Source organism: Pseudomonas sp. BNK-7, from assembly GCF_048072025.1.
Taxonomy (GTDB): Bacteria; Pseudomonadota; Gammaproteobacteria; order Pseudomonadales; family Pseudomonadaceae; genus Aquipseudomonas; species Aquipseudomonas danubii.
The window spans coordinates 5,064,271-5,179,613 of sequence record NZ_CP182252.1 but is presented as its reverse complement, the minus strand read 5'-3'; the positions used below and the strand labels follow the sequence as shown (position 1 = coordinate 5,179,613).

General features: G+C 65.2%; 86 protein-coding genes, 1 tRNA gene and 1 pseudogene (2 of these 88 only partly in view). 54 read left to right on the top strand and 34 right to left on the bottom strand.

All coding sequences use genetic code 11. The annotated features are described in order from the left end of the window. A protein-coding gene (locus tag ACMGF8_RS23450) for a phosphatase PAP2 family protein (RefSeq protein ID WP_416757307.1) crosses the window boundary here: on the top strand, window positions 1-475 show its 3' portion. The gene continues 149 nt to the left of window position 1, outside the view; 475 of the gene's 624 nt are visible here — the last part of the coding sequence; the start codon falls outside the window, past its left edge; its stop codon occupies window positions 473-475. Further along, complete coding sequence (locus tag ACMGF8_RS23445) at window positions 462-1,427, top strand: fatty acid desaturase family protein (protein ID WP_115582413.1); 966 nt, start codon at window positions 462-464, stop codon at window positions 1,425-1,427. Before ACMGF8_RS23450 ends, ACMGF8_RS23445 begins: the two co-directional genes overlap by 14 nt. Here ACMGF8_RS23445 and ACMGF8_RS23440 read toward each other — a convergent pair. From ACMGF8_RS23440 to ACMGF8_RS23425, 4 genes are all read right to left on the bottom strand, one after another. After that, window positions 1,397-3,019 (bottom strand): EAL domain-containing protein, encoded by a 1,623-nt coding sequence (locus ACMGF8_RS23440; protein WP_416757305.1) that lies wholly within the window; start codon window positions 3,017-3,019, stop codon window positions 1,397-1,399. The genes ACMGF8_RS23445 and ACMGF8_RS23440 overlap by 31 nt on opposite strands. 176 nt (window positions 3,020-3,195) lie before the next feature. Then, the gene (locus ACMGF8_RS23435) at window positions 3,196-4,935 is read right to left on the bottom strand and encodes a dipeptidase (RefSeq protein ID WP_416757303.1); all 1,740 of its coding nucleotides are present in this window, start codon (window positions 4,933-4,935) and stop codon (window positions 3,196-3,198) included. A gap of 211 nt (window positions 4,936-5,146) precedes the next feature. Further along, window positions 5,147-6,391, bottom strand: a complete 1,245-nt coding sequence (locus tag ACMGF8_RS23430) for a saccharopine dehydrogenase family protein (protein WP_416757301.1) — start codon at window positions 6,389-6,391, stop codon at window positions 5,147-5,149. Between the two features lie 29 nt (window positions 6,392-6,420). Continuing rightward, window positions 6,421-7,518 carry a carboxynorspermidine decarboxylase gene (locus tag ACMGF8_RS23425; protein ID WP_416757299.1) on the bottom strand — a complete coding sequence of 366 codons (1,098 nt, stop codon included), beginning with the start codon at window positions 7,516-7,518 and terminating at the stop codon, window positions 6,421-6,423. A gap of 354 nt (window positions 7,519-7,872) precedes the next feature. Between ACMGF8_RS23425 and ACMGF8_RS23420 the strand changes: the two genes are divergently transcribed. From ACMGF8_RS23420 to ACMGF8_RS23390, 7 genes are all read left to right on the top strand, one after another. After that, window positions 7,873-9,198, top strand: a complete 1,326-nt coding sequence (locus tag ACMGF8_RS23420) for a flavin-containing monooxygenase (protein ID WP_115580329.1) — start codon at window positions 7,873-7,875, stop codon at window positions 9,196-9,198. Continuing rightward, a complete protein-coding gene (locus ACMGF8_RS23415; protein ID WP_011061806.1) occupies window positions 9,198-9,608 on the top strand; it encodes a RidA family protein in 411 nt (136 codons plus the stop codon). The genes ACMGF8_RS23420 and ACMGF8_RS23415 overlap by 1 nt, the downstream gene beginning before the upstream one ends. Before the next feature lie 70 nt (window positions 9,609-9,678). Next, a complete protein-coding gene (locus ACMGF8_RS23410) occupies window positions 9,679-10,356 on the top strand; it encodes a DUF1028 domain-containing protein (RefSeq protein ID WP_207166086.1) in 678 nt (225 codons plus the stop codon). Beyond that, window positions 10,349-11,512, top strand: a complete 1,164-nt coding sequence (gene argE / locus ACMGF8_RS23405; protein ID WP_207166085.1) for an acetylornithine deacetylase — start codon at window positions 10,349-10,351, stop codon at window positions 11,510-11,512. Before ACMGF8_RS23410 ends, argE begins: the two co-directional genes overlap by 8 nt. Before the next feature lie 221 nt (window positions 11,513-11,733). Then, window positions 11,734-13,224, top strand: a complete 1,491-nt coding sequence (locus ACMGF8_RS23400) for an aldehyde dehydrogenase (RefSeq protein ID WP_102863078.1) — start codon at window positions 11,734-11,736, stop codon at window positions 13,222-13,224. A gap of 108 nt (window positions 13,225-13,332) precedes the next feature. Next, complete coding sequence (locus ACMGF8_RS23395) at window positions 13,333-14,781, top strand: APC family permease (RefSeq protein ID WP_416757296.1); 1,449 nt, start codon at window positions 13,333-13,335, stop codon at window positions 14,779-14,781. Between the two features lie 2 nt (window positions 14,782-14,783). Next, the gene (locus ACMGF8_RS23390) at window positions 14,784-16,196 is read left to right on the top strand and encodes an aspartate aminotransferase family protein (RefSeq protein WP_102863080.1); all 1,413 of its coding nucleotides are present in this window, start codon (window positions 14,784-14,786) and stop codon (window positions 16,194-16,196) included. A gap of 169 nt (window positions 16,197-16,365) precedes the next feature. On the opposite strand, the gene ACMGF8_RS23385 is transcribed toward ACMGF8_RS23390, so the two are convergent. The 7 genes from ACMGF8_RS23385 to ACMGF8_RS23355 form a co-directional block, all read right to left on the bottom strand. Then, complete coding sequence (locus ACMGF8_RS23385; protein ID WP_416757293.1) at window positions 16,366-20,544, bottom strand: putative Ig domain-containing protein; 4,179 nt, start codon at window positions 20,542-20,544, stop codon at window positions 16,366-16,368. 118 nt (window positions 20,545-20,662) lie between these two features. Continuing rightward, a complete protein-coding gene (locus ACMGF8_RS23380; protein ID WP_416757291.1) occupies window positions 20,663-21,199 on the bottom strand; it encodes a GNAT family N-acetyltransferase in 537 nt (178 codons plus the stop codon). Then, entirely contained in the window at window positions 21,196-21,747 is a 552-nt protein-coding gene (locus ACMGF8_RS23375; protein WP_115580324.1) for a phage tail protein, read from the bottom strand. Before ACMGF8_RS23375 ends, ACMGF8_RS23380 begins: the two co-directional genes overlap by 4 nt. 29 nt (window positions 21,748-21,776) lie before the next feature. After that, entirely contained in the window at window positions 21,777-22,352 is a 576-nt protein-coding gene (locus tag ACMGF8_RS23370) for a phage tail protein (protein WP_102863084.1), read from the bottom strand. Window positions 22,353-22,387: 35 nt separating this feature from the next. After that, window positions 22,388-22,933 carry a phage tail protein gene (locus ACMGF8_RS23365; RefSeq protein ID WP_102863085.1) on the bottom strand — a complete coding sequence of 182 codons (546 nt, stop codon included), beginning with the start codon at window positions 22,931-22,933 and terminating at the stop codon, window positions 22,388-22,390. Between the two features lie 598 nt (window positions 22,934-23,531). Then, on the bottom strand, window positions 23,532-24,665 hold the full coding sequence (locus ACMGF8_RS23360; RefSeq protein ID WP_102863086.1) for a branched-chain amino acid ABC transporter substrate-binding protein: 1,134 nt from the start codon (window positions 24,663-24,665) through the stop codon (window positions 23,532-23,534). A gap of 135 nt (window positions 24,666-24,800) precedes the next feature. Then, window positions 24,801-26,060 (bottom strand): methionine gamma-lyase, encoded by a 1,260-nt coding sequence (locus tag ACMGF8_RS23355; RefSeq protein ID WP_416757288.1) that lies wholly within the window; start codon window positions 26,058-26,060, stop codon window positions 24,801-24,803. A gap of 124 nt (window positions 26,061-26,184) precedes the next feature. Here ACMGF8_RS23355 and ACMGF8_RS23350 point away from each other — a divergent pair, with 124 nt between their 5' ends. Further along, complete coding sequence (locus ACMGF8_RS23350) at window positions 26,185-26,655, top strand: Lrp/AsnC family transcriptional regulator (protein WP_102863087.1); 471 nt, start codon at window positions 26,185-26,187, stop codon at window positions 26,653-26,655. Window positions 26,656-26,797: 142 nt separating this feature from the next. On the opposite strand, the gene ACMGF8_RS23345 is transcribed toward ACMGF8_RS23350, so the two are convergent. The 3 genes from ACMGF8_RS23345 to ACMGF8_RS23335 all read right to left on the bottom strand — a co-directional run bounded on the left by ACMGF8_RS23345 (window position 26,798) and on the right by ACMGF8_RS23335 (window position 29,466). Continuing rightward, the gene (locus tag ACMGF8_RS23345) at window positions 26,798-27,307 is read right to left on the bottom strand and encodes a flavin reductase family protein (protein ID WP_102863088.1); all 510 of its coding nucleotides are present in this window, start codon (window positions 27,305-27,307) and stop codon (window positions 26,798-26,800) included. Window positions 27,308-27,420: 113 nt separating this feature from the next. Then, entirely contained in the window at window positions 27,421-28,455 is a 1,035-nt protein-coding gene (locus ACMGF8_RS23340; RefSeq protein WP_205413476.1) for a methionine synthase, read from the bottom strand. Between the two features lie 27 nt (window positions 28,456-28,482). After that, window positions 28,483-29,466, bottom strand: a complete 984-nt coding sequence (locus ACMGF8_RS23335; RefSeq protein ID WP_102863090.1) for a DUF1852 domain-containing protein — start codon at window positions 29,464-29,466, stop codon at window positions 28,483-28,485. A gap of 289 nt (window positions 29,467-29,755) precedes the next feature. Here ACMGF8_RS23335 and ACMGF8_RS23330 point away from each other — a divergent pair, with 289 nt between their 5' ends. The 5 genes from ACMGF8_RS23330 to ACMGF8_RS23310 all read left to right on the top strand — a co-directional run bounded on the left by ACMGF8_RS23330 (window position 29,756) and on the right by ACMGF8_RS23310 (window position 33,978). Then, entirely contained in the window at window positions 29,756-29,923 is a 168-nt protein-coding gene (locus tag ACMGF8_RS23330) for a hypothetical protein (RefSeq protein ID WP_207816564.1), read from the top strand. Window positions 29,924-29,934: 11 nt separating this feature from the next. Beyond that, on the top strand, window positions 29,935-30,990 hold the full coding sequence (locus ACMGF8_RS23325; protein ID WP_115580321.1) for a sugar phosphate isomerase/epimerase family protein: 1,056 nt from the start codon (window positions 29,935-29,937) through the stop codon (window positions 30,988-30,990). Between the two features lie 22 nt (window positions 30,991-31,012). After that, window positions 31,013-31,900, top strand: a complete 888-nt coding sequence (locus ACMGF8_RS23320; protein WP_102863092.1) for an alpha/beta fold hydrolase — start codon at window positions 31,013-31,015, stop codon at window positions 31,898-31,900. A gap of 142 nt (window positions 31,901-32,042) precedes the next feature. Continuing rightward, the gene (locus tag ACMGF8_RS23315) at window positions 32,043-32,639 is read left to right on the top strand and encodes a TetR/AcrR family transcriptional regulator (RefSeq protein WP_416757284.1); all 597 of its coding nucleotides are present in this window, start codon (window positions 32,043-32,045) and stop codon (window positions 32,637-32,639) included. Between the two features lie 160 nt (window positions 32,640-32,799). After that, window positions 32,800-33,978 (top strand): sugar transporter, encoded by a 1,179-nt coding sequence (locus ACMGF8_RS23310; protein ID WP_102863094.1) that lies wholly within the window; start codon window positions 32,800-32,802, stop codon window positions 33,976-33,978. Window positions 33,979-34,284: 306 nt separating this feature from the next. Here the strand turns inward: ACMGF8_RS23310 and ACMGF8_RS23305 are convergent, their stop codons facing one another. The 7 genes from ACMGF8_RS23305 to ACMGF8_RS23275 all read right to left on the bottom strand — a co-directional run bounded on the left by ACMGF8_RS23305 (window position 34,285) and on the right by ACMGF8_RS23275 (window position 42,742). Next, window positions 34,285-35,499 (bottom strand): MFS transporter, encoded by a 1,215-nt coding sequence (locus ACMGF8_RS23305; RefSeq protein WP_416757282.1) that lies wholly within the window; start codon window positions 35,497-35,499, stop codon window positions 34,285-34,287. A 3-nt stretch (window positions 35,500-35,502) separates the two neighbouring features. Continuing rightward, window positions 35,503-36,333 (bottom strand): ABC transporter ATP-binding protein, encoded by an 831-nt coding sequence (locus ACMGF8_RS23300; RefSeq protein ID WP_416757280.1) that lies wholly within the window; start codon window positions 36,331-36,333, stop codon window positions 35,503-35,505. After that, the gene (locus ACMGF8_RS23295; RefSeq protein WP_207816569.1) at window positions 36,330-37,397 is read right to left on the bottom strand and encodes a FecCD family ABC transporter permease; all 1,068 of its coding nucleotides are present in this window, start codon (window positions 37,395-37,397) and stop codon (window positions 36,330-36,332) included. Before ACMGF8_RS23295 ends, ACMGF8_RS23300 begins: the two co-directional genes overlap by 4 nt. Further along, complete coding sequence (locus ACMGF8_RS23290; protein WP_416757278.1) at window positions 37,394-38,527, bottom strand: ABC transporter substrate-binding protein; 1,134 nt, start codon at window positions 38,525-38,527, stop codon at window positions 37,394-37,396. The genes ACMGF8_RS23295 and ACMGF8_RS23290 overlap by 4 nt, the downstream gene beginning before the upstream one ends. Further along, entirely contained in the window at window positions 38,514-39,386 is an 873-nt protein-coding gene (locus tag ACMGF8_RS23285; RefSeq protein ID WP_416757276.1) for a PepSY domain-containing protein, read from the bottom strand. The genes ACMGF8_RS23290 and ACMGF8_RS23285 overlap by 14 nt, the downstream gene beginning before the upstream one ends. A gap of 16 nt (window positions 39,387-39,402) precedes the next feature. Then, window positions 39,403-41,634 (bottom strand): TonB-dependent siderophore receptor, encoded by a 2,232-nt coding sequence (locus tag ACMGF8_RS23280; RefSeq protein WP_416757274.1) that lies wholly within the window; start codon window positions 41,632-41,634, stop codon window positions 39,403-39,405. Window positions 41,635-41,839: 205 nt separating this feature from the next. Further along, window positions 41,840-42,742: a helix-turn-helix domain-containing protein gene (locus ACMGF8_RS23275; protein ID WP_102863102.1), complete on the bottom strand. Its 903-nt coding sequence runs from the start codon at window positions 42,740-42,742 to the stop codon at window positions 41,840-41,842. A 375-nt stretch (window positions 42,743-43,117) separates the two neighbouring features. Between ACMGF8_RS23275 and ACMGF8_RS23270 the strand changes: the two genes are divergently transcribed. Genes ACMGF8_RS23270 through ACMGF8_RS23230 form a run of 9 tightly spaced genes read left to right on the top strand, consistent with a single transcriptional unit; the run spans window position 43,118 to window position 60,824 of the window. After that, entirely contained in the window at window positions 43,118-44,785 is a 1,668-nt protein-coding gene (locus ACMGF8_RS23270; protein ID WP_250330710.1) for a (2,3-dihydroxybenzoyl)adenylate synthase, read from the top strand. Then, window positions 44,772-46,523: an ABC transporter ATP-binding protein gene (locus ACMGF8_RS23265; protein WP_416757272.1), complete on the top strand. Its 1,752-nt coding sequence runs from the start codon at window positions 44,772-44,774 to the stop codon at window positions 46,521-46,523. The genes ACMGF8_RS23270 and ACMGF8_RS23265 overlap by 14 nt, the downstream gene beginning before the upstream one ends. Next, window positions 46,520-48,283: an ABC transporter ATP-binding protein gene (locus ACMGF8_RS23260; RefSeq protein ID WP_102863104.1), complete on the top strand. Its 1,764-nt coding sequence runs from the start codon at window positions 46,520-46,522 to the stop codon at window positions 48,281-48,283. Before ACMGF8_RS23265 ends, ACMGF8_RS23260 begins: the two co-directional genes overlap by 4 nt. Beyond that, window positions 48,276-51,746 carry an amino acid adenylation domain-containing protein gene (locus ACMGF8_RS23255; RefSeq protein WP_416757270.1) on the top strand — a complete coding sequence of 1,157 codons (3,471 nt, stop codon included), beginning with the start codon at window positions 48,276-48,278 and terminating at the stop codon, window positions 51,744-51,746. The genes ACMGF8_RS23260 and ACMGF8_RS23255 overlap by 8 nt, the downstream gene beginning before the upstream one ends. Continuing rightward, window positions 51,743-57,163, top strand: coding sequence for an amino acid adenylation domain-containing protein (locus tag ACMGF8_RS23250; RefSeq protein WP_416757268.1), 5,421 nt, complete (start codon window positions 51,743-51,745; stop codon window positions 57,161-57,163). The genes ACMGF8_RS23255 and ACMGF8_RS23250 overlap by 4 nt, the downstream gene beginning before the upstream one ends. Further along, the gene (locus ACMGF8_RS23245; protein ID WP_416757266.1) at window positions 57,160-58,275 is read left to right on the top strand and encodes a saccharopine dehydrogenase NADP-binding domain-containing protein; all 1,116 of its coding nucleotides are present in this window, start codon (window positions 57,160-57,162) and stop codon (window positions 58,273-58,275) included. The genes ACMGF8_RS23250 and ACMGF8_RS23245 overlap by 4 nt, the downstream gene beginning before the upstream one ends. After that, window positions 58,272-59,051, top strand: a complete 780-nt coding sequence (locus tag ACMGF8_RS23240) for a thioesterase II family protein (protein WP_102863107.1) — start codon at window positions 58,272-58,274, stop codon at window positions 59,049-59,051. The genes ACMGF8_RS23245 and ACMGF8_RS23240 overlap by 4 nt, the downstream gene beginning before the upstream one ends. A 23-nt stretch (window positions 59,052-59,074) precedes the next feature. Then, the gene (locus ACMGF8_RS23235) at window positions 59,075-59,398 is read left to right on the top strand and encodes an isochorismate lyase (protein ID WP_102863566.1); all 324 of its coding nucleotides are present in this window, start codon (window positions 59,075-59,077) and stop codon (window positions 59,396-59,398) included. Continuing rightward, window positions 59,391-60,824, top strand: a complete 1,434-nt coding sequence (locus tag ACMGF8_RS23230) for an isochorismate synthase (RefSeq protein ID WP_115580313.1) — start codon at window positions 59,391-59,393, stop codon at window positions 60,822-60,824. Before ACMGF8_RS23235 ends, ACMGF8_RS23230 begins: the two co-directional genes overlap by 8 nt. A 206-nt stretch (window positions 60,825-61,030) precedes the next feature. Here the strand turns inward: ACMGF8_RS23230 and ACMGF8_RS23225 are convergent, their stop codons facing one another. From ACMGF8_RS23225 to ACMGF8_RS23210, 4 genes are all read right to left on the bottom strand, one after another. Beyond that, window positions 61,031-61,972: an alpha/beta hydrolase gene (locus ACMGF8_RS23225; RefSeq protein WP_416757263.1), complete on the bottom strand. Its 942-nt coding sequence runs from the start codon at window positions 61,970-61,972 to the stop codon at window positions 61,031-61,033. 168 nt (window positions 61,973-62,140) lie between these two features. After that, complete coding sequence (locus tag ACMGF8_RS23220) at window positions 62,141-64,546, bottom strand: TonB-dependent siderophore receptor (RefSeq protein WP_416757261.1); 2,406 nt, start codon at window positions 64,544-64,546, stop codon at window positions 62,141-62,143. A gap of 117 nt (window positions 64,547-64,663) precedes the next feature. Continuing rightward, window positions 64,664-65,647, bottom strand: coding sequence for a DUF4880 domain-containing protein (locus ACMGF8_RS23215; RefSeq protein ID WP_235760059.1), 984 nt, complete (start codon window positions 65,645-65,647; stop codon window positions 64,664-64,666). Then, window positions 65,644-66,153, bottom strand: a complete 510-nt coding sequence (locus tag ACMGF8_RS23210) for a sigma-70 family RNA polymerase sigma factor (RefSeq protein ID WP_102863112.1) — start codon at window positions 66,151-66,153, stop codon at window positions 65,644-65,646. The genes ACMGF8_RS23215 and ACMGF8_RS23210 overlap by 4 nt, the downstream gene beginning before the upstream one ends. A gap of 168 nt (window positions 66,154-66,321) precedes the next feature. Here ACMGF8_RS23210 and ACMGF8_RS23205 point away from each other — a divergent pair, with 168 nt between their 5' ends. The 10 genes from ACMGF8_RS23205 (at window position 66,322) to ACMGF8_RS23160 (ending at window position 77,644) form a co-directional block, all read left to right on the top strand. Next, window positions 66,322-67,281, top strand: coding sequence for a GNAT family N-acetyltransferase (locus tag ACMGF8_RS23205; protein ID WP_416757258.1), 960 nt, complete (start codon window positions 66,322-66,324; stop codon window positions 67,279-67,281). A 213-nt stretch (window positions 67,282-67,494) separates the two neighbouring features. Further along, window positions 67,495-68,502: a zinc-dependent alcohol dehydrogenase family protein gene (locus tag ACMGF8_RS23200; RefSeq protein WP_416757256.1), complete on the top strand. Its 1,008-nt coding sequence runs from the start codon at window positions 67,495-67,497 to the stop codon at window positions 68,500-68,502. Window positions 68,503-68,772: 270 nt separating this feature from the next. Continuing rightward, complete coding sequence (locus tag ACMGF8_RS23195; RefSeq protein WP_060839795.1) at window positions 68,773-69,441, top strand: GntR family transcriptional regulator; 669 nt, start codon at window positions 68,773-68,775, stop codon at window positions 69,439-69,441. A 75-nt stretch (window positions 69,442-69,516) separates the two neighbouring features. Further along, the gene (locus tag ACMGF8_RS23190) at window positions 69,517-70,323 is read left to right on the top strand and encodes an ABC transporter substrate-binding protein (protein ID WP_250330698.1); all 807 of its coding nucleotides are present in this window, start codon (window positions 69,517-69,519) and stop codon (window positions 70,321-70,323) included. Window positions 70,324-70,335: 12 nt separating this feature from the next. Continuing rightward, entirely contained in the window at window positions 70,336-71,109 is a 774-nt protein-coding gene (locus tag ACMGF8_RS23185) for an amino acid ABC transporter permease (protein ID WP_102863115.1), read from the top strand. A gap of 2 nt (window positions 71,110-71,111) precedes the next feature. Beyond that, window positions 71,112-71,891 (top strand): amino acid ABC transporter ATP-binding protein, encoded by a 780-nt coding sequence (locus ACMGF8_RS23180; RefSeq protein WP_207166065.1) that lies wholly within the window; start codon window positions 71,112-71,114, stop codon window positions 71,889-71,891. A gap of 36 nt (window positions 71,892-71,927) precedes the next feature. Beyond that, window positions 71,928-73,538 (top strand): gamma-glutamyltransferase family protein, encoded by a 1,611-nt coding sequence (locus ACMGF8_RS23175; RefSeq protein WP_207816593.1) that lies wholly within the window; start codon window positions 71,928-71,930, stop codon window positions 73,536-73,538. Between the two features lie 185 nt (window positions 73,539-73,723). Continuing rightward, window positions 73,724-74,233: a sigma-70 family RNA polymerase sigma factor gene (locus ACMGF8_RS23170; protein WP_060843894.1), complete on the top strand. Its 510-nt coding sequence runs from the start codon at window positions 73,724-73,726 to the stop codon at window positions 74,231-74,233. After that, on the top strand, window positions 74,230-75,177 hold the full coding sequence (locus ACMGF8_RS23165; RefSeq protein ID WP_060839790.1) for a FecR domain-containing protein: 948 nt from the start codon (window positions 74,230-74,232) through the stop codon (window positions 75,175-75,177). Before ACMGF8_RS23170 ends, ACMGF8_RS23165 begins: the two co-directional genes overlap by 4 nt. Window positions 75,178-75,244: 67 nt before the next feature. Then, window positions 75,245-77,644 (top strand): TonB-dependent receptor, encoded by a 2,400-nt coding sequence (locus ACMGF8_RS23160; protein ID WP_102863119.1) that lies wholly within the window; start codon window positions 75,245-75,247, stop codon window positions 77,642-77,644. 82 nt (window positions 77,645-77,726) lie between these two features. Here ACMGF8_RS23160 and mhpT read toward each other — a convergent pair whose 3' ends face one another. Then, on the bottom strand, window positions 77,727-78,938 hold the full coding sequence (gene mhpT / locus ACMGF8_RS23155) for a 3-(3-hydroxy-phenyl)propionate transporter MhpT (RefSeq protein WP_060839788.1): 1,212 nt from the start codon (window positions 78,936-78,938) through the stop codon (window positions 77,727-77,729). 332 nt (window positions 78,939-79,270) lie between these two features. Here mhpT and ACMGF8_RS23150 point away from each other — a divergent pair, with 332 nt between their 5' ends. Beyond that, window positions 79,271-80,590 carry an OprD family porin gene (locus ACMGF8_RS23150; protein ID WP_102863120.1) on the top strand — a complete coding sequence of 440 codons (1,320 nt, stop codon included), beginning with the start codon at window positions 79,271-79,273 and terminating at the stop codon, window positions 80,588-80,590. Between the two features lie 21 nt (window positions 80,591-80,611). On the opposite strand, the gene ACMGF8_RS23145 is transcribed toward ACMGF8_RS23150, so the two are convergent. Beyond that, on the bottom strand, window positions 80,612-81,133 hold the full coding sequence (locus ACMGF8_RS23145) for a MarR family winged helix-turn-helix transcriptional regulator (RefSeq protein WP_207166061.1): 522 nt from the start codon (window positions 81,131-81,133) through the stop codon (window positions 80,612-80,614). A 207-nt stretch (window positions 81,134-81,340) separates the two neighbouring features. Between ACMGF8_RS23145 and ACMGF8_RS23140 the strand changes: the two genes are divergently transcribed. From ACMGF8_RS23140 to ACMGF8_RS23115, 6 genes and pseudogenes are all read left to right on the top strand, one after another. Then, on the top strand, window positions 81,341-82,171 hold the full coding sequence (locus ACMGF8_RS23140; protein ID WP_010567568.1) for a p-hydroxycinnamoyl CoA hydratase/lyase: 831 nt from the start codon (window positions 81,341-81,343) through the stop codon (window positions 82,169-82,171). A gap of 105 nt (window positions 82,172-82,276) precedes the next feature. Then, a complete protein-coding gene (locus ACMGF8_RS23135) occupies window positions 82,277-83,725 on the top strand; it encodes an aldehyde dehydrogenase (RefSeq protein ID WP_207816597.1) in 1,449 nt (482 codons plus the stop codon). A gap of 226 nt (window positions 83,726-83,951) precedes the next feature. Then, entirely contained in the window at window positions 83,952-85,835 is a 1,884-nt protein-coding gene (locus ACMGF8_RS23130) for a feruloyl-CoA synthase (RefSeq protein ID WP_060841966.1), read from the top strand. Beyond that, window positions 85,832-87,073, top strand: a complete 1,242-nt coding sequence (locus ACMGF8_RS23125; protein WP_207816599.1) for a thiolase family protein — start codon at window positions 85,832-85,834, stop codon at window positions 87,071-87,073. Before ACMGF8_RS23130 ends, ACMGF8_RS23125 begins: the two co-directional genes overlap by 4 nt. Window positions 87,074-87,132: 59 nt before the next feature. Then, the gene (locus tag ACMGF8_RS23120) at window positions 87,133-88,887 is read left to right on the top strand and encodes an acyl-CoA dehydrogenase (RefSeq protein ID WP_416757247.1); all 1,755 of its coding nucleotides are present in this window, start codon (window positions 87,133-87,135) and stop codon (window positions 88,885-88,887) included. Between the two features lie 515 nt (window positions 88,888-89,402). Further along, window positions 89,403-90,708: pseudogene (locus tag ACMGF8_RS23115) on the top strand (MFS transporter); the annotation flags it as partial. Window positions 90,709-90,761: 53 nt separating this feature from the next. On the opposite strand, the gene ACMGF8_RS23110 reads toward ACMGF8_RS23115, so the two are convergent. Continuing rightward, a complete protein-coding gene (locus ACMGF8_RS23110; RefSeq protein ID WP_060839780.1) occupies window positions 90,762-91,658 on the bottom strand; it encodes a LysR family transcriptional regulator in 897 nt (298 codons plus the stop codon). 116 nt (window positions 91,659-91,774) lie between these two features. On the opposite strand from ACMGF8_RS23110, the gene mdlC reads away from it, so the two are divergent. The 6 genes from mdlC to ACMGF8_RS23080 all read left to right on the top strand — a co-directional run bounded on the left by mdlC (window position 91,775) and on the right by ACMGF8_RS23080 (window position 99,747). Then, window positions 91,775-93,361 (top strand): benzoylformate decarboxylase, encoded by a 1,587-nt coding sequence (gene mdlC, locus ACMGF8_RS23105; RefSeq protein ID WP_102863126.1) that lies wholly within the window; start codon window positions 91,775-91,777, stop codon window positions 93,359-93,361. 82 nt (window positions 93,362-93,443) lie between these two features. Next, a complete protein-coding gene (locus ACMGF8_RS23100) occupies window positions 93,444-94,835 on the top strand; it encodes an MFS transporter (RefSeq protein ID WP_207816606.1) in 1,392 nt (463 codons plus the stop codon). Between the two features lie 38 nt (window positions 94,836-94,873). Beyond that, window positions 94,874-95,797, top strand: coding sequence for a ketopantoate reductase family protein (locus tag ACMGF8_RS23095; RefSeq protein ID WP_207816608.1), 924 nt, complete (start codon window positions 94,874-94,876; stop codon window positions 95,795-95,797). Between the two features lie 153 nt (window positions 95,798-95,950). After that, the gene (locus ACMGF8_RS23090) at window positions 95,951-97,426 is read left to right on the top strand and encodes an aldehyde dehydrogenase family protein (RefSeq protein WP_250330695.1); all 1,476 of its coding nucleotides are present in this window, start codon (window positions 95,951-95,953) and stop codon (window positions 97,424-97,426) included. A 119-nt stretch (window positions 97,427-97,545) separates the two neighbouring features. Next, the gene (locus tag ACMGF8_RS23085; RefSeq protein ID WP_250330694.1) at window positions 97,546-98,802 is read left to right on the top strand and encodes an OprD family porin; all 1,257 of its coding nucleotides are present in this window, start codon (window positions 97,546-97,548) and stop codon (window positions 98,800-98,802) included. Window positions 98,803-99,033: 231 nt separating this feature from the next. Continuing rightward, the gene (locus ACMGF8_RS23080; protein WP_060839774.1) at window positions 99,034-99,747 is read left to right on the top strand and encodes a GntR family transcriptional regulator; all 714 of its coding nucleotides are present in this window, start codon (window positions 99,034-99,036) and stop codon (window positions 99,745-99,747) included. Between the two features lie 177 nt (window positions 99,748-99,924). On the opposite strand, the gene ACMGF8_RS23075 is transcribed toward ACMGF8_RS23080, so the two are convergent. The 3 genes from ACMGF8_RS23075 to ACMGF8_RS23065 form a co-directional block, all read right to left on the bottom strand. Then, complete coding sequence (locus tag ACMGF8_RS23075; protein WP_060843880.1) at window positions 99,925-100,875, bottom strand: PDR/VanB family oxidoreductase; 951 nt, start codon at window positions 100,873-100,875, stop codon at window positions 99,925-99,927. A gap of 59 nt (window positions 100,876-100,934) precedes the next feature. Then, complete coding sequence (locus ACMGF8_RS23070; protein ID WP_102863131.1) at window positions 100,935-101,993, bottom strand: aromatic ring-hydroxylating oxygenase subunit alpha; 1,059 nt, start codon at window positions 101,991-101,993, stop codon at window positions 100,935-100,937. Between the two features lie 282 nt (window positions 101,994-102,275). Continuing rightward, complete coding sequence (locus ACMGF8_RS23065; RefSeq protein WP_115580291.1) at window positions 102,276-103,424, bottom strand: MalY/PatB family protein; 1,149 nt, start codon at window positions 103,422-103,424, stop codon at window positions 102,276-102,278. Between the two features lie 349 nt (window positions 103,425-103,773). On the opposite strand from ACMGF8_RS23065, the gene ACMGF8_RS23060 reads away from it, so the two are divergent. The 3 genes from ACMGF8_RS23060 to ACMGF8_RS23050 all read left to right on the top strand — a co-directional run bounded on the left by ACMGF8_RS23060 (window position 103,774) and on the right by ACMGF8_RS23050 (window position 107,568). After that, window positions 103,774-105,021 carry a pyruvate carboxyltransferase gene (locus ACMGF8_RS23060; protein WP_102863133.1) on the top strand — a complete coding sequence of 416 codons (1,248 nt, stop codon included), beginning with the start codon at window positions 103,774-103,776 and terminating at the stop codon, window positions 105,019-105,021. Beyond that, window positions 105,014-105,961, top strand: coding sequence for an AEC family transporter (locus ACMGF8_RS23055; protein WP_250330693.1), 948 nt, complete (start codon window positions 105,014-105,016; stop codon window positions 105,959-105,961). The genes ACMGF8_RS23060 and ACMGF8_RS23055 overlap by 8 nt, the downstream gene beginning before the upstream one ends. A gap of 566 nt (window positions 105,962-106,527) precedes the next feature. Then, complete coding sequence (locus ACMGF8_RS23050; protein ID WP_102863135.1) at window positions 106,528-107,568, top strand: ABC transporter substrate-binding protein; 1,041 nt, start codon at window positions 106,528-106,530, stop codon at window positions 107,566-107,568. 114 nt (window positions 107,569-107,682) lie between these two features. Here the strand turns inward: ACMGF8_RS23050 and ACMGF8_RS23045 are convergent, their stop codons facing one another. The 3 genes from ACMGF8_RS23045 to ACMGF8_RS23035 all read right to left on the bottom strand — a co-directional run bounded on the left by ACMGF8_RS23045 (window position 107,683) and on the right by ACMGF8_RS23035 (window position 111,213). After that, window positions 107,683-108,561 (bottom strand): helix-turn-helix transcriptional regulator, encoded by an 879-nt coding sequence (locus ACMGF8_RS23045; protein ID WP_250330692.1) that lies wholly within the window; start codon window positions 108,559-108,561, stop codon window positions 107,683-107,685. A gap of 77 nt (window positions 108,562-108,638) precedes the next feature. Further along, on the bottom strand, window positions 108,639-110,054 hold the full coding sequence (locus ACMGF8_RS23040; protein ID WP_416757239.1) for an aminotransferase: 1,416 nt from the start codon (window positions 110,052-110,054) through the stop codon (window positions 108,639-108,641). Between the two features lie 58 nt (window positions 110,055-110,112). After that, on the bottom strand, window positions 110,113-111,213 hold the full coding sequence (locus ACMGF8_RS23035) for a polyamine ABC transporter substrate-binding protein (protein WP_102863137.1): 1,101 nt from the start codon (window positions 111,211-111,213) through the stop codon (window positions 110,113-110,115). Window positions 111,214-111,607: 394 nt separating this feature from the next. Between ACMGF8_RS23035 and ACMGF8_RS23030 the strand changes: the two genes are divergently transcribed. The 4 genes from ACMGF8_RS23030 to ACMGF8_RS23015 all read left to right on the top strand — a co-directional run. Continuing rightward, a tRNA-Cys gene (locus ACMGF8_RS23030) sits at window positions 111,608-111,681 on the top strand. A 332-nt stretch (window positions 111,682-112,013) separates the two neighbouring features. Beyond that, the gene (locus ACMGF8_RS23025) at window positions 112,014-113,414 is read left to right on the top strand and encodes a DNA cytosine methyltransferase (protein ID WP_416757237.1); all 1,401 of its coding nucleotides are present in this window, start codon (window positions 112,014-112,016) and stop codon (window positions 113,412-113,414) included. A 57-nt stretch (window positions 113,415-113,471) separates the two neighbouring features. Continuing rightward, on the top strand, window positions 113,472-114,929 hold the full coding sequence (locus ACMGF8_RS23020; RefSeq protein WP_416757235.1) for an McrB family protein: 1,458 nt from the start codon (window positions 113,472-113,474) through the stop codon (window positions 114,927-114,929). Continuing rightward, window positions 114,929-115,343 carry the 5' portion of a DUF2357 domain-containing protein gene (locus ACMGF8_RS23015; protein ID WP_416757233.1) on the top strand. Its footprint extends 1,340 nt past the window's final position, so only the first 415 of its 1,755 coding nucleotides appear in the window; its start codon is at window positions 114,929-114,931; its stop codon lies beyond the right edge, outside the window. Before ACMGF8_RS23020 ends, ACMGF8_RS23015 begins: the two co-directional genes overlap by 1 nt.

Genomic DNA, 115,343 nt, shown 5'->3' with positions numbered 1-115,343 from the left:
ATGGATTCCTTTCATTGCCCAGTCCTGGTGGCTGTACGTGCTGTTCTTTCCCTTCGTGCTGCTGGCGGCGACCTACGCCAGTGCTGAAGCGTTCAGGGTGTTCAAGAACGCCACGGGGATGGCCTTCGCCATTGCCCTCCTGTGTTTCTGGCTGTTCCCCGAGCACCTGCCCAGGCCCGATCTTGGCAACCTCGACAATGCCTTTTTGCATCAGCGCCTGAGCCGCATGTGGCAGCTGGACCTGGCGTCCAACGGCTGCCCCAGCCTGCATGTGGCGGTAACGTGCCTGGCCTGCCGTGCGCTCTGGTCCCAACCCGGCAAATGGCTGATCGGCATCACCGGCCTGCTGATCTGCCTGTCGACCCTGACCCTCAAGCAACACACGCTGCTGGATGTCGCAGGCGGCCTCCTGCTGGCCCTGGCCTGCGCCCTGGCCACCCAACGACAAGGAAACCATGCCCGTGTCCCAGCCTAATGCCCGCGCCGGCGACAATCAGGCGCTCAAGGCCTTTGTCCCGACCGCTGAGCTGTTTGTCCTCAAGCCCTGGATCGGGATGCTGGCGCTGCTCGCCGACTGGCTGCTGATCGCTGCCGCGTTCGTCTGTGCCGCACGCTGGCCGCATCCCGTCACCTACCTGTTGGCGGCGCTGATCATTGCCCGCAGCCAGTTGGCCCTGGCGGTGATCATGCATGAGAGTGCCCACGGCCTGCTCCTGCGCCGGCAGGCATTCAATGATGGCGTGGGTCAGCTGTTGGCGGCTGGCCCGCTGTTTCTTTCCATGGCTACCTACCGCGCCGGCCACCTGAAGCACCACCGGCAGCCGATGCTGCATGACGACCCGGTGATGGCGGTGTTTGGCATGGGGGACTACCCGCTGCCTCGGGGCAAGCTGGCCAGGCGCTTGCTGGCGGACCTGTTCGGGGTGGGCTACTTCATCAGTGCCTGCAAATTTGCCCGGGGTGACTACCGCGCCATCATGCCCAAGGTCGACAAGTCCGCGGGGCAGGTGTCCTGGGAGATCTGTTCAATGCTGCTGGTCAACGGCGTGCTGTTCGGCTTGCTGAGTGCGTTCGGGCACCCCTGGCTCTACCTGGGTCTGTGGTTGTTGCCGGCCATCACTTTGCTGCCCTTGATGGGCCGGGTCCGGGCGCTGATGGAGCACGCCGGCTTGCCCGCCCATGCTGACCAGAGCCAGAACGCCCGCAGCATCGTGCGTCCGAACGGGCAGACCTTCTTCTTCGGCCCCCATGGGATTCACTACCACATCGAGCATCACCTCTATGTGCGTGTGCCGTTCTACCATTTGCGCCGTCTGCATGAACAACTGGCAGCGCGGCAGTTGCTGCCTGCGGCGAATCTCTATGGCGGCTACATCGCGGTACTGCGGGATGTCAGCTACCCGGCGTTGAAGCCGCCGGCGGCCTGACTCTCTGCGACGTCCCCGGTCCCATCCCCCGGATGCTGATCGATGAACTCCCGCAGGTGCTGAATGCTCATGGGGCGGCCGAACAGCCAGCCTTGGGCGTACTGCACGCCATGTTTGCGCAAAATGTCGCGCTGGAGCGGATTTTCGACGCCTTCGGCAATCATCTGCAGGCCTAGGGAGCGCGCCAGTTCGATGATGTGCATCGTCACCAGGCTGGTGGGGGCGTCGGTGCCCAGGGTGTCGACAAACATCTTGTCGATCTTCAGGTAGTCCAACTCATAGGTGGCCAGGTACGACAGGCTGGAATGACCGGTGCCGAAGTCGTCGATGGCCACCTGGAAACCGTTGGCCCTGACCGCCAGTAGTACGGCGCGGGACTTGTCGGGGTCCATCAGGCCGCGCTCGGTGATTTCCACCATCAGGCTGCGCGGTCCCATGCCGGCTTCTTCGGAGAGTTTCTTCAAGCGCTGTTCGGCGTCCTGGGTCTTCAGATCCTCGCTGGAAAGGTTGATGGCGATGTGCAGGCGTTCATCGGCGCGCAGCAGTTCCGCGGCATCGCGCACCACGATTTCCATGACCCGGGCGGTGATGCGCTGGATCAGTCCGTTGGCTTCGGCCATGGGAATGAAGACACTGGGGCTGATCAGCTTGCCGCCCTGGGTGCGCCAGCGCGCCAGGGCCTCGGCACCGACGCAGCGGCCATTGTGCAAGTCGATGATGGGCTGGTACTCGATGAAAAACTCGTCGCGTTCCAAGGCCGCTTGCAACTCCCCCTTCAGGGACAGGCGGCGCCGGGCCAGATAGGCGACCAGAGCGGCCAACAGCAGGCCCAGCACCAGCCCCAAAGGCGCGATGATCAGCGCTAGGCGCCGTACCCGCTCGGCCACCACCGATGAGGATTGGGCGGCCAATGCCGCGGTTTCGCTGTTGGACGCCGGCACAATGACGACGAAGTAGCCGTCATCTTCGAATTCCAGCGCTTTGCCATCGCCGCTGTAGCGCTGTACCCATTGCTCCTTCACCACGCCGCGCTGGCCGATGATGCTGCGCAGCCGGGTTTGTAGGAAGGCGCTGGATACCGATGACTGCTGATTCAGCAGGTCCAGGGCAAAGTCGGGGTGAATGATGGCGGCGTAGTTGTCCCGGGCCACCAGGGTAAACACCTGATCCGGCAGACCGGGCAGATGTACTTTGTTCCAGAAGCGCAGGCCGCTGGGGTCCGGCCCCGAAAAAGCGCCCAACGCCAGGGGGGCGGTTTGGGCTTGCAGGGTGTTGCACAGCAGCGTCGAGCCGGCCATGCCGGCCATGCCCACGATGTAGCGATAGCCCAGTACCAGTCTGTGCATGTCTTGGAGCTGTTGGCTGGAACAGAAGGCTTGAGGAGGTTGCTGGTTGAGCTGGCTGATGGCGGTATTGATCTGTGCGCGCTGCAGGCGGGCACGCTCCAGAACGTCGTTGGCCACCTCGTGCAACGAGGACATGACCGCTTCGCGGCCCTGGTTTTGGGCCAGGTAGAGGGACAGCGACAGGGGCGCAAGCAGTGCCAGCAAGCCAACGGCACAGGCCAGCAGGAGGACACCCAGCTTGTTCATTGAACGCTCCGTGACCCAATGACGGCCTCGTCAGTGCCTGGCGCGACCTTGATGACGTTCGGGAAAGCGGGCAGGAACCTGCCCAATGGCTAATGGGGTGCAAGTATAGAAGGCGCTGGGCAATCAATCGGAACAAGGCCATCGGACCCGCCATTGCAGCGGGTCCGACAGGCGTGTCAAAGCTTGGGCAGTTGCCCGATACGTCCGACCATTTCGGTGACGATCTGCAAGTCCAGGAGGAACTGGTCCACGGTCTTGAACTCGTTGTCGGTGTGGCCGGTGTACTTGACTTCGGGCCGCGCCAGGCCGAATTGCACGCCGTTGGGCAGTTCATGCACCGAGGTGGCGCCAGCGGAGGTGCCGAACTGGTGTTGCATGCCCAGGTTCTCGCTGGCCACCGCCAGCAAGGCCTTGACCCATTCGCCTTCGGGGTTGCGGTACATCGGCGCGGCGATGGAGGTGTCGAGCGTCACCGCCACCTGGGTCTTCTTGCTCCAGGCCGCCAGCTTGTCGGTGATTTCAGCCTTCAGCGCGTCCGGGGTCTTGCCCTTGGGCACTCGCAGGTTGACCGCCAGCTTGAAGGCTTTGTCATCCACGCCGACGAAGGTCGGGGACGTGGTCAGCGGCCCCATGAAGGCGTCGGCGAAACCGATGCCCAGCTTGTTCCCCAGGTAGTCCAGGCCCCAGTTGTCGGCGGCGTAGCGGGCACCGTCGGTGAACGCGTTGTGCTTGAGGGCGATCTTGCCGTCGAGGCTGTTGATGAAGTCCAGCATCCGCGCCACCGGGTTGACCCCGGACTCGGGTTCGGAGGAGTGGGCGGACACGCCGGTGACGGTCAACTGCACATCCTTGCCCACCACCTTGGCGGTCACCTGGAAGTTGCCGCCGTTGGCCTTGGCATAGGCGGCACCGGCTTGCTGCAGGCTGGCCACCAGTTCGGCGGGGGTGTCGGTCTTGAAGGTGGCCACCGAGGTGGAAGGAATCTGGTTGGTGGCCAGGCCACCGGTCAGCCCGGTCATTTCCGCGCCCTTGCCTTCGGCGGCACGCCGGGCAAAGGTCGCCATCACCGTGCCGTAGCCTTTCTCGGCGATCACCACCGGGTAGCCGCCATCCAGCGCCAGGTTGTAGTTGGGCGTCGGGTTGCGTTCAAAGTAGTAGGGGATGGCGTCGCCGCTGGTTTCCTCGGTGGTGTCCACCAGCAGTTTGAAGTTGCGCGCCAGGGGCAGCTTCTCTTCCTTGACGATCTTCATGGCGTAGAGCGCGACCACGATGCCGTTCTTGTCGTCCTCGGTGCCGCGGCCGTACATGCGGTCGCCGATCAGGGTGACCTTGAACGGGTCGAGGCGGGTGCCGTCTTCCAGGACCCAGTTTTCCGGGGTGACCGGCACCACGTCGGCGTGGGCGTGGATACCGACCACTTCGTCGCCGGTGCCGTCCAGGGAGATCTCGTAGACCCGGTTGTCGATGTTGCGAAAGTTCAGGTTGAAGGCCTTGGCCAGGCCCTGGATCTTCTCGGCGATCTTGAGAAACTCGGGGTTCTTGTACTGCGGCACACCGTCGATGTTGAAGGTGGGAATGGCCACCAGTTCACGCAGGGTCTCGGTGGCGGCCTTGCCGTACTTCACCCGGGCGTAGAGGCCTAGCAGGCGATGGATCTCGTTCTGCTGTTCGGCGGACAGGCTCTTGTTGTCGAGAAAGGCGCTGATGGCCGGGCCCAGGTTGGCGTCCTTGCCCGCTTCGCTCTTGGCCAGGCTGCCGAGGAACTGACGGAAGTCGCTGACCGAGTGGTCACTGAAGGACTTGAGGATGGCCGCGCTCTGTTGCGGGGTGATATTGGCCTGGGCGAAGCTTGAGAACGCGGACAGGCTGGCGAGCATCAGGGTGGCCGCAGCCAGGTGCTTGAGAGAAAAATCCATTGTTGAGGGCATTCCTTTGCAGGTTATGAGTGGGAAGTGTCTGATGTTTCAGACAGAAACGTTCCCAAGCTAACACTACGAAGGAGGGCGACGGGAGTCCCGGATGTGGGATCTGTCGCACAGAAAGGCAAAAGCGGCGCACAAACGAAAGATGTTACAGGGCGGGGAACAGCGGGCGCCTGGGTCGGCGCCCGCTGTGGGTGGGGCAGGATCAGATGGTGGCGTCCCAAGGACGATCGCCATGCTCGTCCTTGATGCGGGTCGGCAGGCCCATCACGTCCAGCGCCTTGAGGAACGGCTTGGCCGCCAGTTCCTCGACGTTGACCATGCGTTGCACGTCCCACTCGCCACGGGCGACCAGCAGGGCGGCAGCCACTGGCGGTACACCGGCGGTGTAGGAAATGCCCTGGCTGTCGGTCTCGGCGTAGGCTTCTTCGTGGTCAGCCACGTTGTAGATGAAGACTTCGCGCGGCTGGCCATCCTTGGTGCCCTTGACCAGGTCACCGATGCAGGTCTTGCCGGTGTAGCCCGGGGCCAGGGAGGCCGGATCAGGCAGCACGGCCTTGACCACTTTGAGTGGTACCACTTCCAGGCCTTCGGCGGTCTTGACCGGTTGCTCGGAGAGCAGGCCGAGGTTGCGCAGCACGGTAAACACGTTGATGTAGTGCTCGCCGAAGCTCATCCAGAAGCGCACGTTGGGCACGTCGAGGTTTTTCGACAGCGAGTGCACTTCGTCGTGGCCGGTCAGGTACAGGTTCTGCGAGCCGACCACGGGCAGGTCGTCGGTACGCTTGACTTCGAACATGGTGTTGCTGGTCCACTGGCTGTCCTGCCAGCTCCACACCTGTCCGGTGAATTCGCGGAAGTTGATTTCCGGGTCGAAATTGGTGGCGAAGTATTTGCCGTGGGAACCGGCATTGACGTCGAGAATGTCGATGGAATCAATGCGGTCGAAATGTTCTTGCTTGGCCAGGGCGGCATAGGCGTTGACCACGCCCGGATCGAAGCCCACGCCGAGAATGGCGGTGACTTTCTTCTCCTGGCATTCCTCGAGGTGCTTCCACTCGTAGTTGCCGTACCAGGGTGGGGTCTCGCAAATCTTGCCCGGCTCTTCGTGGATCGCGGTGTCCAGGTAGGCCACACCGGTATCGATGCAGGCACGCAGCACCGACATGTTGAGGAACGCGGAGCCGACGTTGATGACGATCTGCGACTCGGTCTCGCGGATCAGCGCCTTGGTCGCTTCGATGTCCAGCGCGTTGAGGGCGAAGGCTTTTATTTCAGCGGGCTGTTTGAGGCTGCCCTTGGCCTTGACGCTGTCGATGATGGCCTGGCATTTGGAGATGTTGCGCGACGCGATAGCAATACGACCGAGTTCGTCGTTGTGCTGCGCGCACTTGTGGGCCACCACCTTGGCGACACCTCCTGCACCAATGATAAGAACATTCTTCTTCAATTTATTTACTTCTCCTCGTGTCTGTCCGCTCAGGAAAGGCTGGACAGGTAGTCTTCGAAACCAAACTCGCGCACCACGTCGATGCTGCCATCGAGTTGTTTCACGACAATGGACGGCATTTTCAGACCGTTGAACCAGTTTTTCTTGACCATGGTGTAACCCGCAGCGTCGATGAACGACAGTCGATCGCCGATGGCCAGCGGACGATCAAATTGGTATTCGCCGAAGATGTCCCCGGCCAGGCAGGATTTGCCACACACCATGTAGGTATGTTCACCCGTGCTTGGTGACAGCTTGGCGTTCAAGCGATAAATCAGCAGGTCGAGCATGTGGGCTTCGATGGAACTGTCCACCACCGCCAGGTGCTTGCCGTTGTACAGGGTGTCGAGCACGGTCACTTCCAGGGACGCGCTCTGGGTGATGGCGGCTTCGCCCGGCTCCAGGTAGACCTGTACGCCGTACTTCTCGGAGAACGCCTTGAGGCGCGCGCAGAAGGCGTCCAGGGCGTAGTCCTCGCCGGTGAAGTGAATGCCGCCGCCGAGGCTGACCCATTCCACCTTGTGCAGCAGGTGGCCGAAGCGCTCTTCGATGGTGGTCAACATCTGGTCGAACAGGCCGAAGTCGCCGTTCTCGCAGTTGTTGTGGAACATGAAGCCGGAGATGTGTTCGATCACGCCTTCGATCTTCGCCGGGTCCCACTCGCCCAGGCGGCTGAACGGGCGCGCCGGGTCGGCCAGCAGGTAGTCCGAGCTGCTCACCTGGGGATTGACCCGCAGGCCGCGGACCTTGCCGCTGGAGGCATCGGCAAAGCGCTGCAGCTGGCTGATGGAGTTGAAGATGATCTTGTCGCAGTTAGCGAGCATGTCCTCGATCTCGTCGTCGGCCCAGGCCACGCTGTAGGCATGGGTTTCGCCTGCGAACTTCTGCCGGCCGAGCTTGAGCTCGTACAGCGACGAGGAGGTGGTGCCGTCCATGTACTGCTGCATCAGGTCGAACACCGACCAGGTGGCGAAGCACTTGAGGGCCAGCAGGGCCTTGGCGCCGGACTGCTCGCGCACGTAGGCGATCTTCTGCATGTTGCTCAAAAGCTTCTGCTTGTCGATGAGGTAGTACGGCGTCTTGATCATTTCAGGGTCTCCGGCAGGGCCAGCCAAAAAGGTAGGCATTGTGCCCTCAGTGCCTGCAGATCGAAAGCACGGAAATGCATTTTCGCCGGGTAATCATCTGAACGGCCAAACTGATCAGTCTGATGGCCGTGGGTCAGCGCCCGGACGTCCCCGACCACGGTCCGGCCTCGTGCAACCCGGGGCCGCAGGCCCTCGTGCTGCCTCGTTTTTTCTTATCCAGGGAGCACATTTTTAGTCATTTTCCTTCGCCGACGTCTGTCGCACCATCTGCTGCATCCGACTCACACCCGGGTTCTGAACCAGGTGTCCAGCGCTTGCGCTGACGCCCTTCGTCTTGCAGAAGGACACACATACATGACCGTAGAACAAATACAAGTGGATACCCTGGTGGTCGGCGCGGGCCAGGCCGGCGTGGCCATGAGCGAACACCTGAGCAAGCTCGGGGTGCCCCATCTGGTGCTGGAGCGCAGCCGCATCGCCGAGGCCTGGCGCACCGGACGCTGGGACTCGCTGGTGGCCAACGGGCCGGCCTGGCATGACCGCTTTCCCGGCCTGGAATTCGATACACCTGCCGATGCCTTCCCGGCCAAGGATCAGGTGGCGGACTACTTCGAGGCCTATGCCCGCCAGTTCAATGCGCCGATCCGCACCGGTGTGGAAGTGCGCAAGGTGCAGCGCAATGTCGGACGCCCCGGCTTCACCGTCGAGACCTCCGAGGGGGTGATCCAGGCCCAGCGCGTGGTGGCCGCCACCGGACCTTTCCAGCGCCCGGTGATTCCGCCGATTGCGCCCAAGGATGCACGGGTTGAGCAGATCCATTCCGCCGCCTACCGCAATCCGCAGCAACTGCCGGCGGGTGCGGTGCTGGTGGTGGGGGCGGGTTCCTCCGGCGTGCAGATCGCCGATGAGCTGCAGCGAGCGGGGCGCCAGGTCTACCTGTCGGTGGGGGCCCATGACCGTCCGCCGCGTTCCTACCGTGGCCGGGACTTCTGCTGGTGGCTCGGGGTGCTGGGGGAATGGGATGCGGAGATTGCCAAACCGGGCCGGGAGCACGTGACCATTGCTGTCAGTGGTGCCCGCGGCGGCCAGACCATCGACTTCCGCGCCCTGGCCCATCAAGGCATCACCCTGGTGGGGCTGACCCAGGCCTTCGACGGTGAGCGCGTAACCTTCCGGGCGGACCTGGTGGACAATCTGGCCCGAGGCGACGAGAACTACCTGGCGCTGCTGGACGCGGCCGATGCCTATATCGCCCGCAACGGCCTCGACCTGCCGCCGGAGCCCGAGGCTCGGCAGCCAGTCCCTGATCCGCAGTGCGTGAAACAGCCGATCCTGGAGCTGGACCTGCTGGCGGCCGGGGTCACCTCGATCATCTGGGCCACCGGCTATGCCGTGGACTTTTCCTGGCTGCAGGTGGATACCTTCAGCGAACAGGGCAAGCCCCTGCACCAGCGCGGTGTGTCCCGCGAACCCGGGGTCTATTTCCTCGGCCTGCCCTGGCTGTCGCGTCGGGGTTCCTCCTTTATCTGGGGCGTCTGGCACGACGCCAAGCACGTCGCCGATCACATCGCGACCCAGCGCAAATACCTGGCCTACAGCCAAGCCCGGCAGTCCTCGACGCAGACTTCAGCGCAACCAGAGACACCGATCCGCAACCTCGACAGCGTGGGAGCCCACTGATGCCTACTCATACCCGTATTCGCATGTTCAACACCAAGGACACCTATCCCAACCAGTCCCTGGACAATGACCTGTGCCAGGCGGTGCGTGCCGGCAACACGGTGTACGTGCGCGGTCAGGTCGGCACTGATTTCGACGGCCGGCTGGTGGGCCTCGGCGACCCGCGAGCCCAGGCCGAACAGGCGATGAAAAACGTCAAGCAACTGCTGGAAGAAGCCGGCAGCGACCTTTCCCATATCGTCAAGACCACTACCTACCTCACCGACCCGCGTTACCGCGAGCCGGTCTATCAGGAGGTGGGCAAGTGGCTCAAGGGTGTATTCCCGATTTCCACTGGCCTGGTGGTCTCGGCCCTCGGCCAGCCGCAGTGGCTGATGGAAATCGACGTGATCGCGGTCATTCCCGAGTGACCCCTGTGCGGTTGTTTCCAGCGGCGCCGAGTCGAGCGTCCATGCAGGCCCAGTGGGCCAAGGAGTTGCCATGACTTTTTCCATCGTTGGCCGCTGTGCCGAAACCGGCCAGTTGGGCATCGCCATCAGTTCGTCGAGCATCGCCGTCGGTGCTCGTTGCCCCTGGGTGCGAGCGGGAGTGGGGGCGGTAGCCACCCAGAACGTGACCCTGCCGGCCCTGGGGCCGCAGATTCTCGATCTGCTGGAGAACCACAAGCTCGATCCCGGCACGGCCCTGGACAAGGCCCTGGGCAGCAACGGCTGGAGCCAGTACCGCCAGGTGACGGTGATCGACGGCCAGGGGCGCACAGCGCTGTTCAGTGGCCAGCAAGCCCTGGGCCTGCACAACGCGCTGGCCGGCGAACAATGCGTGGCCGCCGGCAACCTGCTGGCGGGCACAGGCGTGATCGAGGCCATGGTCGAGGCGTTCGAACAGACGCCGGGGATTCTCGTCGAGCGCCTGCTGGCGGCCATGCACGCGGCGATGTCTGCCGGGGGCGAGGCGGGGCCGGTGCATTCGGCGGCGCTGAGCGTGGTGGACGACCTGACCTGGCCCATCGTCGATCTGCGGGTGGACTGGGCCGATGAAGACCCTATCGGCCAGTTGGCCGGCCTCTGGCAGGCCTATCGCCCACAGATGCAGGACTACCTGACCCGGGCCCTGGACCCCACCGCGGCGCCCAGCTACGGAGTGCCGGGCAATGAGTGAGCATTCGAGCCGCGAGCTGCTGGCGCGGTTGGTGGGTTTTGCCACGGTCAGCCGCGACTCCAACCTGGAGCTGATCGGTTTTATCCGCGACTACCTGGCGGGCCATGGGGTGGACAGCGAACTGATCTACAACCCGCAGCGCACCAAGGCCAATCTGTTTGCCAGCATCGGCCCCAGCGATCGCAGCGGTGTGGTGCTGTCCGGGCACACCGACGTGGTGCCGGTGGATGGCCAGGCCTGGAGCGTCGAGCCGTTTGTCTTGAGCGAGCGGGAAGGGCGCCTGTACGGCCGTGGCACCGCCGACATGAAGGGCTTTATCGCCTCGGTGCTGGCGGCGGTGCCGGGCTTGGTCCGGCGAGAGCTGCGCATACCGATCCACCTGGCCTTTTCCTATGACGAGGAGGTGGGCTGCCTGGGCGTGCGGCCGATGCTCGAACGATTGCAGCAGCGCCGGCACAAGCCGTTGCTGTGCCTGATCGGCGAGCCCACCGAACTGCGCCCGGTGCTGGGCCACAAGGGCAAGCTGGCCATGCGTTGCCAGGTGCGTGGCGCGGCCTGTCATTCGGCCTATGCACCATATGGTGTCAATGCCATCGAGTACGCGGCGCGGCTGATCGGCAAGCTGGGGGAGATCGGCGGCCGACTGGCCCGTCCCGAACACCACGACCCGCGCTTCGATCCGCCGTTTTCCACGGTGCAGACCGGCACCATCAAGGGCGGCCGGGCGCTGAACATCGTGCCGGCGGACTGCGAGTTCGATTTCGAGGTGCGCACCCTGCCGGAGTTCGATGCCCAGGCCGTGGTGGATGAACTGCAGCGTTATGCCCAGGACCAATTACTGCCGCAGATGCAGGCGGTACAGGCCGACACCGGGATCGCCCTGCAACCCTTGAGCGCCTACCCCGGGCTGGCCACCGCCGCCGACAGCGAAGCCGCCGAACTGCTGGCGTTGCTCAGTGGTTCGCGGGCGTTCGGCACTGTGGCGTTCGGCACCGAGGGCGGGCTGTTTCATCAGGCCGGTATCCCCACGGTGGTCTGTGGCCCGGGCAGCATGGACCAGGGGCACAAGCCGGACGAGTTCATCAGCCTTGAGCAGTTGCACGCCTGCGACGCCATGCTGCGGCGCCTGGGGGATTGGCTGGAGCGTCCGACCTGACCTTGCCCAGCGCTTGACGAGTCTTGTTTCACGCCCCAGGCCATCTTCCGGATGGCCTGGGCGTTGGCGTTTGTGCGGCCCGGCCCAGGGCCTTGGCTACCGAGCTTTTTCATGGTGCCGGAGCATATTTTTAGTATTTTTCCTCTCGCTCGCGGTGACGCACCATCCTCCCTACCTACCTAACAACCAGGCCGTTACCACGGTCGACGAGGGAGTGCAGCGTGTTCGATCTCGGTTACTGGCAGCAGCGAGCTGCCCGGCAAACATTCATTGACCAGGCGCTGATCGGCGGCCAACGGTTGTCCGCCCAGTCCGGCGCCACGTTCGATGCCATCAACCCCGCCACCAATCAACGCTTGGCCCGGGTCAGCGCCTGTGGCGCCGCCGAAGTGGACCTGGCGGTGGCCGCCGCGCGCCGGGCCTTCGACCAGGGGCCCTGGGCGCGCATGGCCCCGGTGGAACGCAAGAAGGTACTGCTGCGTCTGGCCGAGCTGATGCTTGCCCACCGCGAGGAGCTGGCCCTGCTGGAATCCCTGAACATGGGCAAGCCGGTGATGGATGCCTGGAACATTGACGTGCCTGGTGCCGCCAACGTCTTCGCCTGGTACGCCGAAAGCGTCGACAAGCTTTACGATCAGGTGGCCCCCGGCGCCCGCACCAGCCACGCCAGCATCAGCCGTGAAGCCTTGGGGGTGATCGGCGCCGTGGTGCCCTGGAACTTCCCCCTGGACATGGCGGCCTGGAAGCTGGCGCCGGCCCTGGCGGTGGGCAACTCGGTGGTGCTCAAGCCCGCCGAGCAGTCGCCGTTCTCGGCCCTGCGCCTGGGCGAACTGGCCCTGGAGGCCGGGTTGCCGGAAGGGGTGCTCAACGTGGTGCCGGGCCTGGGCGTCGAGGCCGGTCGCGCCCTGGGCCTGCACCCGGATGTGGATTGCCTGGTGTTCACCGGCTCCACCGAAGTGGGCAAGTATTTCATGCAGTACTCGGCCCAATCCAACCTCAAGCAGGTCTGGCTGGAATGTGGCGGCAAGAGCCCGAACCTGGTGTTCGCCGACTGCCAGGACCTGGACCTGGCCGCCGAGAAGGCCGCCTTTGGCATCTTCTTCAACCAGGGCGAGGTGTGTTCGGCCAACTCGCGGCTGCTGGTGGAACGCAGCATTCATGACCCGTTCGTCGAGCGCCTGCAAGCCAAGGCTCGGGACTGGCGGCCGGGCAATCCCCTGGACCCGGCCAGCCGTGCCGGGGCCATGGTCGATGCCCGCCAGACCGCCAGCGTCATGGGCTATATCAAGGGCGCCCGGGAGCAGGGCGCCGAGCTGGCGTGCGGCGGCCGGCAACTGATCATCGATGGCAGCGACAACTACATCGAACCGACCATTTTCACGGGCGTGGATCGGCAGATGACCCTGTTTCGCGAAGAACTGTTTGGCCCAGTGCTGGCGGTGACCGCCTTTGACCACGAGGAACAAGCTGTAGCGCTGGCCAACGACAGCGTCTATGGCCTGGCGGCGTCGCTGTGGAGCGATGACCTCAACCGTGCCCACCGGGTGGCCCGGCAGCTGCGGGCCGGCACGGTGTCGGTGAACACCGTGGACGCCCTGGACGTCACCGTGCCCTTTGGCGGCGGTCGGCAATCGGGGTTTGGTCGCGACCTGTCGCTGCACGCTTTCGACAAGTACACCCAACTGAAAACCACCTGGTTCCAGTTGCGCTGAGCCATGCCTTGCGACCTGCTCGCCAGGTCCAGTGCCGCGCCGTCAGAGCGCGTCTTTACCTGCCGCTTCGGCGGCAGGCCCACAACAATAAAAAGCGGAGTGTGTGCCATGACTGCAAGTGTCTCCATCGGGGCTGCAAGCCCCCTGCAACGCGGCGGTTTGCGCCGGGTCCTGGGCCTGGGTTCGCTGGTCTCGGTAGCCGTCGGCCTGGTGGTGTCCCAGGGAGTGATGGTGCTGATGCTGCAAGGGGCGGGAATGGCCGGGCTGGGCTTCTTCATGCCCCTGCTGCTGGCCTATCTGATGGCCCTGACCTACGCGCTGTCCTTTTCCGAACTGGCGCTGATGGTGCCTCGGGCCGGCAGCTTGAGCAGCTACACCGAAGTGGCCATCGGGCACTTCCCGGCGATCCTCGCCACCTTCTCCGGCTACATGGTGGTGGCGATGTTCGCCCTGTCCGCCGAACTGCTGCTCCTGGACCTGATCATCGGCAAGGTCTACCCCGGCGCGCTGCCGCCGATGCTGGTGGCCTATGGCGTGCTGGGCACCTTCACCTTGCTCAATCTGCTGGGCATTGACGTCTTCGCCAAGCTGCAGACGGTCCTGGCGGTGGTGATGGTGGTGATTCTGCTGACCCTGGGCCTGGGCGCCATCGGCAGCGCGCAGGCGGATCTGCAACTGCCGCTGGATCAGGGCTGGAACCCGATGGAAGTGGGGGCGCTGGCGCTGGCCGCTATGGCCATCTGGGGCTTTGTCGGTGCCGAGTTCGTCTGCCCGCTGGTGGAAGAAACCCGCAACCCGGAACGCAATATCCCGCGCTCGATGATCATTGGCCTGAGCATCATTTTCCTGGTGATCACTCTGTATTGCCTCGGCGCACTGCTGTGCATTCCCCGGGAGCAACTGGCGAGCAACCCGCTGCCGCATTTCCTCTTCGCCACCTCGGTGTTCGGTGAGGCCGGCAAACTGTTCCTGGTGGGCGCGGTGATCACCGCGACCTGCAGCACGGTCAATTCGTCCCTGGCGGCGCTGCCGCGCATGCTCTACGGCATGGCTCAGAACGGCCAGGCCTTTCCCCAGTTCAAGCGCCTGAGTCCGCGCACCCGTACGCCCTGGGTGGCGGTATTGTTCATTGCCGCGCTCACGGGCCTGCCGATCCTGCTGCTGGGCCAGGACCCGGACTCCATCAGCCTGCTGCTGTTGGCCGCGGCCCTGGCCTGGCTCTTGGCCTACATCATCGTGCACATCGACGTGATCGCCCTGCGACGTCGCTACCCCGAGGCGCCACGGCCGTTCCGTTCACCCTTCTACCCCTGGCCCCAGGTGCTGGGCATCATCGGCATGCTGTTTGCGATCTATCACGTCTCACCGTCGCCGCAGATGACCGCGCGGATCTTCGGCAGCGCCGGGGTGGTGCTCGGGGTGATCTCGGTGATTGCCGTGCTCTGGATCAAGCTGGTGATGCGCAAGCCACTGTTTGTTCCCGAGCCGCTGTTGCCCCTCGAACCGGGGCCCGCTGCAACCTCTTCCCTTGAACCCACTTGCCGTGCAGGAGAATGACCATGAGCGCTTCCAACCCTCAGCCAGACAACGCCCCGCAACGCAGTACCCAGGACTACCAGGCCGCCGACGCCGCGCACCATATCCATGCCTTTCTCGACCAGAAGGCGCTGAATGCCGAAGGCCCGCGGGTCATCGTCCGGGGCCAGGGCCTGCACCTGTGGGACAACGACGGCAAGCGCTACCTGGACGGCATGTCCGGCCTGTGGTGCACCAACCTGGGCTACGGCCGCAAGGACCTGGCGGCCGCCGCCAGCGCCCAGCTGGAACAGCTGCCGTACTACAACATGTTCTTCCACACCACCCACCCGGCGGTGGTGGAACTCTCGGAGTTGCTGTTCAGCCTGTTGCCGGGGCACTACAGCCACGCCATCTACACCAACTCCGGCTCCGAGGCCAACGAGGTGCTGATCCGCAGCGTGCGCCGCTACTGGCAGATCCTCGGCCAGCCGCAGAAGAAGGTGATGATCGGCCGCTGGAACGGCTATCACGGCTCGACCCTGGCGGCCACCGCCCTGGGCGGGATGAAGTTCATGCACGACATGGGCGGGTTGATCCCGGACGTGGCGCATATCGACGAGCCTTACTGGTTCGCCCACGAAGGCAACCTGACGCCCGCCGAGTTCGGTCTGCGCTGCGCCCGTCAGCTGGAAGAAAAGATCCTCGAACTGGGGGCCGAGAACGTCGCCGGTTTCATCGCCGAGCCGTTCCAGGGCGCGGGCGGCATGATCTTCCCGCCGGACAGCTACTGGCCGGAGATCCAGCGCATCTGCCGCCAGTACGACGTGCTGTTGTGTGCCGACGAAGTGATCGGCGGTTTCGGCCGTACCGGGGAATGGTTCGCCCACCAGCACTTCGGTTTCGAGCCCGATACCCTGTCCATCGCCAAGGGCCTGACCTCGGGCTACATCCCCATGGGCGGCCTGGTGCTGAGCAAGCGCATCGCCCAGGTGCTGGTGGAGCAGGGCGGGGTGTTCGCCCACGGTTTGACCTATTCCGGGCACCCGGTGGCGGCCGCCGTGGCCATCGCTAACCTCAAGGCCCTGCGCGATGAAGGCGTGGTGAGCCAGGTCAAGAACGACACCGGTCCCTACCTGCAGCAATGCCTGCGCGAAGTGTTCGGCAAGCATCCGCTGATCGGCGAGATCCAGGGCACCGGGCTGGTGGCGGCCCTGCAGTTCGCCGAGGACAAGGCCACGCGCAAACGCTTTGCCAACGAGAACGACATCGCCTGGCGCTGTCGCACCCTGGGCTTCGAAGAAGGCGTGATCATTCGCTCGACCTTCGGGCGCATGATCATGGCCCCGGCCCTGGTGGCCACCCGCGGTGATATCGATGAGTTGATCGACAAGACCCGGCGCGCGGTGGAACGCACGACCCAGGAAATCGAGGCCGGGCAACTGCCAACGGCCTGAGGGCTGCTGCTGGATCGAGCGCTTGTCGGCGCTGTTAAAACACAACACCCCGCCAGAGTCCGACTCTGGCGGGGTGTTGTTTTGTTGCCGTGGCTCAAGGGGAGCCATTTCCATCTGTGGGGTTCAGCCCTGGGCCACTAATCTGTGGCCAGGGTTCAGAACGTGTCGTTCAGAACTTACCGTTGAGACCCAGGCGGAAGGTGTCGTTGCGTTCGTCCGAGCCCAGGGCGGTCTTGTACGAGACGCCCAGTTGCCAGGCGCGTCCTAGGTTGAAGTCCACGCCCATGTCCAGGCTGGCGAAATCGCTGTCCAGGGCATCGGGTTTGAGCCGGTACAGGGTGCCTTCGTCGCCCTGGTCGGTGTAGCGCATCTTGTAGTCACTGCTGTTACTGAAGTTGTGGCCCCAGGCCAGGCCGACCTTGGGCGTGACCACACCGACAGGGGTCATCAGGTCGTAGCCCGAGCGCACGCCGAGGTAGGAGGTGAAGTTCTGCTGGCGCTGCTCGTCGTAGGACAGGCCATAAATGCCGCCGCCACTTTCACGGTAGGCGTCCAGGCGGGTGGTGCTGGCATTCAGGCGGCTGTAAGGGGTCAGCGACAGCGGACCCTGGCGGTACTCGTAGCTGGCGGTCAGGGAGGCGAACAACTGGTCGGCATCCCGCGAGCCACGGGCATAGTCATCGGCACTGCCGGTGATGTAGCGGCGTGAGTCGAAGCTGATACGGTTGTAGCCCAGCAGGCCGTCGACATACACCTGCGGGGCCAGGTTCAGGCTCAGGTAGGTGGCAATGCCGATGGCGTCCGCGTCGCTGCGGGTGTGGTTCTTGCCGATGTCACTACGGTCGTTGCCGTAGCCGAAGCCGATCCCGGCAATGGCCGTGGGCGACAGGCGATAGTCGACCCCGGCGCTCAGGCCCAGGGTGGTAAAGCTGTTGTCCCGGGCGCCCCGTGCGTGGGTCGAGCCGACGTTGACGAAGCCGTCGCTCCAGAACGCCAGGGCATCCTGTTGGCAATTGTCTTTGAGGGCGGCAGCGGCTTCGCGTTTTTCCTGCTCGGTCTGGTTGGCCGAGGCCCCCAGTTGGTCCTGGACGGCCTTGGCGATCTCGCCCAGCGGCACCTCGCGGCCTTCCTTGCGCAGGCTGGCGTTGAACGAATTGCGGTCGCAACTGATCTGGTGCAGTTGCTCCAGCCGCCGGTTGAAGTTGTCCATCTGGGTGCTGGCAAAGCGTTCCGCGGCCCGGGTCTGGGCGTTGAGCAGGCCAATCACTTCGGCGTCCTTGGTGGGGTCCGAACGTTCCTGGATGGTGAAGGTGACGGTGCTCGAGGCACTGGAGCCGCTGCCGTTTTGCAGGCTGAAGCTGACGATCGCGGTGCCGGCGAAAGCGGCCGACGGTACGAAGCGCATCGAGAACGGGCCCATCATCCTCGCCTGGCCGGCCGAGGCCGGGGTGACCGAGCCCAGGATGGCCTGGGTGAATGGACCGCCGGTAGCGCCTTGGGTCAGGTCGACGGTGGCTGACTGGCCCGCAGCGAGGATCTGGCTGGAGGCGGGCACGCTGATTGCCACCGCGGCGATGGTGATTGAGTAGGCCTGGGAGCCGGTAGCGCCGTTGGCATCGGTGGCGGTGATGGTCAGGTTGGCAGTGCCGCTGGTGCTGGGCGTACCGCTGATCAAGCCGCTGGCGGTGTTCAGGCTCAGGCCCGCCGGCAGGCTGCCGCTGCTGATGCTGTAGCTGTAGGGCGCCGTGCCGCCGGAGACACTCAGGGTCGCGCTGTAGGCACTGCCCGCGGTACCGGCGCCGAGGGAAGCTGGGGTCAGCAGCAGGGTCGGCGCGCTGACGGTGATGGTCACGGTGGCCGGGCTGGAAGTGCCGCTGGCGTTGGTGGCGGTGTAGGTAAAACTGTCGGAACCGGAGAAACCGGCAGTCGGGGTGTAGGTGATGCTGGTGCCGCTGGCGGTGGCGGTGCCATGGCTGGCCGCGCTGGCGACGGCGACGCTGGTGGCCGCGCCACCGCTGAGGTTGAGAGTGATCGGGTTGGTGCTGCTGTTGGCCGCCACCGTGGCGCTGACGGCGCCGGCCACCGGCGCCTGGACGCCGATGGTGATCGAGTAGGCCTGGGAACCGGTGGCGCTGTTGGCGTCGGTGGCGGTGATGGTCAGGCTGAGGCTACCGCTGGCCATTGGTGTGCCGCTGATGGCGCCGGTTGCAGTGTTCAGGATCAGGCCGGCCGGCAGGCTGCCGGCGGTGATGGCGTAGGTGTAGGGCGCGGTGCCGCCGGTGGCAGTAACGGTCTGGATGTAGGCCGTGCCGACGGTGCCATTGCTCAGGGAACCGGGGCTCAGGACGATGCTCGGGGCGCTGACGGTGATGGTCACGGTGGCCGGGCTGGAAGTGCCGCTGGCGTTGGTGGCGGTGTAGGTAAAACTGTCGGAACCGGAGAAACCGGCAGTCGGGGTGTAGGTGATGCTGGTGCCACTGGCGGTGGCGGTGCCATGGCTGGCCGCGCTGGCCACGGCGACGCTGGTGGCCGCGCCACCGCTGAGGTTGAGAGTGATCGGGTTGGCGCTGCTGTTGGCCGCCACCGTGGCGCTGACGGCGCCGGCCACCGGCGCCTGGACGCCGATGGTGATCGAGTAGGCCTGGGAGCCGGTGGCGCTGTTGGCGTCGGTGGCGGTGATGGTCAGGCTGAGGCTGCCGCTGGCCATTGGTGTGCCGCTGATGGCGCCGGTTGCAGTGTTCAGGATCAGGCCGGCCGGCAGGCTGCCGGCGGTGATGGCGTAGGTGTAGGGCGCGGTGCCGCCGGTGGCAGTAACGGTCTGGTTGTAGGCCGTGCCGACGCTGCCGTTGCTCAGGGAACCGGGGCTCAGGACGATGCTCGGGGCGCTGACGGTGATGGTCACGGTGGCCGGGCTGGAAGTGCCGCTGGCGTTGGTGGCGGTGTAGGTAAAACTGTCGGAACCGGAGAAACCGGCAGTCGGGGTGTAGGTGATGCTGGTGCCGCTGGCGGTGGCGGTGCCATGGCTGGCAGCACTGGCCACGGCGACGCTGGTGGCAGCGCCGCCGGTGATATTCAACGTGATCGGGTTGGCGCTGCTGTTGGCCGCCACCGTGGCGCTGACGGCGCCGGCAACCGGCGCCAGGCCGTTGATCACCAGGCTATAGGCGCGGGAACCGGTGGCGCTGTTGGCGTCAGTGGCGGTGACAGTCAAGTTGCTGGTGCCACTGCTGCTCGGCGTGCCGCTGATCACGCCTGTGCTGGTGTTCAGGCTCAGGCCGGCCGGCAAGCTGCCGGCGCTGATCGCGTAGGTGTACGGCGCGGTGCCGCCGGTGGCGCTCAGGGTCTGGCTGTAGGCTGCGCCCTGAGTGCCGTCGGGCAGTGTCGTCGGCGTTATCGCCAGGGTCGGCGCGGTGACGGTGATGGTCACGGTGGCCGGGCTGGAAGTGCCGCTGGCGTTGGTGGCGGTGTAGGTAAAACTGTCGGAACCGGAGAAACCGGCGGTCGGGGTGTAGGTGATGCTGGTGCCACTGGCGGTGGCGGTGCCATGGCTGGCGGCAGTGTCCACGGCCACGCTGCTGGCGGCGCCGCCGCTCAGGCTCAGGGTGATTGGGTTGGCGCTGCTGTTGGCGGCCACCGTGGCGCTGACCGGGCCGACGGTGGGGGGCGGCACGTTGTAGGTATAGCCGTTGGTCAGAGTCGCGGTGCCCCCTGGGGTGGTGACTACCACGTTAACCACACCCGCGGCGTGGGCCGGGGTGGTGGCGGTGATGGTGGTGGCATTGTTGACGATGTAACCGGTGGCGGCTGTCCCGCCAAAGCTCACCGCCGTGGCACCGGTTAGGTTGGTACCGGTGAGGGTGACGGAGGTGGCGCCTGCGGTGCTGCCGGTGTTCGGGTTGACGGCGGTCAGGGTCGGGGTCGCGGAGCTGGTGACCACCAGGGTATAGGTGGCGACGCCGCCCTGATTCAGGCCGTCATTGAGGGTGATGCTGAATGTGTAGGTGCCGGCGGTGGTGGGAGTGCCGTGCAGTAGGGTGTTCGAGCTGCCCGGTGACGGATCGAGGATCAGGCCCGGCGGCAGGCAGGGCGTCACGCCGTCGTAGTCCGGGTCATTGGCGTCGCACTCCACCCATTGGTCCAGTGGTTGTGCGCCGCCGACGGAATTGATGACGATGCTCATGGGCTGGCCCACCGCCACGCTGGGCAAGGTACTGCCCGTAGCCGGGTTGGTGATCACGGGAGCGGCGGCCATTGCCTGGCTGCTCACGGTCAACATGACCAGGAGCAGGAACAGCGAAATCAGCGGGCGTGTCAGCCAGATACCTAGCGTGGTCAGTGGTGTTCTCATGAGGGCTTCCTGCCTTGCGACCGGTTTGAGGGTCGTGTCCAGCGTAAGTGTTGATAAAGGTCCAGCGGTTACAGCACGGCTACAGCCGGCCCCTTGGGGGGCAGGTATTACTTGATGCTCAGGGACTGTCGATCTCTTCCCGGGCGGCCATCCGCGCGGGACGCTGCATTTGGGTGTACAGGCCACTGTCGGCACCGGCCCGGAAGCCCAGCCGCTCATACAGCCGGCGGGCACGGCTGCCCTGTTCGACGCTCAGGCTGCAGGTCTGACGCTGGGCGTCGGCCTTGGCCAGTACCGTGCGCAGCAAGTCGGTGCCGATGCCCCGGCCATGCCAGTCCGGTAGCAGGGCAATATCGACAATGCGCACATCGTCGGCCGCGTACTGCACGCACAGGCGCCCGATCGGGCTGCCGGCCTGCTCGACGATCAGAAAGTCCGCAGCGGGAAAGTGCTTTTCATAGTGCTGGCGTTGCAGCTCGGCCTGGGAGTGCAGGAAAGCCCGGCGCTGGGCGTCGTTCCAGCCAGGCACTGCACTGACTTCGGCCCAGCGGCGTGAGGCGTACAGCGCCTGGAGAAACCCCAGGTCGTGGCTGTTCTGCTTGCGCAGTACAGCCACGTTGCCTGCCGGCAAATGGAGAGCGGTGATGTGAGTCATGAGCTTCTGATCGGGTACTCGCCTTCCAGGCAGATGCAGTAGGACAGCGTCTGGAAGGGTTGCATGGTGTTGCGCAAGGCCGTCGACGTTGTGCCACTACCGGCGTTGCCCACCGTGATGGCCGCCAGTGTCTGGTTTGTCGCCGTCGGTGCGGTGTTGTTGTACAGGCGGACGTTGCGGGGTTGTGCCAGGTAGGCGGTGTTGTTGGGAGTATCCAGAGCGGCCGCCGATTCGCTGCCGTCCTTGGCCAACACCTGATGGGTATGCGGGGCGAAGTTGCTGGCCACCATGGTTATCCGGTCGGCTCCCAGGGCCGTGCCAACTGGCCTGTCGGTCAGCCCGGGGCCGGGCCCGGCCCCCATGGCCACGCGCCCGTTGAGATTGGGCAGCTTGAAGTTCTGTCCGGGGGTGCCGCCATACAGGTTGCCAATCACCGAATAGAGGGCCGGATTCTGCTGGACGGTGATGAGCGAGCCATCGCAGTACGCCCAGTTTTGCGGGACGAAGTTGTAGGGGAACAGTCTGATTTCACCGGTAAAAGCGTCCATGATCGGTCATTCCAGATTGAGTGAGGGGGTCACTGCTGTCGGGTCGGATAGAGGCCGACCAGGCAAATGATGTAGTTGATCGCCAACGAACCCATCAGGTTGCTGTGGGGGGTCGCGGCGCCAGCGCTCGGGGTCAGTGCCGAGTCGAGAAACTGCGGGTTCATCGGGACGGCGGTGGATGTTCCGGTTCCTGCGCTGTACAGCCCGGTGATGATCCCCGCGCCCGGGAATTTGCCAAAGGTCATGCTATTGGGCGTTGCGGCTGGGGATGGGACTGCCGAGGTGGCATCTTGGGCGCTCACCATAAAGCCATGGGTGTGGGGGGCAGTGTTTTCCGGCCTCATGGTCACGGTTTCCACGCCAAACTTCTGCGTTAGCGTCCTTGGGGTCAGTCCGGTGCCGGTGCCTTGGCCCACGGGGAGCCGGCCACGGTAGTCCGGGAGACCGAAGTTGGTGATGCCGTTGCCACCGTACAGGGTGCCCAGTAACGAGTAGAGGACCTGGAAGTTGCTGATGGGCAGCAGCGATCCGTCACAGAACGCCCAATTCTCTGGCGCATAGTTGCCGGCGAACATGCGGATTTCTCCGACGAAAGCTTCAGACATGTCAGTTTCCTTGCTTGAGGGTCTGTAGACAGCCGTTACTGGCGAGGTGGGTAGATGCCCGTCGTAGCAATGCAGAAATAGCCCACGATGGAGGGCTGCACATTCGGCATGGGCATGCCTGGCGTTGGGGTGACGGTCGCGCTGTTGAGGGCGATCAGAGTGCCGGTTGCCGAGGTATAGGTCGGTTTTGCCGGGACCCCCTTGGTGTTCGAGCTGACAGCGGGAATGTTGCCGCCCGGGTCATCGTTGCCCGGATCGTTGGAGACATGCGTGGCGTGGCTATGCTGGGCCACCGAGTTCTGCGGCATCGTCACGGTTTCGCTACCGCCTTTGGTGCCCAGCGCGTGCACATCCATGATCGGATCGACAGTGGAGGCTCTGTAGTTCTGCCCCAGAGCGACCCGGCCACGCAGATCCGGCAGGCCGAACGTCGTACTGCCGTCACCGCCATAGGTTTTGCCCAGCAGGGAAGCCAGCGCCACATTGGTGTTGATGGGTAGAACCTGGCCCTCGCAAGGGAGCCAACCCTCAGGTGCCCAGCCCCAAGGGAACAAGCGAATTTCTCCGATAAAAGGATCCACGTTCTTTTCTCCTTGAACAAGTTTTTGACGCCGGGAATCCGTCTCTTACTAATAGACTAGCAAGTGCGTAGGCGCACAATAAACAAAAGTGAATTTAGTGTGCAAATGTTATTTCAAGTTGTTTGGTGGTAATTAACGGAGGGCTCGTCTATTAGCAGGTAGTTGACGCTCCGGCTAAGAGATTTCAAGAAGGAAGTCTTTCACAGTGTTGCTGGTTGTCGCTCGGTTCAGGGCGTTATGTCCAGCGGGGGCGGGGTGAGGGCGGGATGTCCAGGCTGGTTGCAGGCTTTTGAGTTCGGCTTTTCGAAATCGTAAGTTCATTGTCAAGTAACTAAGCGTGCTAACGATCTACGCCGAAAGTATTGGTTGTCTAGTCTGGGGTTTGGCGGATTTACAGCATGCTTGAAGTGTAGCGGTAACAGGTCTTAGTTGCTGTTGTGGGGTGGTTATTCCCAAGTTGATAAGTAGGGTATTCTTTTGGCGGGGGGCGCAGTAGTAAAGTTTTTTGCTCTAAGACCCTGTTTTGTTTGAGGTTGTTGTTTTTTTTGACGCCAGCGGGACGCCGCTCCCCGGGGATGAGCGGCGCGCCGTTACCGGCTTACAGCCCGGCGCTTTCTGCCGCTACGCTCTTGGGCTTGCCGTAATGCCATTCATAGACCACGAACTTGAAGTCCTTGAGGTCGCCTTTCTCGTCGAAGCTCAAGTCCCCGGTGGGGGTCTTGAAGGTGCCTTTGTGGATCGCCTCGGCGACTTTCTCCGGGTCCTCGCTCTTGGCCGCGGCGATGCCCCCGGCAATCACTTCCACGGCCGAGTAGGACGGCAGCACGAACGGACCGCTGGGGTTTTCCTTCTTGGCTTCGAAGGCTTCCACCAGGGCCTTGTTGGCCGGGTCCTGGTCGAAGGACTTGGGCAGGGTCACCAGCATGCCTTCGGAGGCGTCCTTGGCGATCTGCGAGATCGAGTCGTTGCCTACGCCTTCAGGGCCCATGAAGCGCGCGGTCAGGCCCTTTTCCTTGGCCTGGCGCAGTAAAAGGCCCATTTCCGGGTGGTAGCCGCCGAAGTACACGAAATCGACATTGGCCTGCTTGAGCTTGGCCAGGATCGACGAGTAGTCGCGCTCGCCGACGTTGATGCCTTCGAACATCGCGACCTTGATGCCTTCCTTGCCGAGGATGTCCTTGACCGAGCTGGCGATGCCTTCACCGTACTGCTGCTTGTCGTGCAGCACCGCCACATTGGTCGGCTTCAGCTGGGCGATGTAGCGTGCCGCCGCCGGGCCCTGGGCGTTGTCCAGGCCGATGGTGCGGAACACCATCTTGTAGCCCCGGGCCGTCAGCTCCGGGCTGGTGGCTGCAGGGGTGATCATCACGATGCCTTCATCTTCGTAGATGTCGGATGCCGGCTGAGTGGAGCTGGAGCACAGGTGCCCGACCACGAACTTGACGCCGTCATTCACCACTTTGTTGGCCACGGCCACCGCTTGCTTGGGGTCGCAGGCGTCGTCGTATTCCACGGCCACCAGTTGCTTGCCGTCGACGCCACCCTTGGCGTTGATCTGCTCGATGGCCATGCGCGCGCCGCTGAACTGCATGTCACCGTATTGCGCCACCGGGCCGGTCTTGGCCCCGGCGATGCCGATCCGGATGCTGTCGGCTGCCAGGGAATGGCAGGCGAGACCGGCAAGGATCATGGCGCTGAGCAGTTGGGTGGCTTTGTTATTGATACGACTCATGGGTTGTTCCACTCCTGTGGGTAACGATTCAAAGGGTGTTGCGGGTGTTGCTTGGATGCATGATGCGCCGCAGGCAGCGGCGCATCGGCAACTCGGGGTTGTAGACCGGGCAGCCCGGAACGGCGTTGACCCGGCTCAAGGAAGGGCCTTGCCGATCCTGGCCACGGCCTCGACGGCCGGTAGCGGCGCCGCGGGTTCGACACAGGCATCCAGGGCCTGGGCGAGATCGGCCAGCAGGTCGGCGACGTCTTCCAGGCCCACCGACAGGCGCACCAGGCCTTCGGCGATGCCGTGTTCGGCCCGTTCTTCCGGGGTGTAGGTGGAATGGGTCATGCTCGCCGGGTGCTGGGCCAGGGACTCGGCGTCCCCCAGGCTCACTGCACGACTGAACAGTTGCAGGGCGTTCATGAAGCGGCTACCGGTGGCCAGGCCGCCCTTGAGTTCAAAGGCGAGCATGCCGCCGGGCAATTTCATCTGCTGTTGCGCCAGGCTGTATTGCGCGAAGGACGGCAGGCCGGGGTAGGAGACCCACTGCACCCGCGGATGCTCTTGCAGGTACTCGGCGATGATCTGGGCGTTGCTACAGTGGCGCTCCATGCGCAGGGCCAGGGTCTTGAGGCCGCGCATCAGGAGAAAGGCGTCCTGCGGCGAAAGCACGGCACCGGTGAGGTCCTTCAGGCCCTGCAGGCGAATGCGCTCCGCCAGGCTCTGGCGGGTGACCACGATACCGGCGGTGATGTCGCCGTGGCCGTTGAGGTATTTGGTCGCCGAATGCACCACCAGATCGGCCCCCAGCTCCAGTGGACGCTGCAGGTAAGGGGTGCAATAGGTGTTGTCCACGGCAAAGGTGATGCGCGGATGCTGGCGGGCGATTTCGGCCACGGCGGCAATGTCCACCAGTTGCATGTTGGGATTGGCCGGGGACTCGCAATAGATCATGCGTGTGGCCGGGCTGATGGCGGCCCGCAGGTTGCCCAGATCGCTCATGTCCACATGGCGCACCTTGACCCCGAACTCGGCCAGGCCGTGGTGCAGGAGGGCGAAGGTGCAGCCATACAAGGTCCGGCAGACGATGATTTCGTCGGTGGGGCGCAGCAGGGTCCACAGGGTGGCGGCAATGGCGCCCATGCCGGAACCGAAGGCCACTGCAGCTTCGCCATTTTCCAGGGCTGCCATGCGCGCTTCCAGCAACGCCAGGGTCGGGTTGCCGATGCGGGTGTAGAAGTAGCCGGGTTGTTCGCCGGCAAAGCAGCCAGCGCCATATTCGGCGGTGGCGAAGGTAAAGGTGGAGGTCAGGTAGATCGGTGGAATCAGCGCGCCCTGATGCTCCTGAGGGTTATAGCCGTGGTGGATGGCTCGGGTGGAAAAACCAAGGTCACTGTTTTTATTGTTCATGGTGAACACTCTCGGATTTTCCCTAATGCTATGCTCAAATCCGGCGCAATAAATTCTAATCTAGCTCCAAAAAAAGCACTTGATTGGAATAAAACATCATAAAAACAAGATAAAGAGGCAAAACATGCCCCAGAGCCTGGATCGTACGGACAAAGCCCTGCTGATTGCCCTGCAAGACAATGCCCGGCTGACCAATGCCGAGCTGGCGGACAGCGTGGCCCTCACCACCTCGCCGTGCTGGCGCCGGGTCAAGTTGCTGGAAGAGAGCGGGGTGATCACCGGCTACCAGGCGATCCTTTCGCCCAAGGCGCTGGGCTATGGGGTCACTGCCTTTGTCAGCGTGATGATGGAGTCCCATTCCCGGGAGACGGCTCGGGCTTTCGAGCAGCGGCTGCTGGAAATCCCGGAAATCATCGCCTGCCACAACGTTTCCGGGCGCTATGACTTTCTTCTCGAGGTGCTGGCCAAGGACCTGGAGTCCTTCGGCGAATTTGCCCGAGAGGTGCTGCAGACCCTGCCGGCGGTAAAGGAAATCTACTCGAGCTTTTCCTTCAAGTCGGTGAAACCGTTGCGGCAGATTCCGGTACAAGAGTAATGAGGGAGGTGCGGACGTTTGGCGGCTATCGTGGTTCGGCACTATCGCCAAGAGGCCGCGGCAACGGCGTCTGTCTGCTTCGCCAGCAAGCCAGTGGCCTGCAACAGGCCCTCAGCGAAAGAGCACCGCGCAGCTCAAGGCTTCAAACCGAGCCATGGGCTGCGAGGTTGCAATACTGCCCTTTGAAATACAGCAGTGGCTGCGCAGCCGCCGCTTGTTGCAGGTTCAACGCTTTCACTTCACCAATCACGATCAGGTGATCACCTGCGGCGTGTTCGGCGTGAATTTCACAATCCAGCCAATGCAGGCTGCCGGCAATGATCGGATTCCCCAGCGGCGATTCCTGCCATTGGACGCCATGCCACTTGTCCGTGCCTTTACGAGCGAACTGGTTGGAAATCCTGACCTGCTCACCGGACAGGATATTGACCGCGAATCGACCTGCCTGGCGAATCCTGGGATAGCTGGCCGAGCCGGACATGACGCTGAATGACACCAGTGGCGGGCTCATCGACACGCTATAAAACGACTGGCAGGTAAAGCCGATCGGCTCGCCAGCAATCTGCGAGGTAATCACCGTGATACCGGATGCGTAGTGCCCGAGCGCTTCGCGAAAGCTCAATGGCTCGATAGCCGTTCTGGGAAGTGACATGGAGGGTCCTAAATATCGGGTGCTGCTCGAAAGTGTCGAGGAGGGCCTGAAGCAGCCCGGTAACTTTTTAATCCACTGCTTCAATCCTCCCGCACAGCATTGCCGGCTTCAGCTCAGCACGGGTTCGAGAGTTCTCTTCGGATAATGTCTGCACCAGCGCTTAATGCCTTTAGCTTGCCTCTTGCCACTTCGCGAGCTAGTGGCGCCATGCCACAGTTGGTGCATGGATAGAGTTTGTCGGCCTCTACGAACTGCAGTGCCTTGCGTAGGGTATTGGCCACTTCCTCTGGTGTTTCAATGGTGTTGGATGCCACGTCAATGGCTCCGACCATCACTTTTTTGCCTCTGATGAGTTCAATGAGATCCATTGGGACATGAGAGTTGTGACATTCCAGCGAGACTATATCGATACTGGATTTTTGCAGCTTGGGGAAAGCCTCTTCATATTGTCGCCACTCTGATCCCAGAGTCTTTTTCCAATCGGTGTTGGCCTTGATGCCGTAGCCATAGCAAATATGGACCGCCGTTTCACACTTGAGGCCTTCAATGGCCCTTTCCAGAGTGGCCACTCCCCAATCATTCACCTCATCAAAGAAAACGTTAAAGGCGGGCTCATCAAACTGGATGATATCCACACCGGCAGCCTCTAACTCTCGGGCTTCCTGATTGAGGATCTTGGCGAATTCCCAAGCCAGTTTTTCGCGACTTTTATAATGGCTGTCATAAAGCGTGTCGATCATGGTCATGGGGCCTGGCAGCGCCCATTTTATGGGTTGTTTGGTTTGCTGACGTAAAAACTTGGCATCTTCAACAAATACCGGTTTTTGCCGAGCAACAGCACCCACCACCGTTGGCACGCTCGCATCATAGCGATCACGAATCCTAACGGTTTCACGTTTCGCGAAATCAACGCCGCTGAGGTGTTCAATAAAGGTAGTGACAAAGTGTTGGCGTGTTTGTTCGCCATCACTGACGATATCAATACCGGCCTGTTGCTGTTCCTGCAGTGACAAACGTAAAGCATCGTGTTTGCCCTCGACCAATTCCTCGCCTTGCAACTTCCAGGGCGACCATAGTGTTTCAGGTTGTGCAAGCCAGGAGGGTTTAGGCAAGCTGCCGGCAGTTGAGGTGGGTAACAGTTTTTTCATCATCAATAGCCTTGTGATTTCAATGAGTCAAAGAGCGCAATGGGCGGACCACTGCTCAAGGATGGCCTGGTACGGCTTGATGAAGTTCTCCTCAACAAACTGCCCCTGCTCAATAGCCAGGCGGCTACGTTCCTCTCGGTCATAAACAATACGAGTCAGTGAGTAATCCTGGTGCTTCAGACTGGGTTGATAGGATTTTCCTGCTGCAGAATTGGCATTGTAGATTTCAGGGCGGTAAATCTTCTGGAAGGTGTCCATCGTGCTGATGGTGCTGATCAACTCAAGATTGGTGTAGTCACTGAGCAAGTCACCGACGAAGTAGAAAGCCAAAGGCGCAACGCTGTTCGCAGGCATGAAGTAGCGAACCTTCAATCCCATCTTCTTGAAGTACTCATCGGTTAGAGAGTATTCATCCTGCTGGTATTCAAAGCCCAAGACAGGGTGCTGGTTCTCAGTTCGATGATAGGTTCGGCTGCTGGAAACACTCAGGCAAATAACCGGTGGTTTGTTAAAGTTTTCCTTGTAGGCGCTTGAGTGGATGAAGTGCTTGAACAGCTTCCCATGCAGCTCTCCAAAGTTGTCGGGAGTGCTGAATTCTGGCTGGTCCTTGTTGTGGTTCAATAACAGAACGCTAAAGTCATAATCTCGTACGTAAGAGGAGAAGTTGTTTCCGACAATGCCTTCCAGGCGTTCGTTGGTCTTTCGGTCGAAAATGTTCGTTTTCAGTATTTCAATCAAAGGGATGGCGTTGCCACTGTTTGCAGTGTCAATGTCCATTTCAACGGAAACGATTTCAAGTTCGACAGCGTAACGATCGCCTTTGGGGTTGTCCCAGTGCGCCAAGGCATTGAAGCGGTTGTCAATCATTTTCAACGTATTGCGCAAGTTGTCTTGGCGGCTTTTGCCACGGGCCAAGTTGGCGAAGTTGGTAGTGATACGTGTATTTTCGGAGGGGTGATAGTTTTCGTCGAAGCAAATGCTTTTGATGGTGAATGTAAGCTCTTTGTTCATGGCGTCCTGGTTTCCGAGATGGAACCTGAATTTATTTATCGGTTCTCTGTACTTTCCAATGTTATTGCTAGGTTCTTTTGCTTAGTGGTGTTTCTAAGCTATCGATCATTGAGCTGCATTTTATGCCGGGCTATTAATTGAGAGGAAATGAATTGATTTCACTGAGTCTTTAGTCACATTCATGATGTGCTGTTCATTCAGTTGTACAAGTCTATTGCCCGCAGGATTCATTGATAGGCGAAACAAACAACTGAAAGTGTGCGAGCTGGCGAGTGTGTGGAGAAGCGCCATGCGCTTCCCGTTCATGTACCCGGCGCGTTCGCGTTTGCAGAACGGCGCCATCCCTGGCAAGCCAGCTGCTACCGGTGATCAGCCCGTCCCCAAAGCATTTTTCTGCACACCGATGATTGACGTGGCAACAGCGGCTCCCTATTCTTTGTCGACCAACAAAGAATAGGGAGCAATGCGATGAAAACCCTCAAGGGCCCCAGCCTGCACCTGGCACAGTTCAGTGCCGATACCGCCCCCTTCAACAGCCTGTCGGGCATCGCCCAGTGGGCTGCTGATCTGGGTTTCAAGGCACTGCAGATTCCTGCCTGGGATGCGCGTCTGTTCGATGTCGCCACTGCGGCGGACAGCCAGGATTACTGCGATGACCTCAAGGGTCAGTTGGCGCAAAAGGGTCTGGTGATCAGTGAGCTGACCAGTCATATCTTCGGCCAGCTGGTGGCAGTGCATCCGGCCTACGACGCAATGTGCGACAACTTCGCGCCCCAGGCGCTGCGGGGCAATCCCCAAGCCAGAACAGCCTGGGCCATAGAGCAGATGAAGCTGGCGGCCAAGGCCTCGCGCCGCCTGGGGCTCGGTGACATGGGCACCTTTTCCGGGTCCCTGGCCTGGCCCTATCTGTTTCCCTTTCCGCAACGTCCAGAAGGTTTGATCGAGGCCGCTTTCGAGGAACTGGCTCGACGCTGGCGGCCGATCCTCGATCTGTGCGACGAGCAGGGGGTCAACCTGTGCTACGAGATCCACCCCAGCGAGGACCTGCACGATGGCACCAGCTTCGAACGCTTCTATGAATTGGTCGACCGTCACCCGCGCTGCAACATCCTCTTCGACCCCAGCCACTTCGTGCTGCAGCAGTTGGACTACCTGAGTTACCTGGACATCTACCACGAGCGCATCCGCATGTTTCACGTCAAGGATGCCGAGTTCAATCCCAGCGGCCGCCAGGGCATCTACGGCGGCTACAGCTCCTGGGTCGAGCGGGCCGGGCGCTTCCGTTCCCTGGGCGACGGCCAGGTCGACTTCAAGGGGATCTTTGCCAAGCTGGCGCAATATGACTACCCGGGCTGGGCGACCCTGGAGTGGGAGTGCTGCCTCAAGGATCAGGAGGACGGCGCCCGGGAAGGTGTCGAATTCATCAACCGCCACATGATCCAGGTCACCGAGCGGATCTTCGACGACTTCGCCGGGGCCGGGATCGACCGCCAACAGATCAACCGCATGCTCGGCATTGCCTGAACCCTTCATCAAGAGAATCCCCATGACTGCATTCACCGACAACACCCAGGCCGACACTGGCGGCCTGACCCATCGCTATGTGCGCATCGACGGCCAGCGCATCCACTGTGTCAGCGCCGGCACGGGCCGCCCGGTGCTGCTGATTCCCGGCTGGCCGCAGACCTGGTACGCCTGGCGCGAAGTGATCCAGGCCCTGGCCGCCCGAGGCTTCCAGGCCATTGCCGTGGACCCGCCGGGCAGCGGCCAGTCCGACCGCCCGGAGCAGGGCTACGACACCGGCCATGTGGCCGGGGTGCTGCACCAGGTGATGGGGCAGTTGGGCTTCGAGCGCTACAGCGTGGTCGGCCACGACGTCGGCATGTGGATCGCCTACGCCCTGGCCAGCGATCATCCGCAGGCGGTGGAGCGCCTGGCGCTGACCGAAGCGGTGATCCCGGGGCTGGCGGCGGCGCCGCCGATCTTCGTCGCGCCAGAGCAGAACATCTTTCTCTGGCACTTCATGTTCAACCAGCTGCGGGACTTGCCGGAAGCCTTGATCGCCGGACGCGAGCGGGCCTACCTGAATTACATATTCGATCACTGGTCCCATCGCCGCGAGGCGGTGGCCGCCGAGGTCTATATCGAGGCGTACGCCGCGCCGGGCGGCCTGCGTGCGGGCTTTGCCTACTACCGGGCGATTCCCGAGACCGTGCGCCAGAATCAGTTGCGCGCGCAGCGACCGCTGGCAATGCCGGTGCTGGCCATTGGCGCCGAGCACGCCACCAACGATGCACCCTTGCTGACCCTGCAGGGTCACGCCACGGATCTGCGCGGCGCCATCGTGCCCGACTGCGGGCACTTCATCATGGAAGAGGCGCCGGAGGAGTTCCTCGCTCACCTGCTGCCCTTTCTTCAGGAGGGCGCCGACTGAACAAAGGGCAGGCGGTCCCGGGCCATGGAAAATGGCCGGGGCCGGTGCAAATCTAATATCATTTCGTCGCGGCGCCTTGCGCCAACCCACTGACCGGCCCCTGCCGGTCAGTTTCCTTGTCCTGACGAGATACCCGACCCCCATGGCTGGAAGACCCCGCGAATTCGATCGCAACCAGGCGTTGCGCCAAGCGCTTGAGCTGTTCTGGGCCCGTGGATTTGAAACCACTTCCATGGCCGATCTGGTGGCGGCCCTGGGGATCGCCTCGGCGCGGATCTACGCCGCCTTCGGTTCCAAGGAGGCGCTGTTTCGCGAGGCCATCGAACTCTATGAAAGCCACGAGGGCGGTTTTGCCGACCAGGCCCTGGGCGAAGCCAGCGCCTATGTCGCCATCGAGCGCATGCTCAAAGAGGCGGTGGCGCTCTACACCCGGGCCGGTCATCCCCAGGGCTGCATGGTGGTGTCCTCGGCGGTGAACTGCTCCAGTGACAACGACGGCGTGCGTGAGTGGCTGGCCGAGCATCGCCGGGCCCGTACCTCCAGCATCATCCAGCGCCTGGAAGCGGCGGTGCAGTCCGGCGAACTGCCGGCACACACCGATGCAACTTCCCTGGGGGATTATTACTCTACGGTGCTGCACGGGCTGTCGGTACAGGCCCGGGACGGGGTCACCCAGGCGCGCCTGCTCAAAGGGGTGGCGCTGGCCATGACGGTCTTCGAGGCGGCGCAGGGCAACTGACCAGGCGCCTGCCAGCCTGTGTCGCGCAAAAAAACAGGCAGCGACACCGTGCGCCAACTGCGCAAGCGGGCAGCCCCCGGTCATGGTTCCTGGCCCGGGTTGTGCATTTTTATCGGGTCCTGGACCTGTTCGATCATCGATAGAGTATTACGACCCGCCCATGAGCAACTCCGCGGCTACACCTCAAGGTAACTGGCAGCCGGTCATCGCGTTGGCGCTGGCGGCCTTTGTCTTCAACACGACGGAATTCGTGCCGGTGGGGCTGCTCAGCGCCATCGGCGCCAGCTTCGACCTGCCTACCGCGCGGGTCGGGCTGATGCTGACCATCTACGCCTGGATCGTGTCCCTGACCTCGCTGCCGGTGATGCTGCTGACCCGCAACGTCGAGCGGCGCCGGTTGCTCACGGTGCTGTTCGGGCTGTTCATCGTCAGCCATGTGCTGTCCAGCCTGGCCAACAGCTTCGGCCTGTTGATGCTCAGCCGCATCGGCGTGGCCCTGGCCCATGCCCTGTTCTGGTCCATCACCGCGTCACTGGCGGTGCGCCTGGCGCCGCCGGGCAAGCAAGTGCAGGCCCTGGGCCTGCTGGCCACCGGCACTTCCCTGGCCATGGTCCTGGGCATTCCTCTGGGGCGTCTGCTGGGCGAAGCCCTGGGCTGGCGTACCACCTTCGGCGTGATCGCGGCGATGGCCGGCTTGCTGGTGCTGTGGTTGATCCGTACCTTGCCGCTGCTGCCCAGCCAGAACTCCGGCTCCCTGCGCAGCCTGCCGCTGCTGTTCAAACGCCCGGCGCTGGTGGCGATCTATGGGCTGACGGCCCTGGTGGTCACCGCGCAATTCACCGCCTACAGCTACATCGAGCCGTTCATCAAGGTAGCGGCGGGCCTGGGGGGCGATGTGGTGACCCTGATCCTGCTGGTGTTTGGCGGTGCCGGGATCATCGGCTCGCTGCTGTTCAGCTGGCTGCACCGCCACAGCCCCCAGGGCTTCCTGCTGACGGCGGTGACCCTGCTGGCGCTGTGCCTGAGCCTGCTGCTGCCCCTCAACGGCCATGTCTGGTCCCTGGTCGCGCTGAGCGTGGTCTGGGGCATGGCGATCATGGGCTTCGGCCTGGCCCTGCAATCCAAGGTGCTGGTGCTGGCGTCGGACGCCACCGACGTGGCGATGGCGATGTTCTCCGGGATCTACAACATCGGCATCGGCGGTGGTGCGTTGCTGGGCAGCTGGGTCGGCGGACAGTTGGGTTTTGCCTATGTCGGGCTGGCGGGCGGCGCCCTGGCGGGCCTGGCCTTGCTGCTCTACAGCCTGGCCCTGCGGCGCATGGCCCGCAGCAACGTGTAGCCGCTGCCGCAGGCTGCGAACGGCTCCGCAGGAGACGCAAAGTCTTGAGACCGCCAGAGTCTCGGCGGGAGATCGCCAGGCAAGGCCCTGCGGACCTTTGCGCAGCCTCGGGTTACAGCGGGGTTGTGTAGCCGCTGCCGCAGGCTGCGAACGGCTCCGCAGGAGACGCGGCGGCCTTGCAGGCGCCGGAGGTTCGGCGGTCGATCGCCAAGCAAGGTCCTGCGGACCTTCGCGCAGCCTCGCCAGAGGCTCGACAGCGGCTACAGTGGGGCGATGTCGAGCATGCGCGCCGTCCGCCCGCCAAGGTCAGCGGCGTCGGGCTTCGGGCCAGCAGGCCACCAGCACCAGCAGCAGCGCCGCCAGCAGGTAGGGCAGGCGCGGCTCCACCGCGTAGATCAGGGTGCCCGCCAAGGGCCCGACCACCACCCCCAGGCCCTGGGCCGCGCCGACGGAGCCGGCAGTGGCGCCTTGCTCGGCAGCGTCCACTGCGTTGCTGGCCAGGGCGGCAAAGGAGGGGAAGATCCAGCCCATACCGGCGGCCGAGACAAAGAACCCCAGCCACAGCACCCAGGCGTGAGCGGCGAGGATGCTCGCGGCAAAGCCCATTGCGGCCACCAGGGCGCCGACGCGGATCATCCGCAGTGGCGGCCACTCCAGCTTGCGCACCAGCAGTTGCGAGGCAATCAACGCCAGCCCCACCAGGGTCAGGGCGACACCGGCGGTCTGCGCCGCCTCCGCCGGACCCATGCCCAGGCGGTCGAGGGCGAAGAAGCCGACGGTGATCTGCGCCATGGCCACGCACAGCATCGAGACGAACGCCACCAGCAGCGGCCGGCGCAGGCGCGGGTCCGTCAGGCTCACCGACTTGGGCGGTTGCTTGAGGTGCAACTCCTGGCGCGGCAGCCGCGCCTTGAGGAAGGCGAAGCCCAGCAGCGGCAGCAGTGCCAGCACATAGAACGGCAGGCTCAGGCTGTAGCGGGCCAGCAGCGCGGCAATCGCCGGGCCCAGGACCAGGCCGCAGGCGTTGGCCGCCCCCAGCGAGGCCATGGCCCGGGCCCGGTGCTCGGGCTCGATGTTGTCGGCGATCAGCGCGTAGCCGCCCACCGGAATCGCCGCGTAGAACACCCCGATCAGGCCGCGACCCAGCAGCAGCCCGGCAAAGGCCAGGATGGCCGAGGGCAAGGCGTGCAGCGCCAGGTCGATGAATAGGCTCAGGGCGAGAAAGGCCAGGGTGAAGCCGCCGGTGCCCAGCAGCAGGATCTGCCGTCGGCCCAGGCGGTCACTGGTCCGGCCCCAGGGCCGGGCCAGGAGCATCCAGATCACCCCGGAAACGGTCACCGCCATGCCCGCCTGCCAGGTGGCCAGGCCGAGAATCCGCGCAATGGGACCGATCAGCGAGACAAAGGCCATCATCGCCATGGTGCAAGCCAGGTTGGCCAGCAGCAGTGGACGCAGGTTGAAGGCCGGGGCGGCCTGGGGCGTTTCCAGGGTGTCGAAGGGCAGCTGTTGCATGTCGCTCATGATTTATCCCAGGGTTGAGTGAGAGGGCAGGCGGCCGTCGACCATCACCAGCGGTCGACCGCGCACCTGCTCCAGGCGGCCGTCGACGCCATAGACGTCGCGCAGCAGCTGTTGGTTGATCACCTCCAGGGCCGGTCCGGCGGCGGCCAGACGGCCGTTGTGCAGGACCACCACCTGCTGGCTGAAACCCAGGGCCAGGTTGATGTCGTGGACCACCACCAGGGTGATCAACTGGCGTTCGCGGGTGGCCCGGGTAATGGCCTCCACCACCTGGCACTGGTGGTACAGGTCCAGGGCGCTGGTGGGTTCGTCCAGCAGCAGTACCCGAGGCTGGCGCACCAGGGCCTGGGCCAGCCCCACCAACTGGCGCTGGCCGCCGGAGAGGGCATCGATCGGGCGGTCGGCCAGGGCGGTGAGGTCCAGGTCCCGCAACACCTGTTCGACCCCGTGCAGCACCGCGGCGCTGGGTCGGCCGGGGGCGAAGCCGGCACCGCGATGCCCGGCCATGGCGGCACTGAGCACCGCTTCGAAGGCGCACAGGCGGGTGCGTTCCGGCAGGCTCTGGGGCAGGTAGACGATGTGCTGCGCCCGCTCCACCTGGGGCAGGCGGTTGAGGTCGACGCCATCGAGCAGCACCTGCCCGCTGGTTTTCTGCAACCCGGCGATGCCCCGCAGCAGGGTCGATTTGCCCGCCGCGTTGGGGCCGATCAGCGCGGTCAGGCTGCCGGGGGCCAGGGGCGGCAGGCTCACGTCGCGCAGTACCTGGTGGCTGCCGTAATGCATGTTCAGGCCGGCTGTGCACAGCCCGGGCGTGGAGGGGGCGTTAAGGCTCACAGGACACCTCGACGGTTGCGCATGACGATGGCCATGAAAAACGGAATGCCCACCAGGGCGGTGACGATGCCCACCGGCACCAGCACCCCGGGGATCAGGGCCTTGCTGGCGATGGAGGCCATGGACAGGATCAGCCCGCCGCTGAGCACGCTGGCCGGCAGGAACAGCCGATGGTCTTCGCCCACCAGCAGGCGGGCGATGTGCGGGGCGATCAGGCCGATAAAGCCGATGGTGCCGACAAAGGACACCGCCAGGGCCGACAGCAGGCTGATGCGCAGCAACGCCAGCAGGCGCAGGCGGCCGACGTCGATGCCGAAGCTGCGGGCCCGTTCCTCGCCCAGGGTCAGGGCGGTCAGGGCCCAGCTCTGGCGCAGGGAAAACGGCAGGCACAGGGCCAGGGCCAGGGCCAGCAGGGCGAGCTTTTCCCAGGAGGCCCGGGCCAGGCTGCCCAGGGTCCAGAACACCAGTTGCTGCAGGCTGTCCTGGGTGGCGACGAATTGCAGCAGGGCCACCAGGGCGTTGAAGGCGAACACCAGGGCGATGCCGAACAGCACCAGGCTTTCCACGCCGAAGCCACGCCAGCGCGCCAGCAGGTAGAGCAAGGCCACCGAGGCCAGGGCAAACAGGAAGGCGTTGGCCGAGATCAGGTACTGCGCCGGCACCCCGGGAAGGCCCAGGCCCAGGACAATCGCCAGGGCCGCACCGAAGGCCGCGGCGGCGGACACGCCGAGGGTGAAGGGGCTGGCCAGCGGGTTGTCGAGCACGGTCTGCATCTCCGCTCCGGCCAGGGCCAGGGCCGCGCCCACCAGCACCGCCATCAGCGCGTAGGGCAGGCGTACGTTCCACACGATCACCGCCTCGACCCGGGGCATCGAGCCCGGGTCCCAGAGCACCTGCAGCAGGCGCGAGAGGCTCATGCCCGAAGGCCCGGTGGTGATGTCCAGGGCCAGGGACAGCAGCAAGGCCAGGGCCAGCCCGGACAACAGCAGCACCCGGCGGCCATGGCGCTTGCGGTAATGCCCGCTGGCGATGCTGTCCTGCACCTCGGTGGCGGCCCGGGTCATGGTTGCAGGCTCGTGGCGAACACGCCGCTGGCGGGAATCGGCATGAAGCGCTGGTACAGCTCGCGGCGGGTCTGGTCCGGGTCCAGGTCCTTGAACAGCTCCGGGTGCAGCCACTTGGCCAGGGCCTGGACCGCGATCAGGTGCTCCGGCGAGTCGTAGAAAATGTGCCACAGGCCATGCACATTGCCCTCGCGCACTGCTCGCAGCTCGTTCAGCGGCGGGCGCTGGGCGGCCTGGCGCAGGCTGTCCCGGGCCTGTTGCAGGGTGGCGGAATAACCCAGGGTCACGCCGCCCTGGCCGGCAGCGAAGACCCCGGTGGCGACGTACACATCCGGATCGCTGGAAAGGATGTACTCCACGTTGAGCACGCCAATGGGCCCGGGAATGCGCCCGTCGGCGATGTTGCGCCCGCCGGCCAGCTTGATCATTTCGCCGAAGTTGCCGGTGCCCGGAGAGCCGCAGCAATCCTGCAAGCCGGCGAGCATGTCGACGAAGATCTTCGGCTGCTGGACCTTGCCGGCCTTGGCCAGGGTGTCGCTGACCCGGGCCAGGGACTGCTGGTAGAAGGCGATGAACGCCTCGGCCTGCTGTTCACGGCCCAGGGCCTGCCCCAGCAGGCGCATGCTGGGCACGGTATTGCTCAGGGGATGGTCGCTGAAGTCGACGAAGATCACCGCCACTCCAGCCGCTTCCAGCTGCTGCACCGCTTCGCTGTCGGGGCTGGGCCCGTGGCCGCCGCTCAGTGCCATGATCGCCAGGTCCGGGTGCACCGCCAGGGCCTTTTCGACGCTGAAGGTTTCGGCGGACGTGCCGCCTACCAGCGGCACCTTGTCCGCCTCGGGGAAGACCTTGCGATAGGCCTCGTAGCCCTGCACGTCGAGGCCGCGAAAGTCCCCTTGCCAACCGGCGAGACGGGCGAAGGGATTCTGGCCTTCGAGCAGCGACAGGGAATAGATCATCCGGCCTTCCCCCAGGAGGATGTGTTCGACCTTGTCCGGCACCTGGACCTGGCGTCCGGCCAGATCGGTGAGGGTCGCGGCGCTGGCCGTGGCGGCCCACAGCAGGCCCAGGGGCAGCAGGCCGAGCAAGAGCCCGCGCTGGGCGCGGCGCAAGAAATCACGGTGTGTCATGTAAGGTTTCCTTGAACGATTGAACGGCCCGGCGGGCGACGCGCTTGCGCCACCACAACAACAGGCCGGTGATGTACAGCAGGGGTAATGAAAGGCCGCAGACAAACCCCAGCCAGGCGCCGGGAGCCCCCAGCAGCAGATGGCCGTGGGCGGCGGAAAACAGCGGCTTGAGCGCCATCGGCGTGGCTGTGAGCCAGCCAAACAGCTCCGGGCGCGCCAGCCAGGCGCCGCTGCCGGCAATCAGCAGCAGCGGCAGGCACAGCCACGCGGCGGCCAGGTTGTGCCATTCGCGCAGGCGCCGGGGGCCCTGGCTACCGGGGCGCAGGCTGGCGGCTTTCCACCAGCTGCGGCGGCCCGGCCACCACAGGTACAGGCCGCTGCCCAGCGAGCCCAGCAGCACCAGGCCGCACAGCAGCACCAGGGTCGAGCCCAAGGCCCGCGGCAACAGCAGGCTGCGGTGCAGCGCCACCAGCTTGGCCAGCCACAGGTCCTCGAAGACGAAGAAGCCCCGGGGCGCGCCGTTGTAGGGATCGATCATGGCGATGCCGGTGCCGGGACGCTCCTTGAGGGCGCCGAAGACGATCACGTTGTCCGATTCGAGAAAGCCCTGGCGCGGAGGGGCTGCGCCGAAGACCTTGTGCAGCTGCGGGTAGGCGTCGGAGGCGGCCCTGATCCAGGCGTCCTGTTCCAGCCGCGTGCCGTGCTCGCCGGGGGCCAGTTGCAGCATCGTTGCACCGACCTCCCAGCGCAGGATCGGGCCCTTGAGCTCCAGCAAGGCGCCGCTCAGGCCCAACAACGCCAGGAGCAGCCCCAGGCTCAGGGCCAGCCAGCGATGCAGCCGCAGCCAGAGTTCACGCATGGGCAGCATCGGCGGCTTACCAGCGGTAGCGCAGGCTGGCGATGACGCTGCGGTCATAACCGGCGCTGCAATTGGTCAGCGAGCAGCCTTCGTAGTAGCGCTTGTCGGTGAGGTTGGTGGCGTTCACCGCCAGGCGCAGGCCCTTGGCCGCCGGGATCAGCTTGTCGAAGTCGTAGTGCACCGCCGCGTCCAGCAGGGTGTAGGAGGGCACGCTGACGGTGTTGGCGGCATCGGCTTCGGTAGACCCGATGTAGCGCACGCCGGCGCCAAAGCCGAGGCCACCGAGCGGGCCTTCGGGCAGGGTGTAGTCGGCCCACAGCGAGGCCATCTTTTCCGGGGTGTCGGTGGGGCGCTGGCCTTTCTCCAGCGGGTTGTTGCTCTTGCTCACCTCGGCGTCGTTGTAGGTCAGCGCCGCCAGCAGGTCCAGGCCCCGGGCCAGGCTGGCCTTGCCTTCAAGCTCGATGCCGCGCACGTTCACCTCGCCGGTCTGCAGGGTGTTCAGGCGTTGGGCCGGGTCGGCGGTCTTGACGTTTTCCTGGGTCAGGTCAAACAGCGACAGGGTGATGTAGCTGTCGATCCCCGGTGGCTGGTACTTGACCCCCACTTCCGATTGCTTGGCGCTGGTGGGCTTGTACGGCGTGCCGTAGAAGTTGGTGCCCAGTACCGGGTCGAAGGACGTGGAGTAGCTGATGTACGGCGCCAGGCCGTTGTCCGCCAGGTACACCAGGCCGGTGCGGTAGGTGAACTTCTCGTCGTTCTGCTTGCTGCCGCTGTCGTTCATGCGGTTATCGGTACGGGCGCTGGAGCGGTCCTGGCGGCCACCGACGCTGAGCACCCAATGCTCGTCGAAGGTGAACTGCTGCTGGGCGTAGACCCCGACCTGATCGGCGCGCTGCACGGTGTTGGTGAACGGCGTGTTGGGGTTGAACACGCCGCCATGCACCGGGTTGTAGATGTCGATGGACGAGGCAGCGCCGCCGCGCAGGTAGTAGTCCTCGCGGGTGCGCCGGTAGTCGACCCCCAAAAGCGACACCATCTGCGTATTGCCCAGGTTCCAGCGGGCCTGGACGTTGTTGTCCAGGGAGTAGGTGTCGCCGACGATGCGGAAGCGATAGGCGGCGCGGTTCAAGGTGCGCAGGTCCGGGGCCAGGGACATGCCGCTGGCGGTGTTGGTCAGCAGGTTGACGTGGCCGTAGCGGGCGCTGGAATTGAGGCTCCAGACATCGTTCAGGCGCTGCTCCAGCAGGTAGCCCAGGGAGTACTGGGTGCGGTCGTTGTCCAGCCCCGGTTCATCGAGGAAGACGTTGTGCTTGAGCTTGCCATTGGGGTTGCCGAGCAGGGTGCCTTGGGCCGGCAGGGACACCCTGGGTGCGCCGAACGCATCCTGGGTGTAGTCGGCCAGCAGGGTCAGGCGGGTGTCGTCGTTGGGCTTCCAGGTGAAGGAGGGCGCGAAGTACTGCTTGTCGTCCTTGATGTGCTCGAACTGGGTGCCGCTGTCACGTTCCAGGCCCACCAGGCGGTAGAGGAATTGCCCCTCATCGTCCAGCGGGCCGCTGAAGTCGAACTGGCCCTGGGCCCGGTCGAAACTGCCGCCCTGGATCTGCACTTCATGGAAGGGCTGCTCCAGTGGGCGCTTGCTGATCTGGTTGACCACGCCTCCGGGCGAGTTCTGGCCGAACAGCACCGAGGCCGGGCCCTTGAGCACATCGATGCGTTCCAGGCCATAGGCTTCGACCTTGGGCCAGGCCTGGGCGGTGTTGCCCTTGAGGCCATCGCGGAGCATGCCGGTGGTGACGTCGAAACCACGGATCGAGATCGTGTCGAAACGCTGGCTGGCGGCGGTGGTGTTGGCCTGGACCCCGGCGGTGTAGCGCAGCGCCTCGTTCACCGACTGCACCTGCTGGGCATCCATCTGGTCGCGGGTGACCACGGAAATCGCCTGGGGAATCTCACTCAGCGAGGCGTCGGTCTTGGTGCCGCTGAGGCTGCGCTTGGCCACGTAGCCGCTTTGCTGGCCGGTGGGGGAGTCGACCTGGGTGGCGCTGATCACGCTGGTGTCCAGGGTCAGGGTGTGGTCCTTGTCGGCCTCGCCATCGGCGGCCAGGGCGGCGCCGGCCTGGGTCAGCGACAGGCCCAGGGCCAGGCCATGGATCAGGCACGCCAGCGGGCTGCGGCGCAGCGCCGGACGCAGGACCGGACAATCGGCCGGCCAACCTTGGGTGTTTTGGTGCGCAACGCGGCTACCCATGCTTCACTCCGTGATGGGGATTAAATGAGAATGCAAACGTATCTCATTTGTGCGCCTGGGTTGCCGGCTAAAACTTTGGCTTGAGCGACCATTTCTTTCGTTTGCGGCACCGCGCGGGCAGGGCGCCCGGGGCAACAGGCGCGCGGTTCGACAGCGCCGGGCTGCGGCGTTGTTCATGGTTCCAGGCATGCAAGACCAGGGCGATTCAGCGCAAGGACTTGGGCGACACCCCGAAGCGCTTGCGAAAGGCGGTGGAGAAATGCGCCGGGCTGTAGCCGACCCGATAGGCCGCGCTGGAGACATTGGTCTCGCCGCTGGCCAGCAAGCGGTAAGCCTCGCCCAGGCGCTGCTCCTGCAGGTAGGCATAGACGCTGGTGCCGAACACCTGGCGAAAGCCGGCGGTGAGCTTGCGCGGATTGAGGCCCACCTGACGCGACAGCTCCGACAACGACGGCGAGTCCTGCAATGAGTTGAGCAGCAGGTCCCGGGCGGCGTGGATACGTTCGATGTCCGCCGCGCTGCCGGGGCTGTCCTGCAGCGGCCGCGACTCGGCATGGGCAAGGATGCCCTCGACCCCCAGGGCGGTGAGCTCCAGGGCCTTGCCTCCCAGGTAGAAGGAGCGGGTCGGGCCTTGCAGCGGGCAGGTGAAGATCTGCTGGGCCAGGGCCAGCAGTGGCTTGCTGGCCGGCTGGCAGAACAGCATCGGCCCGCCGCCCCGCGGGTCCAGCAGGCGCTCGGGTTCCAGGCCGGCATTGCGGATCGACGGGAAGTCCAGCTGCACCGTGGTGTAGCGCACCGGTACGCCACGGGCGAACAGGTGGTCGCCGCAGTGCTCGCCCTGGTTGGCCACGGCGCACAGGGTCGGGCCGCGAATTTCCACTTCCGGTTGGCCCTCGACCCGGCAATTGAGCTGGCCGCTGAGCACCAGGATGATTTTCAAACCTTGCCAGAGCGGCTCTTGCATCCACATCTGGCTGTCCATCAGCACTGTCCCGGTGGACAAGGTGATTTCCGGCACCACCGCCGCCGTGCCGGCGTGCTGCGGATTGGGAAACTGCAGGGTGAAATCCCTTTGGACAGGCTGCGGCGCAGCGTGGGGGCTGAGCATGGCGAACTCCCTGTGAACCCGAAAAAGAGGCCATAAGCTATCAGGAAAATCCGCCTCTGTAATTAAGAATGATTATCCTTTAGCTTTCTCGCCCCGTCCTGTCAGGGCCTGCCGGGGCCGCGCCGCGCAATCAAAAGAAAAAGCCGCGCAAACGAATGTCCTGCCGATTGCCGGGCCTTGGAAATTGCCGGTTAATAATCACTCTCATTTGCAAGCACGGCAGCCCTTCATGGACGACACCCCACGCAACAGCACCGCAGGAGCGCCTGTGGACCTTCATTTCCTTTAGCGCCGACGACGTTTTCCCGTTCATTCCAAGGGCCTGGCACCTCAGGTCCAGGGCCGCTTTTTGCGTCAAAAAACTCAGGAGACAGCATGTCCACTTTCGATGATCTGCAGGATTGCCCCTCTTGGCCCGAGGCCTTTGCCCAGCGCTATCGCCAGGCCGGTTACTGGCGCGATGAAACCTTTGGCGACCTGCTGCGGGTGGCGGCCCAGGCTTTTGCCGAGCGCGAGGCGCTGACCGATGGCGAACAGCGCCTGAGCTATCGGCAGTTGGACCTGCGGGTCGATCAACTGGCCGCCGGCCTGTACCGCCTGGGCTTGCGCGCCGGGGACAATGTGGTCCTGCAATTGCCCAATCGCAGCGCTTTCGTCGAAACCTGCTTTGCCCTGTATCGCCTCGGCGTGCGGCCGATCTTCGCTTTGCCGGCGCACCGGCATCTGGAGATCGGTCGTTTCTGCGAATTCGCCCAGGCCCGGGCCTACCTGTGCACCGACTGTGACGCCGGCTTCGATTACCGGGCCATGGCCCGGGATCTCAAGGCCGGTAATCCGCACCTGGAGTGGGTGATAGTGGCCGGCGAGGCCGAGGAATTCACCGCCCTTGATGGCCTGTATGACCCGGCCCCGTCGCCGGCTTTCCCGGCGCCGAGTGCCGATGCCGTGGCCTGCTTCCAGTTGTCCGGCGGCTCCACCGGGATTCCCAAGCTGATTCCGCGGCGGCACAACGAATACCTCTACAACCTGCGGGCCAGCGTCGAGCGCTGCGGTTTGTCCAGTGCCAGCGTGTACCTGGCGGTGCTGCCCATGGCCCACAACTTTCCCATGTGCTGCCCGGGGTTCATGGGCACCTTGTCGGTCGGCGGGCGCGTGGTGCTCGGCCACTCGCCAAGCCCGGAGGTCTGTTTCGAACTGATCGAGCGCGAAGCCGTCACCCATACCGCCCTGGTGCCGCCCCTGGCCCTGGTCTGGATGGAAGCGGCCCAGGCTCGCGGACGGGGACTTTCCTCGTTGCAGCTGCTGCAGGTGGGCGGGGCCAAGCTCAGTTTCGAGGCCGCGCGGCGTATCGAACCGGTGCTCGGTTGCCGCCTGCAGCAAGTGTTCGGCATGGCCGAAGGGCTGATCTGCTACACCGACCCGCAAGACCCGCCCCAGCGGGTGCTGCACACTCAGGGCCGGCCCCTGTCGCCGGCGGACGAAATCCGCGTGGTGGACGAGCAGGACCAGCCCGTCCCGGTGGGCCAGGTGGGCCAGTTGCTGACCCGTGGCCCCTACACCATCCGCGGCTATTACCGCTATCCCGAGCACAACGCCCAGGCCTTCACCGCCGACGGCTTCTATCGCACCGGTGACCGGGTGCAGCTCACCGCCGACGGCTACCTGATGGTGGAAGGGCGGGACAAGGACCTGATCAACCGCGGCGGTGAAAAGATCGCAGCCGAAGAAGTGGAGAACCTGCTGCTGAGCCATCCGGCGGTGGCCGACATCGCCCTGGTGGCGATGCCCGATGCCTTCCTCGGCGAGCGCACCTGCGCCTTCGTTATTGCCCGTGGCCAGGCGCCCCGGGCTGTGGAACTGCTGCGCCATCTGCGGGCCCAGGGCCTGGCGGCGTTCAAGCTGCCGGATCGCTTCGAGTTCATCCCGGCCTTTCCCCAGACCGGGGTCGGCAAGGTCAGCCGCAAACACCTGCGTGAGGCCATTCAGGCCTTGTACTTCGGTGCTGAGGCCCAAGGCCGGGTGGGAACTGATGCCCGTGGCTGAACAACCAGGATTGACTGACCTGTTGCAACCGGTGCGCGGACGTCTGCTGGCGGCGATGCTGTTGCAGGTGCTGGCGGCGCTGGTGGGCCTGCTGCCGCTGATGGCCGTGGCCGAACTGGCGCCGCTGCTGCTGGCGGGCGAGCTGGATATGGACCGCGCGGGCTTCTGGCTGCTGGCCGGGGGCGGGGCCTTGCTCCTGCGTCTGCTGGGGCTGGCGGCGGGGTTGCAGATCACCCATCTGGCCGACAGTGACCTGCAGCGCCATCTGCGCCAGCGCATCGCTGCCCATCTGGCGCGGGTGCCCCTGGCCTGGTTGGGTGGCCAGCGGCAAACCGCCGAGCGGGTGTTGCTGGAGGATGTCGGCGCCCTGCATCAATTGGTGGCGCACCTGCCCAACAATCTGGTGGCGGCCCTGGTGGTGCCCTTGGCCAGCCTGATCTACCTGCTGACGGTGAGCCTGCCCATGACCCTGGCGGTGCTGGCGCCGCCGCTGGTTGCGCTGTGGCGCCTGCGGGTGATGCGTACCCCGGCGTACCACGCCGAGCGCCAGCGCCTGGGCGCGGCCATGGGCACGCTGTCGACGGCGACCCTGAACTTTGTGCAGAGCATTGCCATGGTCAAATCCTTTGGCCGGGTGGAGCGGGTGCAGGACGACTTCTTCAAGGCCGTAGAGGATTTCGGCCGTTTCTTCTCCCAGTGGGTCGAGCGCTGGGCCGGCCTGGGGGCCAGTGTCGAAGTGTTGCTTTCGCCTCTGCTGGTGTTGGCCCTGGTGCTGGTGGCCGGGGTGGCGCTGATTGCCGGCGGCTGGCTGCAGCCGGCGCAGTTGCTGGCGTTTGCCTTGCTGGGCCCGGCCCTGGCGGCGCCGGTGGCGGCCCTGGGCCATGGCGCCGATTCCCTGGTCCAGGGCCGGGCGGCGGCGCAGCGCATCAGCGCGGTGCTGAGCACGCCGGTGCTGGCGCAGCCGGCGTTCTCCCGAGAGCCCGAAGGTGCCCTGGTGACCTTCGATTCCGTGGACTTCAGCTACCCCGACGGCACTCAGGTGCTGCGGGGCATCGATCTGTGCCTGCAGCCCGGCACCCTGACCGCCCTGGTGGGGGATTCCGGGGCCGGCAAATCCACCCTGGCCACCTTGCTCGCGCGCTTTGCCGATGTCAGCGCCGGGGCGATCCGCATCGGCGGTGTCGACCTGCGGGACATGGACAGCGCGACCCTGTATCGCCAGGTGGCCTTTGTCTTTCAAGAGGTGCGTCTACTGCGCACCAGCGTCCTCGACAACCTGCGCCTGGGGCGCCCCGAGGCCGGCCTCGCAGAGGTCGAAGAGGCGGCTCGGGCCGCGCAGATCCACGAGCGCATCTGCGCCTTGCCCGAGGGATATCACACCCTGCTGGGGACCGGCGTGCAGTTGTCCGGCGGCGAGGTCCAGCGCCTGGGCATTGCCCGGGCCATGCTCAGCCAGGCACCGATCCTGGTGCTCGACGAGGCCACCGCGGCCAGCGATCCGCAATCCGAAGCGGCGATCCAGCAGGCGCTGTCGCGGTTGGCAGCGGGGCGCACGGTGCTGGTGATCGCCCATCGCTTGAGCAGCATCCAGGACGCCGACCAGATCGCCGTGCTCCAGGGCGGGCAATTGCGCGAGTGCGGTCGGCACCAGGCCTTGCTGGATCAGCAGGGAGTGTATGCCGGACTCTGGGCGGCGGAGCAGTTTGGCGCGGCCCCGTTGACGAGGGCCCTGTCATGATCGCTGCCCTGTTACGCAGCTTGCAGCCCAAGGAAGCCGGCCTGCTGCGCCGGGCGCTGCTGGCCATGGCGGCCAGTGCCTTGGCCCAGGGCCTGGCGCTGGCCTTGCTGCCCATGGCGTTTGCCGGTGTCTTCGACGCCGCGTCGGGCAAGGCGCCCTGGCTCTGGGCCGGGGCTTTTACCGGGTTCGCCGGGCTGTGCCTGGGGTTGCGCCGCCATGCCCAGCTGGCCGGCTACAGGGCCGGGGCGGCGGCCGCGCAGTCGCTGAACCTGCGCATCGGCCAGCAGTTGGCGCGCCTGCCCCTGGAGTGGTTCGTCGAGCGGCGTGGCGCCGAGCTCAACCGCCTGGTGACCCACACCGTGGCGCAGATCATGAGTGCCCCGGCGCACCTGCTGCAGCCCATGGCCAACGCCTTGCTCACGCCCCTGGCGTTGCTGCTGGCGCTGTTTTTCTATGACCGCTCCATGGCCCTGGCCGCCTTGGCCAGTGTGCCCCTGCTGCTGTTGTTCTATCACTGGGGCGTGCGTTGGGGCGGGCAGGCCGAGCGCCTCAGCGAAGCGGCGGCCGGCGAAGCGGCGGCGCGGGTCCTGGAGTTCCTGCGGCAGCAGCCGCTGCTGCGCTCCAGCGGGCGCAACGGTGAAGGTTTCAGCCTGCTGGGCGAGGCTTTGCAGCAACAGCGTCAGGCCCAGCGCCAGGCCCACTGGCGCACCTTTCCGGCAGCCCTGGGGTTGGTGGTGGTGCTCCAGGCCGGCTACACCGCCGTGTTGCTGTGCGGGCTCTACGCGGTCCTCGGTGGCAGTCTCGGGGCCGTGCAATACCTGGCCCTGGCGGTGCTCGCCACTTGCCTGGTGGAGCCCATGGGCGCCCTGGTCAACCTGGGCACCACGTTGCGCCAGACCCGCCACGGCGTGGACAGCCTGTGCCAGTTGCTGAACCTGCCGCCCCTGCCGGAGCCGAGCGAGCCCCAGACGCCGCAGGGGCAACGGGTCGAGGTGCGGGAGCTGGGGCTGGTGCGCCAGGGCCGAGCGCTGCTGCAGGACATCAGCTTCGAGCTGGAACCGGGCTCCCTGAACCTGCTGGTGGGGGCCTCGGGCTCCGGCAAGTCGAGCCTGTTGCGCTTGCTGGCGCGCTTTTGCGATGTCAGCAACGGCGCCATCCTGCTGGGGGGCGTGGACCTGCGCCAGCTCTCGGCCCGGCAGCGCGACCAGGACATTGCCCTGATGTTCCAGGACTGTCCGCCGCTGGCCGCCAGCCTGCTGGACAACCTGCGCCTGGGCCGCCCCGAGGCCAGTGAGGCGCAACTGATGGCCGCCGCCCACGCCACCGGCCTCGACCGCCTGGCTCAGCGTCTGCCCCAGGGCTGGCAGACCCGGGTGGGCGAGGGCGGTGTCAGCCTCTCCGGCGGCGAACGCCAGTGCCTGGCCCTGGCCCGGGTCATGCTCAAGGACGCCACGCTGATCCTGCTGGATGAACCCACCGCCGCCTTGGACGCCATCAGTGAGGCGCGGGTCAACCGCAGCCTGCTGCAACTGGCGCGCAAGCACACGGTGCTGCTGGTGACCCACAAGCCGACCCTGGCCCCGCATGCCGCGCAGATCCTCCTACTGGACCAGGGCCGCCTGGCCCAGCGCGGCACCCATGCCCAACTGATGGCGGCTACCGGCCGTTATCGCGAACTGTTCCACGAGCGCGAGGCGATCAATCGCTGGCGCTTGCGACCTACCCCTTCCGTACCCCATAGGACCGTCCACCATGACTGATAACCCAGCACTGGCACGCGCTCATCCAGCGCACGCCGGCCTGAGTCATTCACCCCAAGGCCTCTGCGCGGGCATTGCCCGACTGCTCGACTACGCGCCCGAGGAGCTTGAGGCGGATGTTTCGCTGATCGAGCAGGGTCTCGATTCGGTGAGCATCATGCGCCTGCCGGCGTTGCTGGCCGCCGAGGGCGTGAGCCTGAGTTTTGCCGAGCTTATCCAGCAGCCGACCCTGGACGGCTGGTGGGCGCTGATCGAGGTCCGCCGGGGCCTTGCGGCGCCGTGCTTGCAGGCGGTAGCCGACGCCGGCGACAACGCTGATTTTCCTCTGACCCCGCTGCAACAGGCCTACTGGTTCGGTCGCGATCCGGGCATGCCCCTGGGGGGCGTGGGTTGCCACCTGTATCAGGAACTGGATGGCCAGGACCTGGAACCCCAGCGCCTGGAGCAGGCCGTGCGCCGCCTGTGCCAGCGTCATCCGATGCTGCGGGCCTGCTTTGTCAACGATACCTGCCAGCGCATCCTGCCCCAGAGCCCCTGGCCCGGTCTGACCGTCCACGACCTGCGCCAGGCCTCCAGCGTGGGTGTGGCCCAGACCCTGGAGCAGATTCGTCAGCGCCTGGCGCACCGCTGCCTGGAGGTCAGTCGCGGGGAGGTCTTCGATGTGCAACTGAGTCTGCTGCCCGAAGGCCGTAGCCGTCTGCACCTGAACATCGACCTGCTGGTGGCGGATGTCCTGAGCATTGGCATCCTGCTGCGGGATCTGGCCCTGATCCATGCCGGTCTCGAACAGCAACTGCCGGTGCTGGAGTGGGACTTTGCCCACTACCTGAAAGCCGAGCAGGCGGCCCGGGCGCCGCAACTGGCGGCGGCCCGGGACTACTGGCTGCCGCGCCTGGAGGCGTTGCCCGACGGCCCGCAATTGCCCCTGGCCCGGGAGCCGCAGCAACTGGGTACGCCACGCTTCCAGCGTCTGGCCATGCGCCTGGATACAGCCCAGTTGCAGGCCCTGGAGCACAAGGGCCGGCAGCACGGCCTGACCCTGGCCAGCGTGCTGGCCTGTGCCTATGCCCAGGTGCTGGGGCGCTGGAGCGCCAGTCAGCATTTCCTGCTCAACGTGCCGCTGTTCAACCGCCAGGAACTGCACCCTTGCGTGCCCCACTTGCTGGCGGATTTCTCCAATCTGGTGCTGCTGGAAGTGGATCAGCGCCAGCCCCTGGATTTCTGCCAGCAGGCCCTGGCGCTGCAGGCTCAGTTGCACCGGGATATCGCCCATAGCGCCTGGCCCGGGGTCGAGGTGCTGCGCGAGCGTGCGCGCCTGCGTCAGGGCGGTGGTCAGGGGGCGCCGGTGGTGTTTGCCTGCAACCTGGGCCCGGCCTTTGTCGATGACACCTGCCGCCAGCAACTGGGCGAGCCCGGCTGGGCGCTGTCGCAGACGCCCCAGGTGTGGCTGGATCACCAGAGCTACCCGATGGCCGACGGCCTGCTGCTGAACTGGGACGCGGTGCAGGGGCTGTTCCCCGAGGGCCTGCTGGAGCAGATGTTCGAAGCCTATCGCACTCTGCTGCTGTGGCTTTGCGAGCATGACTGGCAACAGGTGGCGCCGTTGCCCCTGCCGGCCGACCAGCAGCGGGTGCGCAGCGCGGTCAACGACTGCCGGCACGCAACCCCGGCCCGGCTGTTGCACCAGGGCTTCTTCCAACAGGCCCAGGCCCATCCCGAGCGGCTGGCGCTGATCTGCGACCAGGGCCAGCTGAGTTATGCCGAGCTGGCCCGGCAAGCCCTGCAACTGGCGGGCGCCCTGGTGGAGTGGGGCGTGCAACCCGGCGAGGCGGTGGCGATCACCCTGCCCAAGGGCCGCGAACAAGTGATCGCGGTGCTGGGGATTCTCGCCGCTGGTGCGGTCTACGTGCCGGTGGGCATCGAGCAGCCGCCGGCCCGGCGGGACATGATCTATCAGCGTGCCGGGGTGCGTGTGGTACTCACTGACACGGCTCACCGCGACGGCGGTATCTGGCTCGCCGCACTGCGGGTGGTGACCCTGGCCCAGGCACGCCCGGCAGCCGCCCTGGCGCAGCCTTTGCCGCTTGCGGCCGATGCCCTGGCGTATGTGATCTTCACCTCCGGCACCACCGGTGAACCCAAGGGGGTGGAGCTGTCGCACCAGGCGGCGATGAACACCATCGAGGCGCTCAACCGGCGTTATCGGGTCAGCGCCGAGGATCGGATGCTGGGCGTCTCGGCTCTGGATTTCGACTTGTCGGTGTACGACCTGTTCGGCCTCCTGAGTGTCGGTGGCGCCCTGGTGCTGCCGGCCGACGCCTTGCGCAAGGAGCCCCAGGAATGGCTGCGCCTGATCCGCGAACAGCAGGTCACCCTGTGGAACTCGGTGCCGGCGCTGCTGGACATGCTGACCTTGCAGGTACGGGACGCTGGCGGCCTGGCGGCGTTGCGCCTGGCCATGGTTTCCGGGGACTGGGTCGGCCTCGACCTGCCACGCCGTTTGCGAGAGGCGGCGGGGCGTGAGCTGCAGTTCGTGGCCCTGGGCGGCGCCACCGAGGCGGCGATCTGGTCGAACTGCCAGGACGTGGACGTGGTGCCCGGGCACTGGCGTTCGATCCCTTATGGCCGGCCCCTGGACAACCAGTGCTTCCGGGTGGTGGACAGCCAGGGCCGGGATTGCCCCGACTGGGTGCCGGGCGAGCTGTGGATCGGCGGCGCCGGGGTTGCCGCGGGCTATCGCGGCTTGCCCAGCCTGAGTGCCCAGCGCTTTGTCGAGCATGACGGCGCGCGCTGGTACCGCACCGGCGACCAGGGTCGCTACTGGGCCGACGGCACCCTGGAGTTCCTCGGACGCCTGGACCATCAGGTCAAGGTCCGCGGCTTTCGCATCGAACTGGCGGAAATCGACCTGGCCCTGGAACGCCACCCGGCCATCAGTCGCGCCCTGAGCCTGGTGCTGCCCGGCAGCGAGCCACAGTTGGCGGTGGTGCTGGTGGCCCATGAGCCGCTGCCCTCGACCCAGGCCCTGCGGCAGTGGCTGGGCCAATGGCTGCCCGAACACATGCTTCCGGACAGCTGGCTGACCCTGGCCGAGCTGCCGCTGAGCAGCAACGGCAAGGTCGATCGCGCGGCCTTGCTGTGGTTGCTGCAGGAGCAGCGGCGTGGCATCGCGCCGCACAGCGCCGAGCCTCCTCAAGGGGAGTGGGAAGAGGCCGTGGCCGCCCTTTGGCAGGAGTTGCTGGAGGTGCCACAGGTGGGCCGGCACCAGGGCTTCTTCGCCCTGGGTGGCAACAGCCTGCTGGCCGCCCGCCTGATCGAACGCATCGCTCGGCAGTTCCAGGTGGAACTGTCGCTCAAGGACTTTTTCAACGCGGCCACCGTGGCCCTGCTGGGGCAGTTGCTCGCCTCGCGCCGGGAACAGCGGCCCGTCACTCAGAACGCAATGGTGGAGGGCGTGTTATGACGCTGCAGCAACTGCAACAGGATCTGCAACAACTGGGCGTGGAGCTCTGGGAAGAACAGGGCCGCCTGCGTTATCGGGCCCCGGCTGGGGTCATGGACGACGCGCGCCTGCAGCAACTTCGGCAACACAAGGACGCGTTGCTGCAACAGTTGCAGGCGGCGCAGATGCCGACCCTGGAGGCCGACCTGCCGGCCCGGGAAGAACCCTTCCCGCTGACCGATGTGCAGGCGGCCTATCTGCTGGGCCGCACCACAGCCTTCAGCTTTGGCGGCGTGGCCTGCCACGGTTATCTGGAGTTCGCCCAGCAGGACCTCGACCCGCTGCGCCTGGAACAGGCCTGGAACCAGCTGATCGCCCGTCACGAGATGCTCCGCGCCGTGGTGCTGGAGGAGGGCTATCAGCGCATCCTGCCCCAGGTGCCCCATTACGCCATTGCGCACCACGACCTGAGCCAGGACGACGGCAGTGCCTTGCAGGCCCTGCGCGAGCGAATGGAACTGCGCCGCGCCACGCCTCAGCAATGGCCCTTGATCGAATTGTGCGTGAGCCAGGGCCGCGACACCTCGCGCCTGCACCTGTCGGTGGACCTGCTGGTGTGCGACTACCAGAGCGTGCGCATGCTGCTGGCCGAGTTGCAGCAGCTGTACCGCGGCGAGGCCCTGCCGGCACCGGCGCAGATCAGCTTCCGCGACTACGTGCTGGGCGAGCGGCGCCTGCGCGAGCAACCGCGCTACCAGCGCGACCGTGACTACTGGTGGGCGCGGGTCGACAGCCTGCCGGGGGCACCGGAGCTGCCGCTGCTGGGGGCACCCACCGGGCCACGCTTCCAGCGCCGGGCCATGAGCCTGGAAGCGCGGGACTGCAACGCCCTGCGCCTGAATGCGGCCGCCGCCGGGGTCGGCGTGTCGGCGGCGATCCTCTCGGCCTACGCCGAAACCCTTGGGCGCTGGAGTCGGCGCGGACACTTCTGCCTGAGCCTGACCCTGCTCAATCGCCTGTCCCTGCACCCTCAGGTCGACCGCTTGGTGGGGGATTTCAGCTCGGTGGAACTGCTGGAAGTGCAGACCCTGCAAGGGGGCAGTTTCGGCCAGCGCAGCCAGCAGTTGCAGGAACGGCTGTGGCAGGACATGGACCATCGCCTGTGCTCGGGCATCGAAGTGCTGCGCGAGCTGGCGCGGCGCAAGGGCCAGGATGCGGCGCTGATGCCGTACGCCTTCACCAGCACCCTGGGTGCCGGCGGCGAAAGCGGCGGCGGGGCCTTCATGCCGGGAGCCGAGCTGGTGTTCGGCATCAGCCAGACGCCCCAGGTGCTGATCGATTGTCAGGTCAGCGAACGGGACAACGGCCTGGCGATCAACTGGGACATTCGCGAAGGGGTGTTCAGCGAGGCGCTGCTCGACGACTTGTTCGATACCTTCGAACGGCTGCTCAAGCGCCTGGCCCGGGAACCCTCGGCCTGGACCCTGGACGATTGCCTGGAATTGCCGGCGGCCCAGCGCCTGCAACGCGAGCTGGTGAACCAGACAGCGGCGCCGTTGCCCACCGGCGGGCTGCATGAGCCGTTCTGGCGTCAGGCAACTGCAGCGCCGCAGCGTGTGGCCTTGATCCAGGGCGCCGGGCAACTGAGCTACGGCGAACTGGCCGGACGCGCCGAGGCCGTGGCCGAGGCCCTGCTGAACGCCGGCTGCCAGCCGGGAGAGCGGGTCGCGGTGTGCATGGACAAGGGCCTGGAGCAGGTGATTGCGGTGCTGGGCATTCTGCGGGCCGGGGCGGCCTACCTGCCCCTGGACACCAACCAACCCGAGGCCCGGCGCCAGTTGATTCTGGATAACGCCGAGGTCGGCCGGGTGCTCAGTCAGTCCTGGTTGAGCGATGAGTTGTGCTGGCCGGCACGGGTGACCCAGGTGATCCAGGTCGATCAGAGCCCGCTGGCGGCGCAAGCTCCGTTGCCGGTGCTGGACATCGATCCGCAGCAGTTGGCCTACGTGATCTACACCTCCGGCTCCACCGGGGTGCCCAAGGGCGTGATGATCAGCCATCAGGCGGCGCTCAATACCATCGTCGACATCAACCAGCGCTTTGCCATCGGCGCCGAGGATCGGGTCCTGGCCCTGGCCAGCCTGGGCTTCGACCTGTCGGTGTATGACCTCTTCGGCCTGCTGGCCGTGGGCGGCGCCCTGGTGCTGCCCGACCCGCAACGCCGCGCCGATCCTTCGCACTGGGCGGCGTGCGCCCGGGAGCACGGGGTAACCCTGTGGAACTCGGTGCCGGCGCAATTGCAGATGCTTACCCACTACCTGCAGGCAGTGCCGTCGATGGCGCCCGGTGCCTTGCGCCTGGCGCTGCTGTCGGGGGACTGGATTCCCCTGAACCTGCCGGCGGAGGCTGCCCAGCTGTTGCCGCAGTTGCGGCTGATCAGCCTCGGGGGGGCCACGGAAGCGGCCATCTGGTCGATCTACTACCCAATCACCCAGGTCGATCCGCAGTGGCGCAGCATTCCTTACGGCGCGCCCCTGGCCAACCAGCGCTTCATGGTCCTCGACGAGCAGGGCCGCGACCGTCCTCAAGGGGTGGCCGGTGAGCTGTACATCGCCGGTAGCGGCCTGGCCCTGGGTTACCTGGGGGACGCCGAGAAAACCGCCGAGCGTTTCGTCGATCACCCCCGCAGCGGCGAGCGCCTGTACCGCACCGGCGACCTGGGCCGCTACCTGGAAGATGGCCTGATCGAGTTCCTTGGTCGCGAGGATTTCCAGGTCAAGGTGCGCGGTCATCGCATCGAGCTGGCGGAAGTGGAAAGTGCACTGCTCAGCCATCCCCATGTGGAGTCCGCGGTGGTGGTGGCCGCTGGCGAAGGGGCTTTCGAACGGCGACTGCAGGCCTGCTTGCGGGCCAGTCTGCGGGACATGCCGCTGGCCTGGCCGGAGCAGCTGGAGGCGCGTACCCAGGCCGCGGCCCAGGCCGTGCGCGGTGATCTGAGCGATGCCCTGGTCAGCGAGATGTCGGCCTGTGTCGAGCGCGCCGCGCTGCTGTCCATGGGCCTGGCCCTGCAGCGTCCCGGGCTGTTCCAGCAGGCGGGGCAGTGTCACTCCCTGGAAGAGGTATGGGCCTTGAGCGAGGTCGCGCCGCGCAACCAGCGCTTGATCCGGCGCTGGTTGCAGGCCCTGGCCCAAGAAGGGCTGGTGCAGCATGACCGGCAGTCCGGTGGTTACTCGGACCTGCGGGTGCAGCGCGAGGAATACCTTCAGCTGTGGCAGCGCATCGACGCCTTGGAGCCTCGCGTAGGCTGGGGCGCCGAGGTCCTGCGTTATTTGCGCGAGAGCCAGGAGCAACTGCCGGCGCTGATGAGCGATCAGCTGGACCCGCTGCACCTGCTGTTCCCCGAGGGCCGTACTGATACCGCCGAGGGCGCCTACCGCAAGAACCTGATCAGCCAGTACCTGAACCAGGCGGTGTGCGCCGCGGTGCAGGAGATCATCCGCCAGCGTCCTGCCGGCCAGCGCCTGCGCCTGCTGGAGATCGGCGCTGGGGTCGGCGGCACCAGCGCCGATTTGATCCCGGCCCTGGACGGCCTGCCGGTGGACTACCAGTTCACCGACCTGTCGCAGTTCTTCCTCAACGAGGCCCGGGAACATTTCGCCGCCTATCCCTGGGTCAGCTACGGGCTGTTCGACCTCAACCAGGACCACTGGGCCCAGGGCGTGGCCGCCAACTCCCAGGACGTGATTCTCTGCGCCAACGTGCTGCACAACTCGCGGCATGCCAGCCGGGTGCTGGCGCGGCTGCGGGAGATGCTGGCCCCGGGCGGCTGGCTGATCTTCATCGAGGCCACCCGCGACACTTACCAGATCATGGCCTCCATGGAATTCAAGGAAGGCCTGACCGCTTTCGAAGATTTCCGTGCGGAACTGGACACCACCTTCATCCGGCGCGAGCAGTGGCAGCAGTTGCTGCTGGAGGCCGGGGGCGAAACCCCGCTGTGCCTGCCCAAGGCCGATGACGCCATGTCGCAGATCGGACAGCACCTGTTCATCACCCGCTTCAAGAGCGAGCGCCAGACCCTGGAGCCCGAGCCACTGCGTGCCCATCTGGCCCAGCGTCTGCCGGACTACATGATCCCGGCGGACTGGCAGATCCTCGATGAGATGCCCCTGACCGCCAACGGCAAGGTCGACCGCCAGGCCCTGGCCCGGATCGGTGTGGCCGGGCCCGAGCAACAGGTCAACAGCGGCGCGGCGCCGGTGGACGATCTGGAACGCAGCATCGCCGAGGTCTGGCAGGCCCTGTTGCGGGTGCCGGCGGTGGGCCGCGAGCAGGGCTTCTTCGAGCTGGGCGGTGACTCGTTGCTGGTGGCGCAAGTGGTGGGTCGCCTGCGCGAAGCCTTGCCCCAGGCCCGGCAGTTGCCCTGGAGCGACTTGCTGCGGCAGTTGATCAACCAGCCCACCGTGGCGGCCCTGGCCGACTACCTGCGCGGGCAGGGTGGGCAAGGCGATTCACCGCTGGTGCGCATCAGCGACAAGGTGCAGGGCCCGACGCGGATCTTCGTCCACGACGGCAGCGGCACCCTGGCGCCGTATCGCGCGCTGTTCGCTGCCCTGGGGGAAGACGTGCCCCTGGAAGGGCTGGTGCTCAACGACGTGCCGGGGTATCTGGCGCTGGAGCCGGCCACGGCGATTCGCCGGTTGGCCGAGCGCTATGCCGACACCCTGCAGGCCGAAGGCCGGCGCCAGGTGAGCATCGTCGGCTACTGCCTGGGCGGGTTGCTGGCCACCGAACTGGCGGCGTGCCTGGCGGCGCGTTCCATCGAGGTGCTGCAGCTGAGCGTGATCAGCAGCTACCGGGTGCCGTTCATGATCGAGGACGACCTCTTGGCCGAGTACGTGTTCGCCCGGGTGATGCAGGCCGATCCGCTGGTGCTGGGGTATCCCGAGGACGAGCAGGCCATGGAGCGCAGCATCGCCCGGGTCCTGGCCCAGACCCCAGGACGGGTGCCCCAGGGTTCGCTGTTGGCCTTGAGCGACGATGGCCAATGCACCTCGGCCCTGGCCTGTCTGCGGCGCCTGGCAGAGAAGACCCCCGAGCAGCGCCTGCAGGCGATTGCCGAAGCCATGCGCCACGCCGGTTCGCAGTTGAGTGACCTGGACTGGCTGCGCGAGCAATTGCAGGTGTTGCGTCACAGTCTGGCGGCGGTGGCCCTGCATGAGGCCACGCCGTATCAGGGCGACTTGCTGTTCATCCGCCAGAGCGGCGAGGTCCAGGTGCTGCCGGGCATGCACCGCGACATGAGCGCTTACTGGCAGGCTCTGTGCCTGGGCGAACTGCGGGTGGTGGATGTGCCTGGGGATCACTTCAGTTGCATGCAGCAGCCCCAGGTGCAAGCCGTGGCCCGGGCCTTCGACGCCGCCGAGGTGGCGGCATGAGTGGGGCGCTCATTGGTCTGGTCGGCGCGTATGGCAGCGTCGGCCGTCAGGTGGCGCAACTGCTGGCACCCAGGCTTGCCTTGCGCCTGGGCGGACGCGACCGGCAGCAGGCCGAGCAGTTGAACCAGCAGTTGGGGGCGTGCGCCGATGTGCGCGCCCTGGACCTGTGGGATGAGCAAAGCCTGGCCAGCTTTTGCGCCGGCTGCACCCTGGTGATCAATTGCGCCGGGCCCAGCTACCGGATTCTCGACCGGGTGGCCCGGGCCGCGCTGGCGGCGGGCGCCGATTACCTGGATGTGGGCGGCGACGACCCGGTGCACGAGCGTCTGGCCGGTCAAGTGCCCGCAGGGCGCCGGGTGCTGTTGTCGGCGGGCATGCTGCCGGGGCTGTCGGGGGTGTTCCCGCGGTTGCTGGCGCAGTCCTTCCAGCGAGTCGACGAGATGCGCTGCTATGCCGGCGGCCTGGGACGGCTGTCCGCCACGGCCGCCGAAGACTTCCTGCTGAGCCTGGGCAATGGCTTCGGCCAGGCCCAGTGCGGCTGGCGCGAGGGGCGGGTGGTGCGCAGCACGGGCAGTGCCCGGCAGCCTCTGCAACGGGACTGGCTGCCGGTGGCTGGGGTACAGGCCTATCCCTACCTGAGCACCGAGCAGCAGCGCTTGTTCAGTGACCTGCAAGTGCCCCATGGACAGGGCTTCAACCTGTTCGAAGGCGGGCAACTGGCGGCGACTTTGCAGCGTATCCAGGGCTCGGCGCCAGAGGCGCGCAACACGCCGCAGAACATCGCCGCGCTGGTTCAGGCCAGTGCCCTGGATGTGGCCGGACGGCGGCCGTACCAACTGCTGGCGGTGGAGCTCGACGGCCTGCGTGATGGCCGCCCGCAGCAGGCCAGTGCCTGGTTGCGGGCCGGCGACGGTTCGCGGTTGACCGGCAGCGTCGCGGCGTTTTGCGCGCTGCATTGGCAGCTATTGCCCCAAGGCCTGCATTACGCGGCCCAGGTGCTGGATGCCCAAGCCTGCCTGGAGCAGATCTGTCAGTGGTTGCCGGACACCCGGGTCAGCCTGGGCCTGAGCGCCGGTACGCCACTGGCCGAGCTAGAGGAGGGTGTGCTGTGAGAAAGGCTCCCAGTGCCTGGCTGCGCCGTTACCCGCAGCCGCAACCGCCGCGCTGCCGGCTGGTGTGCCTGCCCCATGCTGGGGGCAGCGCGAGTTTTTTCAATGACTGGCGGGCGTTGTTGCCCGCCGATATCGAGTTGATCAGCGTGCAGTACCCGGGGCGTGAAGAGCGCCTCAACGAGACCTGGCCCGGCAGCCTGGAGTGGATGGCGGGCACTATCACTCGGGCCCTGTCGGACCTGGTGGACCGGCCGCTGGTGCTGTTCGGCCACAGCATGGGCGCGGCCCTGGCCTATGAAGTGGCGGGGCGCATGCAGCAGCAAGGCTCGGCCCCTCAGCGCCTGATTGTGTCAGCACACCCGGCGCCCCATCGCCAGCGCCACAGCGAGCTGCACCTGGGGTCGGACGAGGCGTTGCTGGCGGATGTACGGCGCCTGTCCGATGGCGCGCCGTCCCTGTTGGACGACCCGACGCTGCGCGACCTGTACCTGCCGGCACTGCGTAACGACTATCGGCTGATCGAGTCCTATCGCGGCGACATCGGCCGCGCCCTGGACCTGCCCCTGAGCGTGTGCCTGGGGGGCCAGGACCCTGAAGTCGATGCGGACGAAGCCTATGCCTGGGCCGAGGTCAGCGCCCAGGTCACCGACTTCCAGAGTTTCCCCGGTGCTCACTTCTATCTGCGCGAGCAGCAAGCTGAAGTGCTGCGGCACCTGACCCGGCTGCTGGCCGGCCACGGCGAGCAGCCGTGGCACTGCTGGCCCTCGACCCCGTGAATTTTCCCTTGGTAGTCATCAACATGAAAACCCCCGAGCAATGCAGCGCCCTGGAAGACATCCGCTGGGCGATCGACACCCTGGACCAGCAGATCATCCAGGCCCTCGGCCAACGCCTGGCCTACGTCAAGGCGGCCGCACAATTCAAGCCGACCCAGGACAGCATCGCCGCGCCGGAGCGGGTCGCGGCGATGCTCCCGCAGCGTCAGCAATGGGCCGAACAGGCGGGCCTGGACCCGATGTTCGTGGTGCCGCTGTTTGCCCAGATCATCCACTGGAACATCGCCCAGCAAGTGCGCCACTGGCGCGTTCAGCGCGGGCTTGAGCAAGGAGTCGGCAATGAATGAGTCGTGCCTGTCCGGACTGACCCAGGCCCTGCGTGAAGGCGAGGCCCAGGCTCGGCGCAAGAGTCGCGCGGTACTGGTGGTGTTCAGCCTGGCCGCCGAGCGCCTGGAGCCACTGCGGCTGTTTGCCGCCAACCGCCAGGTGTTCGGCCAGAGCCTGTTCTGGTCCAGCGAGCAGGGTGCTCTGGCCCTGGCCGGGTTCGGCTGCACCGAGGAAATCAGCCCGCCGGCCGCCGAGCGCTTTGCCGCCAGTACCCAGGCCTGGCGCCAGCTGCTGGAGCAGGCCCATCAGGTCGGCCCGCGCAAGGCTTATCTGTGCGGCGGCTTCGCCTTCGATCCCCAGGGGCCGCGCAGTACTCAGTGGCAGTCGTTCGCCGCCACCTCCCTGGTGCTGCCACGGATTCTGTTGTTGCGCGAAGGCGAACAGCAGCACTGGCTGTTCAGCCTGTGGATCGAGCCGGGCGCCGATGTGGCCCATTGCGCTGCCGGCCTTGCGGCGGAATGGAACCTGCTGCAGGTCCGCTATGCCCATGCACCGTCACTGCAGGTGCCGGTGGGCACCCGGCAGGACGACGACGCCCCGGGCGCCGAGCAGTGGCAGGCCACCGTCGCCGGCGCCATCGGCCGGATCAACGCCGGTGAACTGAGCAAAGTGGTGCTGGCCCGGGAAGTCTGCCTGCGGGCCCCGCGCAGCATTCCCTGCGGCCCCTTGCTGGAGAACCTCAGGGCGGCCTATCCCCAGGCCTTCCTGTTTGCCTTCAGCCGCGGCGACAGTTGCTTCCTCGGCGCCACCCCCGAACGTCTGGTGCGCGTGGCCCGGGGCACCTTGAACACCGTGGCCCTGGCCGGCACCTGCGCCCGCGGTCAGCACGAGCAACAGGACGCCGAATTGGGCCAGGGCCTGATGGACAGCGCCAAGGATCGCCACGAGCACGCCCTGGTGGTGCAGACCCTGCGCGAAGCGCTGCAGCCCTATTGCGCCATGCTGGAGATTCCTGCGCAGCCGCAACTGCACCGCCTGGCCCACGTCCAGCACCTGCTGACCCCGGTGCTGGGGCGGTTGCGGCCCCAGGTGGACCTGCTGCAACTGGTCGACGCCCTGCACCCGACCCCGGCGGTGGGCGGCCTGCCCCGGGTCAAGGCCCTGGGGTATATCCGCGCGCATGAGCAACTGGACCGTGGCTGGTACGCCGCCCCGGTGGGCTGGCTCAACGCCGAGGGCGATGGCGAGTTTGCCGTGGCCCTGCGCTCGGCCTTGATTCGCGGCAACCAGGCGCACCTGTTTGCCGGTTGCGGGATTGTCGGTGAGTCGGACCCCGCGAGTGAGTACCAGGAAACCTGCCTGAAGTTGCGCACCATTGGCGACGCGTTGTGTCCGCCAGCGGCCTTGCCGAGCGTGGCCGTGAGCGGCGGGCAGAGCGCCTTGTAGCCGCTGCTGAAGGCTGCGAACGAGCCGCAGGTGTGCAGCGATCCTGAGGGCGTCGAGGCCCCTTCGGTGCCTTGCGCAGCCTGCGGCAGCGGCTACACAGAGGGTTTCCTGTAGCCGCTGCTGAGCCCGCGAAGCTGCGCAAAGGCCCGCAGGGCCTTGCCTGGCGACCCCAGCCAAGCCCCGGCCTCGCGTCCTAGCCAGCAGCTTCAGCCAGTGGGCGCGGTGCTGGCCGTCGGGCCGGCGACGCTGGACGCCGGCTTGGCCCGCAGCAGGGCATTGATCGCCTGGCCGTAGTCCTTGCCCGCCAGGCGCATGCTGTTGTTGTGGGTGCCGCCAGGCACCAGCAACAGCTTTTTCGGTTGCAGCGCAACCTTGAACAGTTCCTTGCTCAAGCGTGGTGGTACGTAGTCGTCTTTCAGGCCGTGCACCACCAGCAGTGGCATGCCGATGTCGCGGATCTTGTCGACGGAGTCGAACTTCTGCGACAGCACCCAGCGCACCGGCAGCGAGGTCTTGGTCACCGCCGCGGCGGCATCGGCCAGGGTGGTGAAGGTGGATTCGACGATCAGCCCGCGGGCGGCAATCGGGGTTTTCTCGGCGGCGGCCGTGCGCCCCAGTTCGGCGGCCAGGTCGATGGCCACCGCGCCGCCCAGGGAATGGCCGTAGATCAGGCGCTTGCGGGCGTCGGGTTGCAGCAGCTTGAGCCGCTCCCAGGCGATGCGCGCGTCTTCATACACGCTGCTTTCCGAGGGCAGGTCGCCGTGGCTCTGGCCGAAGCCGCGGTAGTCGATGGCCAGCACCGAGTAGCCCAGGGCGTGCAGTTGCTCGATGCGAAACAGCTGGCCGGTAAGGTTCCAGCGCACCCCGTGCAAGTAGAGGATCGCCGGAGCGTCGGCGCGCGTGGCCGGCCACCACCAGGCGTGGAGGTTCTGCCCGGCCTTGAAGCTTTTCGGCTTGAGTTCCAGCTCCTGCACCGTGCTCGGCAGGCCGCGATACCAGCCGGCGGTGCCCGGCTCGATGCGAAACACCAACTTGCGCTCCTGGTGTTCGAGCACCGCGCAGCTCACCGGCAGGCCGACGATCAGCGCGGCCAGGCACAGCAGGGAAAGCCAGCGACGGCGCAGGCGCTGGGACAGGGTTGGGGACATGGAAGGCTTCACCACGGAACGATCAGCCAGGAGTTTTAACAGAAGTGTGCGGATGGCTGTAGTGATTTTGCTGCCGTGGTCGCCGCATCGGGCTACCCGATACCAGGTGATTGTCAGCGGCCCGACCCTGCCCGATTGGGCAGGGTGCACCGATTGGGGGACTAGGTCTTAGAAGTCCCAGCGAGTGGTCACCATCACATTGCGTGGGTCACCGTAGTAGGCCGAGTCATAGAAACCGATGTTGGTGTAGTACGACTTGTCGAACAGGTTGTTGACGTTCAGGGTCGCCGAAAGGTTGTCGGTGACTTGGTAGCGCGCCATCAGATCCACTAGCCAGAACGGGTCCTGGGAGAACTTTTCGTAACGGTCTTTGCCACGGTTGTACAGCGTTTGCCAGCCCTCACCCTGCCAGCGGGCGCCACCGCCCAGGGTCAGTTTGTCGAGGCCGCCGCCGAGCTTGTAGCTGCTATAGAAACTGAGCTGATCTTGCGGTTCCCAGGTGGCCACCTTCACCCCGTCTGCATCACGGCTGACCTTGTGGGTATAGCCGGCCTGCAATTGCCAGCCAGGACGCAGCTCACCGGAGATCTCCGCTTCGTAGCCCTTGGTCTTGGTCTTGGTGGCGATATAGGAGAAGTCGACCCCAGGATTGGAGTTGTAGATGGTGTCGGCGATTGGACGGTTTTCCTCGTGTACCTCGAAGTAGGCGAGGCTGGAGTTCAGGCGACCGTCGAAGAACTCGCCCTTGAGCCCGATCTCGTAGTTTTTCCCTTCGTTGGGTTCGAGCATCTTGCGCGTGCGGTCACGGTACTGGGTTTGCGGTTGGAAAATCTCGGTGTAGCTGGCGTAGGCGGAGACATTGTCGTGGAGGTCGTAGACCAGGCCGGCATAGGGCACTACCTTGCCGCTCTCCTTGGTGTCGCTGGTACCGGTGACCTGGAAATTGGCGACGCGGGTGCCGAGCAGCAGCGACAGGTCGTCCATCAGGCTGAAGCGGCCGGTGAGGTAGGTGCCGGTCTGGCGCGTGGTTTCATCGTTGATCTTGGTCGGCTGGTTCCACAGGGGCTCGATGGCTTCGCCGTGCCAGTTGTAGAAGTCATAGGCGTTGTCGAAATAGGTGGCGTCGGAATAGTCCTTGCCCTTCCATTCCGAGATCGACAGGGACTGGCCCACTACCAGCTGGTGTTCTCGACCGAAGAGTTCGAAAGGTCCGGATGCATAGACGTCGAGGCTGTCACTGGTGGTTTCGCCAGTGTATTTGCGAGCGTAGATCGAACTGGTGGTAGCGGTGTCCTGGGAGACGTAGCCCAGGGGCGCGTTATAGCCGTTGATCTGGTGGTTGTACTGGGCCTTGGCGACCCAGCCATTGTCGAAGTTGTGCTCCAGGGTGGCGAACACGGTACGGGTGTATTGTTCCCAACTGCTCCACTTCGGACCATTGTTGAACGAGCGAGGCAGGTTCAGATAATTGCCGTCCGGGTCATAGACGGTACGTGTGCCGGTCCAGCTCGAGCCCTTCGGGTCGCTGTCCTGATAGTCGGCACCCAGGGTCAGCAGGGTGTCCGGTGACAGGTCGAATTCAAGGATGCCGTAGTAGACATTGGTCTTGCGCTGGTAGTGATCAAGAAACGATTTCTTGTCTTGGTAGGCGGCCACCGCCCGGCCGCGGACGTTGCCGGAGTCGGTCAGCGGCCCGCTGACATCAATCTGGGTGCGATAGTTGTCCCAGGAGCCGGCGCCGAGCTCGATGCTGCTCTTGAACTCGGACGTGGGCTTCTTGCGGATCAGGTTGATGGTGCCGCCAGGACCGCCGGCGCCGGTCAGCAGGCCGGTCGCGCCCTTGAGCACTTCGACGCGGTCGTACAGCGCCATGTCGGTCATGGTCTGGCCGGCCGAGTACTGGGCGTCACGCAGGGTCGGGATGCCGTCGTACTGGAAATTGACGATGGAGAAACCGCGGGAATAGTAGTTGGTGCGTTCGCTGTCGTAGGTGGATACGGTGATACCCGGCGTGTGGCGCATCACGTCGTCTATTGCCGTGAGGCCAAAGTCATCCATCACCTGGCGGGTCACCACCGAGATCGACTGCGGGGTTTCCCGCGGGGTCAGCACCAGCCGGGTGGCGGTGGCGATGGTGCCTGGGGTATAGGAACCGGTGCCTTCGGTAACGCTGCCCAACTGGTTGGCGCTGACCGTGGTCGCCCCCAGCTCGACCCGTTCACCGCCGCTGGCCTGGACCACCCGATAGCCCGTGCCCTCGGCCACGGCTTGCAGGCCCAGGGGTTTGAGCAGGCGCTGCAGGCCTTCGTCCACGCTGAAGCGGCCATTGAGGCCGGTGCTGCGCTTGCCGGCGCTGAGGCTGGCATCGATGGCGATCATGCTTGCCGATTGCTGGCCGAAGGCGCCCAGCACCTGGTCCAGGTTGCCCGGGGCGATGGCGTAGTCGCGCTGCTGGCGGTCGGTCACGGCGGCGCCGGCTTCGGCGGCCATCAGCGGCAGGCTGGTGCTGGCGATGGACAGGCCGATGAACACCGGGCGCAAGGCCGCGGCAAGGGGCGTAAGGCGAATGTGCATAAGGGAAATCCGTGGGTTGAGAAGGGTTGGCGCTGAGCTGTTTTCCAGCTTCTTCCCTGGTCTTGATGCACGAGATTGAAAAAACTGCCGCCGCTTCGGAAAAAAAAACGGAAAAAATCAGCTGGCCTCCACGGTGGCCCAGTAACCCATCACCCGCCGGATGCGAATCGGCAGGGTCTTGGCCAACAGGTCGAGGCTGGCGTCCGGCTGGTCCAGGGAGAACGAGCCGGAGACGCGCAACCCGGCGACCTCGGCGGCGCAGCGCAAGAGGCCCGGGCGATAGCGGTCGAGCTCGGCGATCACCTCGCCCAGGGGCTGGCGCTCGGCGATCAGCAGGCCCTGGGTCCAGGCACTGGCGGTGGCGGGCACTGTGGTCAGGGCGCCGATCCGCTGCTGGTTGATTTCCACTTGCTGGCCCGCGCCCAGGCTCAGCGCGGGGTGCTGGGCGTTACTGAGCGAGCCGCTGCCGGCGAGCACCTGTGCCCGGGTGCCGTGGCTGCCCGGCCAGCCGACGCTGAGGATCAGTTGCGACTGGGGCGCCAGCAGTATCCACGCATCGGCGGTGACGATCCGCAGCGGCGCGGCGTTGCCCAGGGTCAACAGCAGGCGGCCAGTGTTGAGCCGCAGTTGCAGGCCCAGGGGGCTGTGCTGCTGATCGAGGCTGGTGCGGGTGTCCAGTTGCAGGCTGGCGCCCGTGGCCAGTTGCAGTTGGCGGCGCTCGCCGGTGCTGGTGTGGTAGTCGCTGAACAGCTGCGGCAACAGCAGCCGTTCACGCACGCTCCAGCTGCTGGCGGCCACCACGCCGAGGCCGACGATGCCCTTGAGCAGGGTGCGCCGCCCGGGGTGGCTGCGGGCCTGCAGCAGCTGCCGGGCACGGGGCGCGGGCAGGCTGCGGGTGCTGTCACGCAGGTCCTGGCCGATGCCGACCAGGCGTTGCCAGGCCAGTTCGTGTTGCCGCTCGGCCCGGCGCCAGGCCAGGCAGGCGGCCTGCTGCTCGGGGTTGCTGATGCCCGATTGCAGCAACACCAGCCACTCCAGGGCCTGGTCCAGGACCTGCTGTTCCACGGCGCCCTGATCGTCCACCGGCTGGAAGGCGTTCATCCCGGGTACACCGCCGCGTAGCAATGGCGGTAGGCCTTGAGCATGGCTTTCTGCACCACGTTGACCGAGAGCTGCAGGCGCTCGGCAATCTGCGGGTAGGTCAGGCCTTCGAGCTGGGACAGCAAGAACACTTCGCGCACCCGGGCGCCCAGGCCATCCAGTACCTGGCCCACGGCGTCCAGGGCTTCGAGCACCAGCAGGCGGGTTTCCGGCGAAGGCTGGTGCTGTGGCTCCAGCTGCGCCAGGGATTCCAGGTAGGCGCGCTCCAGGGCCTGGCGGCGGAAATACTGGCCGCACAGGCGGCTGGCCACGGTATTGAGGTAGGCCCGAGGTTCACGCAACAGCGGCAGTTGCTCGCTGCGCAGAATGCGCAGGAAGGTGTCCTGCGCCAGGTCCAGGGCCTGGTCCTGGTTGCCGAGCTTGCGCCGCAGCAACTGCACCACCCAGTTGTGATGCTGGACGTAGAGCTCGCCCACGGCGTGCTGTAGCGAAGAATTGGGCACCATCGATAGAGGTTCCGGGACCGAGGCGGGCGAAAAGGGCGTTTATGGTAATGCTTCTCATTAGTGCGTGCTCGAGTTTTTATCGCTGCCGACCAGGGCCCGAGCACATCGGGCTTGTCGGCTATATGGTTGTAAGCTACAACTAAAAAGTCCACGAACGAGGTCACGCTTATGTCGAGCCCATCCGCAGGTTTCATCCCTCAATTGCGCCAGGCTTCCCGGCAGATGGTTCGCGAGCTGGGCTTCATGCACAGCACCCTGGCCGCCACCGACTACCCGCCCTCGGCGGTGCACGCGCTGCTGGAAATCGGCCTGGGCAATGCCTTGACCGCCAGTGACCTAGTGACGCTGCTGGGCCTGGAGAAATCCAGCGTCAGCCGGCTGGTGCGCAAGCTGGTGGAGGCGGGCGAGCTCAGCGAACAGGCCGATGCCCAGGATGCCCGCTCGAAGCGGCTGCACCTCACCGCCCAGGGACGCCAGACCCTGGCCGGCATCGACCGTTTTGCCCAGGCCCAGGTGGCCGCGGCCCTGGCGCACCTGAGCGCGGACCAGCAGCTTTGTGCCTCGACAGGCATCGCCGACTACGCCCGGGCATTGCGTGCGGTGCGTCTGGGCGAGGCGCCCGAGCCGCCCGAGTGCTGGTCCATCGCCCCTGGCTACCGGCCGGGGGTGATTGGCCGCATTGCCGAAATGCATGCCTGCTACTACGCCGCCCGGGCCGGGTTCTGTCAGCCCTTCGAAAGCCTGGTGGCGGCGGACATGGCCGAGCTGATGGGGCGTTTGCACAACCCGCGCAACCAGGTCTGGGTGGCGCTGCGGGGCGAGCGGATCGTCGGGTCCATCGCCATCGATGGGGAAGGCGAGGGCGGCGAGGCGATCCTGCGTTGCTTCATCCTCGACGATGCTGCCCGCGGTCGAGGGCTGGGCCGGCGACTGCTGGGCGAGGCCCTGGCGTTCTGTGACCAGTGGGGTTTTGCCGCCACCCGCTTGTGGACCTTCAAGGGCCTGGACGCGGCGCGCACGCTGTATGAGCAACACGGCTTCGTATTGGCGCAGGAGCAGGTGGGCGAACAGTGGGGTGCGACGGTGACCGAGCAGTGTTTTGTGCGAGCCAGGGTGGGGGAGCGTTGAAACCCGCTGAGCGTTGTCGCCGCTGCCGAGCCTGCGAAGCTGCGCAAAGGCCCGCAGGGCCTTGCTTGGCAGTCCCGAGCCGAGCCCCTAGCGGCACTGAAAACCTGCGTCTCCTGCGGAGCCGTTCGCAGCCTGCGGCAGCGGCTACAGATCGCCGGTATTGGTGGTAGGGTTAGCCCCCTGGACAATTATCGATCTGTGGAGACCCATTCCATGCAAGCCATCAAGCTCAGCCTGCCGGCATCCCTGGACAACCTGAAAACCGTGGAGCTGGCCGATCCCGGGCAACCCGGCGCCGGGCAGATCCGCGTGCGCCTGCATGCCTGTTCCCTGAATTTCCACGATTACGCCGTGGTCACCGGCGCGCTGCCGACTGCCGATGGGCGGATTCCCATGGCCGACGGTGCCGGGGTGGTGGAAGCGGTGGGCGAGGGCGTCAGCGAGTTCAAGGTCGGCGATGCGGTGGTGTCCTGCTTCTTCCCCCATTGGCACGATGGCGGCCCGGCGATTGCCGATTTCAGCACCACCCCGGGCGATGGCGTCGACGGCTACGCCCGTGAAGTGGTGATCCAGCCCAGCCACTGGTTCACCCACGCGCCCCAAGGCTACAGCCACGCCGAAGCCGCGACCCTGACCACCGCCGGCCTGACCGCCTGGCGCGCGCTGGTGGTGGATGGCGCGCTCAAGGCCGGGGAAACCGTGCTGGTGCTGGGCACCGGCGGGGTGTCGATCTTCGCCCTGCAACTGGCCAAGGCCATGGGCGCCACGGTGATTGCCACCTCGTCCTCGGACGCCAAGCTGGCCAGGGTCCGCGAACTGGGGGCCGACCACACCATCAACTACCGCACCCAGCCTGAGTGGGGCAACGAAGTGCTCAAGCTCACCGGCGGGCGCGGCGTCGATCACGTGGTGGAAGTCGGCGGCCCGGGCACCTTGCCGCAGTCGATCACGGCCTGCCGCATTGGCGGGCATATCGCCCTGATCGGCGTGCTCACCGGCTGGTCCGGCCCGGTGCCGACGGCGGCGCTGATGGCCAAGCAACAACGCCTGCAGGGCCTGATCGTCGGCAGCCGCCAGCAGCAGATCGAGATGGTCCGTGGCCTGGAAGCCACCGGCATCAAGCCGGTGATCGACAGCACCTTCCCCCTGGCAGAGATCGCCAAGGCCTTCGCCCATGAAGCCTCGGGCGCGCACCTGGGGAAAATCTGCCTGACGTTCTGAGGCGTTGATCGCGGCAACGCCCGGGTGGCTCCGGGGGTTGCCGCAGCCCCGATGGCGCTTGTTACCGGGCGCAACCTGTATGCCCCACTTTGACTCACTGCCTGCGCGTTTTCGTAGCAGCCTGGCCTTGGCCGCGCTCCTGGCACCTTCCTGCTCATCGAGCACTGGTTCGGCAAATCAATGACTTGAGTCCGCTTGCGCAAAGCTGGCACGCATTCTGCTTTTTTGTATCTATGGATAATTGGATACAAAAATACAAAAGGTGCCTCTATGCAATTCGCTCCCGCCTACGTTGACCGCCAGCCGCTGACTGCCGAGGAGGAGGCCTACAACTTTCTCCTGGAGGCGATCTGCGGCGGCCGCTACCGCAAGGGTGACCGGCTGATCGCCGAGGACATCGCCAGCGAGATCGGCATGAGCCGCATGCCGGTGCGCGAAGCCTTTCGCCGCCTCGATGCCCAGGGCCTGGTGACCCTGCGGCCCAATCGCGGGGCGGTGGTCAGCGGCCTGGACATCGAAGAGCTGCACGAAGTGTTCGAGATGCGCAGCGCCCTCGAAGGCCTGGCGGTGCGGGTGGCGGTGGGGCGTATCGGCGAGCGCCAGCTGGCGGCCCTGGAACGGCTGCTGGACGAGATGGACGACTACCGCGACGAGAGCGCCGAGTGGGTCAGCCGCCATCGGGCCTTCCATGAATACCTGTGCAGCCTCAGCGGCCGGCCCCGGCTGATGAAGCAGATCTCGGCCCTCTATTCGCTGGTGGAGGCGCCCATGCGCCTGTGGCTGCAACACGGCGAAAAACCCCTCAGCGCCCGCCAGGAGCACGCGGTGATCCTCGATGCGATTCGCGCCGGCGATGCCGAGCGTGCCGAAGCGGTGGTGCGCGAGCACATCGAGGGCACGGTGCCGGCGCTGATCCAGTTTCTGCAAACGGAACAATAGAAGCGGGCCCGAGCCCGCCCCTTGTGTTGACTTTGAATCCTGCCCCCGTTGTTCAACGAAGTGGAGTGTCTGGTCATGCATAAACGCCGCGCCTTGCTGGTGGCCGTATCCCTGGGACTCTGTGCACAGTGGGCCGCCGCCGCGCCCCAGGTGCCGGAGCGCCTGCAACAGGTCGACAAGCTCACCTATTGCTCGGGGATGGATTCACCGCCCCTGGTGTCTTTCGACCAAGCCCAGAAGCCCCGCGGGCTGAGCGTCGACCTGGGCCTGGAAATCGCTCGCCGCCTGGGCAACAAGGAGGTGCAATGGAGGGTGATTCCGTTCTCCGGGTTGCTCCCGGCGCTGCTGGCCCGGCAGTGCGACATGATCGTCGACCAGCTGTTCGACAAGCCCGAACGGCGCGAAGTGATCGACATCGTCAACTACATGTATTCCAGCCAGTCGGTGGTGGTGCCCAAGGGCAACCCCAAGGCGATCAAGAGCCTGGATGATTTGTCCGGGCGCAAGGTTGCGGTGCTCAATGGCTCGACCATCAATACCCTGCTGGACGCCCACAACGCCAGCCTCGCCCAGGCTGGCAAGGCACCGATGACACTGGTGGTCTACAACAGCGACACCGATGCCTTCCAGGCCTTGCGTATCCGTCAGGTGGACGCCTACGGCACCACCGTGGAAACCGCCGGCTACTACGCCGCCATGGCCCCGGACCTGTTTCAGGAAGGGGTGCCGGCCTTCAGCCGGATCCTCACCGGCCTGGGCATCCGCAAGGACGATGCGCAGTTGAGCGCTGCGGTGCAGCAGATCATCAACGACATGCGCAGCGACGGCAGCTATGCCCGGTTGCTGAGCCAGTGGCAGGTCAGCAGCGACACCCTGAACTGAGGCAGCGCCGCGATGAATTTCAATTGGGATGTGTTCTGGCAGTACCTGCTGCAACCCAGCGGGGTGTACCTCACCGGGCTCTGGCTGACGTGCGTGATCAGTGTCCTGGGCATGGCGCTGGGCTGTGTCCTGGGGCTGGCGGCGGCGCTGCTGCGCCTGTCGCGCAACCCCTTGCTGTACCTGCCGGTACGTTTTTACGTGTGGCTGATGCGCGGCACGCCGTTGCTGGTGCAGATCGTCTTTCTCTACACCGCCCTGGCGGCTGGCGGGATCTTTCGCTTCGAGGACCTGCAACTGTTCGGCCTGGTGGTGCCGGGCAACATCCAGGCGGCGATCATCGCCCTGGGCCTCAACGAAGGCGCCTACATGGCGGAGATCATCCGCGCCGGGATCGGCGCCGTGGACAAGGGCCAGTACGAGGCCGGGCGCTGCCTGGGCATGACCTTCGCCAAGCTGATGCGGCGCATCGTCCTGCCCCAGGCGTTCCGGGTGATCGTTCCGCCCCTGGGCAACGAGTTCAACGTGATGCTCAAGAACACCACCCTGGTCAGCGTGATCGGCGTGCAGGAGCTGCTGCTGAGCACGCAGATGGTCACTTCGGCGACCTTCCGGGTGTTCGAGCTGTACCTGGTGGTGGCCCTCTACTTCCTGCTGCTGACCACCCTGTGGGGCTTCTTCCAGCGCTGGCTGGAAAAGCGTTTCGGCCAGAGTGACCGACCCGCGCCGCCGGCCGCCGGCCACCGGATGTTCGGGCGCCACACCTTCAAATTGCTGCGGGGACGTTGAACATGGCACACCAGAGTGAAGACCTGATCATCGAGGCCCGGGACCTGCACAAGTCGTTCGGCGCCCTGCAGATCCTCAAGGGCATTTCCCTGTCGGTACGCCGCGGTGAAGTGGTGGTGCTGATCGGCGCCTCGGGCTCGGGCAAGACCACCTTCATCCGCTGCATCAATCTGCTGGAGCAGATCCAGTCCGGGCTGATCCGGGTCAACGGCCGGGCCATGGGCTATCGCGAGCGCGCCGACGGCAGCCTGGTGCGCGATAGCGAGCGCAACATCGCCCGCCAGCGCCGGGACATCGGCATGGTGTTCCAGCGCTTCAACCTGTTTCCCCACATGACGGCCCTGGAAAACATCATCGAGGCGCCGATCCAGGTCCTCGGCGTGCCCCGGGCCGAAGCGGTGGAGCAGGCCCAGGCCTTGCTCGCCCGGGTCGGCCTGGCGGACAAGGCCGGGCACTACCCGTCGATGCTGTCCGGCGGCCAGCAGCAACGGGTGGCCATCGCCCGGGCCCTGGCGATGAAACCCCAGGCCATGCTCTTCGACGAGCCCACCAGCGCCCTGGACCCGGAAACCGTGGGCGAGGTGCTGCAGGTGATGAAGCAGCTGGCACAAGAGGGCATGACCATGGTGGTGGTCACCCACGAGATGGGCTTTGCCCGGGAGGTGGCCGACCGGGTGGTGGTGCTCGACCAGGGCGAACTGATCGAGCAGGGGCCGCCGGAACAGATCTTCAGCCGCCCCAGCCACCCGCGGACCCAAGCCTTTCTCAGCCGTGTGCTGTGATTTTTTGCGGCCTCAACCCTTGCACGAGCCTTTGCCATGCTGAATTTTTCTGCCCATGAGTACCCCTACGCCTCACAACGCCAGAGCGTGTATGCCCGTCGCGGCATGGTCGCCGCGTCCCAGCCCCTGGCCGCCGAGGCCGGGATCGAGATCATGCGTGGCGGTGGCAATGCCATCGACGCCGCGATTGCCAGCGCCGCAGTGCTGACGGTGGTCGAACCCACGGGCTGCGGCCTGGGGGGCGACGCCTTTGCCCTGGTCTGGACCCAGGGCCAGTTGCATGGCCTGAGTGCCAACGGCCAGGCCCCGGCCGCCCTGAGCATCGAGGCAGTGCGGGCCGCCGGGCACGCGCAGATGCCGCTGTATGGCTGGACCCCGGTCACCGTGCCGGGTTGCCCCTCGGCCTGGGCCGAGCTGTCCCGGCGCTTCGGCAAGCTGCCCTTTGCCCAGTTGCTGCAACCGGCCATCGAACTGGCCCGGGACGGTTTCCCCCTGTCGCCGGTGGTCGCCCGGCAATGGCAGATCGCCCTGGAGGAGTTCGCTCCCCACCGCGACCGGCTGCTGCAACCCTGGTTCGACACCTTCCTGATCGACGGCCGCGCCCCCCGGGCCGGGGAGGTGTTTCGCAACCCGGCCCAGGCGCGGACCCTGCAGGAACTGGCGGCCAGCCTGTGCGAGAGCTTCTATCGCGGCGAACTGGCCCAGCGCCTGGATGCCCATTCTCGGGCCACCGGCGGCTACCTGCGGGCCAGTGACCTTGAGGGCTACAGGGCGCAGTGGGTGCAACCGATCAAGGTCGATTACCGCGGCTATCAAGTCTGGGAAATCCCTCCCAGCGGCCAGGGGCTGGTGGCGCTGATGGCGCTGAAGATCCTCGAAGGCTTCGACTTCGACCAGCGTGACAGCCAGCAGACCTGGCACCGCCAGCTGGAGGCGATGAAGCTGGCCTACAGCGACGGCCTGCACCACATCACCGACCCGGCGCACATGCGCGTGGCGGTGGCCGATCTGCTCAGCGACGCCTACAGCGCCCGGCGGCGGGGGCAGATCGCGGAACAGGCGCAACCGCCCAAACCCGGCGACCCCCATGCCAGCGGTACGGTGTACCTGGCCACGGCGGATGCCGAGGGCAACATGGTGTCGTTCATCCAGAGCAACTATCACGGCTTCGGCTCCGGGGTGGTGCTGCCGGACAGCGGCATCGCCCTGCAGAACCGCGGCCAGGAATTCAGCCTCGACCCGGCGCACGCCAACGCCCTGGCGCCGGGCAAGAAGACCTTCCACACCATCATCCCGGGCTTTCTCAGCCAGGCCGGTGTGCCCCTCGGGCCGTTCGGCGTGATGGGTGGCTACATGCAGCCCCAGGGCCATGTGCAGATGGTCATGAACCTGGTGGATTTCGGCCTCAACCCGCAGGCCGCACTGGATGCGCCGCGCTGGCAATGGCTGGGGGACATGCGCGTGGGCATCGAGCAGGGCGCCTCGGGCGATCTGGCCAACGCCCTGGCCCGGCGCGGCCATCAGGTGCAGATCGCCCACGACTCGCTCAACTACGGACGCGGCCAGATCATCCTGCGCGACCCGGTCAGCGGCGTGTTCTGTGGCGGCACCGAGCCCCGGGCGGACTCCCATATTGCGCTGTGGTAGCCGGCTGTGGCGTGGGGACGCCAGGCGGCTGCGCGGCGCCGGTCTGAACCTGGCCAGTGCGCCGATGGGGCATGAGCGGGGCAGGGCACGCCAGGACCAGGGCAACGAAAGAAGGTGTGCCGGCGAGCGATATTAAATAGAATGAGTCTCATTTGATTTAACGTGCCACGCCGGGTGCCCTTGCCATGAATGACGCCGTACTGCCAACGGAGCACACCTTCGACAACCTGTACCGTGAGCACCGCAGTTGGCTTGAAAGCTGGCTGCGGCGACGCCTGGGCAACGCCTGGGATGCCGCCGACCTGAGCCAGGACACCTTCCTGCGGGTGCTCGGCAGCGCCCAACCCCTGGCCCAGTTGCAGGAGCCGCGGGCCTACCTGCTGACCGTGGGCAAGCGCTTGCTGATCAACTTCCATCAGCGGCGCAGCCTCGAACAGGCCTACCTCAACGCCCTGGCGACCCTGCCCGAGGCCTGCGTACCTTCGCCCGAACAGCGCTGGATTGTCCTGCAAGCGCTGCAGGCGCTGGACGAGCTGCTCGATGGCCTGCCCCATCCGGTGCGCCGGGCGTTTCTCTGGAGCCAGCTGGAAGGCCTGGGTTACCGCGAGATTGCCGAGCGCCTGCGGGTGAGCGAGCGCACGGTCAAGCGCTACATGGCCCAAGCCTACGAACACTGCCTGCTGGTGGAGCTGTGACCTCGTCCACCGGCAGCGATCCGCGTCAGGTCGCCCGCGCCGCGGCGCGCTGGCTGGCCTTGCTGGAGTCCGGCAGCGCCAGCGAGAGCGACCAGCAGGGCCTGCAACAATGGCGCGAGCGCTGCGCCAGCCACGAACAGGCCTGGCAGAAAGCCCAACTGTTGCGCCAACGTTTCGCCGAGCTGCCCCCGGCCCTGGCCCTGGCCAGCCTCGACCGCCCACAAGTGGGACGTCGGGCCCTGCTCAAGCGTGGCCTGGGGGTGGCGCTGCTGGTGCCGAGCGCCTGGTGGCTGAGCCGGCAATTGCCCCTGGAGGCATGGCGCGCCGACCTGCACACCGCCACCGGCGAGCGCAGGCAGCTGTCCCTGGCCGACGGCAGTTTCCTGCAGCTCAATACCGCCACGGCGCTGGACCTGGACCTGGCGGCGCGCCGCCTGACCCTGGTGCAGGGCGAGATCGCGCTCAGGGTGCCGGGCCATTCGGCCCTGACCCTGTACACCGACTTCGGCCGGGTGCGGGTCAGCCAGAGCGAAGTCTGCGTGCGCCAGGAGCGCCTCGGCTGTCGGGTCTCGGTGGTCAGCGGCGTGGTCCAGGTGCAGCCTTTGCAGGGGCCGGCCCTGACCCTGCACGGCGGGCAGCAGGTCAGTCTGCAGGCTTCCGGCGCCGGGTTGCCGCAGGTCTTCGACAGCGCGATACCCGGTTGGCGCGAAGGGGTGTTGCTGGCCCAGGACCAGCCGCTGGGGGATTTTTTGCGCGAGTTGAGTCGTTACCGCCGCGGCGTGTTGCGCTGGGACCCGGAGTTGGAGGCGCTGCGGGTCACCGGCAGTTTCCGTGTCGAGGACACCGACCGGGTGCTGGCCTTGCTGGCCGCCAGCCTGCCGCTGGAGGTGCAGGCGCGGACGCGTTTCTGGGTCACGCTGCGTTCGCGTAAAAAACTCGCTTGAGGGCTGTCCCCTTTTTTCCAGGTGCCTGTCATTGCAGGTAAGTGAACGAAAAAGAGAGCCTCTTCAAATGCCCTGCGTCATGCCTGCTGCTGTGCGTCCCTTGTTGCGTCTGAGTCTGCTGCTGAGCCTGAGCGCCAGCCCGTTGCTGGTTCCCTTGAGCTGGGCCGAGGAGGGTGGCCGCCGCAGCTACCAGGTGCCGGCCGGCAGCCTGGGCGCTGTCCTGACCCGCTTTGCCGGGCTGTCCGGAGTCGATCTGGCGGTGGACCCGCGGCTGGTCGAAGGGCGCAGCAGCCCCGGGCTTTCCGGTGAGTTCGCGGTGCAGGAGGGCTTTGCCCGGCTGCTGCAGGGTTCGGGCCTGCAGTTGCACGCGGTGGGTGAACAGGCCTACACCCTAGCGCCGGTCCCCGAGGCCGGCGGCCTGGCGCTGCCCGCCACCTCGATTCTCGGCAGCGATCTCCCTGTCAGCGGCGAGCCCTATGCCGGGGGCCAGGTGGATCGCAAGGGCGGCCAGGGCCTGCTCGGCGACCGCGATTTCATGGACACCCCGTTCAACCTCACGTCCTACACCGCCGAGGCGCTGAAGAACCAGCAGGCGCGAACCCTGGGCGACGCCGTGGCCAGCGACCCTTCGGTTCGCACCACCAACCCGGCCAGCGGGCGTTTCGAGCAGTTCTCGGTGCGCGGCTTCAGCCTGTTCAACAGTGACGTGTCCTACGGCGGCCTGTACGGGATCCTGCCGACCTACGCCATCGACATGGAAATGGTCGGGCGCCTGGATGTGCTCAAGGGGCCGGGCATGCTGCTGGGCGGGATTGCGCCCCGGGGCAGCGTCGGCGGCGGCATCAACATCGAGCCCAAGCGTGCCGCGGACAGCCCCCTGACCGAGTTCACCGCGCTCTATGCGTCCGCCGGGCAGACCGGTGGCGCGGTGGACATCGGCCGGCGCTTTGGCGAGGGCAACCGCTTCGGCCTGCGTTTCAATGGTGTGCGCCAGTCCGGCGACACCGAGTGGGACCACCAGCAGCTCCAGCGCGAAACCGGAGTCATCGGCCTCGACCTGCGCGATGAGCGGCTGCGCCTGTCCCTGGACCTGGGGCACCAGGAACGTCACGCCGACGCGCCGATCGAGCGGGTCGAAGTGGCGGCCACGGCGAAAATGCCCAAGGCCGAAGACATCCGCCACAACATCGCCCAGTCCTGGACCTATGCCCATTCCAAGGACAGCTTCGGCGCGCTGCGCGGCGAGTATGACCTCAGCGATTCATTGATGGTGTACGCCGCCCTGGGGGCGCGCAAAGGCAACTACGACTTTCTGCGCCATGCGGTGCAGGTGACCAACAGCGCCGGCGACTTCACCGTGACCCCGCGCACCTTCCGTCGCGACGAGGACGTCAAGACCGCCGTCATCGGCCTGCGCAGCGGGTTTCAGACCGGGCCGGTCGGGCACAGCGTGAACCTGAGCCTGAACCGCTTCAACATGGATTTCGACAACGCCGGCGAGCGCTACCTGCGCGGTGTCAGCAACCTCTACCGACCGGTGGAGCTGCCGTTGCCCGGGCGTCCCAATCGCCTCGACACCAGCACCCACACGGAAAACCGCTTCACCAGCCTGGCCCTGGCCGACACCTTGAGCCTTGCCGAGGACCGGGTGCTGCTGACCCTGGGCGCACGCTTGCAGCGGGTCCAGGTCAGCACCTGGAGCGATGGCGTGCGCGAAGAACCGGTGAATGACGAGAAGGCCCTGTCCCCGGCCCTGGGCCTGGTGGTCAAGGTCACCGATCAGCTGTCGCTGTACAGCAACTACATGGAAGGCCTGAGCCAGGGCGCAACCGCCCCGACCACCGCCACCAATGCCAACCAAGTGTTCGCCCCGTATCGCAGCAAACAGGTGGAGGTCGGCGCCAAGTACGACCTGGGCCGTTTCGGCATGAGCGCCAGCCTGTTTCGCATCCAGCAGCCGTCCTATGTCTACGACGAGAACAACAACTACAAGCCCGATGGTCAGTTGCGCAACCAGGGCCTGGAGTTGAATGTCTTCGGCGAGCCCCATGACGGCGTGCGCCTGCTGGGCGGGCTGATGCTGCTCGACAGCGTGCAGACCGAAACCGGCCAGGGCCTGTATGACGGCAATCGCGGCACCGGCTCGCCGGTGGTCAATGCCAACCTTGGCGCCGAATGGGACATCGACAGCCTGCGCGGCCTGACCCTGACCGCGCGGGCGATTCACTCCAGCTCGCAATACCTGGACCCGGCCAACCAGCAGAAAATCCCCGGCTGGGAGCGCTATGACCTGGGGGCGCGCTATGCCTTCGAGCTGGGCAAGAAACCGATCACCCTGCGCGCCAGTGTCGAGAACGTGCTCAACACCGCCTACTGGGCCTCGGCCGCAAGCTCGTCCGACAGCGCGGCGGGGTTGACCTTGTCGACGCCGCGCACCTGGCTGGTGTCGGCGACGGTGGGGTTCTAGGGCCGTCCTCGAACAGTGCGCAGTCGCGGGCCAAGCTTGTTGGCGCGGTTACCGGGAGCCCGGTAACCGCCCTGTGCAAGGTTCAATGCGCAGGCTTGAGCTCGGGCGTGGCGTTGGCCCGGGCGATGACCGTGAGGATCGACAGCGCAGCGATGACCAGCCCTGGCGAGGTGGCCAGCAAAACCCCGGCGGTGCCGGCGCCGGCTGCGAGGATCTGCCCGGCGGCCAGGGGCCCGGCCACCGAGCCCAGGCGGCCGATGGCCACGGCAGCGCCCACGCCGGTGGCACGCACCGCGGTCGGGTAGGAGGGCGGTGCCAGCGCGTAGAGCACCAATTGTGCGGCCATCACGAACAGCCCCGCGGCAAATCCGGCCAGGGCCATGGGCGCAATGCCCTGCGACAGCCCGACCCCGGCCAGCGCCGCCAGCAACCCGGCGTACACGAACAGCACCACCTTGAGCCCGTTGCAGCGGTCCAGCAGCAGGCCGCCGAGCAGCGAGCCGAGGGCGCCGCCGATGTTGAACAGCATCTGCACCAGGCCCGCCTGGGGTTTGCTGAAGCCCTGTTCGAGCAGCAGCGAGGGCAGCCAGTTGAGCAGCATGTACATCACGGTCAGGGTGAAGAAGTAGCTGAGCCACAGGGCCAGCGTGGTGCGCGCGCGACCTGCGCCGAACAGCGCCTGGGCGGTGGAGGCGCGCTGGGTGCCGGCACTGGCGGTGTGTTGGCGAAAGGCACTGGATTCGGGCAGCAACCCGGCCATCAGCGGCACCACCAGCAGCGGCGCCAGGCCGCCGATGATGAAGGTGGTCTGCCAATGTTCGCTGGAGAACATCGCCACCACCGCCGCCAGCGCGCCACCCAGGGGCACGCCGCAGTACATGACGCTGATGGCCGTGCCCCGGCGGCGTTCGCTGACCGCTTCGGCGCACAGGGCGATCAGGTTGGGCAGCGCCGCGCCGAGGCCGAGGCCGGTCATGAAGCGCACCAGCAGCAGGCTCGAATAGCTCTCGACGTAGGCCGTGCACAGCGAGAACAGGCCGAACAGCAGCACCGCGCCGACCAGGATCTTCTTGCGCCCGATACGGTCGGCGACCCAGCCGCCGAAGAACGCCCCGGGCAGCAGGCCGATGATCCCGGCGCTGAACACCCAGCCCATCATCTTCGGATCCAGGGCGAAGCTCTGGCGCAATCCGGCGGCGGCGGTGCCGGCCGCCTGCAGATCGAACCCCTCGATCAGCGCAACGATAAAGCACAAAGCGATGGTCAGCGTCGAACGACGCGATGGACTGTCCATGGGCAAACCTCATTGTTGTTTTTGTTGTGGTGGCCAGTCGGACGCCGGGCCTGAATGCGCCGGCGCTGGTGGCTGGCGATTAAGATAACAAAGATAACTAAAAAATGAACAGCGCCTTGATTTCGGCTAATAAATGCAAATAAAGCCATTTAAATCAGATAGATAAACTATCAATAAGGATTACCTGTAAAAATAGATAATATTATTAATGTTCGATTATCGGTCATTTGTGGTTGACGTCAGGCTTGGGCTGTTTCCATTCTCTGTCCGCGACGTCGGCTGCCAGGCCCTCGTTCGCCCCCTAAAACAACAACAAAAAATGGACATCGGACATGCCAAATCTCCCCACCAACGCCGTTGCGGCGTCAGCTTCCTGTGTGCCCAGTCTCCCCACGCGGCTGGCTCTGGCCTTGCTGGGCTTGAGCCTGTTGCCCGGCCCAGTCCGGGCGGCGGGTTTTATCGACGACAGCCACGGCACCCTGACCTTGCGCAATTACTACCTGGATCGCGACTACAAGGACGATGGGGCGAAGACCGCCGCCCGGGAATGGGCCCAGGGTTTCATCATGAACATGGAGTCGGGGTTCACCGAGGGCAGCGTCGGTTTCGGCCTGGATGTGCGCGGGCTGCTGGGGGTCAAGCTCGACTCCTCGCCGGACCGCAGCGGCACCGAACTGCTGCCGGTGTCGGCCAGCGACAAGCGCGCCGCGGATGAATACTCGCGGCTGGCGCCCACCGCCAAACTGCGCTTTGCCCAGACCACGGTGAAGACCGGCGATGTCTCGATCTTCCTGCCGTTTGCCTTTGCCAGCCCGTCGCGCCTGCTGCCGCAGACCTTTCGCGGCACCACCCTGAGCTCCAGGGACATCGACGGCCTGACCCTCAACACCGGCTACATCGACCGCATCAACAAGCGCGACTCCACCGACTACCAGGCCATGACCATTGCCTCGCCCAACCGGCGTTTCAATGCCACGGCCAGCACCTCGCACCTGGCGTACCTGGGGGGCGACTACCAGGTCAACAAGGACCTCGGCCTGCGCGCCTATCACGCCCAGGTGGCCGACCTCTACCAGCAGGACACCCTGGCCCTGCTGCACAACCTGCCCCTGGGCGATGGCGTGCTGAGCAGCGACCTGCGCAGTTTTTTCAGCCGGGAAGACGGCAGCGCCAAGGCCGGTCGGGTCGACAACCGCAACCTCTCGGCGCTGTTCGGCTACACGTTCGGCGGGCACCGGGTGAGCCTGGGCTACATGCATTCCAGCGGCGACACGGCCACGCCCTACATCTCCGGCACCGAGTTGATGGGCATGAGCGAGCTGACCATGAGTTCGGACTTTCTCAACGCCAAGGAGCGCACTTGGCAAGCCATCTACGACTATGACTTTGCCGCCTCCGGCCTGCCCGGGCTCAAGAGTCGGCTGCGTTACGTGCGCGGCGACCATATCGAGCTGGCGGCCTTCAATGCCAGCGACCGCAAGGAGCGCGAGTTTCAGATGGAGTTGGGGTACGTGCTGCAGAGCGGTCCGTTGAAGAACCTCGGGCTGGTGGCGCGCAAGTCGATCTATCGCAATGATTTCCCGGCGGGCGCGGCGTTCCGCGATGAAAACCAGACCCGCTTCCTGGTGCTCTACACCTTGCCGATCTGGTAGGCCCGCAAGCACCTTGCCGCCTCAGCGTGCCGACCCTGTGCCGGCACCTTGGCTTTGGTCCTGGTAAACCTTCTTCAGCAGGCGCAGCAGTTCTTCGCGCTCCTCGCCACTCAAGGCCGAGGTGGCGTCGACGTCGCTTTGCGCGGCGATCTGCTTGAGCTCCTTGAGCAGGGTTTCGCCGGTCTTGCTGAGGAAGATCCCGTAGGAGCGCTTGTCCGGCTTGCAGCGCACCCGTACCGCCAGCGCGCGGCTTTCCAGTTTGTTGAGCAGGGGCACCACTTGCGGCGGCTCGATGGCCAGGGCGCGAGCCAGGTCGGCCTGCATCAGCCCCGGGTTGCTGTCGATGATCGCCAGGGCCGAGAACTGCGCGGGCCGCAGGTCGTGGACCGAGAGCCGGCCGATCAGGTTCTGGAACAGCTTGAGCTGGGCGCGACGCATGGCGTAGCCAATCAGTTCGTCCAGGGCCGAATCCAGCGGCGCCTGGACCTCGGCGTTGGCGGGTGGGGCCTCGCGCGGGTCGGCGAGGGGAGCGGGCTTGGCCATGACAAAAACATCCTGGGTCGGTTAACAAGGCTATCCAGTTTGCCGGGGTCGGCCGCTGATAGCTACGTTTGCCTGTGTTGGCAGGCGTTGCAGAAGGATTTTTCCGCGGTGAAGAAAAATGGTTAATCAAATTAATAGTTAATTGACATAACTATTTTTGCGGTTTAATTTCGACCCATCTTCAAGCCAGAACAAGAGAGCATCGCCATGAGCAACTACGAAGGTCGCTGGACAACGGTCAAGGTCGAAATCGAAGAGGGCATTGCCTGGGTCATCCTCAATCGCCCGGAAAAACGCAACGCCATGAGCCCGACCCTGAACCGGGAAATGATCGACGTGCTGGAAACCCTGGAGCAGGACCCGGCCGCCGGCGTGCTGGTGCTGACTGGCGCCGGTGAAGCCTGGACCGCCGGCATGGACCTCAAGGAGTACTTTCGCGAGGTGGATGCCGGCCCGGAGATCCTTCAGGAAAAAATCCGTCGCGAAGCCTCCCAGTGGCAGTGGAAACTGTTGCGCATGTACGCCAAGCCGACCATCGCCATGGTCAACGGCTGGTGCTTCGGTGGCGGCTTCAGCCCGCTGGTGGCCTGCGACCTGGCGATCTGCGCCGATGAGGCGACCTTCGGCCTCTCGGAAATCAACTGGGGCATCCCGCCGGGCAACCTGGTGAGCAAGGCCATGGCCGACACCGTGGGTCATCGCCAGTCGCTGTACTACATCATGACCGGCAAGACCTTTGGCGGGCAGAAAGCCGCCGAGATGGGCCTGGTCAATGAAAGCGTGCCCCTGGCGCAATTGCGTGAAGTCACCATTGAACTGGCGCGCAATCTGCTGGAGAAAAACCCGGTGGTGCTGCGTGCCGCCAAGCACGGCTTCAAGCGTTGCCGCGAGCTGACCTGGGAGCAGAACGAAGACTACCTGTACGCCAAGCTCGATCAGTCGCGCCTTTTGGACACCGAAGGCGGCCGCGAGCAGGGCATGAAGCAGTTTCTTGACGACAAGAGCATCAAGCCCGGCCTGCAGGCGTATAAACGCTGAGCCCGGCCGGCGAACGGCGGGCCCATCCCGCCGTTCGCCATGCCCCTGGCCTTACTGTTACACCGCTGCGCTGCATTCCCGACAAAGACAACAAGAGGAATCACCATGCTGGACGTGCCCCTGCTGATCGGTGGCCAGTCGCGCCCCGCCGGCGACGGTCGAACCTTCGAACGCCGCAACCCGGTGACCGGCGCGGTGGTATCGCGCGTGGCCGCCGCGACCCTGGACGATGCCGACGCCGCCGTGGCCGCGGCCCAGGCCGCATTCCCCGCCTGGGCGGCCCTGGCCCCCAACGAACGCCGCAGCCGCCTGCTCAGGGCCGCCGAGCAATTGCAGGCCCGCAGCGAGGAATTCATCGCCGCCGCCGGCGAGACCGGGGCCATGGCCAACTGGTACGCCTTCAACGTGCGCCTGGCGGCCAACATGCTGCGTGAAGCGGCGTCGATGACCACCCAGATCAACGGCGAAGTCATTCCCTCGGATGTCCCCGGCAGTTTCGCCATGGCCCTGCGCCAACCCTGTGGCGTGGTGCTGGGCATCGCCCCGTGGAACGCCCCGGTGATTCTCGCCACCCGGGCCATCGCCATGCCCCTGGCCTGTGGCAACAGCGTGGTGCTCAAGGCTTCCGAACTGAGCCCGGCGGTGCATCGCCTGATCGGCCAGGTGCTGCAGGACGCCGGCCTGGGCGATGGCGTGGTCAACGTCATCAGCAATGCCCCGGCCGATGCCGCGGCGATTGTCGAGCGGCTGATCGCCAACCCGGCGGTGCGCCGGGTCAACTTCACCGGTTCGACCCATGTCGGGCGGATTGTCGGCGAGCTTGCGGCGCGCCACCTCAAGCCGGCCTTGCTGGAGCTGGGCGGCAAGGCGCCGCTGCTGGTGCTGGACGATGCCGACCTGGATGCAGCTGTCGCGGCCGCGGCGTTTGGCGCCTACTTCAACCAGGGGCAGATCTGCATGTCCACCGAGCGCCTGATCGTCGATGCCAAGGTGGCCGATGCCTTCGTCGCCAAGCTGGCGGCCAAGGTCGAGAGCCTGCGCGCCGGCGACCCGGCAGCCGCAGATTCGGTGCTCGGTTCGCTGGTGGATGCCAGCGCCGGCACGCGTATCCGGGCACTGATCGACGATGCCCTGGAGCAGGGCGCGCGGCTGGTGGTCGGCGGGCAACTGGACGGCAGCATTCTGCAGCCGACCCTGCTCGACGGCATCACCGCATCGATGCGCCTGTACCGCGAGGAGTCCTTCGGACCGGTGGCGGTGCTGCTGCGCGGCAGCGGCGATGAAGAGTTGCTGCGTCTGGCCAACGACTCCGAGTTCGGCCTGTCGGCGGCGATTTTCAGCCGCGACACCGGGCGGGCCCTGGCCCTGGCGCAACGGGTCGAGTCGGGCATCTGCCACATCAACGGGCCCACCGTGCACGACGAGGCGCAGATGCCGTTTGGCGGCGTCAAGTCCAGCGGCTACGGCAGTTTTGGCGGCAAGGCCTCGATCGAACACTTCACCCAATTGCGCTGGGTCACCTTGCAGAACGGCCCGCGGTACTACCCGATCTGATCCGTCGCCACGGGCGCGGTGCCCTCTGAACCGGCTTTCGATCTGGCGAACAACGCTTTTTAACGCCGCGTCAGCCAAGCGCAGCAGATCGCAAGCAGGTTCTTGAGCACGCGGCCCGTGTGCAGGCAGGGCATAACAATAACAAGGCCGCAGCCCCCGGCTGCCACGCTTGCCAGCCGTCGCCCTGCGTGCGCGGCGCAGGCGTGCCTTGATGGAGGACATGTACGTGAGTTGCCAATTCAGAGCGCCATCCCCACCCGCGGCCGAGCCGCCGCGTTACCGCCAGGTGTCCATCGGCCGGCCGGCGGTTGCCGTCAGTGAAGAGCAGGGCGTGTTGCACATGCGCTCCCTGGAACCCCTGGCGCCCTTGCCGCAGCGCTTGCTCGATCGCCTGCTGCACTGGGCCCGGGTGCGCCCCGAGCAGACCTTCATTGCCGCCCGCGAGGCCGGCGGCGACTGGCGCCGGGTCAGCTATGGGCAGATGCTCGACAGCGTGCGCGCCATCGCCCAGGGCCTGCTCGGCTACGGGTTGTCCGCCGACAAGCCGCTGGCGCTGCTTTCGGGCAATGACATCGAACACCTGCAACTGGCCCTGGGCGCGATGTACGCCGGGATTCCCTATTGCCCGGTGTCACCGGCCTATTCGCTGTTGTCCCAGGACTTTGCCAAGCTGCGCCACGTCTGCGACCTGTTGCAGCCGGGGCTGGTGTTTGTCAGCGATGCTGGCGCCTACCAGCGGGCCATCGACGCGGTGCTGCCCCCCGAGACGCCGCTGATCTGTGTGCGTGGCCAGGTGCCGGGGCGACGCCAGGCGAGCTTCGCCAGCCTGCTGGCCGAGCCCGGTGGGGCCGAGGCCGATGCGGCCTTTGCCGCCACCGGGCCGGACAGCATCGCCAAGTTTCTCTTCACCTCGGGCTCGACCAAGCTGCCCAAGGCAGTGATCACCACCCAGCGCATGCTCTGCGCCAACCAGCAGATGCTGTTGCAGACCTTCCCGGTGTTCGGCGAAGAGCCGCCGGTGCTGGTGGACTGGCTGCCCTGGAACCACACCTTCGGTGGCAGCCATAACGTCGGCATCGTGCTCTACAACGGCGGCAGTTTTTATCTGGACGACGGCAAGCCCACGGCCCAGGGCTTCGCCGAGACCTTGCGCAACCTCAAGGAGATCTCGCCCACCGCCTACCTGACCGTGCCCAAGGGCTGGGAGGAACTGGTCAACGCCCTGGAGCAGGACGCCGAGCTGCGCGAGTGTTTTTTCAAGCGCATGAGCCTGTTCTTCTTCGCTGCCGCCGGGCTGTCGCAAAGTGTCTGGGACCGTCTCGACCGGGTCGCCGAGCAGCATTGCGGCGAACGCATCCGCATGATGGCCGGGCTCGGCATGACCGAGGCCGCGCCGTCCTGCACCTTCACCACCGGGCCGCTGTCGATGGCCGGCTACATCGGCCTGCCGGCACCGGGGTGCGAAGTGCGCCTGGTGCCGGTGGACGGCAAGCTCGAGGGGCGCTTTCGCGGGCCGCACATCATGCCCGGCTACTGGCGCGCGGCGCAGCAGACCGCCGAAGTGTTCGACGCCCAGGGCTTCTATTGCTCGGGGGATGCACTCAAGCTCGCCGACCCCCAGGACCCGCAGTTGGGGCTGATGTTCGACGGGCGCATTGCCGAGGATTTCAAGTTGTCGTCTGGGGTCTTTGTCAGTGTCGGCCCGCTGCGCAATCGCGCGGTGCTCGAAGGCTCGCCCTATGTCCAGGACCTGGTGGTGGCCGCCCCGGACCGCGAGTGCCTGGGGGCCCTGGTGTTCCCGCGGCTGTATGAATGCCGGCGGCTGGCGGCGCTGGGCGCCGAGGCCAGCGATGCCCAGGTGCTGGCCAGCGCGCCGGTGCGCCAGTGGTTCGGCGACTGGTTGCAGCGCCTGAACCGCGAGGCCAGCGGCAACGCCAGCCGCCTGGAGTGGATCGCCCTGCAGGTGGAGCCGGCGTCCATCGACCGCGGGGAAATCACCGACAAGGGCTCGATCAACCAGCGCGCGGTGTTGCAGTGGCGCGCCGAGCAGGTCGAGGACCTGTATCGCGGCCGCGAACCGTCGATCCTGCGCGCCGAGCCCAAGCCATGAACGGTGCCGGGCAGTACAGCGAGTTTGCCGATGTGGCGATCCTTGAGGCGTTGCGCACGCCCTGGGTCGACCTTGGCGGGGACCTGGCGGAGATCTCGCCGATCGATCTGGGGATCAAGGTCGGCCGCGAGGTACTGCAGCGCGCCGGCATCGATGCCCGGGCGGTGGACAGCGTGCTGGCCGGCTCCATGGCCCAGGCCAGTTTCGACGCCTACCTGCTGCCCCGGCACATCGGCCTGTACAGCGGCGTCGGGCAAGCGGTGCCGGCCCTGGGGGTGCAGCGCATCTGCGCTACCGGTTTCGAGCTGTTGCGCCAGGCGGCCGAGCAGCTGCGGGGCGAGGTGCAACTGGCGTTGTGCGTGGCCAGTGAATCGATGTCGCGCAACCCGATTGCCGCCTACACCCATCGCGGCGGCTTTCGCCTGGGGGCGGCGGTGCAGTTCAAGGACTTCTTATGGGAGGCGCTGTACGACCGGGCGCCGGGGCTGGACATGATTGCCACCGCCGACAATCTGGCGCGGCGTTATGGCCTGACCCGCGAAGCCGTGGACGGCTATGCCTGCGCCAGCCATCAGCGGGCCCTGGCGGCGCAGCAGGCGGGCTGGTTCGCGCCGGAAATCGTCGCCGTAAGCCAGCAGACCTTCGAGCTCGACGGCTATCGACCGCGCGGCATTCGCCTGCCACGGGGTGTCGAGACGGTCAGCCGGGACAGTCATCCGCGTCCCAGTGAGTTGTCTGCCCTGGCGCGCTTGCGGACGATCCACGAGGGCGGGGTGCAGACCGCCGGCAACAGTTGCGCGGTGGTCGATGGCGCGGCGGCGGCCCTGGTCGGGCGGGCGTCGGCCTGCAGTGCTACGCCCCTGGCGCTGTTGCTGGGCAGTGCGGTGGTCGGGGTGGCGCCGGAGTGCATGGGCATCGGTCCGGCCCCGGCGATCCGCCTGCTCCTGCAGCGCAGCGGCCTGGGCCTGGAGCAGATCGGTCGCCTTGAAATCAACGAGGCTCAGGCGGCCCAGGTACTGGCCGTGTCCCGGGAGCTGGAGCTGGACAGTGACCGCCTGAATACCCGGGGCGGCTCCCTGGCCCTGGGTCATCCCCTGGCCGCCAGCGGCCTGCGCCTGGTGCTGACCCTGGCCCGGCAACTGCGCGAGCACAACCTGCGCTACGGAATCGCCGCCGCCTGCGTGGGAGGCGGCCAGGGCATGGCGCTGCTGATCGAAAACCCGGCCTGGCGCGGCTGAGCCCGACCGGCCCGCCGCCCCTGGCGGGTCATTCTATTTCTACTCGATGAGGTGTCCCCATGTGGAGCTACCAGGCGCCGCTGCGCGATATGCAATTTGTCCTTGAGCACTGGCTGGAGGCCCCCGAGGCGTGGCGTCGGAGCCCGGCGTTCGAGGCGCTGGACCTGCCCCTGGCGCTGCAGGTGCTGGAGCAGGCCGGGCGTTTCAGCCAGGACGTGCTGGCGCCGCTGAACGCCAGCGGCGATCGCCAGGGCTGCCGGTGGGCGGACGGGCAGGTCAGCACCCCGCAGGGGTTTGCCGAGGCCTACCGGGCCTATGTCGAGGGCGGCTGGCCGGCCCTGGCTTGCGCCGAAGCCCTGGGTGGCCAGGGCCTGCCGCAGCTGCTGGACGCGGCGCTGCAAGAGATGCTCTACGCCAGCAACCACGCCTGGGCCATGTACACCGGCATCGCCCACGGCGCCTACCTGTGCCTCAAGACCCACGGCGCGCCCTGGCTCCAGGAGCGCTACCTGCCGGGGATCATCAGCGGCGCGAGCCTGCCCACCATGTGCCTGACCGAGCCCCAGGCCGGCAGTGATGTCGGCCTGTTGCGCTGTCGCGCCGAGCCCCAGGCCGACGGCAGCTATCGCCTCAGCGGCAGCAAGCTGTTCATTTCCGGCGGCGAGCATGACCTCACCGACAACATCCTGCACCTGGTGCTGGCCCGGCTGCCGGGCGCGCCGGAGGGCAGCCGCGGGATCTCGCTGTTCCTGGTGCCCAAGCGCCTGGAGCGGGGCCAGGGTAACGGCGTGCGCTGCGACGGCATCGAACACAAGATGGGGATCAAGGGCAGCGCCACCTGTTCCCTGGTGTTCGAGGCGGCCCAGGGCTGGCTGGTGGGCGAGGCCCATCGCGGCCTGGCGGCGATGTTCGTGATGATGAATTCGGCGCGCCTGCACGTGGGCCTGCAAGGCCTGGGGCATGTCGAAGCGGCGTGGCAGAACGCCCGTGACTACGCCGGCGAACGCCAGCAGATGCGTGCGCCCTTGCGTCCCGCCGGGGTTGCTGCCCAGGCCGCCGACCCGATTCGCTACCACCCGGCCATGCGCCGCGTGCTGCTGGAATTGCGCGCCACCAGCGAAGGCCTGCGGGCCATCGGCTACTGGGCCGCGCACTTGCTGGATCAGGCCGAGCATCACCCTGAACCCCAGGTCCGGCGCCAGGCCGATCAGCTGGCGCAACTGCTGACGCCGATCATCAAGGCGTTCTTTACCGAGCAGGGCTTTCGTCAGGCCAGCAACGCCTTGCAGGTCTTCGGCGGCTACGGCTACGTCGCCGAGTTCGCCATCGAGCAGACCCTGCGCGACAGTCGCATCGCCATGATCTACGAAGGCAGCAACGAGATTCAGGCCAACGACCTGCTGTTGCGCAAGGTGCTGGGGGATGGTGGGCAGGGCTTCGCGCTGTTGCTTGAGCAATTGCGCGATGAGGCCGGGCACAGCGCCCAGGTGCCCGAGTGCGCGGGGTTCGCCCGGTCGTTGGCGGATCTGGCCGAGGCGTTGCAGGCACTGGTGGCCCAGGTGCAGCAGTGGGCGCTGGAGGATGCCGAGTACCCGTATCGCGCGGCCGGGGATTTTCTGGCGTTGTGTGGCCTGAGCCTGCTGGCACTGGCCTGGACCCGGGCGGCACGGGTGTCGCGCAGGCTGCCCGAGGGCGACCCGCTGCGTGGGGCCAAGCTGGAGACGGCGGGGTTCTTTTTCAGCTACCTGTTGCCCCAGGTCGAACCGCGGATGACGGCGGTACGCAACGCCCGGGCAGGGTTGGCGTTTATCTGAGGTGATGCAGGTTATTGGATCCAATCAAGGGGGCAAACCTTGTGGCGAGGGAGCTTGCTCCCGCTGGGGTGCGCAGCGCCCCCAGCGCTGGCCGGCGAGCGTTTCCAGGCCTACCGCACCCGCAGGCTGTGCGATGGCTGTGCCATCGAACGGGAGCAAGCCCACTCGCCACATGCTTGGTTGGCCGATAATCGCCCGCTAATCCCGGCGCCGTGTCGGGCACCTAAGCGTTTGATCCTTATGGAAATTGACCCCGCCCATGGCTGGCCAAGGGGTTTTTGAGCAGCCTTTTCAGCCCGCTTATCCCTTGCCAATGGATCCATTAAGCGCTTTATTGGCGACCTGGCGATGGCAGGAGCCCTCCTGACCGTCCGCAATAAAAACAACAAAAAGGGTTTCGTCATGAATGTCTTTTCGACGGCGTGCAGCCACCTGGCTGGCGCGCGCTGGCTGTCTGTGTGCACAGGTTCGCTGGGTGTTGCGCTTCGGCTCGTGGCCGAACGGCAGGTGCGGCCATGAACGGTGATCTCAAGCAACGGCTCGATCAGGGGCCGATGGGTGCGTTCCAGTGCCTGGCGATCGGTATCTGCATCGTCCTCAACATGATCGACGGCTTCGATGTGCTGGTGATGGCCTTCACCGCCGCCTCGGTGTCCGCCGAGTGGCAACTCAACGGCGCGCAGATCGGCCTGCTGCTCAGTGCCGGGTTGTTCGGCATGGCCGGCGGTTCGCTGTTTATCGCGCCCTGGGCCGATCGCTTCGGGCGCCGGCCGCTGATTCTGGGGTGCCTGTTGCTGTCCGGTATCGGCATGCTGCTTTCGGCCACCAGCCAGAGTCCGTTGCAACTGGCGTTGTTGCGCGGCCTGACCGGCTTGGGCATCGGCGGCATCCTGGCCAGCAGCAACGTGATCGCCGCCGAATACGCCAGCCGCCGCTGGCGGGGGCTGGCGGTGAGCCTGCAATCCACCGGCTATGCCCTGGGGGCGACCCTGGGCGGCTTGCTGGCGGTGTGGCTGCTGAGCCACTGGGGCTGGCGCTCGGTGTTTGTGTTTGGCGGCGTCGTCACCTTACTGGTGATCCCCCTGGTGCTGCTCTGGCTCCCTGAATCCCTGGACTTTCTCCTGGCCCGGCGCCCGGCCGATGCGTTGCCGCGGGTCAATCGCCTGGCCCAGCGCCTGGGGCACCCGACGCTGGCGCGGCTGCCCGCGGCGGCGCTGCGCGAGGAGGGCGCCGGCAGCGGCTTCGGCCAGCTGTTCGCCGGGCCGATGCGGCGCACCACGCTGCTGATCTGGCTGTTGTTTTTCCTGGTGATGTTCGGCTTCTACTTCGTCATGAGCTGGACCCCGAAACTGCTGGTGGCCGCCGGGCTTTCGGCGCAGCAGGGGATCACCGGCGGGGTGCTGCTGAGTGTCGGCGGGATCTTCGGCGCGGCGCTGATCGGCGGCTTGTCTTCGCGCTGGCCGCTGACCCGGGTGCTGTCGCTGTTCATGCTGGTGACCGCCGGACTCCTGGTGCTGTTTGTCGGCAGCGCCTCGTCGATTGCCGCGGCCCTGGGCCTGGGGTTGCTGATCGGGCTGTTCGCCAACGGCTGCGTGGCCGGGCTGTATGCCTTGTCGCCGGTGGTCTACGACGCTTCGGTGCGGGCTACCGGAGTGGGCTGGGGGATCGGCATCGGGCGCATCGGCGCGATTGTCTCGCCGACGGTGGCCGGGGTGCTGCTGGATGCCGGCTGGCAGCCGCTGCACCTGTACGGGGTGTTTGCCGTGGTCTTCGTGCTGGCGGCGGCTTGCCTGTTGCTGCTGCGCCCGGCGCCGCCGCAGGCGCAAGCGGCCCTGGCCTAGCCTGCGCAACCGGATGCGCCCGCGGGCGCTGCTTCACGCCTGGCCGTCGATGATCGCCGCGGCCACGGTCTGGCGGAACCAGGTCAGGGCGGCGGAGCTGTCGCTGTTGGGGTGCCAGTGCAGGGACACGTCGAACTCCCCCACCGGGAACGGCAGCTCCAGTTGCCGCAGGCCGCCTTCGAGGGTGAACAGGCGGGCGATCTGCGCCGGCAGCACCGCCAGCAGGTCGGTGCCGGGCAGGACCTTGGGCAGCACCGAGAAGTGCGGCACCTGCAGGCTGATGCGGCGCGTGGCGTTCATCTGTTTGAGCACGTCCTCGACGCTGCCGTGGCCGGTGGTGCGGGTCACGGCGATGTGCCGTTCGGCGAGGAACTGTTCCAGGCTCAGGTGTTCGCCGATGCGCGGGTGGCGGTCGCTGAGCAGGCACACGTAGCGCTCGCGGATCAGTACCTGGCTGCGGGTGCCGGTCAGGGGCTTGCGGCAGATCAGCGCGTCGACCTTGGCACTGCCGAGCCATTCCCCGGCCTGGTCCACCTGCAGCGGCAGGACCTCGACTTCGGCCTCCGGGGCCTGCTGGTTCAGGCGCGCCAGGATCAGCGGCAGAAAGCCCATTTCGCCGAGGTCGGAGAGGGCGATGCGAAAGCGTCGCTCGGTGGTCGCCGGGTCGAAGTGCCGGGTGCTGTGCACGGTGTTTTCGATCCGCGTCAGGGATTCGCGCAGGGGCGGGTACAGCTCATCGGCCAGTTGGCTGGGCTGGATGCCGTCGCGGCTGCGGCTGAACAGGCCGTCGTCGAACAGGTCCCGCAGCCGCGCCAGGGCGTAGCTGACCGAGGGCTGGGTGACGAACAGGCGCTCGGCGGCCAGGGTCACGCTGCGGGCTTCGTAGAGGGTGACGAAGGTGCGGATCAGGTTCAGATCGATGTGGCTCATGCTGCCTCATGGATATAGATGGATCTTATTTTTAATAGAAATAGTATCGATTTGATCAATTTCATCGCGGCTGCAAGAGTAACTCAAATTCTAAAAAAGCAGCGGCAAAGGTCCCTATGAAAACCGTCCATAGCGCTTCCTACGACATCCTCCGGCAACACGGCCTGACCACGGTGTTCGGTAACCCGGGTTCCAACGAGTTGCCCTTTCTCAAGGGCTTTCCCGAAGACTTCCGCTACATCCTCGGCCTGCACGAAGGCGCGGTGGTCGGCATGGCCGACGGCTTCGCCCTGGCCAGCGGCCAGCCGGCGTTCGTCAACCTGCATGCGGCGGCCGGCACCGGCAACGGCATGGGCGCGCTGACCAATGCCTGGTACTCCCACAGCCCGCTGGTGATCACCGCCGGCCAGCAAGTGCGCTCGATGATCGGCGTCGAAGCCATGCTGGCCAATGTCGATGCCGCGCAGTTGCCCAAGCCCCTGGTCAAGTGGAGCCATGAACCGGCCTGCGCCGAGGATGTGCCCCGGGCCCTGAGCCAGGCCATCCACATGGCCAGCCAGGCGCCCAAGGGCCCGGTGTACCTGTCGATTCCCTACGACGACTGGGGTCGTGCCGCCCCGGCCGGGGTCGAGCACCTGGCCCGGCGCCAGGTGGCCACGGCCGGGCTGCCTTCGGCGGCACAATTGCGCCAGCTGGTACAGCGTCTGGTGGCGGCGCGCAACCCGGTGCTGGTGCTGGGGCCGGATGTGGACGGCAGCCAGAGCAACCACCTGGCGGTGCAACTGGCGGAAAGACTCGGCATGCCGGCCTGGGTCGCGCCGTCCGCGTCCCGCTGCCCGTTCCCGACCCGCCACCCGAGCTTTCGCGGGGTGCTGCCGGCGGCCATCGCCGGCATCAGCCGCTGCCTGGCGGAGCATGACCTGATCCTGGTGGTGGGCGCCCCGGTGTTCCGTTACCACCAGTTCGCCCCGGGGGACTACCTGCCCGAGGGGTGCGAGCTGCTGCACATCACTTGCGACCCCGGCGAAGCAGCACGCTCGCCCATGGGCGATGCGCTGGTAGGGGACATTGCCGAGACCCTGCAGGCCCTGGTCTGGGCGCTGCCGGAGTGCGACCGGCCGCAGCCGCCAGCCTTGCCGGCACCGGCGCCGGTCGAGGAAACCGGCGGCCTGCTGCGCCCGGAAACCGTGTTCGACGTGATCAACGAGCTGGCGCCCAGGGATGCGATCTACGTCAAGGAATCCACCTCCACCGTCGGCGCCTTCTGGCAGCGAGTGGAAATGCGCGAGCCCGGCAGTTACTACTTTCCGGCGGCTGGCGGCCTGGGCTTCGGCCTGCCGGCGGCGGTGGGGGTGCAACTGGCCCGGCCCGAGCGGCGGGTGATCGGGATCATCGGCGACGGTTCGGCCAATTACGGCATCACCGCGCTGTGGACCGCCGCCCAGTACCAGATCCCGGTGGTGTTCATCATTCTCAAGAACGGCACCTACGGCGCCCTGCGCTGGTTCGCCGATGTGCTGCAGGTCAGCGATGCGCCGGGGCTGGACGTGCCGGGCCTGGACTTCTGCGCCATCGGCCGCGGCTACGGTGTGCACGCGGTGCAGGCCAACACCCGCGAGGCGTTTGCCGAGGCGTTTGCCGCGGCCCTGGCGGGCCAGCGCCCGGTACTGATCGAGGTGCCGACCTTGACCATCGAACCCTGAAGACAGCCTTGTCGCCGGGCCCGGTGCCCGGCCTTGCCCACCGCAGCTTGCGGACTCACCAGAAGAATAAAAAGAGGTGGATATGAACACGACTTCGGTCACAGCAGCGATAGACGATGCGCCCCAGTCGGCGCGTTGCGCTCCCTCCCATGCCGACATCGGCACCTTGCTCGACCAGGGCCCCTTCACCGGCATGCAGAAGCTGGTGGTGCTGTTGGCGGCGCTGTCCATCGTCATGGACGGCTTCGACGGTCAACTGATCGGTTTTGCCATTCCGCTGATGATCAAGGAATGGGGCATCACCCGCGAGGCGTTCGCCCCGGCGGTAGCCGCCGGGCTGATCGGCATGGGCATCGGCAGTGCTTGTGCCGGACTGTTCGCCGATCGTTTCGGCCGGCGCATGGCGGTCATCGCCAGCGTGTTCGTGTTCGGCGCGGCCACCTGCGCCATTGGCCTGGCGCCCAATGCGCTGGCGGTGGCGGTCCTGCGCTTCATCGCCGGCCTGGGCATCGGTGGCGCGCTGCCCAGCGCGACCACGGTGACGGCGGAGTTCACCCCGGCGCGGCGGCGCACCCTGGCGGTGACCGCGACCATCGTCTGCGTGCCCCTGGGCGGTATGCTGGCGGGGCTGTTCGCGTCCCATGTGTTGCCGCTGTATGGCTGGCGCACGCTGTTCTTCATTGGTGGCAGCCTGCCCATGGTGCTCGCCCTGCTGTTGCTGGTGACCCTGCCGGAGTCGCCGCGCTTTCTGGCGCGCCGACCGCAGCGCTGGGGGGAGTTGAGCGCGTTGCTGGGGCGCATGGGCCGGCCCATGGCCGCAGGGGTGAGCTACAGCGATGCCCTGGAGCAGAAGAGCGAGAAGCAGGGCGGTTTCCGCAGTCTGTTCGACCGGGGCTACGGGCGCGACACCCTGGCCCTCTGGGTGGCCTTCTTCATGTGCCTGACCGCAGTCTACAGCGCCTTCAGCTGGCTGCCGACCATGCTCCTGGCTGAAGGCCTGGAGCTGTCGGTGGCCGGTTCCGGGTTGACCGCCTACAACCTCGGCGGGGTCATCGGCGCGCTGGTCTGTGCGGTGGCCATCACCCGCTGGGGCTCGTTCTGGCCGTTGCTGATCTGCTGTGCCGGCGGCGCGGCCAGCGCCTTTGCCTTGCAGGGGGTGGATATCCATCAGCACACCGGCTTGCTGATCTTCGGCTTCGGCGTGCACGGCCTGTTCGTCAACGCGGTGCAGTCCACCATGTATGCGCTGTGTGCCTTTATCTACCCCACCGGCGTGCGCGCCACCGGCACCGCCTCGGCCCTGGCCTTCGGGCGCCTGGGGGCGATCCTCAGTGCCTTCGCCGGGGCCCTGGTGATCACCCGGGGCGGCGCCCAGGGCTACCTGACACTGCTGGGCGCGGTGATGCTCATGGCGCTGATCGCGCTGCTGATCGTGCGCCGGCACATTCCCCGGCGCCTGCCGGGCCAGTCATGAACGTGGCCCTTGAAAGGCTCATTCCATCAGGAGGTTCGATGAACATCACCATTCTCGGCGCGGGCGCCATGGGTTCGCTGTTTGGCGGCCTGCTGGCCGAAAGCGGGCAGCAGGTGACGCTGCTGGACATCAACGACGCGCATCTGGCGGCCATCCAGCGTGACGGCCTGTTGCTGGCCACCGACCACGGCGAGCGGCGCATCCGGGGCTTGAACGCCTGCCGCCCGGAACAGGCCAGCGGGCACCCGGACCTGCTGCTGGTCTTCACCAAGACCCTGCACACCGACAGTGCCTTGCGCAGCGTTGCCGGGCATATCACCCGGCACACCCGGGTGCTGACCCTGCAGAACGGCCTGGGCAACGCCGAAGCCGTGTCGCGGCACGTGGCCGCGCAGCAGGTGCTGATCGGCATGACCAACTGGCCGGCCGACCTGCTCGGGCCGGGGCAGGTGCATTCCCATGGCCAGGGCATGGTCCGGGTGCTGGCCCTCGACGAGGGTGAGCGCCAGGCCAGCGCTGAAGTGGCGGCGGTACTGGATGCGGCCGGGCTGAGCTGCGCGGTGGACCCCGAGGTGTGGACGTCGATCTGGGAGAAGGTCGCCTTCAACGCGGCGCTGAACAGCCTGTGCGCGGCCACCGGCTGCACCGTCGGCCAGTTGGACGCGGCGCCGGAAGGCGTGGCGCTGGCCCGGGCCATCGTCATGGAGGTGGTGGCCGTGGCCGGCGCCCAGGGGATAGTGCTGGATGCCCAGCGCTGCCTGGACAGCGTGGCCTTTGCCATGGCCAACCACCGCAGCCACAAGCCCTCGATGCTGCAGGACGTGCTGGCCGGGCGGCCCACGGAAATCGGCGCGATCAACGGCCAGGTAGTGGCCCGGGCGCGGCAGGCGGGGGTGGCGGTGCCCCACACCGAAACCCTGCTCGGCCTGCTGCGGCTGATCGAGCAACGCGCTGCCGTGTAGGCGCCTGCTTGCCGGCGAACAGGGCCTTGGGTCTTGTGTGCTTGTTGCGGGCGTCTTCGCTGGCAAGCCAGCTCCTACACAAGCCCGCCCCATACAAGCCGGGTTTTGGGTGACACATCGGTTTATGAATGCTGTTTCTTGAGGAGATTTTTCATGAGTGAATCCAACGCGGTCTATCGCGATCTGCATCTGCAACCCATCGCCGGGCAGTGGCGCGCCGGTGCCGCCGGCAAGACCCTGGCGGTGACCAACCCCTACGATGGCGCGCTGTTGCTGGAAGTGGCCCAGGCCAACCGCAGCGACCTGGATGCGGCCTACGCCAGGGCCGCCCAGGTGCAGCCGCAATGGGCGGCCCTGGGCCCGTCGCAGCGTGCGGCGGTGCTGCACCGGGCGGTGGCGATCTTCGACCGGCGCCAGGAGGAAATCGTCGACTGGATCATCCGCGAATCCGGCAGTACGCGGATCAAGGCCCTGGCCGAGTGGGGCGCGGCGCGGGCCATTACCCTGGAGTCGGCGTCGTTCCCGGCGCGGGTCCATGGGCGGATTGTCGAGTCCGATGTACCGGGCAAGGAAAGCCGGGTGTACCGCAGCGCCCTGGGGGTGGTGGGGGTGATCAGCCCGTGGAACTTTCCGCTGCACCTGACCCAGCGTTCCATCGCTCCGGCCCTGGCCCTGGGCAACGCGGTGGTGGTCAAGCCGGCCAGCGATACCCCGGTGTGCGGCGGCCTGCTGCTGGCGAGGATCTTCGAGGAAGCGGGGCTGTCCGCCGGGGTGTTCAGCGTGGTGGTGGGGGCTGGCAGCGAGATTGGCGATGCCTTTGTCGAGCACCCGGTGCCGGCGCTGATCACCTTTACCGGCTCGACCCCGGTAGGGCGCGGTATCGGCCGCATCGCCAGTGGGGGCGAGCATCTCAAGCACGTGGCCCTGGAGCTGGGGGGCAACAGCCCGTTCGTGGTGCTCGACGATGCCGACCTGGAGCAGGCGGTGAACGCCGCGGTGTTCGGCAAGTTCCTGCACCAGGGGCAGATCTGCATGGCGATCAACCGGATCATCGTCGATGAGCGGCTCTACGAAGCCTTTGCCCAGCGTTTCGTGGCCCGGGTCAAGCAACTCAAGGTGGGGGATCCGCAATCGCTGGAGACGGTGATCGGCCCGGTGATCAATGCCCGCCAGTTGCAGGGCCTGCAGGACAAGATCGCCCTGGCCCGGGAGCAGGGCGCCGAGCCGCTGTACGAGGGCGGGGTGAACGGCAATCTGCTGGCGCCCCATGTCTACGGCGAGGTGCGGGCCGACATGGACCTGGCGCGCAATGAGATCTTCGGCCCGCTGGTGGGGCTGCTGCGCGCTCGGGATGAAGCCCATGCCCTGGAGCTGGCCAATGCCAGCGAGTTCGGCCTGTCCAGCGCGGTGTTCACCCGCAGCCTGGAACGCGGGGTGAACTTCGCCCGCCAGGTGCGCGCGGGCATGACCCACATCAACGATGTGCCGGTGAACGATGAGGCCAACGCGCCGTTCGGTGGCGAGAAGAACTCCGGGCTGGGGCGCTTCAACGGCGACTGGGCGATCGACGAGTTCACCCGCGACCACTGGATCAGCGTGCAACACCGGCCGCGTCAGTATCCCTTCTGACGGGCTGACCTGAACAACCCCGGCCGCCCTGGCCGGGTTTTTGAGCATCCGTGAATGGACGGGCCGTCACGGGCCTGTCGGGGCACGGCTGCGTCCATGAAAAACGGAGAACAATAATAATGAACACCCGTCATCCGATGCTTTGCCGTTCCCTGGTCGGGGCTTGTCTGTCAGCGGGCCTGTGCGCCCCTTCCTGGGCTGGCGAGGACAGCGGTTTCTTCGAGGGGAGCAAGACCGACCTGCTGCTGCGCAACTACTACTTCAACCGGGATTTTCGCGACCACGACGCGCCCAAGGGGCAGATCGAGGAGTGGGCCCAGGGCTTCATCCTCAAGTTCAGCTCCGGCTACACCCCGGGCACCGTGGGTGTTGGCCTGGATGCCATCGGCCTGTTCGGCCTCAAGCTCGACAGCAGCCGCCGGGTCAGCGGTTCGGAGTTGCTGCCGGTGCACGACGACGGCCGCGCGGCGGACAATTTCGGCCGCACCGGGGCAGCGTTGAAGGCGCGGATTTCCGCCACCGAGTTCAAGCTCGGCGAACTGCTGCCGGACGTGCCGCTGCTGCGCTATGACGATGGCCGCCTGCTGCCGCAGACCTTTCGCGGGGCCATGCTGGTGTCCCGCGAGATCGACGGCCTGGGCCTGCAGGCCGGGCAGTACCGGGCGGTGAGCCTGCGCAACTCGTCGGACATGCAGGACCTGTCGGCCTGGGCCGCGCCGGGGGTGAAGTCCGATGGCTTCAACTACGTGGGCGCCGACTACCGCTTCAACCAGCAGCGCACCCTGTTCGGCGCCTGGCATTCGCAACTGCAGGACATCTACCGCCAGAGCTATTTCAACCTGCAGCACAAACAGCCGCTGGGCGACTGGGTGCTGGGGGGCAACCTGGGCTACTTCATCGACCGCGACGATGGCAGCGCGCGCATCGGCCGGGTCGACAGCCACACCGCCTATGGCCTGTTTTCCGCCGCGCGGGCCGGGCACACGCTGTACCTGGGGGTGCAGAAGGTCAGCGGCGACAGCCCCTGGATGTCGGTCTATGGCAGCAGCGGCCGGACCCTGGGCAACGACATGTTCAACGGCAATTTCAGCAACGCCGGCGAGCGTTCCTGGCAGCTGCGCTACGACTATGACTTTGCCGCTTCCGGGGTTCCCGGGCTGCTGGCCATGGTGCGTTACGGGCGAGGCGACAACGCCACCACCAAGGCCGGCAAGGACGGCCATGAGTGGGAACGTGATACCGAGATCGGCTACACCCTGCAGAGCGGCATCCTGAAGAACCTCAGCCTGCGGCTGAACAACGCCACCAATCGGCGCAGCTTCAACAGCGACTTCGACCAGACCCGGCTGATCGTCAGCTACCCGTTGGCACTCTGAAAACCCTGTAGCCGCTGCCGCAGGCTGCGAACGCTCTGGGCGGCACTTCGTCGCAGGAGGCGCGGCGGTTTCGAAGGTGCTGCAGGTTCGGCGGGAGAACGCCAGGCAAGGTCCTGCGGACCTTTGCGCAGCTTCGCGGGCTCAGCAGCGGCTACAGGTATTGTCGGGGGGCGTGTTGTGGCGGGCCTTGCGTTACTATGGCCGCCCACCTTTTTTAAGGAAGCTGCCCGGATGAGCAAACCCGGTCAAACGGTGCTGGTCGCGCTGCGCAAGATGATCGCCTCGGGCGAGCTGGCGGCAGGCGAGCGCTTGATGGAAGTGCCTACCGCCGAGCGCTTCGGGGTGTCGCGGATGCCGGTGCGCATGGCCTTTCGCACCCTGGAGCAGGAAGGCCTCTTGGTGCGTTTCGGCGGTCGCGGTTTTCAGGTGCGGTCGGTCAGCGCCGAGGACATTGCCGGGGCGGTGGAGGTGCGCGGGGTGCTGGAAGGCCTGGCGGCGCGCCAGACCGCCGAGCGCGGGCTGTCGGCCGAGGGCCGGGCGATTCTCGAACGTTGCCTGGTCGAGGGCGATGCGCTGTTCGACAAGGGTTATGTCAACGAGGAAGACCTGGAGGTCTACCACGACCTCAACATGCGGTTTCATCAGGTGATCGTGGCGGGCAGCGGCAACCCGGCGATCGCCGATGCCCTGGCGCGCAACGACCATCTGCCGTTCGCCTCGGTCACCGCCCTGGCGGTGGATCGCCAGGACATGGCCCGGGAATACCGGCGCTTCAACTACGCCCACATGCAGCATCATTCGGTGTTCGACGCCCTGGTCAATGGCCAGGGCGCGCGGGCCGAAGCGCTGATGCGCGAGCATGCCAACGCCACCTTGCGCTACGCCGAGATCTTCGGCTCGGCCGTGGCCGACGAGCGCATGAAGCTGATCCTGCCCTCGCCGTGAGGCGCAAGGCGCTGTCCGAACAGTTTTGAGACGTAGGTCAGGCAAGGCGAAAACGGTCGAGGAGCGGCCGGGGGGCGCGTCCGACTTTACGGGGTGTCAATGAGCATTCCGATCGGACTCGCGCACAAGACTGTTTTCAACGCAGCATCACCGAGTATCGAGGCTTTCGTGCAACGCCTAGAGATCCAGCACCAGTAACGGAGTCTTGGCGCGGGAACAGCAGGGCGTGAACTGATCGTTGCACGCCTGTTCTTCCTCGGTGAGGAACAGGTCGCGGTGCTCCGGCACACCCTCCAGCACCCGGGTCAGGCAGGTGCCGCAGATCCCTTGTTCACAGGAAATCGCCACTTCGATGCCCTGGTCCTGCAGCACCTGGACCACGCTGCGATCGGCCGGCACCTGGAACACCTGGCCGCTGCTGGCCAGCTTGACCGCGAAGCTGCCGTCGCTGCCGTGGTCCACGGGCGCGGCGCTGAAGTACTCGCGGTGCAGGCATTGTTCCTTCCAGCCCAGGGCCCTGGCGCTGTCCAGCACGTGTTGCATGAACCCGCCGGGGCCGCAGACGTACAGGTGCAGATCATCCTGCGGCGCGGCCAGGGCGTGCGCGATATCCAGGGCCGTCTCGGGCTGCTCGTCGAAATGCAGGCTGACCCGCTCGGCGAAAGGCGATTGCCGCAGGCGCGGGACAAAGGCCGCGCGCTCGGCGGAACGGGCGCAGTAGTGCAGCTGGAAATCCGCGCCGCCGTGGGCCAGGTGCTCGGCCATGCTGAGGATCGGGGTAATGCCGATGCCGCCGGCGAACAGCAGGCTGCGCCGCGCGCCGGGGGCCAGGGCAAACAGGTTGCGCGGCTGGCTGATGCGCAGGCGCGTGCCCACTTCCAGCTCTTGGTGCAGGCTGCTTGAGCCGCCTCGCGAGGCCGGATCCTTGAGCACCCCGATCACGTAGCGGTGGCGTTCTTCGGGGTGGTTGCACAATGAATATTGGCGCACCAGGCCGTTGGCCAGATGCACGTCGATATGGGCGCCGGCGCTGAAGGCGGGCAGGGGGCTTGCGTCGGCCGCGGCCAGTTCGAAGCTGCAGATGTCCAGGGCTTCGTTGTGGCGCGCGACCACCAGTACGTCGATCATTGTCGGTCCTCGCCAGTGGCCGCATCCGGGCCGGCTGGCTGTCGGGGGCGGAGAAGGGCTTAACGGCTTGCCGCGATCAGTGCTTCCCGGGGCTCGCGCTCCTGGGCGATCAGGCGTTCCAGTACCCGTCGCGACTGCACGCCGCCGGCGTCGATGTTCAGCTTGAGCAGGCTGCGCTGGGGCTGGGCGAGCAGGTTCTGCTGCTGGCGTTCGAGCATCTCCAGGTCTTCGCTGAAGATCTTGCCCTGGCCTTCGCGGATGCTGGCGGTGAGGGCCTGGTCCTGGGGGTTGAAGTTGCGCGCCATGCCCCAGAAGTACCAGATCGAGGTGTCGCTTTCGGGGGTGATGAAATCCACCACGATGCTCGATGCCTTGAATGCCGCCGGGGCGTCGTAGCCGCCGTGGCCGGCGTGGGCCACGCCGACTTCGATCAGCACATGGCTGGGCGGGCTGAAGCGGCAGATCTGCCAGCGGTCCACCGGCACGTCGTCGGCCAGCTGGTTGCCGCGCAGGGCCATGCGCCAGAACGGCGGCGGCATGACGTTGTGCATATGGCGGGCGGTGACCACCTGATCGCCGTCCACGGTGGTCTGTGGCGGCGCCTCGTCGATCTCCTTCTGGCCGATGCTGGAGGCGTGGACGTAGGTTTCGTGGGTCAGGTCCATCAGGTTGTCGATCATCAGTCGGTAGTCGCACTGGATGTGGAACAACCCGCCGCCATAGGCCCACTGTTCGTTGTCGGCCCATTCCAGGTGATGGATCAGTGCCGGATCGGCCAGGCTCTGGTCGCCGGGCCAGACCCAGATGAAGCCGTAGCGCTCGACCGCGGCGAAGGTCTTGTTGCAGGGGAAGCCGCGTACCCGCTGGCCGGGCATATCCACGGTCTTGCCGTCGCAGCCCATCACCAGGCCGTGGTAGCCGCACACCAGGTTGCCGTTCTCGACATAGCCCAGCGACAGCGGGGCGCCGCGATGGGGGCAGAAATCCTCGACGGCGGCTACCCGGCCTTCGTGGGCGCGGTAGAACACCATTCGTTCGCCGCAGATCTGCCGGCCCAGGGGCTTGCCCTGCAATTCATCGGGGGTGCAGGCAACGTACCAGGCATTCTTGGGGTACATGACGTCTCTCCAGGCGTTTGTTGTTTTTATTTAATGGATCCATTAAAGGGTTCGTGCTCTGGGGGTGTCAAATGAATGCGCGGATTTTCTGTTCGATAATCGGCTATTTTTGAGGTTTTAGAGGTTTGTGGATCCAATGGTGTGATTTTTATGGATCCATTGGGCGCGTGTCAGCGCACCGCCGGGGCAGGGTGGGGCGTGGCTGCGGGGCTGGGCCAGGAGGGCGCAGCGCCAGGGGCGGGAACCTGGCGGCTGCGCTGGCGGGGTGGGTTTGTGCGGCGATCAGCGCCGTTGCAGGCTGTCCTGCAGGCGCTGGATGCCTTCTTCGAGCATGGCCCGCGGGCAGCCGAAGTTCAGGCGCACGAATTGCCCGCAGTCATCGCCAAACTCCAGCCCGGCGCTGAGGCCGACCTTGGCTTCCTTGAGGAAGTAGCCATGGGGATCGTCCAGCCCCAGCTCGCTGCAATCGAGCCAGGCCAGATACGTGCCCTGGGGCGCGTGCATGCGGATGCCCGGCAGGCGGGTCTGCACCGCGTGCAGCAGGTAGTCGCGGTTGGCTTGCAGGTAGCCGAGCAGCGCCTGCAGCCAGGGGCCGCCGTGGGTCAGGGCGGCCAGGGTCGCCTCCAGGCCCAGGGGGCTGACGCTGTCCACCATGCCGGCGCGGGCGTTGTTGAAGGCCAGGCGGGTGGCCGGGTCCTGGACGATGGCGAAGCAGGTCTTCATCCCGGCGATGTTGTAGGCCTTGCTCGCCGACATCAGGGTGATGGTGCGCCGGGCGATCTCCGGGCTCAGGGACGCGGTGGGAATGTGCCGGCGGCCGTCAAAGCACAGTTCGGCATGGATCTCGTCAGAAATGATCAGTGCGCCCTGATCCAGGCAGGCGTTGGCCACGGCTTGCAGTTCGTCCCGGGGGAAAACCTTGCCCAGCGGGTTGTGCGGGTTGCTCAGGAGCATCGCCCCGGCGCCTTGCAGGGCCTGGCGCAGTGCATCCATGGGGGTGACATAGGTGCCTTGCTCGGTGAGCTGGAACGGCACTTCGACCTTGTCCAGGCCCCAGTTGCCCGGGGCCAGGCGCAGCGGGCGATAGTTGGGGGTCTGCAACACCACCGATTGCCCGGGTTTGACGAAGGCGTGCAGGGCCATGTTGAAGCCGGGCTCGACCCCGGGGAGGAAGATCAGTTCGTCGGGCTGCACGCGCCAGGCGTACTTGTCCCGGAGGTCGGCGACCACCGCGTCGCGCAATTCGTCGCGGGCCACGCTGTAGCCCAGCAGCGGGTGCTCCAGGCGCTGGCGCAGGGCCTGGAGGATGCCGTCGGCCACGGCGAAGTCCATGTCCGCCACCCACATCGGCAGGACATCTTCGGGGTAGCGGCTCCATTTGGTGCTGCCGGTGCCATGGCGGGGGTGCAGGGTGTCGAAATCGAAGCTCATGAACGGCTCTCGTCGCCTGGGAAAGGTAGCGCAGATTCTAGCGCTTGCGCGGGCATCCGGTAGGGAATAACGGGGTGGGCCGTTGGTCGGCGTGGCGGTCGCAAGCATTTGTGGCGAGCGCGGGGCGGCTTGAACGAGCCCTGACGCCTGTTTATTTAAATAGGGATATTTGGAGTGCCGAATGTTTCGCTTTGGGCGTTTTTTTCGAACCCTGTTTGCGCTGTTTTTTAAGGTATTTCTTAGGTCGGGTTTTTACTCGCTGTTATATGGTGTGGCGGTTGTTGCAGGTCTTGTGTGCCAAGCAAAACAGTGTGGGCTGCGAAAAAAACCAATAAAAAGGAGCAGGGCGATGAAACTTGAAAATGGAATTCGCTACCGTGATTTTTCCGTCCCCTATCTGGTGGATGAAACACTTCGGGAGGGGATTGAGCGCACAGCCTTTCCCATCACGGTGGACGCCAAGTTATCCATCCTCAAGTCCATGGTCGAGGCCGGACTACGGGATTTCGTGGTGGGCTGCGGACCGGAGGAACCGCTGGTCTGGGACCGCCTGCATCGGGCACGGCAAGCCGGCGAATTGCCGGCCGATACCCAGGCCACGTTCATCGTCCTGTTGAACTGCTGGGAGACCGCCTTGGCTTATTTCAAGGCCCGGGCCCATCGACGGGAATGGATTGCCGACACCGTCTTCAGCTTCGGCATGATCACCTACAGGCAGAGCGACGGTGAATTCGAGCATGCAATCCGGGCGTTTCGCGAGCTCGGCGCCGTCAAGTTCAAGGCCAGCGTGCTCAACAACTTCCGCAATGGAGTGTGCGAGCAGCGTTATGCCGAGATCTGCCGGCAGATCGACTGGGCCGTCAACCTGGGCGTGGACATCATCCGCATCAACGACTCCGTGGGTTCGCTGCAACCCCATGTGACCCGCTGGCTGTGCTCCAAGCTGGTGGCGGATTACCCCCGCCTGGTGTTCTGCCTGCATGCCCATAACGACAACGGGTTGGCCCTGGCCAATACCATGCAGGCGATTCAATGCGGTTTTCAGATGGTTGAAGGGGCCCTGGCCGGATTTGGCAACCGCTCCGGAATTGCACCGCTGGAGCAAGTTGTGAAGTTGTGTCGGGACAACAATATACAGCTGGGCGCGCAGCCGCTGGATCTGGACAAGTTGATCGGCGCCGCTCGTTACTGTGAGGAAAAGTTGCTGCAGTTGCCCGGTGTCTATCGTCCGGTCAGTGGCAAGTTTGAAACACTTTCCAATTATGGCGTCTTGAATATTCCGGACTTTCTGGAAACTCAGGATGATAAGGCTTACTTCGTCAATTATGTGGGCTTGCATCCGCAGACCATCCGTCAGGCCCTGGCCGATTATTCATCGCTGAGCACCCAGGTGGCCGAGATTGCCGATGAGGAGCTGTGGCCCATCGTCGAGAGTCTGAAAGAGGAAATGCGGGCCTCGATGTCGGACATCGAGGTCCGTTATCAGCACGCGATGGCCGGGGTGATGGAGTTCTATCGCTCCTGCACCTACAGCCCGATGCACCTGGCCCGCTATGCCGAGCGTCAGCTTCTTCAGGAGCAACCGGCCCATGGATAAGGTCTTTACGGTGGTGATGCCGCTGTTTGCGATGATTTTCGCCGGCTACTGGATAGTGCGGCTGGAGGTGATCGGCAAGGAAACGGTCAAGGGCCTGGTGGGGGTGGTGTTCTGGTTGTTCCTGCCGTGCTTCATCTTCGTCAAGACCCTCGGCACCCGGGATCATGGCGAGCTGGATTGGGCCTTGCTCGGCGCCTATTACCTGGCCTGCCTGGTGACCTTCATGATCGCCGCCGTGGGCGGGCGGATGATCTGGGGCGGCAACGCGCGGGTGGCCGGCCTGCGCGGGCTGTCGTCCATCTCCGGGGTGGTGGGGTATATGGGGTTGCCCTTGATGGTCATGGCGTTCGGCGATGAAGCGGCGCTGCCCACGCTGATGATCACCATGGCCGACAACCTGGTGATCCTGGCGGGGGGCGCCCTGATCATGGAACTCACCGAGCCGCGCGAAGCCCGGGCCAAGCCGGATCTGGCCCGTGTGCTGCTGACCACCGGCAAGTCGATCATCAGCAACCCGCTGATTCTGGCGGTGGCCCTGGCGGCGCTGTGCATTGCCTTGCAGTGGCGCTTGCCCGGTCCGCTGCAGATCTTCGCCACGCAGATGACCAACGCCACCGGCCCCTTGGCGCTGGTGGCCCTGGGTGCTGCCTTTGCCGTGCACCGCCAGCAGAACCTGATCAAGGGCGACTCCCTGGCCCTGGCCCTGTTGAAGGTGGTGGTGTTGCCGGTGCTGGTGTTCGTGTCCGCCCGCTATGTGTTCGGCCTCGGAGATTTCCTGGTCAAGATCGCGGTGATCATGGCGGCGCTGCCAGTGGCGGTGAACGTCTTTATCCTGGCCTCGCGCTACAAGACCTACGAGATCGAGGTGTCCAGCAGCATGCTGCTCTCGGCGGTGATGGGCATTGGGGTGATCTCGGGGTTGCTGGTCGTGCTGGATTGAGCTGCGGCGCCCTTGACCCATGAGTTGTCAAAACGCCCCGCCCGGGTGATGCCCTGGCGGGGTTTTTGTTGTTGCTCCGGCGGACTTGCTTGTCCGTCCAGGCGCGCCGCTCGGTGTGCGCATTCCCTTCGTCGATCTCGGGCCGAGTCTGCCGTCTAGGCAGCTTTTCCCTTGCCTGTGCCTCAGAAAAACCTCGTTTCGCAATGCCTCGGGTTGGGCAAACAATAAACCCCTGCATACGCCTGCCCGACTGCCCGGGACGTTGTTGCGATGCACTGCCGATCGATTTGTTCTTCCTACAAAAACAACAGGGAGCAAGCGATGAACCGCCATTCGAGCAAGACCGCGTCCGCTCACTCCGGACCGGTTGCGAACACTCCAAGCGAACGGGGCCAAAGAGCCCGCAACGGTGACGATCCGGCTACCCGGCCTTTGCTGCCAGGTGCCTTGCACCGCTGACCAAGACTCGTAGTGCCTGGTGCAGTACCGCCCGTGAATACGGTCGCTTCCAGGCTCCTGCTGTGCAGGTTCGTGCGGGCGAGCCGGCTTTCTTGAGGATGGGTTTTATGTCCAACACCTTGCGTTGCGGCGTTGCATTGTCGTGGGTTCTGCTGTGCACCGGGGCTTGGGCCCAACCGCAGAACCTCACCGTCATTTCCTTTGGCGGAGCCACCAAACAGGCTCAGGAAAAAGCCTACTTCCAACCCTTCAACCAGAGCGGGGCAGCCCGGGTGGTGGCGGGGGAGTACAACGGTGAACTGTCGAAGATCAAGGCCATGGTCGATGTCGGCAAGACCAGCTGGGATGTGGTCGAAGTGGAGAGCCCGGAGCTGTTGCGCGGCTGTGACGAGGGCTTGTTCGAACCTTTGGACCTGGCCCGCTTTGGTGATCCGGCGCAGTTCGTCCCGGGCACCCTGAGCGAGTGCGGCGTGGCCACCTACGTCTGGTCGATGGTCATGGCCTTTGCCCCGCAGAAGCTGGCCAAGGCGCCCGGGTCCTGGGCCGACTTCTGGAACCTCAAGGACTTCCCCGGCAAGCGCGGTTTGCGCAAGAGCGCCAAGTACACCCTGGAAATCGCCCTGCTGGCGGACGGTGTGGCGCCGGCCCAGTTGTATCAGGTGCTCAACACCCCGCAAGGCGTGGCCCGGGCCTTCGCCAAGCTGGATCAGATCAAGCCCTACATCCAGTGGTGGGAAGCCGGGGCGCAACCTCCGCAATGGCTGGTGGCCGGTGATGTGGTCATGAGCGCGGCCTACAACGGACGCATTGCCATGGCCCAGAAGGAGGGCATGCAGTTGAGTATCCTCTGGCCCCAGAGCCTGTACGATCCGGAGTACTGGGCGGTAGTCAAAGGCTCGCCGAACAAGGCCCTGGCCGAAGATTTCATCCTGTTCGCCAGCCAGCCCCAGGCGCAGAAGGTGTTCTCGCAGAACATTCCCTATGGACCGGTGCATCGTCAGGCACTGCCCCTGTTGCCTGAGGCGGTGCAGCAGCAACTGCCGACCTACGAGGCCAACCTGCAAGGCGCGCGGGCGGTGGATGCGGCGTTCTGGGTCGACCATGGCGAGGAGCTGGAACAGCGCTTCAACGCCTGGGCGGCCCGTTGAACGCCTCACTGATGCACTGAGGAAAAAAGGGCCTGCACAAGCTGTGCAGGCCCTAGTCCGATTGACGGGATCTGACGGCGTTGGTGCGGCGGCGAGCTGGACACACCCGTCGGCTCAATGGGCGGGGGCTCGAGGGCGCTGGGTCAGCCAGTCGATAAACAATGAAAACAGCTCCGCCTGGGAACTGATGGCCAGCTTGGTATAGAGATTCTTACGGTGCATGCGCACGGTTTCCGGAGAGATTTCCAACACCTTGGCCGTGGATTTCACCGAGTGACCGCGCAGGATCAGGTGGGCGATCTCCCGTTCACGCACCGTCAGTAGCGGAGTGCCGAAGCTCATGAAGGCGGCTTCGATCTGTTGGTTGAGGTCGGCCGGTGCCTGGGCCGGCAGCGAGCCCTGAGTTGCGTGCCGCACCAGTTGCTGCAGGCCGCCGGCAGTGCCGAAACGACGGATCAGTTCGCGCACCAGCGGCTCCACCGCCCGCAGTAGCGCCAAGGGTTCGCTGGCGAAGCGTGCACCACTCAAGCCCTGGAACATGCACAGGGAAATCTTGCTGTGCGGGTCGAGGTCGACGATGTAGTAACTGTCTTCGGCGCCCCCGGTCTTGAGGTAGTAGGTCTTGTAGTACTCGCTGGCGAAAAAGTCGTCCGGGGCGATTTCCGAGAGGTGGTAGAAACCTTCCGCCAGACCGTTTGCCACCGCCAGGCAAAAGGGGTCGAGCAGGTAGCCGCGGGAGAAATAGCGGTTGATGATCTCGTCGCGGTACGCGCCGACAATGCCTTGCTCATGCAGCAACTGGGGTGGCAAGCCTTTGCGTTCCAGGCTGATCATCATGGATTCGATGGGGGTCAGGGCATTCAGCGCTGCCGCCAGATGGCTGAGGAAGGCCTCATCGTCCACGCTGTCGAATGCCTTGGCCAAGCCGGCATGCCAGGCCTGCAGGGCATGGAGGGAGAGGGGGGCGTTGGGGGGATTGGCAGATGCGCTCATGCCCGGCAGTTTAACTGCCGGGCGCAGGCCGGGTAAGACCCCGATTCGCAGTGCTGTCGGTGCCCGTTGTCGGTTCATCAACCCAGGTACTGGCCGTCACGGCGCAGCTCGGCTGCAGCCTCGAGGATGCATTCGCGCAAGGTATCGACGATTTCGTCGATCTGCGCACGGGTGATGATCAACGGTGGCGACATGACGTTGAGATGGCCGATGGGGCGCACCAGCAAGCCCTTGGCCTGGGCTCGCAGGTGGATGCGTTCGGCAATGTTCAGGGCCTCCGGCAACAGGCTCTTGCTGTGCTTGTCGGCGACGAACTCGACGCAGGCCATCAGCCGCTTGCAGCGTACATTGCCGACCAGGGGCAACTGCGCCAGGGTCTGCAGGCGTTGCTCCATGTAGACCCCCACCTCTTCGACATGGGCCAGCAGGTTTTCCCGCTCGATGATCTCGATGTTCTTCAGCGCCGCGACGCAACTGACCGGGTGCCCGCTGTAGGTGAAACCGTGGGTGAAGCAACGGCCCTTGCCCGGCTCGCCGATCACCTGCCAGATGCGTTCGGAGAAGATGCAGGCCCCCAGGGGCAGGTAGCCCGAAGTCAGGCCCTTGGCGGTGGTGATGATGTCCGGCTGCATGCCGAACACGTCCTGGGAGGCGAAAAAGGTGCCCAGGCGACCGAACGAGGTCACCACCTCATCGGCGACATACAGCAGGTCGTAGCGCTGGCAGATTTCCCACATGCGCCGGTGATAACCCTCGGGCGGAATGATCACTCCGCCTGAGCCCATGATGGGTTCGGCGAAGAAGGCGGCCACCTTGTCCGGGCCGATGGTGAGGATCTTGTCCTCGAACTCGGCCACCAGAAAATCGAGGAAATCCGCCTCGCTCATACCGGCCGGGGCGCGGTAGTAGTTGGGGCAGGAGATGTGGTGAAACAGGTCGCCCATGAAGTCGAATTCGGGAGCTCGGTCGGCGGCCTTGTTGCCGATGGACATGGTCAGGAAGGTCGAGCCGTGGTACGCATTGATCCGCGAGATCACATGCTTCTTCTCATGTTTGCCACGACTGTTCTGATAGAACTGCACCAGGCGGTAGGCGGTGTCCACCGCAGTGGAGCCGCCAGTGGTCAGGAACACGTGGTCCAGGTCCCCCGGTGCCAGGCTGGCGAGTTTTTCACAGAGCTGGATGGCGCTGACGTTGGCCATGTCGCAGAACGGATTGGAGTAGGCCAACTGCCGTACCTGATCGGCAATCGCTTCAGCCATTTCCTCACGGCCCAGGCCGATGTTGGTGCACCACATGCCGCCGACTGCATCCAGGTAGCACCGGCCGGCGGTGTCATAGATATAGGCACCGTCACCGGCAGCGATGTTCAGCGAGCCCTGCTCGCGGTGCTCGTCGAACATATGAAAGCCGTGCATGTAATGGGCCTTGTCGGCGGCCACCAGTTGTGGGTCGTCGAACTGTTGAAAAAAGGCTTCGGGTTGGATGGCCATGGGCTTCACCTCGGGTTGAACCATTGGACGCGACGTCCGTGGAATGGGTAGGCATGGATCACTTGCCGATCTTCACCATGTTCCAGGTGCGGGTGATCAGGCGGGTGCTGGCGGGGGACTGGATCTTCTGGGTGAACAGTCGCTCCCGGGTCTGGGCATCGGGGTAGATCGCCGGGTTGTCACGCACCTCGGTAGCGAGCAGCGGGATGGCCTTGAGGTTGGCATTGGCATAGCGGATGTAGTCGCTGACCTCGGCCATCACCTGCGGCTGCAACAGGTACTCGATAAAGGCATGGGCATTGGCCACATTCGGTGCATCGGCGGGAATGTAGAAGTTGTCGAACCAGATCAGCGAACCTTCTTTGGGAATGAAATAGTCGAGCTTGACCGGTGCCCCCGCTTCATTGGCCCGGGCCTGGGCGGTGGCGTAATCGCCGGACCAGGTCGCACTCAGGCACAGGTCGCCATTGGCCAGGCCATTGAGGTAGCTGGTGGAGTCGAACTTGCGGATATAGGGCCGTATGGCCATCAAGGCATCTTGCGCGGCCTTGAGGTCTGCGGGCTCGGCGCTGTTGGGATTGCGCCCCAGCCAGGCCAGCACCAGCGGCAGAATGTCCGTAGGCGAGTCCTGCAGCGTCACTCCGCAATCAGAAAAGCGCGACACCACCTTGGGATCGAACAGCATTGCCAGGGAGCCGATGGGCGCGTCCGGCATCCGCTCACGGATCTTGTCGACGTTATAGGTCACCCCATTGCTGCCCCAGGTATAGGGCGCCGAGTACTGCACCCCGGCGTCGTAGTTCTCCAGGCTTGTCAGCACCTGGGGATCGAGATTCTGCCAACTGGGCAACCACTGCTTGTTCAACGGCTGGAACACCCGCGCCTTGATCAAGGGCGGTACCAGCGCCGCATTGAGTACCACCAGATCGTAGCCGGAGCGCCCGGGCAGCAACTTGCCCTGTACGGTTTCATAGGAATCGAAGGTGTCGTAGATCACCTTGATGCCGCTGGCCTTCTCGAAGCCGGCGAGGGTGTTCTCGCCGATATAGTCCGACCAGTTGTACAGCCGTAGCGTCTTGCTTGCGGGCTCCTCGGCCTGCACCCAGGCTGCCGCCACTATCAGAACCACGCCAAACACCGCAGGGAATGCTGTACGCATGCTGGAATTCCGCCTTGAGCCTGATGGGAGGAGCCCGGGTCGAGCCGTTGGCGCTACTGTCCGCGAGCGGCCGCACACACGCCATAACCCGATCGGGTAGGTGAGCGAGGAACAGGCAAGGGCGAGCTATCGGACTTGATTTATGCAATCATCCAGCCCCGTCGGCGACTTCGAGGCGTATTTGCCCGCCCGGAAACCTGTAGAAACAGCCCGGCAGAAAAAATATCGAATAGGAGTTGCCAGGAATGGAAAACATGTCCATAATTGCGACCATTCCTCAGCGAGGAAACGGAAAAACTCTTTAGAAATCAAAGAGTTGCGAGATGAGGTTGATCTCGAAAACCGTTCCAGTTTGTACGTGTTCAGTGTTGTCATTCGGGCATTGGACATTTGGGGCCGAGTAGCAAAATGGTTATGCAGCGGATTGCAAATCCGCCTACGCCGGTTCGATTCCGACCTCGGCCTCCACCCTTGAAAGCCCCGTAGATTAACGTCTACGGGGTTTTTTATTGCCTGGGATTTGGGCAATCACTTCCGCAATTTTTTGGATCGCTTCCGCAATTGGATGCGAATTGACTGTGGATGTTGATTAATAATATGTTTCCGCACCCTGGTCATAGCTGCATTCAGATTAGGTTCCTGGTGGGGCAGCGGCGGCGGGCATTTTCTTTTCTTGTGTTTCCCTCTGTATACAGTGCAGCGAATTGAATGCTTTAAAATGGCTACGCATTACTGCGGTGGCGTATGCGATAATATGCGGTTAAGCGTAAGACGCATTGCATTAGAAGAAACACGGAAAAATGAACCAGAAAAAATACACTCTCGCGGAGTTTTTCTGCGGCTGCGGCGGCACCTCTCGAGGCTTTACGCGGTCTGGGCGCTTCAGCGTAGCTTTGGGTAACGATGTGAAACCTGAAGCGCTGAAGACATTTGAATTCAACCATCGGGATGATGATCTCCCTCCCGCGACCATCTGCGAAGATATCCGGTTGCTTGATATGGACACAATTCATGCCAGGCTCAAGGACAAGGGCATCGCACAAGGTGATCTAGATTGCATGATCGGAGGACCGCCTTGCCAAGGTTTTTCCCAACTGCGTCGCACTGAGCAACGTGACAAGGGGAAAATTGTCAAATTCAGCGGTTACAGCCAATTGGCGCACGATCCTCGAAACGACTTGGTACTGCGTTATCTGGAAGTTGCAGAGGCCTTGCGTCCAAAATTCTTGGTAATCGAAAATGTTCCCCAGATGCTCAACCACGGCTTCGAGGGTCGTCTGGGAAAGCTTTCTGAGTTAGTGATCCAAATGCTTGAGCGCGACCTAGGCTATAAGGTCGAACTGGCTGTAGTGAATTGCGCCGATTACGGCGTTCCTCAGCTTCGCGAGCGTGCAGTTTTCATTGCAAGCTCAGTTGGTGCAGCGTCCTTCCCTGCACCCACTCACGCCGATCCGTCTAAACCAATCCTATTGGCCCAAGGCCGAAAGCCATGGGTGACAGTTGCGGATGCAATAGGCGATCTATGTGAGCCCTCAACAAGCGTGGACGAACTTGGGGGTGGGTCGCTCGATTTGTACAGGAATGATCCTAGCGCCTACGCCCAGTTGATGCGAACTTCCGAAGCCTTCCCTTTCAATCATATCACCCGAAGTTACAAGCCCTCGGTGCTGGACATAATCAAAGAGATGCGACCTGGTAAAACCTGGGATGCGGAGAGCGAGCGCATGCGAGCCAAATACGCTCAACTTATTGCAGAAATGGTAAAGGAGGAAGGTGTCTCTCCTGAGCTTGCCCGGTTTACATTGGAGCGGGCGGGCTCTATCAACCCAGCGTTTTATAAGGACTACTACTGGAGTGCATACACGCGCTTGGCTTGGGACGCTCCGGCTTTGACCATAACAGCAAACGCAAACTTCTTAGGGTCGGGCCGCTTCTCTCACCCCACAGAGATGCGAGGTATTACTATGCGTGAGGCTGCCCGCCTACAGTCATTTGACGATGACTTCCGCTTCGTCACTTCCTTTAATGATGTAACTGATACGACGCGCACTGGTATAGGCATGGATATGATTGGCGAGGCGGTACCTCCTCTGCTTTCTCAGGCTATCGCCACGCATTTGGCAGAACAGCTCGACTCACACAATATCTCAATCAGGTCACCGTTGAGCGACAAGTCGAGAGTCGCCAGCAGCCTCAACTAGCCAGCCCAGAATGAAGCAGCCAGGAAGCGAAGAAAAATAGAAACTTAAGGGACGACAATGTCACTATCTAATGATCAGATTTTCGACCACGCCATTTCTGCCCTCAAAGCGATGCTGGCTGCGCATGGTCCCGAGTATAAGTTTCCGTCCGACGTGATCTGGCAATACATGCCAGCGTCGGTCAATGTCGGCGTGGATGTCCCGAGCACGTCCCGTCCCCACCAGCCAGCGCGATTGATGAAAGCGGGTTACCTTGAAAAGACTGGCGGCATGACGCGTGCGCAGTCATCGCAACGTGCCGGTAGCTCAACTGCCGAGTATCGCTTCGGCCCCAAGCTTGTTCCGTCAATTACTGCAACTCCGGCCGGCAGTGCAGTTTCATCTAGCGAGCGCTTGAAGGGCATCCGGGTTGCTATGGATGCCGAAGGCTACATGATCTCCGCAGCCGAACTTGCTAATTTCTATCTAGCGATGATTGTGAGCCCTCTAGTCATACTCTCGGGTATCTCTGGCACTGGTAAGAGCTTATTGCCGCGTAAGTTCGCTAAGCTCACAAGCTCTGGTTTCAACTCCATCCCCGTACAGCCTCAGTGGACCGACAACAGTGATCTATTTGGTTATGTCCCGACTCTAGCTCCTACCAAGTATATTGATGGTGCTCTGACCAAAAGTCTCCTAGAAGCCAAGGCAAGTCCCTCCAAGCTTGTGATCGCCCTGCTAGATGAAATGAATCTAGCTCCTGTCGAGCACTATTTCAGCGATTTTCTCAGTGTCGCTGAGACGCGCTCACGAGTAGGCGGCCATATCGAGACAGATTCTCTTCCTATTGAGCTCCCACCTATTGCCATTGGAACTGAGGATCCCTATGCCGATCTTCGTGACACTCAGCTTCCAGGAAACTTACGTATTGTGGGTACCGCGAATATGGACGAATCCACACACACATTTAGCCCCAAAGTGTTGGATCGTGCATTCACCATCGAGCTCGACGATCCGGTTTTGACTGATTTTGCCAGCGCCACATCGAAAAGTACGGAACCAGATATCACGGCATTCAGTGTGCTTGCTGCCCAAATGATCCAACAGACCAATGCAATCACGATTCAGGAAGCCCGCGCTGAGAGCCAGCCACTTTTCGAGCACATTGCTGGGATGCTTGCCGAGATTCAAGAAATTCTCGCCCCCGCAGGTATCAAATTTGGCTACCGCACTCGCGACGCGATCCTTCTTTACCTGCATTTTTGGCGCAAGCACGAGTTGGCGGACATCATGAGCGGTTACGCCGCCTTGGACTTCTGTATCCTGCAGAAAATTTTGCCCAAAGTGGCTGGCAGTGGGGAGGCTTTGGCAGAAGCGTTAGAGGCGTTCGTGGCGTGGCTAACAGCCCACGAGACACCGCAAGTGGGTGATCCATTTCCAGAGTTTGCTGGCAAACTTGACCGAAGCATCCGCAAAGCCGAGCGGATGGCAGCGCTTCTTGACCTTGACGGCGCTACGCGCTTCTGGGGTGCTTGATGCCACTGCTCCTCCAAGTCGAGGGTATGGGTTGGAAGATCGAGATCATTGGCAAACTGCCAGACCTTCCGCCCTTCATTGCGACTACGCCGCAAACGACCATTTTGGTCGAGGGGGAGGTGTTAGTGGAGATGCTGGATCGCGTAACAGGAATCATGCGCCCTATCGCGTCTGGTACTCCGATAGAACCATTGTTCTTCGAGGCTATTTCGTATGACATTCACTTCGAGAAGATCGATCCCTCCGCAAAGCTTACTTTACCCCTCGGGTCAGAGGCTCGGCGTATACGCTCGAACAGTGAGCATCACACACTCAATTTTGGCAACAATGTAGGATTCGCCGATCTCCGAGCCTCGAGCGCGACGGGAAATGGAAGCCTGCGTATTGAGGTATTTTCGCGTAAGGCTGACTATC

What these genes read in the sequence shown, in the direction of transcription:
- ACMGF8_RS23390 (WP_102863080.1), top strand. Translation starts at nt 14,784, where the DNA reads ATGAGCGCTTCCAACCCTCAGCCAGACAACGCCCCGCAACGCAGTACC.
- ACMGF8_RS23375 (WP_115580324.1), bottom strand. Translation starts at nt 21,747, where the DNA reads ATGGACGCTTTTACCGGTGAAATCAGACTGTTCCCCTACAACTTCGTC.
- ACMGF8_RS23435 (WP_416757303.1), bottom strand. Translation starts at nt 4,935, where the DNA reads ATGGATTTTTCTCTCAAGCACCTGGCTGCGGCCACCCTGATGCTCGCC.
- ACMGF8_RS23040 (WP_416757239.1), bottom strand. Translation starts at nt 110,054, where the DNA reads ATGGCCATCCAACCCGAAGCCTTTTTTCAACAGTTCGACGACCCACAA.
- ACMGF8_RS23350 (WP_102863087.1), top strand. Translation starts at nt 26,185, where the DNA reads ATGCCCCAGAGCCTGGATCGTACGGACAAAGCCCTGCTGATTGCCCTG.
- ACMGF8_RS23320 (WP_102863092.1), top strand. Translation starts at nt 31,013, where the DNA reads ATGACTGCATTCACCGACAACACCCAGGCCGACACTGGCGGCCTGACC.
- ACMGF8_RS23035 (WP_102863137.1), bottom strand. Translation starts at nt 111,213, where the DNA reads ATGCGTACAGCATTCCCTGCGGTGTTTGGCGTGGTTCTGATAGTGGCG.
- ACMGF8_RS23065 (WP_115580291.1), bottom strand. Translation starts at nt 103,424, where the DNA reads ATGAGCTTCGATTTCGACACCCTGCACCCCCGCCATGGCACCGGCAGC.
- ACMGF8_RS23185 (WP_102863115.1), top strand. Translation starts at nt 70,336, where the DNA reads ATGAATTTCAATTGGGATGTGTTCTGGCAGTACCTGCTGCAACCCAGC.
- ACMGF8_RS23395 (WP_416757296.1), top strand. Translation starts at nt 13,333, where the DNA reads ATGACTGCAAGTGTCTCCATCGGGGCTGCAAGCCCCCTGCAACGCGGC.
- ACMGF8_RS23100 (WP_207816606.1), top strand. Translation starts at nt 93,444, where the DNA reads ATGAACACGACTTCGGTCACAGCAGCGATAGACGATGCGCCCCAGTCG.
- ACMGF8_RS23180 (WP_207166065.1), top strand. Translation starts at nt 71,112, where the DNA reads ATGGCACACCAGAGTGAAGACCTGATCATCGAGGCCCGGGACCTGCAC.
- ACMGF8_RS23325 (WP_115580321.1), top strand. Translation starts at nt 29,935, where the DNA reads ATGAAAACCCTCAAGGGCCCCAGCCTGCACCTGGCACAGTTCAGTGCC.
- ACMGF8_RS23095 (WP_207816608.1), top strand. Translation starts at nt 94,874, where the DNA reads ATGAACATCACCATTCTCGGCGCGGGCGCCATGGGTTCGCTGTTTGGC.
- ACMGF8_RS23045 (WP_250330692.1), bottom strand. Translation starts at nt 108,561, where the DNA reads ATGAGCGCATCTGCCAATCCCCCCAACGCCCCCCTCTCCCTCCATGCC.
- ACMGF8_RS23020 (WP_416757235.1), top strand. Translation starts at nt 113,472, where the DNA reads ATGTCACTATCTAATGATCAGATTTTCGACCACGCCATTTCTGCCCTC.
- argE (WP_207166085.1), top strand. Translation starts at nt 10,349, where the DNA reads ATGAGTGAGCATTCGAGCCGCGAGCTGCTGGCGCGGTTGGTGGGTTTT.
- ACMGF8_RS23280 (WP_416757274.1), bottom strand. Translation starts at nt 41,634, where the DNA reads ATGGGTAGCCGCGTTGCGCACCAAAACACCCAAGGTTGGCCGGCCGAT.
- ACMGF8_RS23290 (WP_416757278.1), bottom strand. Translation starts at nt 38,527, where the DNA reads ATGACACACCGTGATTTCTTGCGCCGCGCCCAGCGCGGGCTCTTGCTC.
- ACMGF8_RS23025 (WP_416757237.1), top strand. Translation starts at nt 112,014, where the DNA reads ATGAACCAGAAAAAATACACTCTCGCGGAGTTTTTCTGCGGCTGCGGC.
- ACMGF8_RS23265 (WP_416757272.1), top strand. Translation starts at nt 44,772, where the DNA reads ATGCCCGTGGCTGAACAACCAGGATTGACTGACCTGTTGCAACCGGTG.
- ACMGF8_RS23340 (WP_205413476.1), bottom strand. Translation starts at nt 28,455, where the DNA reads ATGAAAAAACTGTTACCCACCTCAACTGCCGGCAGCTTGCCTAAACCC.
- ACMGF8_RS23200 (WP_416757256.1), top strand. Translation starts at nt 67,495, where the DNA reads ATGCAAGCCATCAAGCTCAGCCTGCCGGCATCCCTGGACAACCTGAAA.
- ACMGF8_RS23310 (WP_102863094.1), top strand. Translation starts at nt 32,800, where the DNA reads ATGAGCAACTCCGCGGCTACACCTCAAGGTAACTGGCAGCCGGTCATC.
- ACMGF8_RS23370 (WP_102863084.1), bottom strand. Translation starts at nt 22,352, where the DNA reads ATGTCTGAAGCTTTCGTCGGAGAAATCCGCATGTTCGCCGGCAACTAT.
- ACMGF8_RS23085 (WP_250330694.1), top strand. Translation starts at nt 97,546, where the DNA reads ATGAACACCCGTCATCCGATGCTTTGCCGTTCCCTGGTCGGGGCTTGT.
- ACMGF8_RS23060 (WP_102863133.1), top strand. Translation starts at nt 103,774, where the DNA reads ATGAAACTTGAAAATGGAATTCGCTACCGTGATTTTTCCGTCCCCTAT.
- ACMGF8_RS23090 (WP_250330695.1), top strand. Translation starts at nt 95,951, where the DNA reads ATGAGTGAATCCAACGCGGTCTATCGCGATCTGCATCTGCAACCCATC.
- ACMGF8_RS23145 (WP_207166061.1), bottom strand. Translation starts at nt 81,133, where the DNA reads ATGGCCAAGCCCGCTCCCCTCGCCGACCCGCGCGAGGCCCCACCCGCC.
- ACMGF8_RS23315 (WP_416757284.1), top strand. Translation starts at nt 32,043, where the DNA reads ATGGCTGGAAGACCCCGCGAATTCGATCGCAACCAGGCGTTGCGCCAA.
- ACMGF8_RS23305 (WP_416757282.1), bottom strand. Translation starts at nt 35,499, where the DNA reads ATGAGCGACATGCAACAGCTGCCCTTCGACACCCTGGAAACGCCCCAG.
- ACMGF8_RS23135 (WP_207816597.1), top strand. Translation starts at nt 82,277, where the DNA reads ATGCTGGACGTGCCCCTGCTGATCGGTGGCCAGTCGCGCCCCGCCGGC.
- ACMGF8_RS23420 (WP_115580329.1), top strand. Translation starts at nt 7,873, where the DNA reads ATGACCGTAGAACAAATACAAGTGGATACCCTGGTGGTCGGCGCGGGC.
- ACMGF8_RS23225 (WP_416757263.1), bottom strand. Translation starts at nt 61,972, where the DNA reads ATGTCCCCAACCCTGTCCCAGCGCCTGCGCCGTCGCTGGCTTTCCCTG.
- ACMGF8_RS23170 (WP_060843894.1), top strand. Translation starts at nt 73,724, where the DNA reads ATGAATGACGCCGTACTGCCAACGGAGCACACCTTCGACAACCTGTAC.
- ACMGF8_RS23125 (WP_207816599.1), top strand. Translation starts at nt 85,832, where the DNA reads ATGAACGGTGCCGGGCAGTACAGCGAGTTTGCCGATGTGGCGATCCTT.
- ACMGF8_RS23385 (WP_416757293.1), bottom strand. Translation starts at nt 20,544, where the DNA reads ATGAGAACACCACTGACCACGCTAGGTATCTGGCTGACACGCCCGCTG.
- ACMGF8_RS23210 (WP_102863112.1), bottom strand. Translation starts at nt 66,153, where the DNA reads ATGGTGCCCAATTCTTCGCTACAGCACGCCGTGGGCGAGCTCTACGTC.
- ACMGF8_RS23335 (WP_102863090.1), bottom strand. Translation starts at nt 29,466, where the DNA reads ATGAACAAAGAGCTTACATTCACCATCAAAAGCATTTGCTTCGACGAA.
- ACMGF8_RS23345 (WP_102863088.1), bottom strand. Translation starts at nt 27,307, where the DNA reads ATGTCACTTCCCAGAACGGCTATCGAGCCATTGAGCTTTCGCGAAGCG.
- ACMGF8_RS23070 (WP_102863131.1), bottom strand. Translation starts at nt 101,993, where the DNA reads ATGTACCCCAAGAATGCCTGGTACGTTGCCTGCACCCCCGATGAATTG.
- ACMGF8_RS23175 (WP_207816593.1), top strand. Translation starts at nt 71,928, where the DNA reads ATGCTGAATTTTTCTGCCCATGAGTACCCCTACGCCTCACAACGCCAG.
- ACMGF8_RS23275 (WP_102863102.1), bottom strand. Translation starts at nt 42,742, where the DNA reads ATGCTCAGCCCCCACGCTGCGCCGCAGCCTGTCCAAAGGGATTTCACC.
- ACMGF8_RS23440 (WP_416757305.1), bottom strand. Translation starts at nt 3,019, where the DNA reads ATGAACAAGCTGGGTGTCCTCCTGCTGGCCTGTGCCGTTGGCTTGCTG.
- mhpT (WP_060839788.1), bottom strand. Translation starts at nt 78,938, where the DNA reads ATGGACAGTCCATCGCGTCGTTCGACGCTGACCATCGCTTTGTGCTTT.
- ACMGF8_RS23160 (WP_102863119.1), top strand. Translation starts at nt 75,245, where the DNA reads ATGCCCTGCGTCATGCCTGCTGCTGTGCGTCCCTTGTTGCGTCTGAGT.
- mdlC (WP_102863126.1), top strand. Translation starts at nt 91,775, where the DNA reads ATGAAAACCGTCCATAGCGCTTCCTACGACATCCTCCGGCAACACGGC.
- ACMGF8_RS23190 (WP_250330698.1), top strand. Translation starts at nt 69,517, where the DNA reads ATGCATAAACGCCGCGCCTTGCTGGTGGCCGTATCCCTGGGACTCTGT.
- ACMGF8_RS23205 (WP_416757258.1), top strand. Translation starts at nt 66,322, where the DNA reads ATGTCGAGCCCATCCGCAGGTTTCATCCCTCAATTGCGCCAGGCTTCC.
- ACMGF8_RS23270 (WP_250330710.1), top strand. Translation starts at nt 43,118, where the DNA reads ATGTCCACTTTCGATGATCTGCAGGATTGCCCCTCTTGGCCCGAGGCC.
- ACMGF8_RS23220 (WP_416757261.1), bottom strand. Translation starts at nt 64,546, where the DNA reads ATGCACATTCGCCTTACGCCCCTTGCCGCGGCCTTGCGCCCGGTGTTC.
- ACMGF8_RS23260 (WP_102863104.1), top strand. Translation starts at nt 46,520, where the DNA reads ATGATCGCTGCCCTGTTACGCAGCTTGCAGCCCAAGGAAGCCGGCCTG.
- ACMGF8_RS23295 (WP_207816569.1), bottom strand. Translation starts at nt 37,397, where the DNA reads ATGACCCGGGCCGCCACCGAGGTGCAGGACAGCATCGCCAGCGGGCAT.
- ACMGF8_RS23380 (WP_416757291.1), bottom strand. Translation starts at nt 21,199, where the DNA reads ATGACTCACATCACCGCTCTCCATTTGCCGGCAGGCAACGTGGCTGTA.
- ACMGF8_RS23250 (WP_416757268.1), top strand. Translation starts at nt 51,743, where the DNA reads ATGACGCTGCAGCAACTGCAACAGGATCTGCAACAACTGGGCGTGGAG.
- ACMGF8_RS23245 (WP_416757266.1), top strand. Translation starts at nt 57,160, where the DNA reads ATGAGTGGGGCGCTCATTGGTCTGGTCGGCGCGTATGGCAGCGTCGGC.
- ACMGF8_RS23230 (WP_115580313.1), top strand. Translation starts at nt 59,391, where the DNA reads ATGAATGAGTCGTGCCTGTCCGGACTGACCCAGGCCCTGCGTGAAGGC.
- ACMGF8_RS23425 (WP_416757299.1), bottom strand. Translation starts at nt 7,518, where the DNA reads ATGATCAAGACGCCGTACTACCTCATCGACAAGCAGAAGCTTTTGAGC.
- ACMGF8_RS23120 (WP_416757247.1), top strand. Translation starts at nt 87,133, where the DNA reads ATGTGGAGCTACCAGGCGCCGCTGCGCGATATGCAATTTGTCCTTGAG.
- ACMGF8_RS23080 (WP_060839774.1), top strand. Translation starts at nt 99,034, where the DNA reads ATGAGCAAACCCGGTCAAACGGTGCTGGTCGCGCTGCGCAAGATGATC.
- ACMGF8_RS23410 (WP_207166086.1), top strand. Translation starts at nt 9,679, where the DNA reads ATGACTTTTTCCATCGTTGGCCGCTGTGCCGAAACCGGCCAGTTGGGC.
- ACMGF8_RS23355 (WP_416757288.1), bottom strand. Translation starts at nt 26,060, where the DNA reads ATGAACAATAAAAACAGTGACCTTGGTTTTTCCACCCGAGCCATCCAC.
- ACMGF8_RS23050 (WP_102863135.1), top strand. Translation starts at nt 106,528, where the DNA reads ATGTCCAACACCTTGCGTTGCGGCGTTGCATTGTCGTGGGTTCTGCTG.
- ACMGF8_RS23140 (WP_010567568.1), top strand. Translation starts at nt 81,341, where the DNA reads ATGAGCAACTACGAAGGTCGCTGGACAACGGTCAAGGTCGAAATCGAA.
- ACMGF8_RS23235 (WP_102863566.1), top strand. Translation starts at nt 59,075, where the DNA reads ATGAAAACCCCCGAGCAATGCAGCGCCCTGGAAGACATCCGCTGGGCG.
- ACMGF8_RS23330 (WP_207816564.1), top strand. Translation starts at nt 29,756, where the DNA reads ATGCGCTTCCCGTTCATGTACCCGGCGCGTTCGCGTTTGCAGAACGGC.
- ACMGF8_RS23415 (WP_011061806.1), top strand. Translation starts at nt 9,198, where the DNA reads ATGCCTACTCATACCCGTATTCGCATGTTCAACACCAAGGACACCTAT.
- ACMGF8_RS23215 (WP_235760059.1), bottom strand. Translation starts at nt 65,647, where the DNA reads ATGAACGCCTTCCAGCCGGTGGACGATCAGGGCGCCGTGGAACAGCAG.
- ACMGF8_RS23055 (WP_250330693.1), top strand. Translation starts at nt 105,014, where the DNA reads ATGGATAAGGTCTTTACGGTGGTGATGCCGCTGTTTGCGATGATTTTC.
- ACMGF8_RS23285 (WP_416757276.1), bottom strand. Translation starts at nt 39,386, where the DNA reads ATGCGTGAACTCTGGCTGCGGCTGCATCGCTGGCTGGCCCTGAGCCTG.
- ACMGF8_RS23360 (WP_102863086.1), bottom strand. Translation starts at nt 24,665, where the DNA reads ATGAGTCGTATCAATAACAAAGCCACCCAACTGCTCAGCGCCATGATC.
- ACMGF8_RS23110 (WP_060839780.1), bottom strand. Translation starts at nt 91,658, where the DNA reads ATGAGCCACATCGATCTGAACCTGATCCGCACCTTCGTCACCCTCTAC.
- ACMGF8_RS23195 (WP_060839795.1), top strand. Translation starts at nt 68,773, where the DNA reads ATGCAATTCGCTCCCGCCTACGTTGACCGCCAGCCGCTGACTGCCGAG.
- ACMGF8_RS23150 (WP_102863120.1), top strand. Translation starts at nt 79,271, where the DNA reads ATGCCAAATCTCCCCACCAACGCCGTTGCGGCGTCAGCTTCCTGTGTG.
- ACMGF8_RS23255 (WP_416757270.1), top strand. Translation starts at nt 48,276, where the DNA reads ATGACTGATAACCCAGCACTGGCACGCGCTCATCCAGCGCACGCCGGC.
- ACMGF8_RS23075 (WP_060843880.1), bottom strand. Translation starts at nt 100,875, where the DNA reads ATGATCGACGTACTGGTGGTCGCGCGCCACAACGAAGCCCTGGACATC.